General features: G+C 41.1%; 93 protein-coding genes. 55 read left to right on the top strand and 38 right to left on the bottom strand.

The features are described 5' to 3' along the window. Positions 1 to 144 precede the first annotated feature (144 nt). Positions 145 to 738: a DJ-1/PfpI family protein gene (locus Q0L00_RS08050; RefSeq protein WP_297336364.1), complete on the top strand. Its 594-nt coding sequence runs from the start codon at positions 145 to 147 to the stop codon at positions 736 to 738. Continuing rightward, positions 735 to 1,061 (top strand): antibiotic biosynthesis monooxygenase, encoded by a 327-nt coding sequence (locus Q0L00_RS08045; protein WP_297336363.1) that lies wholly within the window; start codon positions 735 to 737, stop codon positions 1,059 to 1,061. The genes Q0L00_RS08050 and Q0L00_RS08045 overlap by 4 nt, the downstream gene beginning before the upstream one ends. On the opposite strand, the gene Q0L00_RS08040 is transcribed toward Q0L00_RS08045, so the two are convergent. Next, the gene (locus Q0L00_RS08040; RefSeq protein WP_297336362.1) at positions 1,058 to 1,555 is read right to left on the bottom strand and encodes a hypothetical protein; all 498 of its coding nucleotides are present in this window, start codon (positions 1,553 to 1,555) and stop codon (positions 1,058 to 1,060) included. The two genes, Q0L00_RS08045 and Q0L00_RS08040, sit on opposite strands and share 4 nt — an antisense overlap. Positions 1,556 to 1,747: 192 nt before the next feature. Then, the gene (locus Q0L00_RS08035; RefSeq protein WP_297336361.1) at positions 1,748 to 2,314 is read right to left on the bottom strand and encodes a hypothetical protein; all 567 of its coding nucleotides are present in this window, start codon (positions 2,312 to 2,314) and stop codon (positions 1,748 to 1,750) included. A 143-nt stretch (positions 2,315 to 2,457) separates the two neighbouring features. Here Q0L00_RS08035 and Q0L00_RS08030 point away from each other — a divergent pair, with 143 nt between their 5' ends. Both Q0L00_RS08030 and Q0L00_RS08025 read left to right on the top strand, forming a co-directional pair. Beyond that, the gene (locus tag Q0L00_RS08030) at positions 2,458 to 3,045 is read left to right on the top strand and encodes a hypothetical protein (RefSeq protein WP_297336360.1); all 588 of its coding nucleotides are present in this window, start codon (positions 2,458 to 2,460) and stop codon (positions 3,043 to 3,045) included. A 5-nt stretch (positions 3,046 to 3,050) separates the two neighbouring features. Further along, positions 3,051 to 4,121 (top strand): alpha/beta fold hydrolase, encoded by a 1,071-nt coding sequence (locus Q0L00_RS08025; RefSeq protein WP_297336359.1) that lies wholly within the window; start codon positions 3,051 to 3,053, stop codon positions 4,119 to 4,121. 129 nt (positions 4,122 to 4,250) lie between these two features. Here Q0L00_RS08025 and Q0L00_RS08020 read toward each other — a convergent pair whose 3' ends face one another. The 11 genes from Q0L00_RS08020 to Q0L00_RS07970 all read right to left on the bottom strand — a co-directional run bounded on the left by Q0L00_RS08020 (position 4,251) and on the right by Q0L00_RS07970 (position 28,163). Beyond that, positions 4,251 to 6,155: a sialate O-acetylesterase gene (locus tag Q0L00_RS08020; RefSeq protein ID WP_297336358.1), complete on the bottom strand. Its 1,905-nt coding sequence runs from the start codon at positions 6,153 to 6,155 to the stop codon at positions 4,251 to 4,253. 340 nt (positions 6,156 to 6,495) lie between these two features. Then, the gene (locus Q0L00_RS08015; RefSeq protein ID WP_297336357.1) at positions 6,496 to 8,241 is read right to left on the bottom strand and encodes a glycoside hydrolase family 9 protein; all 1,746 of its coding nucleotides are present in this window, start codon (positions 8,239 to 8,241) and stop codon (positions 6,496 to 6,498) included. Positions 8,242 to 8,261: 20 nt separating this feature from the next. Then, the gene (locus Q0L00_RS08010) at positions 8,262 to 11,534 is read right to left on the bottom strand and encodes a VCBS repeat-containing protein (protein WP_297336356.1); all 3,273 of its coding nucleotides are present in this window, start codon (positions 11,532 to 11,534) and stop codon (positions 8,262 to 8,264) included. Between the two features lie 121 nt (positions 11,535 to 11,655). Then, positions 11,656 to 12,930, bottom strand: coding sequence for a glycan-binding surface protein (locus tag Q0L00_RS08005; protein ID WP_297336355.1), 1,275 nt, complete (start codon positions 12,928 to 12,930; stop codon positions 11,656 to 11,658). Positions 12,931 to 12,950: 20 nt separating this feature from the next. Further along, positions 12,951 to 14,618, bottom strand: coding sequence for a RagB/SusD family nutrient uptake outer membrane protein (locus Q0L00_RS08000; RefSeq protein WP_297336354.1), 1,668 nt, complete (start codon positions 14,616 to 14,618; stop codon positions 12,951 to 12,953). 18 nt (positions 14,619 to 14,636) lie between these two features. After that, complete coding sequence (locus Q0L00_RS07995) at positions 14,637 to 17,792, bottom strand: TonB-dependent receptor (RefSeq protein WP_297336353.1); 3,156 nt, start codon at positions 17,790 to 17,792, stop codon at positions 14,637 to 14,639. Between the two features lie 566 nt (positions 17,793 to 18,358). Then, positions 18,359 to 22,444 carry a two-component regulator propeller domain-containing protein gene (locus tag Q0L00_RS07990; protein ID WP_297336352.1) on the bottom strand — a complete coding sequence of 1,362 codons (4,086 nt, stop codon included), beginning with the start codon at positions 22,442 to 22,444 and terminating at the stop codon, positions 18,359 to 18,361. A gap of 321 nt (positions 22,445 to 22,765) precedes the next feature. Further along, entirely contained in the window at positions 22,766 to 24,079 is a 1,314-nt protein-coding gene (gene xylA, locus Q0L00_RS07985; RefSeq protein WP_297336351.1) for a xylose isomerase, read from the bottom strand. Positions 24,080 to 24,116: 37 nt separating this feature from the next. Continuing rightward, positions 24,117 to 25,619 carry an FGGY family carbohydrate kinase gene (locus Q0L00_RS07980; protein WP_297336350.1) on the bottom strand — a complete coding sequence of 501 codons (1,503 nt, stop codon included), beginning with the start codon at positions 25,617 to 25,619 and terminating at the stop codon, positions 24,117 to 24,119. Positions 25,620 to 25,621: 2 nt separating this feature from the next. Continuing rightward, a complete protein-coding gene (locus Q0L00_RS07975) occupies positions 25,622 to 27,265 on the bottom strand; it encodes a sodium/sugar symporter (RefSeq protein WP_297336349.1) in 1,644 nt (547 codons plus the stop codon). A gap of 127 nt (positions 27,266 to 27,392) precedes the next feature. Further along, positions 27,393 to 28,163: an aminotransferase class IV gene (locus tag Q0L00_RS07970; protein ID WP_297336348.1), complete on the bottom strand. Its 771-nt coding sequence runs from the start codon at positions 28,161 to 28,163 to the stop codon at positions 27,393 to 27,395. 194 nt (positions 28,164 to 28,357) lie between these two features. On the opposite strand from Q0L00_RS07970, the gene sdaAB reads away from it, so the two are divergent. The 12 genes from sdaAB to Q0L00_RS07910 all read left to right on the top strand — a co-directional run bounded on the left by sdaAB (position 28,358) and on the right by Q0L00_RS07910 (position 43,789). Further along, positions 28,358 to 29,035, top strand: coding sequence for an L-serine ammonia-lyase, iron-sulfur-dependent subunit beta (gene sdaAB, locus Q0L00_RS07965; protein WP_297336347.1), 678 nt, complete (start codon positions 28,358 to 28,360; stop codon positions 29,033 to 29,035). An 8-nt stretch (positions 29,036 to 29,043) separates the two neighbouring features. Continuing rightward, positions 29,044 to 30,387 carry a TolC family protein gene (locus Q0L00_RS07960; protein WP_297336346.1) on the top strand — a complete coding sequence of 448 codons (1,344 nt, stop codon included), beginning with the start codon at positions 29,044 to 29,046 and terminating at the stop codon, positions 30,385 to 30,387. Positions 30,388 to 30,390: 3 nt separating this feature from the next. Continuing rightward, positions 30,391 to 31,698: an efflux RND transporter periplasmic adaptor subunit gene (locus Q0L00_RS07955; RefSeq protein WP_297336345.1), complete on the top strand. Its 1,308-nt coding sequence runs from the start codon at positions 30,391 to 30,393 to the stop codon at positions 31,696 to 31,698. A 105-nt stretch (positions 31,699 to 31,803) separates the two neighbouring features. Continuing rightward, on the top strand, positions 31,804 to 32,373 hold the full coding sequence (locus Q0L00_RS07950) for a helix-turn-helix transcriptional regulator (protein WP_297336344.1): 570 nt from the start codon (positions 31,804 to 31,806) through the stop codon (positions 32,371 to 32,373). 82 nt (positions 32,374 to 32,455) lie between these two features. Continuing rightward, on the top strand, positions 32,456 to 34,681 hold the full coding sequence (locus Q0L00_RS07945; protein WP_297336343.1) for a heavy metal translocating P-type ATPase: 2,226 nt from the start codon (positions 32,456 to 32,458) through the stop codon (positions 34,679 to 34,681). Between the two features lie 103 nt (positions 34,682 to 34,784). Continuing rightward, positions 34,785 to 34,994 (top strand): hypothetical protein, encoded by a 210-nt coding sequence (locus Q0L00_RS07940; RefSeq protein ID WP_297336342.1) that lies wholly within the window; start codon positions 34,785 to 34,787, stop codon positions 34,992 to 34,994. Between the two features lie 92 nt (positions 34,995 to 35,086). After that, positions 35,087 to 35,503: a hypothetical protein gene (locus tag Q0L00_RS07935; RefSeq protein WP_297336341.1), complete on the top strand. Its 417-nt coding sequence runs from the start codon at positions 35,087 to 35,089 to the stop codon at positions 35,501 to 35,503. A gap of 95 nt (positions 35,504 to 35,598) precedes the next feature. Next, positions 35,599 to 39,429: an efflux RND transporter permease subunit gene (locus tag Q0L00_RS07930; protein WP_297336340.1), complete on the top strand. Its 3,831-nt coding sequence runs from the start codon at positions 35,599 to 35,601 to the stop codon at positions 39,427 to 39,429. Between the two features lie 4 nt (positions 39,430 to 39,433). Further along, the gene (locus Q0L00_RS07925) at positions 39,434 to 40,927 is read left to right on the top strand and encodes a TolC family protein (RefSeq protein ID WP_297336339.1); all 1,494 of its coding nucleotides are present in this window, start codon (positions 39,434 to 39,436) and stop codon (positions 40,925 to 40,927) included. Then, positions 40,924 to 42,687: an efflux RND transporter periplasmic adaptor subunit gene (locus tag Q0L00_RS07920; RefSeq protein ID WP_297336338.1), complete on the top strand. Its 1,764-nt coding sequence runs from the start codon at positions 40,924 to 40,926 to the stop codon at positions 42,685 to 42,687. Before Q0L00_RS07925 ends, Q0L00_RS07920 begins: the two co-directional genes overlap by 4 nt. A gap of 39 nt (positions 42,688 to 42,726) precedes the next feature. After that, positions 42,727 to 43,299 carry a DUF3347 domain-containing protein gene (locus Q0L00_RS07915; RefSeq protein ID WP_297336337.1) on the top strand — a complete coding sequence of 191 codons (573 nt, stop codon included), beginning with the start codon at positions 42,727 to 42,729 and terminating at the stop codon, positions 43,297 to 43,299. A gap of 49 nt (positions 43,300 to 43,348) precedes the next feature. Continuing rightward, on the top strand, positions 43,349 to 43,789 hold the full coding sequence (locus Q0L00_RS07910) for a CHY zinc finger protein (protein WP_297336336.1): 441 nt from the start codon (positions 43,349 to 43,351) through the stop codon (positions 43,787 to 43,789). A gap of 1 nt (position 43,790) precedes the next feature. On the opposite strand, the gene Q0L00_RS07905 is transcribed toward Q0L00_RS07910, so the two are convergent. Beyond that, on the bottom strand, positions 43,791 to 46,064 hold the full coding sequence (locus Q0L00_RS07905) for a TonB-dependent receptor (protein WP_297336335.1): 2,274 nt from the start codon (positions 46,062 to 46,064) through the stop codon (positions 43,791 to 43,793). A gap of 139 nt (positions 46,065 to 46,203) precedes the next feature. On the opposite strand from Q0L00_RS07905, the gene Q0L00_RS07900 reads away from it, so the two are divergent. Beyond that, positions 46,204 to 46,863: a metal-dependent transcriptional regulator gene (locus Q0L00_RS07900; protein ID WP_297336334.1), complete on the top strand. Its 660-nt coding sequence runs from the start codon at positions 46,204 to 46,206 to the stop codon at positions 46,861 to 46,863. Positions 46,864 to 46,923: 60 nt separating this feature from the next. Beyond that, positions 46,924 to 47,910 carry a bestrophin family ion channel gene (locus Q0L00_RS07895; RefSeq protein WP_297336333.1) on the top strand — a complete coding sequence of 329 codons (987 nt, stop codon included), beginning with the start codon at positions 46,924 to 46,926 and terminating at the stop codon, positions 47,908 to 47,910. Positions 47,911 to 47,965: 55 nt separating this feature from the next. Here the strand turns inward: Q0L00_RS07895 and Q0L00_RS07890 are convergent, their stop codons facing one another. Beyond that, positions 47,966 to 48,649, bottom strand: coding sequence for a head GIN domain-containing protein (locus Q0L00_RS07890; protein ID WP_297336332.1), 684 nt, complete (start codon positions 48,647 to 48,649; stop codon positions 47,966 to 47,968). A 261-nt stretch (positions 48,650 to 48,910) separates the two neighbouring features. On the opposite strand from Q0L00_RS07890, the gene Q0L00_RS07885 reads away from it, so the two are divergent. Further along, positions 48,911 to 49,429, top strand: a complete 519-nt coding sequence (locus Q0L00_RS07885; RefSeq protein ID WP_297336331.1) for a hypothetical protein — start codon at positions 48,911 to 48,913, stop codon at positions 49,427 to 49,429. 31 nt (positions 49,430 to 49,460) lie between these two features. On the opposite strand, the gene Q0L00_RS07880 is transcribed toward Q0L00_RS07885, so the two are convergent. Continuing rightward, on the bottom strand, positions 49,461 to 51,629 hold the full coding sequence (locus Q0L00_RS07880) for an acylase (RefSeq protein WP_297336330.1): 2,169 nt from the start codon (positions 51,627 to 51,629) through the stop codon (positions 49,461 to 49,463). A gap of 78 nt (positions 51,630 to 51,707) precedes the next feature. Then, complete coding sequence (locus Q0L00_RS07875) at positions 51,708 to 52,589, bottom strand: aldo/keto reductase (RefSeq protein WP_297336329.1); 882 nt, start codon at positions 52,587 to 52,589, stop codon at positions 51,708 to 51,710. A gap of 141 nt (positions 52,590 to 52,730) precedes the next feature. Between Q0L00_RS07875 and pfkA the strand changes: the two genes are divergently transcribed. Both pfkA and Q0L00_RS07865 read left to right on the top strand, forming a co-directional pair. Further along, positions 52,731 to 53,705 (top strand): 6-phosphofructokinase, encoded by a 975-nt coding sequence (gene pfkA, locus Q0L00_RS07870; RefSeq protein ID WP_297336328.1) that lies wholly within the window; start codon positions 52,731 to 52,733, stop codon positions 53,703 to 53,705. A gap of 4 nt (positions 53,706 to 53,709) precedes the next feature. Beyond that, on the top strand, positions 53,710 to 54,045 hold the full coding sequence (locus tag Q0L00_RS07865) for a hypothetical protein (protein WP_297336327.1): 336 nt from the start codon (positions 53,710 to 53,712) through the stop codon (positions 54,043 to 54,045). Here Q0L00_RS07865 and miaA read toward each other — a convergent pair. Then, entirely contained in the window at positions 54,033 to 54,941 is a 909-nt protein-coding gene (miaA, locus tag Q0L00_RS07860; protein WP_297336326.1) for a tRNA (adenosine(37)-N6)-dimethylallyltransferase MiaA, read from the bottom strand. The genes Q0L00_RS07865 and miaA overlap by 13 nt on opposite strands. 45 nt (positions 54,942 to 54,986) lie before the next feature. On the opposite strand from miaA, the gene Q0L00_RS07855 reads away from it, so the two are divergent. The 5 genes from Q0L00_RS07855 to Q0L00_RS07835 are packed head-to-tail and all read left to right on the top strand — an operon-like array spanning position 54,987 to position 58,755. Then, positions 54,987 to 55,742 carry a hybrid sensor histidine kinase/response regulator gene (locus tag Q0L00_RS07855; protein ID WP_297336325.1) on the top strand — a complete coding sequence of 252 codons (756 nt, stop codon included), beginning with the start codon at positions 54,987 to 54,989 and terminating at the stop codon, positions 55,740 to 55,742. Continuing rightward, a complete protein-coding gene (locus Q0L00_RS07850) occupies positions 55,739 to 56,119 on the top strand; it encodes a response regulator (RefSeq protein ID WP_297336324.1) in 381 nt (126 codons plus the stop codon). Before Q0L00_RS07855 ends, Q0L00_RS07850 begins: the two co-directional genes overlap by 4 nt. A 4-nt stretch (positions 56,120 to 56,123) precedes the next feature. Continuing rightward, complete coding sequence (locus Q0L00_RS07845; protein WP_297336323.1) at positions 56,124 to 56,402, top strand: hypothetical protein; 279 nt, start codon at positions 56,124 to 56,126, stop codon at positions 56,400 to 56,402. Further along, positions 56,399 to 57,163 carry an MBL fold metallo-hydrolase gene (locus Q0L00_RS07840; RefSeq protein WP_297336322.1) on the top strand — a complete coding sequence of 255 codons (765 nt, stop codon included), beginning with the start codon at positions 56,399 to 56,401 and terminating at the stop codon, positions 57,161 to 57,163. Before Q0L00_RS07845 ends, Q0L00_RS07840 begins: the two co-directional genes overlap by 4 nt. Then, positions 57,163 to 58,755 carry an NFACT RNA binding domain-containing protein gene (locus Q0L00_RS07835; RefSeq protein WP_297336321.1) on the top strand — a complete coding sequence of 531 codons (1,593 nt, stop codon included), beginning with the start codon at positions 57,163 to 57,165 and terminating at the stop codon, positions 58,753 to 58,755. The genes Q0L00_RS07840 and Q0L00_RS07835 overlap by 1 nt, the downstream gene beginning before the upstream one ends. Before the next feature lie 316 nt (positions 58,756 to 59,071). Here the strand turns inward: Q0L00_RS07835 and Q0L00_RS07830 are convergent, their stop codons facing one another. Then, positions 59,072 to 59,308: an IS3 family transposase gene (locus Q0L00_RS07830; RefSeq protein WP_297336388.1), complete on the bottom strand. Its 237-nt coding sequence runs from the start codon at positions 59,306 to 59,308 to the stop codon at positions 59,072 to 59,074. A gap of 31 nt (positions 59,309 to 59,339) precedes the next feature. Here Q0L00_RS07830 and Q0L00_RS19685 point away from each other — a divergent pair, with 31 nt between their 5' ends. Next, entirely contained in the window at positions 59,340 to 59,561 is a 222-nt protein-coding gene (locus Q0L00_RS19685) for a transposase (RefSeq protein WP_363318527.1), read from the top strand. Positions 59,562 to 59,669: 108 nt separating this feature from the next. Here the strand turns inward: Q0L00_RS19685 and Q0L00_RS07825 are convergent, their stop codons facing one another. From Q0L00_RS07825 to Q0L00_RS07815, 3 genes are all read right to left on the bottom strand, one after another. Then, complete coding sequence (locus tag Q0L00_RS07825; RefSeq protein ID WP_297336320.1) at positions 59,670 to 61,985, bottom strand: fasciclin domain-containing protein; 2,316 nt, start codon at positions 61,983 to 61,985, stop codon at positions 59,670 to 59,672. A 369-nt stretch (positions 61,986 to 62,354) separates the two neighbouring features. Next, positions 62,355 to 63,779, bottom strand: a complete 1,425-nt coding sequence (gene pyk, locus Q0L00_RS07820) for a pyruvate kinase (protein ID WP_297336319.1) — start codon at positions 63,777 to 63,779, stop codon at positions 62,355 to 62,357. A 3-nt stretch (positions 63,780 to 63,782) separates the two neighbouring features. After that, a complete protein-coding gene (locus Q0L00_RS07815) occupies positions 63,783 to 64,211 on the bottom strand; it encodes an IPExxxVDY family protein (protein WP_297336318.1) in 429 nt (142 codons plus the stop codon). Positions 64,212 to 64,362: 151 nt separating this feature from the next. Here Q0L00_RS07815 and Q0L00_RS07810 point away from each other — a divergent pair, with 151 nt between their 5' ends. The 5 genes from Q0L00_RS07810 to Q0L00_RS07790 are packed head-to-tail and all read left to right on the top strand — an operon-like array spanning position 64,363 to position 69,578. Further along, entirely contained in the window at positions 64,363 to 64,599 is a 237-nt protein-coding gene (locus Q0L00_RS07810) for an acyl carrier protein (protein WP_092791287.1), read from the top strand. Positions 64,600 to 64,619: 20 nt separating this feature from the next. Next, positions 64,620 to 65,870, top strand: a complete 1,251-nt coding sequence (fabF, locus tag Q0L00_RS07805) for a beta-ketoacyl-ACP synthase II (protein ID WP_297336317.1) — start codon at positions 64,620 to 64,622, stop codon at positions 65,868 to 65,870. Between the two features lie 7 nt (positions 65,871 to 65,877). Then, positions 65,878 to 66,618, top strand: coding sequence for a ribonuclease III (rnc, locus tag Q0L00_RS07800; RefSeq protein ID WP_297336316.1), 741 nt, complete (start codon positions 65,878 to 65,880; stop codon positions 66,616 to 66,618). Positions 66,619 to 66,631: 13 nt separating this feature from the next. After that, the gene (gene nadE, locus Q0L00_RS07795; protein WP_297336315.1) at positions 66,632 to 68,461 is read left to right on the top strand and encodes an NAD(+) synthase; all 1,830 of its coding nucleotides are present in this window, start codon (positions 66,632 to 66,634) and stop codon (positions 68,459 to 68,461) included. A gap of 10 nt (positions 68,462 to 68,471) precedes the next feature. After that, positions 68,472 to 69,578 carry a prolipoprotein diacylglyceryl transferase gene (locus Q0L00_RS07790; RefSeq protein WP_297336314.1) on the top strand — a complete coding sequence of 369 codons (1,107 nt, stop codon included), beginning with the start codon at positions 68,472 to 68,474 and terminating at the stop codon, positions 69,576 to 69,578. Here Q0L00_RS07790 and yidD read toward each other — a convergent pair. After that, positions 69,575 to 69,799 (bottom strand): membrane protein insertion efficiency factor YidD, encoded by a 225-nt coding sequence (yidD, locus tag Q0L00_RS07785; protein ID WP_297336313.1) that lies wholly within the window; start codon positions 69,797 to 69,799, stop codon positions 69,575 to 69,577. The two genes, Q0L00_RS07790 and yidD, sit on opposite strands and share 4 nt — an antisense overlap. Positions 69,800 to 69,858: 59 nt before the next feature. Here yidD and Q0L00_RS07780 point away from each other — a divergent pair, with 59 nt between their 5' ends. The 5 genes from Q0L00_RS07780 (at position 69,859) to Q0L00_RS07760 (ending at position 78,326) form a co-directional block, all read left to right on the top strand. Continuing rightward, positions 69,859 to 71,301, top strand: coding sequence for a POTRA domain-containing protein (locus Q0L00_RS07780; protein WP_297336312.1), 1,443 nt, complete (start codon positions 69,859 to 69,861; stop codon positions 71,299 to 71,301). Positions 71,302 to 71,630: 329 nt separating this feature from the next. Further along, a complete protein-coding gene (locus Q0L00_RS07775; RefSeq protein ID WP_297336311.1) occupies positions 71,631 to 74,051 on the top strand; it encodes a zinc-dependent metalloprotease in 2,421 nt (806 codons plus the stop codon). A 174-nt stretch (positions 74,052 to 74,225) separates the two neighbouring features. Next, complete coding sequence (locus Q0L00_RS07770; RefSeq protein WP_297336310.1) at positions 74,226 to 76,262, top strand: M3 family metallopeptidase; 2,037 nt, start codon at positions 74,226 to 74,228, stop codon at positions 76,260 to 76,262. A 41-nt stretch (positions 76,263 to 76,303) separates the two neighbouring features. Beyond that, positions 76,304 to 77,410, top strand: coding sequence for an AI-2E family transporter (locus Q0L00_RS07765; protein ID WP_297336309.1), 1,107 nt, complete (start codon positions 76,304 to 76,306; stop codon positions 77,408 to 77,410). Then, entirely contained in the window at positions 77,385 to 78,326 is a 942-nt protein-coding gene (locus Q0L00_RS07760) for a tetratricopeptide repeat protein (RefSeq protein ID WP_297336308.1), read from the top strand. Before Q0L00_RS07765 ends, Q0L00_RS07760 begins: the two co-directional genes overlap by 26 nt. Here Q0L00_RS07760 and Q0L00_RS07755 read toward each other — a convergent pair. From Q0L00_RS07755 to Q0L00_RS07735, 5 genes are all read right to left on the bottom strand, one after another. After that, complete coding sequence (locus tag Q0L00_RS07755; protein ID WP_297336307.1) at positions 78,314 to 81,163, bottom strand: ATP-binding protein; 2,850 nt, start codon at positions 81,161 to 81,163, stop codon at positions 78,314 to 78,316. The genes Q0L00_RS07760 and Q0L00_RS07755 overlap by 13 nt on opposite strands. A 303-nt stretch (positions 81,164 to 81,466) precedes the next feature. After that, on the bottom strand, positions 81,467 to 82,147 hold the full coding sequence (locus tag Q0L00_RS07750) for a DUF2490 domain-containing protein (protein WP_297336306.1): 681 nt from the start codon (positions 82,145 to 82,147) through the stop codon (positions 81,467 to 81,469). Positions 82,148 to 82,150: 3 nt separating this feature from the next. Further along, on the bottom strand, positions 82,151 to 82,744 hold the full coding sequence (locus tag Q0L00_RS07745) for a hypothetical protein (RefSeq protein WP_297336305.1): 594 nt from the start codon (positions 82,742 to 82,744) through the stop codon (positions 82,151 to 82,153). A 171-nt stretch (positions 82,745 to 82,915) separates the two neighbouring features. Next, the gene (locus Q0L00_RS07740) at positions 82,916 to 85,177 is read right to left on the bottom strand and encodes an aconitate hydratase (RefSeq protein ID WP_297336304.1); all 2,262 of its coding nucleotides are present in this window, start codon (positions 85,175 to 85,177) and stop codon (positions 82,916 to 82,918) included. A 138-nt stretch (positions 85,178 to 85,315) separates the two neighbouring features. Next, positions 85,316 to 86,635 (bottom strand): TIGR00366 family protein, encoded by a 1,320-nt coding sequence (locus Q0L00_RS07735; protein ID WP_297336303.1) that lies wholly within the window; start codon positions 86,633 to 86,635, stop codon positions 85,316 to 85,318. A 93-nt stretch (positions 86,636 to 86,728) separates the two neighbouring features. On the opposite strand from Q0L00_RS07735, the gene Q0L00_RS07730 reads away from it, so the two are divergent. Then, positions 86,729 to 88,486, top strand: a complete 1,758-nt coding sequence (locus Q0L00_RS07730) for a histidine kinase N-terminal 7TM domain-containing protein (RefSeq protein ID WP_297336302.1) — start codon at positions 86,729 to 86,731, stop codon at positions 88,484 to 88,486. On the opposite strand, the gene Q0L00_RS07725 is transcribed toward Q0L00_RS07730, so the two are convergent. Then, on the bottom strand, positions 88,483 to 89,499 hold the full coding sequence (locus Q0L00_RS07725; RefSeq protein WP_297336301.1) for an acyl-CoA reductase: 1,017 nt from the start codon (positions 89,497 to 89,499) through the stop codon (positions 88,483 to 88,485). The genes Q0L00_RS07730 and Q0L00_RS07725 overlap by 4 nt on opposite strands. A gap of 128 nt (positions 89,500 to 89,627) precedes the next feature. Here Q0L00_RS07725 and Q0L00_RS07720 point away from each other — a divergent pair, with 128 nt between their 5' ends. From Q0L00_RS07720 to cas6, 5 genes are all read left to right on the top strand, one after another. Beyond that, complete coding sequence (locus Q0L00_RS07720; RefSeq protein ID WP_297336300.1) at positions 89,628 to 89,975, top strand: 4Fe-4S binding protein; 348 nt, start codon at positions 89,628 to 89,630, stop codon at positions 89,973 to 89,975. Between the two features lie 171 nt (positions 89,976 to 90,146). Beyond that, a complete protein-coding gene (locus tag Q0L00_RS07715; protein WP_297336299.1) occupies positions 90,147 to 90,476 on the top strand; it encodes a DUF3276 family protein in 330 nt (109 codons plus the stop codon). Between the two features lie 82 nt (positions 90,477 to 90,558). Continuing rightward, positions 90,559 to 91,653 carry an AI-2E family transporter gene (locus Q0L00_RS07710; protein ID WP_297336298.1) on the top strand — a complete coding sequence of 365 codons (1,095 nt, stop codon included), beginning with the start codon at positions 90,559 to 90,561 and terminating at the stop codon, positions 91,651 to 91,653. Further along, a complete protein-coding gene (ychF, locus tag Q0L00_RS07705; RefSeq protein ID WP_297336297.1) occupies positions 91,654 to 92,751 on the top strand; it encodes a redox-regulated ATPase YchF in 1,098 nt (365 codons plus the stop codon). A 101-nt stretch (positions 92,752 to 92,852) separates the two neighbouring features. Next, positions 92,853 to 93,752: a CRISPR-associated endoribonuclease Cas6 gene (cas6, locus tag Q0L00_RS07700; protein ID WP_297336296.1), complete on the top strand. Its 900-nt coding sequence runs from the start codon at positions 92,853 to 92,855 to the stop codon at positions 93,750 to 93,752. Between the two features lie 44 nt (positions 93,753 to 93,796). Here the strand turns inward: cas6 and Q0L00_RS07695 are convergent, their stop codons facing one another. The 6 genes from Q0L00_RS07695 to Q0L00_RS07670 all read right to left on the bottom strand — a co-directional run bounded on the left by Q0L00_RS07695 (position 93,797) and on the right by Q0L00_RS07670 (position 101,160). Beyond that, entirely contained in the window at positions 93,797 to 95,134 is a 1,338-nt protein-coding gene (locus Q0L00_RS07695; RefSeq protein WP_297336295.1) for a hypothetical protein, read from the bottom strand. Beyond that, positions 95,121 to 95,678, bottom strand: a complete 558-nt coding sequence (locus tag Q0L00_RS07690) for an RNA polymerase sigma factor (protein ID WP_297336294.1) — start codon at positions 95,676 to 95,678, stop codon at positions 95,121 to 95,123. Before Q0L00_RS07690 ends, Q0L00_RS07695 begins: the two co-directional genes overlap by 14 nt. Positions 95,679 to 96,029: 351 nt before the next feature. After that, positions 96,030 to 97,307 carry a M56 family metallopeptidase gene (locus Q0L00_RS07685; protein WP_297336293.1) on the bottom strand — a complete coding sequence of 426 codons (1,278 nt, stop codon included), beginning with the start codon at positions 97,305 to 97,307 and terminating at the stop codon, positions 96,030 to 96,032. Beyond that, positions 97,304 to 97,678, bottom strand: coding sequence for a BlaI/MecI/CopY family transcriptional regulator (locus Q0L00_RS07680; protein WP_297336292.1), 375 nt, complete (start codon positions 97,676 to 97,678; stop codon positions 97,304 to 97,306). The genes Q0L00_RS07685 and Q0L00_RS07680 overlap by 4 nt, the downstream gene beginning before the upstream one ends. Before the next feature lie 258 nt (positions 97,679 to 97,936). Next, the gene (locus Q0L00_RS07675) at positions 97,937 to 98,773 is read right to left on the bottom strand and encodes a DUF4249 family protein (RefSeq protein ID WP_297336291.1); all 837 of its coding nucleotides are present in this window, start codon (positions 98,771 to 98,773) and stop codon (positions 97,937 to 97,939) included. After that, on the bottom strand, positions 98,773 to 101,160 hold the full coding sequence (locus Q0L00_RS07670; RefSeq protein ID WP_297336290.1) for a TonB-dependent receptor: 2,388 nt from the start codon (positions 101,158 to 101,160) through the stop codon (positions 98,773 to 98,775). Before Q0L00_RS07670 ends, Q0L00_RS07675 begins: the two co-directional genes overlap by 1 nt. Positions 101,161 to 101,306: 146 nt before the next feature. On the opposite strand from Q0L00_RS07670, the gene Q0L00_RS07665 reads away from it, so the two are divergent. The 12 genes from Q0L00_RS07665 (at position 101,307) to Q0L00_RS07610 (ending at position 112,251) form a co-directional block, all read left to right on the top strand. Then, entirely contained in the window at positions 101,307 to 102,272 is a 966-nt protein-coding gene (locus Q0L00_RS07665) for a VWA domain-containing protein (RefSeq protein ID WP_297336289.1), read from the top strand. Position 102,273: 1 nt separating this feature from the next. Further along, positions 102,274 to 102,918, top strand: a complete 645-nt coding sequence (locus Q0L00_RS07660; RefSeq protein ID WP_297336288.1) for a hypothetical protein — start codon at positions 102,274 to 102,276, stop codon at positions 102,916 to 102,918. After that, a complete protein-coding gene (locus Q0L00_RS07655; protein WP_297336287.1) occupies positions 102,908 to 103,519 on the top strand; it encodes a hypothetical protein in 612 nt (203 codons plus the stop codon). Before Q0L00_RS07660 ends, Q0L00_RS07655 begins: the two co-directional genes overlap by 11 nt. A gap of 51 nt (positions 103,520 to 103,570) precedes the next feature. Then, the gene (locus Q0L00_RS07650; protein ID WP_297336387.1) at positions 103,571 to 104,749 is read left to right on the top strand and encodes an acetyl-CoA C-acyltransferase; all 1,179 of its coding nucleotides are present in this window, start codon (positions 103,571 to 103,573) and stop codon (positions 104,747 to 104,749) included. Positions 104,750 to 104,791: 42 nt separating this feature from the next. Continuing rightward, a complete protein-coding gene (locus Q0L00_RS07645) occupies positions 104,792 to 105,880 on the top strand; it encodes a toxin-antitoxin system YwqK family antitoxin (RefSeq protein ID WP_297336286.1) in 1,089 nt (362 codons plus the stop codon). Positions 105,881 to 105,939: 59 nt separating this feature from the next. After that, a complete protein-coding gene (locus Q0L00_RS07640) occupies positions 105,940 to 106,881 on the top strand; it encodes a phosphoribosylaminoimidazolesuccinocarboxamide synthase (RefSeq protein ID WP_297336285.1) in 942 nt (313 codons plus the stop codon). Positions 106,882 to 106,890: 9 nt separating this feature from the next. Then, positions 106,891 to 107,265, top strand: coding sequence for an STAS domain-containing protein (locus Q0L00_RS07635; RefSeq protein WP_297336284.1), 375 nt, complete (start codon positions 106,891 to 106,893; stop codon positions 107,263 to 107,265). Beyond that, on the top strand, positions 107,262 to 108,179 hold the full coding sequence (locus Q0L00_RS07630) for a ribonuclease Z (RefSeq protein ID WP_297336283.1): 918 nt from the start codon (positions 107,262 to 107,264) through the stop codon (positions 108,177 to 108,179). The genes Q0L00_RS07635 and Q0L00_RS07630 overlap by 4 nt, the downstream gene beginning before the upstream one ends. Then, entirely contained in the window at positions 108,176 to 108,967 is a 792-nt protein-coding gene (locus tag Q0L00_RS07625) for a queuosine precursor transporter (protein ID WP_297336282.1), read from the top strand. The genes Q0L00_RS07630 and Q0L00_RS07625 overlap by 4 nt, the downstream gene beginning before the upstream one ends. A 250-nt stretch (positions 108,968 to 109,217) precedes the next feature. After that, positions 109,218 to 110,984: a DEAD/DEAH box helicase gene (locus Q0L00_RS07620; RefSeq protein ID WP_297336281.1), complete on the top strand. Its 1,767-nt coding sequence runs from the start codon at positions 109,218 to 109,220 to the stop codon at positions 110,982 to 110,984. An 83-nt stretch (positions 110,985 to 111,067) separates the two neighbouring features. Beyond that, positions 111,068 to 111,772: an RsmE family RNA methyltransferase gene (locus Q0L00_RS07615; RefSeq protein ID WP_297336280.1), complete on the top strand. Its 705-nt coding sequence runs from the start codon at positions 111,068 to 111,070 to the stop codon at positions 111,770 to 111,772. Positions 111,773 to 111,897: 125 nt separating this feature from the next. Then, complete coding sequence (locus Q0L00_RS07610) at positions 111,898 to 112,251, top strand: MerR family transcriptional regulator (protein WP_297336279.1); 354 nt, start codon at positions 111,898 to 111,900, stop codon at positions 112,249 to 112,251. A gap of 474 nt (positions 112,252 to 112,725) precedes the next feature. On the opposite strand, the gene Q0L00_RS07605 is transcribed toward Q0L00_RS07610, so the two are convergent. From Q0L00_RS07605 to Q0L00_RS07595, 3 genes are all read right to left on the bottom strand, one after another. Then, positions 112,726 to 113,277 carry a PepSY-associated TM helix domain-containing protein gene (locus Q0L00_RS07605; protein WP_297336278.1) on the bottom strand — a complete coding sequence of 184 codons (552 nt, stop codon included), beginning with the start codon at positions 113,275 to 113,277 and terminating at the stop codon, positions 112,726 to 112,728. 7 nt (positions 113,278 to 113,284) lie between these two features. Then, on the bottom strand, positions 113,285 to 114,133 hold the full coding sequence (locus Q0L00_RS07600) for a hydroxymethylglutaryl-CoA lyase (protein WP_297336277.1): 849 nt from the start codon (positions 114,131 to 114,133) through the stop codon (positions 113,285 to 113,287). 332 nt (positions 114,134 to 114,465) lie between these two features. Further along, positions 114,466 to 114,972 (bottom strand): hypothetical protein, encoded by a 507-nt coding sequence (locus Q0L00_RS07595; RefSeq protein WP_297336276.1) that lies wholly within the window; start codon positions 114,970 to 114,972, stop codon positions 114,466 to 114,468. Positions 114,973 to 115,343 lie beyond the last annotated feature (371 nt).

Below are 115,343 nucleotides of genomic sequence, written 5' to 3'. Positions count from 1 at the left end.
TAATCCAGCCCTTTCGCACGACTAGCCAAATCTTATTTCGAATAGAAGTATTTAACAACTAGTATTTAAAACAAAATTACGCAGATAATCTTTATTCTGATATTTTGTATTGAATTTATTGATTTAAGTCAAATCCTTCCACTTATGAAAAACCTCGGCATTTACATTTTCGATCAAGTCGAACCGCTGGATTTTGTCGGTCCTTTTGAAGTTTTCACCACTTTTACGGACTTATTCCCCGCAGAAAACCTCCGAGTCTTCACTTTTTCTGAATCCATCTTACCTATTCAGACCATCGGAAATTTAAAAGTGATTCCTTCACGGAGTTTTAATGAACTCCCTGTAATCGATTATTTGGTACTCCCTGGTGGAAACGGGACCAAACTAGTCATTGAAAATCAAGCGACCCTTGAACAGTTAGGCCAATTAATTGAAAAGGCAAAATGGACGATGTCCGTTTGCTCTGGAGCTAGAATTCCGGCCAAATTAGGGTTACTGGATAACAAACCATACTGTACACATCATGAGGTTTATCCAGATTTGGCCAATTTGATCAAAAATGGAATTCCTTTAACCGAAAAACGATTCACCGAATCAGGTATTTCACTTTTCAGCTCGGCAGGTGTGTCTGCCGGTATTGATTTAGCCTTACATTTAATTGGAAAAACATGGAGTCTAAAGCAGGCACAGGCTGTGGCTGAATACATGGAATACACTAAATTTGAGAAAAAAACATGATCGCTCAGACACCAGCCCCCCCTTATTATGCGGTGATCTTCACCAATGTCCTATCAGAACCCAGCAAGGCATACCAAGAGATGGCCAAACTGATGGAAAATCTCGTTAAGGACCAGGATGGATATTTAGGACATGAAAGCGCCCGGGATGGACTAGGAATTACCGTCAGCTATTGGCGCGATGTTGAAGCAATAAACCAATGGAAACATCAATCCGAGCATCTTCTGGCCCAAAAACTAGGAAGAGAGCAATGGTACCAATCCTTTAAAACCAGAATCTGCCGAGTGGAGCGGGAATACGGATTTGGGTCTGAGAATACCTAAAATGCGTAGCCTATGCTTATTCCTCCGTAAAAAGGGAAAAAGCCAAAACCTCCAAAAATCGGGGTCACATTGGCTCGAAATAAAAATCCCCCCTGGGTAGGTTCATTACGGTACCCAAAGGTCATCGTCCCTAAAAAATAGGTATCCAAAGGCTCCCCATCTCCCACGGCAAAGTCAGTATTACCTCCTCCAAAAATTAAGGTGCTTCCCATGCCCATTTCAAAAAATTTACCTTCCTGACCCAAGAGGTAATTAAGTCCCACAGGAACGGTCCCTACCGAAGATCCGCCTAGAGATAAAAAAGACGCCCCAGCCTTAAAACCCAAGCCATCCAAACGCTTTTCAAATCGCTGATCGTAATTTAACGAGTAGGTCAAACCGTTTCCAAAAAGCTCCAAATAAAACGCTTTTCCTTGGATTCTGGGCTCTGTATCTTGAGCTTGAAGTGTGGGGAAACTTAGAAATAGTATTGTGAAAAAAATAAAATTTTTCATCTGTTTATAATTTGTTTCTCAGAGGTCATATGGAATCTTCGCATTGAATATAACCATCCCTCTGTGTGCGGCTTTAGTCATGCTCGATTTCATCTGTTTATAATTTGCTTTTTAGCGGTCATATGGAATCTCGCAATTCTAATCATCCCCGTGTGTGACGAGTACGTCATGCTCGATTTCATGGAATTGAATTTAAAATGCATACCCAAATCCGACCCCAGCAAATAAAGGCCAAAATCCATTGTTATTAAAAAGCGGATTGATATTCACTTTCCAAGTAAAGCCACCATCCACAGGGACCTTACGATAGCCAAAATTCAACATCCCCATCACACTCGGTGAGCCATCTACATCCAGAATGAAATTAAACGGGTATGGTTCATAGGTGGTACATATATACTGTCCAGAGTTCTGATCATAATAGCCAGAAAGACAATATTGATTCTGATCCTCGTTGAAGGCAAAAAAGGTCATCCCCACCCCAAATTCAAAATAATGAGGGCCCTTGCCATAAAACTTATTTGCCATAATGGGCAAGGAGAAAAAGGACTCCCCTTCTGAGACAGTATATCCGCCAGCCCCTATTCGCATGCCCCAGGAATTCATATTATTGGAATCAAATCTAAAATCATAATTAAAGCTGTATGGCATCCCTGGACCACCGACTTCGAGAAAAACTGATCTTGAGGGGGATTCCACTTGAGCCAATATTTGAAGGCTAGTAAAGCAAAAAAACGCGGCTAGTAAAAATTTTTTCATAAACTATTTTTGTTAGTTAATACGTGAATAAAAGTTAAAACGATACGTTTTTTAGTAGATTTCTTAATTTATTTTAACGAAGAAAAGAGGGGGTGGAAAAACTATTCGAGAATCCGTACATTTAATCCAGAAAGGCAGAAAAAATGCTTCGGAAAATTCAGCTTACCTGTTTGATTAGCATTTCCTATTTGGGAATCATGGTAACGGCTGCTTGTGTACAAGAGCAGCTTCCTGATTTGTATGCCGAATGCCCTGACCCGATCAAGGCGAATTTAATTGATGCAAAAATTCACCATGGCCCTTATACCAATAACAAGTATGCTTTGCCAGAAGACACTGTGGCACTAAAAGACTATTTTATCGTATTGGAATGGGTTCCAGAACAATTGACCAAAGCAGATAGCCCGATATTTCAGCTCCCTTGGCATTCCTTTGCACTCTCCTGTCTTCCCCAATACAATTTTAAAAACATTTCGAACATCGCCGTAATTCTTGCCGCTCCTTTTAATGGGCTGCCGATCGGTTCGGACATATCCTATCTCTTAGAAACCCATCAAAAAGAACGCCTGGCGGAATTTAGGGATTTTGATGGTCTGGACCCGTTTTTAGGCTTATATCTAAAAACTATTCCAGAAAACTATTCCCAATTAAAAACGCGTACTTTTATATTTCTCAAAGACGGCACGTCTATTCAGCTAGAAAGTAGTAGCCCTATCCTTCAAACCAACTAATATTTATGCTTAGAAAAATATTCTTAGTCATTTTTGCTTTGGCAATAGTCTTAGCCCTCGCTTATCTAGTGGGCCCAAAGGTTAAAAAACAAGAATTGACCATAAATTATCCAGAGGTCCCTACCCGTATTTCGGAGCTTGAAGCCTATATCCAATCAAGGGAAGATAGTGTCATGGGATTGAAACCGGGAAATGAAGCATACATTGTCTGGGCTGATTCAACCAACAAGCGTAAAACCCCCTACTCGATTGTTTACATCCATGGCTTTGGGGCCAGCCCTATGGAGGGAGATCCGGTTCATCGCTTTTTAGCTGCCCACTTTGGAGCCAATTTATTTGTCACCCGGCTGCCTGAGCACGGAATCAAACGAGACAATGGACTGGAATATCTCAGTGCCCAAAAATTAGCCAATGCCGCAGGTGAGGCTTATCAAATCGGAAAAAGTCTCGGAGATGAGGTAATCGTGATAGGAACCTCCATGGGAGGGGCTTTAACTCTATTATTGGCTAGTCAGCAACCTGACATCAAAGCGACCGTACTTTATTCCCCCGCCATCCGCGAAAACGGAGAGCGACTCAGCGCATTGTTTCAACCTTGGATGAAATACCTGATGGAAAAAACAAGCATGGAAAATAAAGTCATTCATCAAAAGCGGGAAGGTGAAAAAGCGGCATATTGGTCTGAGGATTATCACATAAATGGCTATGAAAGTTTAGCGGTCTTGCTCTACAGTGAAATGAACGAAGAGACCTTCAAAAAAATAAAGCAACCGCTATTTTTGGGATATTATTATAAAAATGAGGAAGAACAGGACTTTGTGGTTTCGGTTCCCAGAATGCTTGAAATGTATCAACAAGTCAGTACTCCTGCCCATCTAAAGCAAGAGAAAGCTTTTCCCAATACTGGAGATCATGTCATCGCCAGTTCCATTACTTCAGAGGATTGGGAAGGGGTATTGTTTGAAACGATAAATTTCCTTGAAAAGATAGCCCAAGTCCCACCCAGACCAGAATATGAAGAAATGATTGAGGAGATGTTGGAAGGTAAAGAAGTCTTGGACCGCAATAAAAACTAATCTTTACCCTAAATTCAGGAAGACAACTGGGATACAGCTTATTCAAGGCGTCCTGAAATAGCCCTGGATCCGAAGTGTCATCCGGCATCCCGGTAACATTTGAGCCTTCTTGGCGTTTCCCAATAGGCTCTACCGGATTTTAAGTCGAAGTGGTACCGCTGGCAAACCTTCAGAATTATAGAGATTGACCTTAGGATTATCAGCCCATGCATACCGGAGTTCAACCGGATTAAAATCAGGATCTAAACTGATTTTGATTTCACCTTTACCCATGATTTTCCCGGTGTAAAGTCGCCATTGTTCTTGTTCGTTTTGAAGGGAAAAACCAAAAACATCTTCTCCATTGCTCAGCTCTAAGCCTTCTCCCACTGAAGTGTAATATAAATGCAATTCGGATCCGGATTTGCCAACGGAATCGATGATCGGGCCTTGGCTTACTAAGCTGTCCAAAAAAGAAACTTTCTTTGCCAATCGCCAAAGTCGATTTCCTACATCCCGTTTATTTCTTGGATGAATATCATTGGCTTCACCTAGGTCAATTGCCACAGCCATACCGGTATTAGGCAAAACCAATGCCTGCCGTTGAGCTTCTCTTAATGCGGCCCAATTACTTTCAGGCTGAAGTTCTTTCGGCTCCATAAAATTAGCTAACTGAACAAATAAGAATGGAAAGTCCTCTTGATCCCATGCCTGTCTCCAACTCTGTATCAAAGCTGTAAACAACTCCTTATATTCATCTGCTTTTCCGGTATTACTCTCCCCCTGATACCAAATGACTCCCCTGATGCCATACTGGATAAGGGGATGAATCATGGCATTGTACATCATACCAGGCTTCCAGTTGAGGCGATCAACCTTAGGGAGTTGAGGTTCGATCAGATCATTCGAATAGCTCCAGCTACCTTCCAAATTGATTTTTTTACCCTTTTGAGAAAAATACATGGCCCCAACTGAACCTACTCTAGGCTGATTATTCCAGGTATTAACCACTCGGATGCTTAGGGTATTTTGTCCTGAAAACAAAAGCCCCGGATCTACCTTCACTTCGGGCATACTTTCCCCCCAATCTTTGTGGTGAATTTGTACGCCATTGACATAGATAAAGGCCATTTGATCGATATCTGGAAGAAAAAGACTCAGCTCAGTTACTTGAGTGAGGTTAAAATCTTTCCGAATCCAAGCAATATGCTCCAGGGGGTTATTTTGAGGCAGTTGAATTTTTCGCCATTGGGAATCATTATAGCCCACTGATGAAACCTCGGCAGCTGTCAAGGAGTCGGGATGGTGTGCCAACAAATCCCGCATTTGCCGACGTTTTTCATTTGCCAGGTTTTCTCGCTCCCATTTTTCGGGCTGCTTCAAAATCTCTTGAGCTTCCTCAGAAAAGCTTTGATCTTCCATTCCTGCCAAAATCTGGGCAGGTGTCCACCCCTCTGCCGGCGTTCCTCCCCAATTGGATTCAATGATTCCAACAGGAACATCTTTTTCCAAGTGATTTTGCTTGGCAAAAAACCAGGCAATTGCAGAAAAATCGCCTATACTCATACTGTCAGCCTTTACCCATTCTCCTGCTGAAATGTCATTTTGCTTAACTGCAGAATAGGAATTAGGCACTTTAAAAAAACGGATCTGATCAAAATCGGCAGACTTAATTTCAGCCTCCGCCCCAATCACTCCAGATTTCATCTGCCATCCCATATTAGACTGTCCACCCGCCACCCATACATCCCCAAAATACACCTCTTCCACCACTTCCTTATTGATCGTTAATAGATGAGGTCCACCAGCAGGATTGGAAGGCAAAGTAACGGCCCAGGTGCTGTCATTTTCCACCTTGGAACTCGAGATTGAGCCTGCCACACTCACTCTCACGTTTTTTCCAGGCATGCCTTTACCCCAAATTTTAACCGGTTGATCACGCTGCAAAACCATCCCTTCGGAGATGAGACGGGGTAGGATTACTTCCGACTCAAATTTATTGGATTGGCAAGCTAGCAGCAAGTAGAATAAAGACCATTTCCAAGGAATTCTCATAGCTAGGATTTTTTGATACTGAAAATTGTCGAAAAAAAGTGAATTTACCCTATTGTTTTTCTTTGATTAATTATTCGAAGCATCAGAAACTTTGGCTAATCGAAATTTTGCATCCTAAGAATTCTTCTAACATTGTTTTTTTTTAAAATATCCCCCTTTCTCTGTTAAGATTAAAGATTAGGAAAGAGGGACCACTCCTACAAATCAAATTCAGATTTTAATTGCTATCCTTAAAATAAAGGAAGTCCCCTTACGGATTTAGTAAAATACCTTATTTTTTTGAAGTCTACCTCATCCTTGTCGGTTCAACCTACTTATTCTGCAATACAATGCCTTTCCTTCATTTTTCATTAAGGGCTTCTAAGGCATTAGTCAAATAGGCAAAAGGAGCATTCCAATTAATTGCTATTTCGTTTGACGCATAGCTACAATAGTCATCTACGTAGGATTCATCTGCTACATCTGAAGGGTAATCACAGTCATCCTGCTGACCAGGATTAGGGCCTCCCACCAGAAACCCAGGTATCGGAGGCAAATCAGGTCTTGCAGCTGCCAAACGATGATGGGGGTTCATTGGGGTTCTGCTGCCAAAACCGGTTACGAAAGAGTATCCAGTGGCATTTCTCCCCAAAAGATAATCTAGGTTATCTTGTGCATTGGTTTTAAATATCTCCTCTCCAGTCAACTGATACGCATAGAGTAGTAATATGCCTTGATTTGCAGCAACTGAATTACCTCCCCAGCCAAAATCACGCTCCTTGATCCCCATAGGCATTTTATATGCTACTTGATTTGCCATTTTCACTAACTCACGTGCCTCATCCAACAAGTTGATTTTCAAAACCGACAACCATTCTTCTGGTAAATGATTCAATTGGCCTGCATGTCTGATCAGCGAATAATACCCAAGCCAGGAGACAGTGGGCCAGGCAGGCAATTTGAAAGCTTGATCAGACTTTTTCAAAGCTTCCCAATACCTCAAATTGTGTGTGGTTATGTATAATTCTGAAGCTGCCCAAATCCACTCATCAGTTAAATTTTGATCTCCATAGGCGCCTGTAAACACTTCCGGTTTAAAGGTATTATTCAATTCATCTTGCTGATAATATTGATCTGGATTACGTTTTGCCCATGCCCATGCCTTTTCGGCAGCTTTGAGGTAAACTAAAGCATCCTCAGGAGTAAAGTCACGATAAACCCGTGAGGCCTGAGCCATCACTGCTGCAAAATCCAAGGCCGCAGCTGTACTTTTAAAAACCAAAAATCGCTGTGCCTTAGCTTCCTCAGGCATGACCATGCCTTCAAATTTCACTGTGGTCAATTTATGGTAAACTCCTCCATCCAATGGATCCTGCATAGCTAACATCCAATCCAAATTCCATTTGATTTCATCCAAAATATCAGGAAGAAGATTTGAGGATTCAGGTATTTTTAGATTTTGATTTTGGAAATAGGTAGGGAAATCTTCAAAGAGAGACAGCAATGTCCCCATGGTGATACCACTATTTACGATGTATTTATTATAATCTCCTGCATCATACCAGCCATAAGGAGCCGAAACAACAGTTCCTTCAGGTCTTTCTTGACTAGCGGCAGAGGCATGAACCTCCACCTGATCATCCGGATGACCGGCAGGCCTTGCCCAAATCCCCCCGTATGGTTCCGATATAGAAGTAGAGGCACGTTGAAAATAATAGGCCTTTAGGGAAGCAATTGCCAAATCCTGATTCACCTTTTTCTCAATTTTAAATTTATGGGATTTACCTTTTCCTGGAAGAATAACCTGAAATTCACCACTGGAAGTAAAATTTGAAAAATCAATTAGCCCAACAGATTTACCTGAAAGCGTCTTCTCCTTGACAAGAACCACCTCGCCTCTAAAAACCACCCTCTCGTTCAAATGATCCCATATCATAAAGTCACTTGAACCTTGCTCGTCAATCACTACAGCCCGTTTGGGTTGATCGGGATAAAATCCCCACTGATTGAGACGGATGGATTCTATAATCGGTAAATTTTGTTCAACTCTTGGGAATTGGCAGGTACTCAAACCTAGCAACCAAAGATAAAATAAAATGACTTTCATAATATTTAATAATATGATTCTCAATAAATTAATAAGTTTTGATTGATTTTAAACTTCTCTATTCTTGGCGGACTTAATCCTACCCATAAAGTACTGTCGAATACTAAACTCGACCTGACATCCTCTTGCAGTTTTAACCCCATTTCATGCAGGGATACAACTTCCCATTCCTGATGCTTATTTTTATGAAGCAGTAATCCGGGATTGGCATCTAATTTTCCAATTTTTAACCTGCTGGCAGATTGATTTCCAAAAAGTAAGAGAGATTTTTTACCATCGGCCTGTTTTGTTATAGAAGAAACCGAATAGATCGGAGAAGCCTGGACCATTCTTGGTAATTTAATTAATTCAAATACACCATTGCGAAGCGTATAAAAAACAGATTCCAGGATCTCTGCTTTCAGAGTGTTTGATATTTCCAATTCTTCTTCGGTTAAAATATCAGCCATGGAAGATTCTGAAAAAGACTCATACGTGGGAAAAAGAGCCTTTTTTCGGTACATTTGGCTGACTAATTCATCTCTGCTAAAAAAAGGATATTCCTTTCCCTTTATTGGAATACTCATCAGAGGGTCCACAGACCCATTTCCGTCAAAATCCTCAAAATAAACTTTTAACGGAATTTCAGCGGTGGTTTGGAGTTTAGAGTTCAACCCCCAATTTCCAGCAAAAAGCTCTGGCAAACCATCTTGGTCTAAATCCTCTAAATGCAAAGAAGACCAAATCCCCGATTTGCCTCCCGGGAAAAACTCCTCTGTTCTATCTATCACAGCTCCTCCTTGCCACCCCAAAACACGTAACTGGTCAAACTCGGAAGCAATAACAATTTCATCCATACCGTCTTGGTCCAGATCTGAGGTTTTTGCAGCTGTAATCCGCTGCAGATTCTCCAATGCTACCATTTGAAAGCCATTGGCACTTCTAATCAAGAGCTGACTGGAGAAAGACTCAGGCCATCTTCCTGGAACATACCCTGAGCCTAGGAATATATCCTCCACCCCGTCTCCATTGGCATCCCAGAATGTTACAGACCAGGTTGGGTACTTCCCGTAGTCCCAGGCAGATTCCTCAAAATTTCCATCAGGAAGCTGAATTAAGACTACGTCTTTCAATGCTTTATTTCCAGCATAATAATTCCCGTACCCGCTTTTTGCCACATAAACATCCCTCAATCCATCTCCATTAATATCGCCCACAGCGAGAGAATGAATCGATTTTTCCTCTGCTTCATAAATTAATTTGGTTGCTATTTTGCCCGATTCACTTTCCAGATAAATCCTTCTTCCGTCAGAAATTAACACTTGGCTTAATTTTGAACCTTCCATAGTATCAAACTTTACCATACTGGTTTTGGGCTGGGAAAAAGCATAAAGCAATTGACTTTGCCTTTTAAAATCGTAGTACACATCCAATCCCTCTGCTGAAAAGGACTCCCCTAGAGGGGTAAAAATTGAAGATTTAATATCACTTTTTTGCCCAACTGGCTTGGCATCCTTTATCGAAATTGTTTGACGGAGATTTATTTCGGGATGTACTATTGTTTGAGCGTGTCCATTAGGCCAAAATATGACCAAAGAGTCAAGCCTGGCTTTACCCAAACCGAAGTGCATAATTGGGCTCACATTTCCCTGAAAACCTTTGTAGTACTGTTGCTCTTGATAATTGATTTTCCCTTCGTGATAGAGCGTGACTTTCGTACCTATTCCAAATGGATTTTTAGAATTTCCTTCCAAAACAAGCTGCAAATATTGATTGGAATCATTTAGAGAAGCTTGATTTTCGAATAGCTGCGCTGGTTCATTTAAATTATTGACAACTAGATCCAAATCCCCGTCGTTATCCAAGTCAGCGTAAGTTGCTCCATTGGAATTTCCAGGCTTGTCTAAGCCCCAGCTATCCGATACATTTTCGAATTGAATACCATCAACATTTTTAAATGCATAATTTCCGATTTTGGTAGCTGGCATTTCTTGAATCAATTTTTCGATCCCTGGGCCAGATACTTTCCCATTCTGCAAATATTCATTGCGGTAATTGATAAAATCAAGGTTGGTAAAATCTTTCAAAAACCCATTAGTAACAATTAAATCCGTAAAGCCATCATTATCAAAATCTGCTAAAAGTGGAGCCCAACTCCAATCAGTAGCTGATATTCCGGATAATTGTCCTATCTCTGAAAATGTACCATCTCCTTGATTGAGTTGAAACATATTCCGCATCAATTGATGGTGTAAACCGGCTTTCAGGAAAAGATTGTAATGCTCATAATTTTCAGGATTAAAAAGTAATTTTTGCCTTTTATTGTCTCTTGGAAGCATATCCAATGTAATCAAATCTAAAGCTCCATCCCTATTGATATCGGCAGCATCCACTCCCATGGTATACAGGCTGGTATGACCTATCCGTCTTGGCAATTCATTTTTGAACTTGCCATTTCCTTGATTGATATACAAATAATCCGGTGCGGAATAATCATTACCAAGATAAATATCCGGTAATCCATCTCCGTTAAAATCCGAAATCGAAGCTCCTAAACCATAACTCAATCCAGTCTGGGTCAAACCAGAACCTTCGGTAATATCCACAAAGTAATCTCGATCATTTCTATAAATTTTACTGCTGCTCAATGAATCAGAATTTCCGAGCATGCTTTCAAATGCTTGAATATTGAGATTGTTGAAAAGCCTTGGATTATGGTTTAACAACAATAAATCCAAATCCCCATCTCCCTCCAGGTCTGAAAAATATGCGGCTGTGCTGTAAGCTGAATCGTCTAATCCATACTCCTTAGCCATTTCTTTGTAATAGGGTATGCCCTCGGGATCAAGCCCCTGGTTCACGAAAAGTTGATTTCTTCTTTGATCATCGGACACATCTCCAGAATAACATAGGTAAATATCCTGTAAACCATCTGTATTAATATCCACCATCACTGCTCCTGTAGCCCAGGAATTTATCCTTCCTCCGGTACCAGTGGCTAGGGTAATATCTTTAAACTTTAGATTGCCCAGATTCAAAAAAAGCTTGTTTTGATCTTGGTTGGCTGTAAAGTAAAGATCCTCAAAGCCGTCATTATTGATATCTCCGACTGCTATTCCACCTCCATTATAAAAATATTGGTAGGTAAGAATATTCGAGAGAGATGTTTCTTGGATTTGATTTGTGAACTTGAGACCTGTAGAATCCGAAGGAATTTCTTCAAATAGTTTAAAATTCTCGGTTTTGGATTTTTGAAAACAAGAACAAACCATCCCAAAACATAAAATCAGGAAGATTTTTGATAATGAGCTCACACGCAAATCTGAATTCAAAATAGAAACATTAGGTTTATGCTTTATCCAAAACAAGAAATTAGAAAAACTCCGAGACAAAGGAGCATGTCTCGGAGTTAACAAACACTAGCTTGAAAAGAAGTTAATTAACTGCTCTTACTACCCTGATATTGTCCACACCTACTACTGCAGAAATATCTGATGATGAGCTGTTAATAATTAATATCCTAAGCTGCTTGACCCCATCTGCACCTCCAGCTAAAAAATCAGCATATGTTTCAAACCGCGAAGAGCCATTGGTAAGACGAGTCAGGTTTGTAGAAAAGGTATGCCAGCTACCATCAGTAGCCTTAATCACCTCAGTCAATGGGATATCATAACTTAGTTCACCGTTTGCTGAAGGATACCAAATTTGTACAATCAACCCTTCGATGGACTCTTCGGTGTTAATTGCCAGCTCAAAGCGAATATCAAAGTTTGCTGCCGGACTTGTCGGATCATATTCAGCTTCGGGGCTAGTTGGAAAAGGTTGACCACCACTCCAGGCAGCAAGGTTGATTACCTTATCATTGTTCCAGCCATAATTGGCCGGAAAAGCCTGATTCATTCCTCCAAAGTTACCCTCCAAGGACTCAATGCCCGGTTGACTGGGCTTGATCATTTCCCCGGAGATCCCCCAACCCCAATTCCATGGCCATTCAAGTACTCCATTGGTGTCAAAATCAGCTATCATACCTTTCCCTGCGTAGATTTGTGTATTCCTATTGGTCGATGAAGCGCCACTCCGGGTAACTACAGAGACCATTTGAGTCTCTGAAAAATCCAGGTTTTCGGGTACAGTAACGGTGAGCCGAGTCCCCGTACTGTTTGTTTCAAAGCCAGAAGTTACAAAAGCGTCTTGCCCTGGGAAATATACCGTATCAACGAAGTAAAAATACCGCCCATAAAGAGTCAATTCCTCCCCTGATCTTACATATTGATTTTTCACTTGTTGCACCTGTGGGGCAGGAGGCAAGGTTTGGAATTCATAAATTGCTTCTCCGCTACCGGTCACTAGTCTTAAAGTATTAGGAACATCCGGGTTCGTGGCGACAGTGGGTACTGAATCACTAACTGTCACAATCACCGAAGTATTGGTCACATAGGTAGGATTGATTCCTAATGGATAATCATTAAGAAATACCTGCTCGGTCCCTTTTAAATTGGTTCCAATAATTGCCAACGTGCTGCCTAAGCTAGCTGAGGTAAAGGAACTGTCAGCCGTACTGGGATCCGTGTTCCGCACCCTCTCTATTACAGGCATTCCCATTCCCATCCCCTCTTCATCTTGGCAGGCTCCAAGAGCCATTACTCCCATTAGCAAGATCGCAGGGTAAAAAGAGGTTGGTAGCGTGAATTTTTTATTTAATATTTTCATTTTCTATGCAGTTTGATATTTTAATTGTCGGCAGAAAAATCATAAGGAACTGCCGGTTTTCTCAAATTTGGAGCTCTGGATAATTCAGCTGAAGGAATAGGTATCTTAAAGTTGGATTCGTTTACCTGAAAATACCGAGGCGACTCATCATCTTCAGGAATTTCGATTTCCCAAAGGGTGGGATCGGGCAATCGATCTGCATAAATTCTAAAAGTACCCCTATCCTGATTAGATAAAATTTCATAGGCCAACTCCGGATTATAATATTCCAATTTAGTAAACTCATACCATGCCTGTCCCTCCATGGCAAACTCCCGAATCCGTTCCTCAAATATATCCTGCCAATTCACAGAAGTCTTGGCATTAACCCCGGCTCGTTCTCTGACCAAATTGACATAGGTTAATGCCTCTTGAGGATTTGTCTCCACTATCGCCTCCGCGTAAGTCAGGTAAACGTCCGCTAGTCTAAGGATATAAGTATTGATCTCGGTCCCTTGCTGAACTACTTTTCCATCGTTATCTTCCGGTCTGCCGACAACATATTTTTTTACCCACGCTCGAGTATTATATTCTCTACTCCCATCTGTATTTCTGGCCGGAACCCGAAGTTCCTGTGCAGACCCACCTGGAGGAACTTGGGTGATATACGGATAGTGATCACCTGGAAACATAAATGAAGCTTTCCTTCGCTCATCGAAGATCAAGTCATCGTAGAGATCAAGCATCCACTTAGAAGCGCCAATATCTCCACCCCAACCATCACCAAAACCAGTAATTTCAGAACCAAAAGCAAGAAAAGACTGCACCGTGTTTTGAGCTCCCCATTGGCCAGCTTGACCTGCGTTGTAAGTCCACTGCAATGCCGCTAGGGTCTCTTCGTTGTTGTTATTTTGAGTTTTGAATAAATCCTCATAATTCTCCATTAAAGCCGCTCCGCTATTATCTATCACACGCTTGGCAAAATATGCCGCAGAATCAAGATCTGATTGATTTCTTGTACCTGAGACCCCCGCTTTGGTAAGGTACATTTTTGCCAGCACACCTTCGGCTCCCCATTTGGTCAACCGACCTGGCTGAACGGCAGTTTCCGGAAGATTCTCTGCTGCAAATCTGAAGTCTTTGATGATGAATTGCCAAACGGATTCCTCTGTATTTCTAGCCAAGGTCGTATCTTGAAGCAAGGTTGTATTATTAGTTATAATCGGAACCGGACCCCAATTTTGGACCAAATAGGAATAAGCCAATCCACGCATAAACCGACCTTCAGCCAATCCATGATTCTTAATCCGATCAGTAACCTCAGGACCAGCAAAAGTCTGGATGTTGTTGATCAAGGAATTGGACTGTGCCACTACGTTGAAGAATGCTCTCCACGCAGCCCCATTTTCGGGCGTTTCGCCGGTAGTATTGAATCGGACATTCTCTAACTGATAGGAACCAGAGGTAAGAATCCCGCCTCTTGCATCCCCTATTCCATGACTGGCTTTATCGTTATAGGCAAACCAAACGATATTGTACAAAGGCGCGGATGCAGACAAAATTTGGTCATCATTTTGATAGAAATTGGCATCCACAATGGCGTCTAAGGGTGGCCTATCTAAAAATTCGTCCGAACAACCAGCCAAACAGCCTCCTAATAAAAGAGCTCCGATTACAATGAAATTTCGGGTTTTTATATTTGTCTTCATGTTTTAAATTTTCTGTGGTTAGAAATCAAGGGCTAAACTGAATGTGTACATTCTTGTCAATGGGTATCTACCATAATCTACACCAATGAGCTGATCAGCTGCGGATACATTATTTCCTACATAAGCACCTACTTCAGGATCAAATCCAGAATACCTTGTAAAGGTGAGCGCATTTTGAATTCCGAATGAAATTCTCCCCCCTCTTACCACATTTTGGTTACCCAAAAGAGTAGAAGGAATTGAATAGGCCAGCTGTACATTCTTAAGCCTTACAAAAGAACCATCCTCTACAAACTTGTCTGAAATTCTTGTTCCATTCCCGTTAAGGTCAGTTACCGTGATCCTAGGAACATCTGTATTAGGATTAGTCAAATATGGGTTTCCAGATTCGTCTAGTTCAATTTTTGCATAATCGAAAGTTTCCAAAAGCATATTTCTTCCCAAATTCACATTGTTAGGATTGATATTATTGAATTTGTTGAAGTTGTAAATCTTGTTTCCAATAGATCCTGTAAACAATAAATCAAGCGTAAAATTCTTAAAACTAAATTGCTGAGTGGTTCCGAAAGTGAATTTTGGCCAAGGGTTTCCTAAGAAGGTTTGATCTCGTTCATCAATAACTCCATCGCCGTTCTGATCCACATATTTAATATCTCCTACATAGATACCATCAACTCCAACTGGTAGCGGATTTCCTGAATTATCTACCGGTCTAGCGCTGGATTCCACCTCCTCAAGGGTTTGGAACAATCCATCAGTCTCATATCCTAAAAACAACCAAGGTGCTTGTCCAGGGATTGCACGTTGGGTGAAATTATTCATATACCAAGCAGTCCGGTCAATGAAAGCTGTTTCGGAGAAAAACTGAGTAACCTTCGTTCTAAAACCTGAGAAATTGAAGTTCGAATTCCAAGAGAAACCACTAGCCCTATTATCAATATTGATCGTGTTGATCGTTATACCGTAGCCTCTGTTTTCCAAAGCCCCGATATTAACGGTGGGCGTACCAATACTTCCTTCGCCAGAAGTCCCCATGTACCAAGGAAGTGGATTGGGAAGCAATAAGTTATCTGTCTTCTTCACATAGAAGTCCGCTTCAACTTGAACTCTATTATTAAACATGTTCAAATTAAATCCAACGTTTACAGTTGAAGTCCCTTCCCACTGCAAACCAGGATTACCAAATCTAGAAACCAAAAACCCTCCTCCAAAAGGGGTAGGAATTGACGGAGAACTTAGTGGAGCAAAAATTGCGTTTGCACTCCCTTGATTACCGGTAAGTCCAGTCTCGAAACGCAATTTTAATTCATCCATCCAAGTCACATCCTGTAAAAACGATTCTTCTGAAATTCTATAGGCCGCTGATAACGAAGGAAAAAAGCCCCACCGGTTTTCAGGACCAAAGTTTGCTGAGCCATCAGCTCTCAATGCCCCGAGCAAAATGTACTTCTCATCATAGGTATAATTGATTCTACCAAAATAAGACTCCATTGCCCAATGACTTGCATTGCCGGAGTTGGTGGCTCCCTGTGAAGAACCTAATCCTAATTGGGGGAGGTCATTGGAAGGGAAATTAACCCTTGATGCATTTAAAGATTCGTAAGTACTCCCCTGGGCTTCGTGACTGGCCATCAAATCAAAAGCATGTTTTCCAATTACCTTATTGTAAGTTAGCATCTGGTTCCAGTTCCAGTAAAAGCTATTATCTGTGGAAAGGTTAAGTTGATTTTGGTCATTGGTCACTACCCCAAGAGTATAGGTAGGTGTCCAAAATCTCCCTGTGCTATAGTTTATACTACCATTGACCATGGAACGGAATTTCAACCCTTCGATAATATCTACATCAACGTTAAATCCTCCAAGTGCCCCTCTTCGTTTAAAATTTCTGTCCAACAAATTAGCCAGTGCAATGGGGTTAGGAGGTGTAAACTGAAGACTTGATCCATTGATGGGGTCGGCTCCACCCCATGACCCGTCAGGGTTATACACTGGGATATTTGGGGCCATTTGAATGGCATTATTAATCACATCTGTGCTTCCGGTAGCCAATTGCTCATCCGTGTTGGAAAGCTGCAGATTCACTCCCAATTTCAACCATTTTCTGGTTTGATTATCAATATTTACTCTCAAGGAATATCGCTCGAAATTCGAACCTATTGCAATCCCTTCTTGGTCAAAATATTCCCCGGAAATGTAAAATTGAGTAATGTCATTTCCACCGGACAGATTTAAAGTATGCTTGTTTAGTCCGGCAGTTTTGAAAAGTTCTTGTTGCCAGTTGGTTCCTTCTCCTAATAAACTTGGATCAAGGAATGCCGCTGGAGGAGTTCCTCCAGTAATCTCATTGATTTCATTAATCATTGTTGCATATTGCTGGAGAGACATGGTAGGCAATGGAGTTGGCTTATCCTGCAAACTGTACAAATAATTGTAACTAATTTTTATTTCTCCTGATTTTCCTCTTTTTGTGGTAATCAAGACTACACCGTTCGTTCCCCTAGACCCATAGATAGCTGTAGCAGAAGGTCCTTGAAGCACTTCTATTGACTCAATATCACTCGGGTTTAAACTTGCCAACGGGTTAGTTCCTGAGGTTGCACCATAGGAAACAGTTGAAGGCTGTATCTGCACCCCATCGATTACATATAATGGTTCTGTTGTTCCGCTGATCGAACTCACTCCTCGAACATTCACTGAGATACCTCCACCTGGAGCTCCGGTGTTTTGGGTAACATAAACGCCCGCAGCTCTTCCCTGTAGGGCTTGTTCCACTGTAGTATTGACAGTACGTTCAATTTCTTCAGAAGAAACCGAAACTTGGGCCGAAGACATGTCCCTTTTTTTCATGGTACCATAACCTACAACGACCACTTCATCCAATGAAGCCATGTCTTCCTCTAGTGTTAAGTCTATGGTCGTTTGATTTCCCACAAGAACTTCTTGTGGTTTATAGCCAATAAAACTGTAGACCAAGACCGATTCGCTCGATGGTACAGTGATCGAATAAGTGCCGTCTCCATTGGTAGCGACACCGGTTGTGGTCCCTTTGACCAGAACCGTTACTCCTGGCAAAGGCAAGTTGTCACCACTGGAGCTTACAGTTCCTTTTACTGTAACCTGCGCATGTGCCATACCCGCCAGTAGCAAGAGCCAAAGTGGTAATAGTTTTTTCATCATATAGGGTTTAATTGTTGGAAAATGGAGAATGGATTAAGGAGTCAAAAAGAATATCTCTTTGCCTGTTATTTTTTCAAAAGAAATGAGTTGAAGTGTACATTGATTCTTGAAAATGGACTTAAGTGAGCATCACCATCTACCCATTTCAAGGAGTTCAAAGCCTTTGAAATTATTTTTCATAAGGTTGAAAAAATCTAATATAGATTTTAAGGATCCTGAAATTGGGTTTAATGCTATGACTGTGATAAATGTAAAGGGAGTGAATCTTATGGAGGGTATTCAAATGTTAACAATTAGGGCATCAAATGTTAATACGAAATTTTATTCTTTATTTTCCTATTTTTTTTATTGTATTCGATCAAAATCCGATCTATTATTAGGCTAAATAGAATATAAATTTGAAGTTTGAGACAAGAAAAAGAAGATTTTGAAGTTTTACCGCTCAGCAACGGACTTTTTACTCTCTCCAACCCGTTTCAAGGGGGGATTTAAAAAATGGGATAACAGACTCATCCTTTTTCCAAGGCTGTTTTAGGAAATAGAATTAAGCAAAAGAACATGATTTACTTTGCTTGATTGATTTGGCGATTTTGGAGATATTCCGATGGATTGAGACCAAATTCAAGTTTGAAATGCTTGGTAAAGTATTTGGCATTATTATATCCAACCATGTAAGCTACTTCGCCCACAGAATACCCACCCTTATTCAGCAAATCACAGGCGCGTTGTAAGCGGATCAAACGGATAAACTCTATCGGACTTTTTCCAGTGATGGATTGAAGTTTTTTATACAAAAGGACCCGGCTCATTCCGAGCTCTTTACTCATATATTCCACTGTCAACCCAGGGTCTTCCAGATGATTTTCCACAAAAGCGACGGATTTCCGGATAAACTGATCGTCTAAAGATTCGATTTGTGGCTTGGAAGCGGCAATCTGTATTTTCTTTCTGTTTTGAGATTGAACCAATTTCCGCTCCTTAAGAAGGTTTCTTACACTCAATAAAAGCACTTCCAAATTAAAAGGTTTGGTCAAATAAAGATTACATCCACTATCAAGTCCAAGAATCTGTGTCTGCTCTGAGTTTTTTGCTGTTAGTAAAATCACGGGAATATGTGAGGTACGAATATCCGATTTGACTTTGTGACAAAGCTCATTTCCATCCATCTGCGGCATCATCAAATCTGAAATGATCAAGTCAGGAATGTGCTTTTGGGCAATTTCCCAGGCCTGTATTCCCTGGGAGGCAAGTAAAACCTCATATTCTTCATGAAGGCAATCTTTAAGATAGGACCGGAATTCAGGATGATCTTCTACGATCAAAATGGATTCTTTTTTGTCGATGTTGGACCACTCTGAATCCTCCTCAGTGTCATCATCTTTATCCTCTGAACTGATTAAAGTAATGGGGATTTCAAGGGTAAACGTGGACCCATAATCAAGCTGACTGCTGACATGAATCTGACCCTGCATAATTTTTGCAAAATCCTGAGCCAAAGCCAATCCAATTCCGCTTCCTTGGTTAAGTTGAGATCCGTGTCCTTCAGTGGTGAAGTAACGGTCAAAAATTTTAACTTGGTCTTCCTTGGCTATTCCGATTCCAGTATCTCTCACTTTGAGCTGAAGAAATCCCAGTTCTTCCGTTTCTTGACTGATATCAACCGAAACATCAATCTCTCCTCCCTCTGGAGTAAACTTGAACGCATTGGAAAGCAAATTAAAGAGTATTTTCTCTAACTTGTCCGAGTCAAAAATGGCTTGCTGTCCGGGAATGTTGCTCTCAAAATGAAGAATAATGTGTTGGTTCTCCGAAAGCTCTTGGAAATCAGCAACCCCGGATTTCAAAAACTGAACTATATCTCCTTCGGAGGGATAAAAATCCAAGGTTCCCTTTTCTATATTTTTCACATCAATCAATTGATTGATTAGTTTTAGCAATCTTCTTGCGTTTCGCTGAATGATTTTATATTGCCCGGTTAAAACCTTATCCTTTGAATTTGAAATCAAATGTTCAGCAGGAGTCATAATCAGCGAAAGTGGTGTTCTAAATTCATGACTCAAATTGGTAAAAAATTTAGTTTTCATTTTATCAAGTTCCTGGATTCGCTGGCTTTCCAAGAGGGCTTGTTCTCGTTCAAATTTGTCTCTTTGCCTTTGTAAAAACTGATTTCGAAAATAAAGTACAAGGACAAAAATCACGATCAAGTAAAGAAAATATGCAAGAGGGGTTTTCCAAAAAGGTGCTAAAACTTCCAAATCTAAGGAATATTCCTTTTCGCTCCATCCATCCAAAACAGTCCCTGGCTGCACGACCAACGTATAGTATCCCGGGTCCAGATTAGTAAAGGTTACTTTAGCAAGATTTTCATTTAAATAAATCCATTCATTGTTAAAACCCAGTAATTTATATCGGTATTTATTCTTCTCGGGATAAAGAAAATTGAGCGCACTAAAACTAATTGAGAAGATGTTCTCATTATGTTTAAGAACTAACTTTTCTGTATAATTAAGTGCTTTGTCAAGCAATATTCGATCATTGATTTGCTGCCCTACTTTTACCTCTTGATTAAATAACTGTAAATCGGTAAAAACCACCGATGGGTCATTGCGCTCAAATGCAAAATTCTCAGACTTGAAAATATTATACCCATTGGGCCCCCCAAAGATAAAGGCACCATCCCGAGTATTGATTGCTGAATTTTTATTGAATAAGGCCGCCTGAAGCCCATCTTTTGGATCAAAGTTTTGAAAAGAAATCTTAAAGGGTTCCACAGATCGATCTATTTGGGCATACGAGAGGCCCAAATGAGAACTTATCCAAAGATTATGATTATCATCTTCTAAAAGATCAATTAAAAAAGGAGATGGCAAACCTTCTTCCAACCCATAATGGACGAAACTGCTATCACTTTCCTTAAAATATTGAAGTCCATTAATTGTAGTCAGCCATATTTGATCCTCTGAATCACGAAAAACCTCTGTCACATAAGCTTCTTTTAGACCGGATCGATCAGATTCAGAAAAATAAATACTAGTTCCTTTTTCGTAATTGACTACGTTTAATCCACTCCCCCCCGCTATCCAAATATTACCAAGCCGGTCTTCTTCAAAACTAGTAATATATTGATTATGAATATAGAAAGGCGGTTTTCCTGCTGGATAGGGTGCAAAAGTAACCCTATTTTCATCCAAGACTGCAAGCCCGGATTTTAGTGTTCCTATCCAAATTCTCCGCTTACTATCTTCAAAAAGTTTCCAAATACTTGGACCTGGAATTCCATTTTGATTAGTGGATTCATAGGTATAATTCTTAAAATTTTTCCCATCAAAAGACCCCAACCCATTGAGATATGTCCCGATCCAAAGGATTCCTCGATGGTCTATCATCAAATCTACAATGACATTGCCCGGCAAACTCCTCGGATTTTCCGGGTCATTTAGGTATTGAGTATAGGTACCCTTTATCCTATCATGGTAAATAAGACCTCCGCCGTTAGTACCGATAAAGAGATTACCTAAACTATCCTCCACAAAAGCATTCACATCATTAAACGGCAAAGAAGTATCGTCACCAAGACTTTTTTGAACATGCGAAAAGCGCAACAAACCCTGATGGTAAAAGGCAACGCCCAATTTATGTGTTCCTATCCAAACGATGTCTTCATGATCTTTGTAAAGGGAATAAACCACATTATGAGAAAGATTGGAATTCACTAACCCCTGATCTTTGAGATATATTACGCGCTGATTTTCTTTTTCAAGAATATTAATTCCTCCATGGTCAGTACCTACCCAAATCTCACCCTTTTCGACCTCAGTGATGGCTTTGACCATATTGTTATTAAGTCGGAAAGGCCCTTTATCATTTCGATTAGCCTTCACCTCTAAGCTTTGCCCATCAATCCAGTAAATTCCAGAATCCCGATCAGGGTCAAATATCCAAGCATCACCGTCGGAATCTACCATGATTTCATAATTTGCCGACTTAGGTAAATCAGAATTGGAAAGTTGAATCGATTGGATTACGCTCAATTGATTAGGATCCAACAAATCCAGATGACCTGAAGGATAAACTATCCAGATTTTTCCATCTTTTCCTTCAGCTATGGAGCTGATTTGATTTGACCTTATGCTTCTTTTGGAAGGATTCTTTTGAATTATTTCGGTCTTCTTTTCTTCCGGAAAGTAAATACTCAAGCCTTGATCTGGGTGAGTAAACCAAAATCGCTCTTGTCGATCCTGAAGCAACATTCCTATCGCATCGGATTTTAAACCATATTTACGGTAAAACTCCAAATCAGCTTTAATAAAAAATTCAGACTCTGGATTATATATGTCAAATAAACCGTTTACATTTTTAACCCAAAGCATTCCGTCGGGTCCAATAAATAGCTTGGTAATATTATTATGAGACAATGAGGCCGAATCCTTGGTACTCAAAAAGGATTTAATCCGAGTGCCGTCATAGCGGTACAATCCGTAAGCAGTTCCAAACCAAACCATGCCTTGCTTATCCCTGATTATACTTTGCACATTGGCATTGGACAGCCCTAGATTTTCATCCAATCTTCTAAAAACAAGCTGATTTCTTTGATTTTGTGCTAAGACGATTTCTGAAAATTGGTTGAATAACACCAACAATAACACCATTACACAAATTCTTTGATTACTCACCATTGTTTATTTCTTAAGAATGGGATTTTTACAAAGTAAAGGATTGTAGCTTGATTCTAGGTCAATTAGAAATAGAAAAAGTCCAATTGGATATGATCCATGGACTTTTTTCTGAGAGTTCTATAAGTACCTACCTACTTACCGATAAATTCTTCACATGGACTATAGGAAAGTCTAAATTAAATTGAAAGAGCCAGATTCCTTGAGCTAAACAAAGTGGAAACCCATTCCTCTTCTCCCTTTGCATTGGAAAGGAAATTGAAAACCCGACATCTCCCTATCAATTCACCTGTGATTTTAAATAAATCGATTCAGGAGATTTTCATAGTATTCCTGTTTCCCACTGATTTGCTGAGGCTCACCCACTTGCAAGGCATAATTTCGTAAATCCTCCAAGCCAAGGTTTCCTTCTTCAAACTCCTTTCCTTTCCCTTGATCAAAACTGGAGTATCGCTGCTTTCTTCGTTCCAAATAATCGGATTTATCCAAAATATCCTGGGCGATCAGCATGCTCCTGGCAAACGCATCCATACTTCCGATGTGAGCCAAAAACAAATCATCCATATCCGTGGAGTTTCTCCGAATTTTAGCATCAAAATTTACTCCTCCACCCTGAAGGCCCCCCGATGAGATTAACACGAGCATCGCTTCGGTCAATTCTTGCAAATTCAAGGCAAATTGATCCGTATCCCAGCCATTTTGATAATCTCCACGATTGGCATCAATACTTCCAAGCATCCCCGCATCTGCTGCTACCTGAAGCTCATGCTGGAAGGTATGCCCTGCCAAGGTGGCATGATTCACCTCGATGTTTAATTTGAAATCTTTGTCCAATCCATAATGTCTAAGAAAGCCAATTACAGTGGCCGAATCATAGTCGTATTGATGTTTGGTCGGCTCCATCGGCTTAGGCTCGATAAAAAAGGTACCTTTGAATCCATGCTTGCGGGCATAGTCTCTTGCCATGGTGAGGAATCTTGCCAAATGCTCAGTTTCCCGCTTCATATCGGTATTTAGCAGAGACATGTATCCTTCTCTACCACCCCAAAACACATAATTTTCTCCACCCAATTTGATGGTAGCATCCAGGGCGTTTTTCACTTGAGTCCCTGCAAAGGCCAGCACATCAAAATTAGGATTAGTCGAGGCACCATTCATATAGCGTGGATTGCTAAACACATTGGCTGTACCCCAAAGGAGTTTGATCCCTGTATCTTTTTGCTTTTGAAGCGCATAATCAGAAATTAGCTGCATCCGTCGTTCATACTCCGCAAGCGTGGGCCCTTCATCGATCAAATCAACATCGTGAAAACAATAATAGGGGGCTCCGATTTTTGAAATAAACTCGAAAGCAGCATCCATTTTATCTTTTGCGCGCTGTACCGGATCAGGATCAGCATCCCAGGGATGGGTAATCGTTCCAGGACCGAAAGGATCCCCTCCAGTTCCACAGAAGGAATGCCAATAGGCAATTGCAAATTTGAAATGCTCTTTCATGGTTTTGCCACCAATGATTCGATTTTCATCATAGTAGCGAAAAGCAAGTGGATTATCACTTTCTTTTCCCTCGAATGGTATCTTATCGATGCCTTTGAAATAAGTCTTCGACATAATTTGGTTTTTTAGGTTTAAAAGGTTTTTGTGTTAATTATAGATTCATTTTTTGGATTTGCTCCAATTGATTTTTCCAGCGGGAGTAAACTTCTTCATATGGCTCAAAGAAATTTTCATTGGGTTCAAAGGTCTCCAACAGCTCCAGTCCTTGAAAAGCCTCTGACTCTCCATTGAAAACACCGGCTCCAATTCCAGCCCCTCTTGCGGCCCCCTGAGCTCCATCGGTATTGTAAAGCTCTAGGTTGACTCGATTCATGTGAATAAAGGTTTTCCTGAAAATCGGACTAAGAAACATATTGGCTTTTCCGGCCTTGACCGTGGTTAAAGTCATCCCCATGTCCTGCATGATTCGGAACCCAAAAGTCAAGGCAGAAACAATTCCTTCTTGCGCGGCTCTCAACACATGATTTTTGCTATGCTTCAGCAGGTCTAATCCAATAAGATGTGCTCCAACATGACGATTTTGCATAATTCGCTCGGCGCCATTTCCAAAGGGGATAAACGTCAGACCTTGCGATCCAATTCCTGCCGAAGACGCCAGATTATTCATCTCATCGTAACCGATTCGATTCCCCCCCATCAATCGCCGGGTCCAACTATTGAGAATACCTGTCCCGTTGACACAAAGAAGCACGCCATAGGATGGCTTTTGCTCCTGATGATTTACATGAACAAAGGTATTTACGCGTGATAAGGGATCAAAAAGTGGTTCTTCGCACACCCCATAAACAGTCCCCGATGTTCCTGCCGTAGTCGCCAATTCCCCCGGCTTTAGCACTTGAAGAGAGAACGCATTATTGGGCTGATCTCCAGCCCGATATGCTACTGGAACTCCGGCCTCTATCCCCGTTGATTTTGAGGCTTGCGAAGTAACCGTACCTTGGACCGAATACGAAGGAACAATTTCTGGAATCCAATCCGGATTGATTTGGTAGTGATCCAAGACTTTTTGGCTCAATCCATTGGTTTTAAAATCCCAAAAAATTCCTTCGGAAAGTCCCGTTTCGGAGGTTTTAATCTCTCCGGTCAACTTCATGGCGATAAAATCACCGGGAAGCATCATTTTGTGAATTTGCCCAGCAATTTCAGGTTGATTTTCGATGACCCACCTTAATTTTGATGCAGTGAAATTTCCTGGAGAATTCAGTAGATTTTCCAAGCAATAGGCTTCCCCAAGGCTTTTAAAAGCTTGGTCTCCAATAGGTACTGCGCGACTGTCACACCAAATGATCGAGGATCGAAGAACTCGGTGATTTTTGTCCACCAATACCAAGCCATGCATCTGGTAGGCAATACCAATCCCTTTGAGCTCTCCTTTTTTGACCGAAGCTTGGGAAAGCACATGGTGAGAAGCTTGCTGTACATACTTCCACCACATTTCCGGATCTTGCTCGGCAAAGCCATCCTTTGGGGCATCAATGGGCATTTCCTCTTCAGGAAACGCTTTCGCAGCGATAGCTCGTCCAGTATCTGCATTTAATAGGGAAGCTTTCACACTTGAGCTCCCGATATCCAATCCTAATAATAGCTTTCTCATCTTTACCAGAATACAATATAAAGTGCTGCAATAATTCCCGAGATGATAAATGCACCAACCTTAAAGGCTGAACTTGTTTTAAACAACTCCCTGCTGATTGCAATACTGTTTGGATGATCCTTTCCTTTTCCTTCAATCAATGAAATTACAATCATTAGGGTGGCCAAGATCAGGAATACCACTCCCATTCGATCGATAAACGGCAAAGCTGGAAAACCCAATTTTAACACGACTGAAAGCGGTATACTGAGCCCCGCTCCAACCAGAGCCGCATTTGAAGTGGTCTTTTTCCAGAATACTCCAAAGAAGAAAATCGCAAAAACACCCGGGCTAATAAAACCAGTGTATTCCTGAATAAATTGAAAAGCCTGATCCAGCTGCCCAAGCGCAGGGGCTACAATTGCAGCAACGATAAAAGCAACCCCAGCAGTAATTCGTCCCACTTTAACTTGGGTGGATTCGGAAGCATTTTGACCAAAGTATTTTTTGTAAATATCCATGGTAAAAATTGTTGAGGTACTGTTAGCCATAGAAGCCAATGAAGAAACAATTGCTGCAGTCAAAGCTGCAAAAGCCAAGCCTTTGAGCCCCACAGGAAGAAGTTGAAGAAGGGTCGGATAAGCACGGTCAGATTTGGTCAAGCCTGTTATCGGATCTTTCATTGATTCGATAAATTGTACATCGATGCCATTTTTGACAATTACCCAAGCGGCAATTCCTGGAATGACTACGATCAATGGCATTAATAATTTCAAGAATCCGGCAAAAATCATCCCTTTTTGTGCCTCATCAAGACTTTTGGCAGCCAGGGCCCGCTGAGTGATGTACTGATTGAAGCCCCAATAGCTTAAATTGGTAATCCACATCCCCCCTACTAAAACAGATATTCCCGGCAAATCCTGATAGGCATCATATGTACCTCCTTTTCCATCGGGAATCATCATTTCCCCTTTAGACAAAATCATGGAAAAATGACCCGGCACCTCTTGCCGAAGTAATCCCAATCCTTCCCAGGCATCTCCGCCACCGACCATCTGTAGAGCAATATAAGTAGTGGCCAATCCGCCAGCGATTAAAAATACGACCTGAATCACATCGGTCCAGGCAACTGCTTTCAATCCTCCATATATTGAATAAATCATGGCAAAAAGTGCCAATCCAATAATTCCATAAACCATGGGAACATTCAAGATGGTATTCAAACTCAAAGCCCCCAGATACAACACAGAGGTTAAATTGACAAATACATAAAGTAAGAGCCAAAAGATTGCCATGGTCGTACGAACTCGAGTATCATAGCGATCCAGGAGAAATCCAGGCATGGTATAAATGCCTTTCTTAATATAAATCGGTAAGAAAAATATCGCAACTACCAGCAAAGTAGCTGCGGCCATCCATTCATACGTCGAGATTGCCAAACCTAATGCAAAACCCGATCCTGACATTCCGATAAATTGTTCGGCTGAGATATTGGAAGCGATCAGGGAGGCACCGACTGCCCACCAAGGCAACGCTTTGGAGGCTAGAAAATAATCAGAAGAGTTTTTAACATGACCTTTTTTCTCCTGAGAGACAAAAAGCCCCATTCCGATAATTAGTAAGCAGTATCCAATAAATACTGCCAAATCCAAGGGTTCTAAGAGCATATAGAATAATAGGTTAGTTTTTGGGCAAATCGTTTTGGTATAGGACTAATTTGTAAAATACAAACCGTTAAATATAAGATTTTAGAATCAAGGTGAAGTAAAGTCGATTTAATTTTAGCCAAAAAAATTAAAACAGGTTTTCAATCAAGGGCACCGGATCATCTGAATACACTGTTTCTTCGATTGATTTTAAATACGTTATCCCGGTCGCATTTGAAATCCAGACACGATCAGCCTGACGGAGTTGGTCGACTTTAAAAAGTCCTTCTTTTACCTTAAAACCATTATCGTTTAGCTCTTGGAGGATAACTTTCCTACTGACGCCCTCAATACATCCGGCTTGTAGTGAGGGAGTAAAAATCTCCTCCCCTATTGACCAGAAAATATTCGAAGCTCCAGCCTCTGAGACATTGCCCTTATGGTCTAATAATATTATTTCATTTGCCCCACGCTTTTCGCGCTCCAATGCAGCTAACACATAAGGGAGCGAATTAAGAGTCTTGCACTGAGAAATCATAGAAGGCACTAAAAACACTTCCCTACTAATTACTGCCTGAAGACTGATTTCTGATTTTTTCTTAAATGGTGCGATTTGTAGGACTTGATTGATTTGGCCGGTATGGGGAGAATATTTGCCCGCCCCAGCTCTAAAGACAGTCCATTTGATTCGTTGCGGCTCTGTAGAATTGATGAAGGATAAGATTACATCAGGATTGAGTTGGCTGAGATCGAGGTGTAATAGCTTCATCCCTTTGCGGAGTCGATCGACATGAAATTCAAAAAACCGAATTTTCTCCCCGTCAAAAATCATCGTTTCAAACAGGCCGTCTCCAAAAGCCATCGCCCGATTGGGAATAGGAAAGGCAGAACCTGATTTCCATTGGTTTGATTTCCCCATTGAGAAGTAAACTGTTTCAAAATCGCTCATATAACCGTTCGAATGCGTACATTTTTTAGGATTGTCTAAGTGTTGATTTGTTAAATATTGTTGAAATAAGTCAAAAAGAAGTTGAATTTCATCCAAATAGAAACATTTTTAGGAGAAATAATCAGGTGAACTTACCTTAGCATCAAATTTGAAATACAGAGCAAATGCCAGGGAAAAGCAGTGTTTTTGATATGATAGGTCCAGTGATGATCGGTCCCTCCTCCTCTCATACCGCTGGTGTGGTCAGAATTGCACGTGCTGCAATCCGTCTTTTGGGAGGAATACCGGACAGCGTTTCCATCATATTTTATAATTCTTTTGCAAGAACCTATGAGGGCCATGGAAGTGATCGGGCTATAATTGGGGGCTTGATGGATTTTAAAACTGACGATGAGCGAATCAAAGACGCTTTGGATATCGCAAAAGAGAAAGGTCTAAATTACCGTTTCAAGTCCATTGGTAATTCTTCGGTCCACCACCCCAATACCATCAAACTCCAACTTGTTAAAGATGGAAAAATGATGGAAGTGATCGGAGAAAGCCTAGGCGGTGGTTTAATCAATATTGCCGAAATAGATGGGTTTGTTGCCAATTTCTCAGCCCAAGCCCACACGTTAATCATCAAGGCAAAAGATATTTCAGGAGCTATTGCATTTATATCCTCGGTCATCGCCCAGGAAAAAGCCAATATCGCCACCATGTCAGTATCCCGAAAGGGAAAAAACGACAATGCCTGCCATGTCATCGAAATGGATTCTGGAATTGCCCCTATCACGCTTGAATATTTAAAATCTTTACCCTGGATCAACGATTTAATTTACATTCCTGATATCGACTTATAGTTAATTTTATGAAAAAGCTTTTACTCAGCTTTGCCTTGAGTGCCAGTAGTTTTTTTTGTGCCTTTTCCCAGAACAGCAACGGCCCTATTGATTTAGAGACCGCCGTGAAAATAGCACTGGAAAACAACCTCAGCCTCAAGCGAAGCGAACTAAACCAACTCAGCAACGAGGCCACCTTACTTCAAGCTCAAGGATCCAGACTCCCCTCATTTTCTACCGGGGCGAGCTCAGGATACCGATGGGGGCGATCAATTAACCCGGTGACCAACTTATTTGAAACGCAGCGAATCGGAAACATCAATGTCTCGGCCAATTCCAATGCGACACTTTTTGCAGGACAACGGATCACCAATTCGGTAAATCAGGCAAAAATTGACTTGGAAACGGGCAAGTACACGATCGAGGCCACAAAAAACAACATCACATTAAATGTGATCAATCTGTACATCAATATTGTATTCAATCGGGAGCAGGCGAAAATAGCCGAGAGGCAACTCGAAACAACCAAAGAACAACTGGATAGGACAAAACGCCTGGTTCAGGCAGGATCTCTTCCCTTAGCCGATCAACTGGACTTGGAAGCCCAGGTCGCAACGAATGAATTGGAGGTGATCAACGCCTATCAATCCCTTAACTTGTCCAAACTTGAGCTCGCACAAGCACTTCAAATCCCTTATTCAGAGGGGTTTGAAATCGTCGAGCCCAAACTAGAAATCAATGAAAATTTGATTATTTCAGAAGATGCGTCTTCCATTTTTGCGACAGCTGTAGACAAAATGCCGGAAATAAAAGCCGCCAAAACTTCCTTGGAAAGTGCTCGTTTAGGAGTCAAAATCGCTCGGGGTCAATTCTATCCAACTTTGGGGATCGGGGCGAACCTCTTTTCAAACTACGTAGATAGAGCCGCTCCCGGATTTGAACCCGACCCACTTTCCAGCCAAATCAAAAACAACCTTTCCCAGTCAGTCAATATCCAGTTGAGTATTCCTGTTTTCTCCCAGTTTTCAAATAAAGCAAACCTTCAGCGTGCCCGAGTACAAGAGCGACTAGCTGAGGTGTCTCAACAGGAAACAGAAAATCAATTGCGGCAGGACATCGAAACTGCCTATAACAATGCCTTGGCTGCTGAGCAATCATATCAGGCATCCCTTTCACGGGTAAAAAGCCTCGAGGAAACGTTCCGTATTGCACAGCAACGATTTGACCTTGGAGCAATCAATTCGGTAGATTTTCAAGTTTCCCAAGCAAATTTCTTCAATGCCCAGGCAGATCTTATTAATGCGAAATACACATACATTTTCAGAGTAAAGGTCCTCGACTTCTATCTCGGCAACCCCATCAACCTCAACTAAACCATGGCCACAAAAAAATCAAACAAATTACTTTATTATCTCCTCGGAATTGTCGGTGTTCTTATCCTTTTTGCAATTATCGGAAGAGCCCTTGGGTGGATAGGAGGAGAAAAAATCACTCCAGTTGAAATCGTAAAAGTGGGTAAAAACTCGATTATAGAAAAAGTAAGTGCTTCAGGTGAAATCCAACCTGAAATAGAAGTCACCCTTAGTCCTGACGTAGCTGGAGAAATCATTGAGTTAAATATTCAGGAAGGTGATTCGGTCGAAATGGGAAAACTATTGGTCAAAATTAGACCTGACAATTTTATTTCCGCACTGGATCGGAGCCGCGCAAATCTCAATCAGCAACAGGCCAATTTGGCACAAAGCAAGGCGAGCTTACAGCGTGCCGAAGCCCAATTTACCCGTAGTGAATTGGAGTATAAACGCCAAAAGACCCTCTATGAACAAAAGGCAATTTCCGATGCTGATTTTGAACAGGCTGAGGCTAATTACATCACGGCTCAAAAAGATCTTGAAGCTGCAAAGCAAAATGTAATTGCAGCTGAGTTCGTGGTCAAAAGCTCCCAGGCCACCGTAAATGAAGCAGCCGAAAACCTTCGCCTAACTAATGTGTATTCACCCGTCAGTGGGATAGTTTCCAACCTTTTGGTAGAAAAAGGAGAACGAGTAGTGGGAACTCAGCAAATGGCCGGTACCGAAATGCTCACCATTGCAGATCTAACCAAAATGGAAGTCAGAGTTGATGTAAACGAAAATGATATCGTTCGTTTGGCTTTAGGAGACACCACCTTGATCGAAGTGGACGCCTATTCCACTTCAGGAAAAACCTTTAAGGGGGTTGTCACAAGTATTGCTAACACGGCAAATACCAAAGCTTCTGCTGATGCGGTCACCGAATTTAAAGTAAAAATCAGAATCCTCAACAGTTCTTATCAAGACCTGGTCGATGCTGGAAACAAATACCCCTTTAGACCGGGAATGACCGCATCTGTTGAAATCATCACCAACCAGAAAGACAATGTGCTCTCAGTTCCATTAGCAGCAGTAACTACCCGGGAAAACAAATTGGATACCTTGGCGGATGGAACTACCCGTCCACAGGAATTGGTATTTTTGGTAGAAAATGGGGAAGCAAAAATGACGCAAATCAAAACTGGGATTTCTGATTTTCAATTCATAGAAGTACTCGAAGGGTTAACCGAAGATCAAGAAGTAGTGTCCGGGCCCTATTTCACGGTAAGTAAAGAACTGGAGGAAGGCGATAAGGTGGAGAAAATGAGTACTCCGCCAATCAAACCAAACTAATAACTCCAGTTAACTACCCAATTAAAATCCTGATAAGTTACTTATCGGGATTTTTTTTGTGGATATGAAACTGAACTATTTACTCATTTCTTTACTTGCTAAAGCATGGAAAATAGGCAACCCATTCGAGTTAAAAACATGGTCTGTCCTCGTTGTATTCAGGCAGTAAAAGAGGTACTAAACCGGTGTAACATTCCATTTCAATCAGTGGATTTGGGTTCGATTCAGCTCCATGAACCCTTAAGTTCAGACAAAAAAAAACAACTGGCCAAAAGCCTACAGGAATTAGGATTCGACATATTAGAATCGAAAAACTCCTCGATCATTGAATCCATTAAAAATACGCTAATCCACCAAATCCATCACTCTGGACAAGTTTTGGAAACCAATTATTCTGACTTTTTGGAAGCAAAACTTCAGCAAGATTACCATCAGCTCAGCCGACTTTTTTCTCAGGTTGAAGGAGTCACCATAGAAAAATACATTACCCGACTCAAAATCGAAAAAGCCAAGGAGTTGATCCTGTACAATGAACGTAAACTTGCTGAAATTGCATTCCAGCTTGGTTATAACTCAGCGGCCTATCTTTCTGCCCTTTTCAAAAAAGAAACCGGGATGACTCCCTCCCTATTCAAGCAAAACGCAGGTAAACGAAAAAATTTGGACGAAGTCTAGCGTCTACTCATTTGTAAAATCTTATAGCTTTTTTACAAAATTTCATAACAAATCAAAAGAGGCTTACCCCCATCTTTGTTGCATGGAAATGAGTAATGGGAATATTCAAAAGAGAAATTTTCCGGTGACGGGAATGACCTGCGCTGCATGTGCCTCAAGCGTGGAAACTATTTTATCCTACACCCCGGGAGTGAAGTCTGCTACTGTGAATTTCGCCTCGAACAGCGTTTGGGTAGAATATGATGAAACGCTCAGTCCTATGGATCTTGACAAAGCGCTCCAGGACGTCGGATATGGTCTGATTTTAACTCAGGACAATCCCGAAGAAGCGCAAGAAAACTTTCAAAAGGAACACTATGTAAAGGTCAAAAAACGTACCCTAGGAGCGGCTTTGTTGACTTTACCGGTAGTTGTTTTGGGGATGTTTTTTATGGATTGGGACCCTGGCAAATGGATTAGTTTTTGGCTCAGTATTCCTGTGTTATTTTATTTTGGAAAGCATTTCTACCTCAACGCCTGGAAACAAGCCCGACAGCACAAAGCCAACATGGACACACTTGTGGCTTTAAGTACCGGTATTGCATTTTTATTTTCTGCTTTTAATACTTTTTTCCCTGATTTCTGGCATACCAGAGGGATTCATCCTCACGTATACTATGAAGCGGCCACCGTAATCATCGTATTTATCTCCTTTGGAAAATTACTTGAAGAACGTGCCAAGTCCCAAACCGGTACGGCATTAAAAAAGCTAATCGGGTTGCAACCTAAAACTTTGACAAAAATCCAAAATGGCCAACCCCTAGAAATTAACATCAATGAGGTACAGATTCAGGATCGGATCCTGATCAAACCCGGAGAAAAAGTTCCAGTTGATGGGCTTGTCGTTTCAGGCAGCAGTTTCATCGATGAAAGTATGATAAGTGGTGAACCTGTCGCCGTGGAGAAAAAACCAGAAGACAAGGTATTTGCCGGAACGATCAATCAGAAAGGAAGTTTGGAGATAATAGCCCAGAAAGTCGGTGCCTCCACTCTGCTTTCACAGATTATTACCCGCGTTCAAGAAGCTCAGGGAAGCAAGGCTCCCGTCCAAAAACTTGTGGATAAGGTTGCTGGAATATTTGTTCCCGTGGTCATTCTAATTGCACTGTTGACCTTTGGAATTTGGCTGATCTTTGGAGGAGAAAACGCCTTTTCTCAGGCACTTTTAGCTTCGGTTTCCGTCTTGGTAATTGCTTGTCCTTGTGCGCTGGGGCTTGCCACCCCGACAGCAATCATGGTTGGGGTTGGCAAAGGGGCCGAAAACCAAATTCTCATCCGCGATGCAGAAAGCTTAGAACTCGGACATCAGGTCAATGCCCTAATTTTGGATAAAACAGGGACGATCACGATGGGAAAACCCAGTGTGGTCCAAATACAATGGGCTGAAAAAAAAGAGGAGCAAAACTACTTACCCATATTAGCAGCACTTGAATCCAAATCCGAACATCCATTGGCTGATGCAGTGGTTAAATTTTTAAAGGAAAAAGGAATTCTAAATTTAGAATTGAAAAATTTTGAAAGTATAACCGCCCGTGGGGTAAAAGGGGACTTTGACGGAAAAAGCTATTTTGTCGGAAACCTAAAATTAATGGAAGAAAACGGTATTGCCATTTCAGAAGAACTTCAATCACTAGCAAAGACTTGGAGCCAAAAAGCCCAAACCGTAATTTGGTTCGCCGAAGAAAAAGTAGGATTAGCGATTCTGGGAATTGAAGACCAAATCAAATTAAGCGCTAAACCAGCAATCCAACAACTTCAAAAATCCGGTATGGAAGTCTACATGCTCACCGGGGACAATCCACAAACAGCCCAAGTCGTGGCCAATCACGTCGGAATTAAGCAATTTAAAGCTGAAGTAATGCCAGCTGACAAATCTTCCTTTGTCAAATCGCTCCAAGAAAAAGGCAAAATAGTTGCAATGGTCGGTGATGGAATCAATGACTCAGAAGCGTTGGCACAGGCCGATGTCAGTATCGCTATGGGGCAAGGTTCGGATATCGCCATGGATGTTGCAAAAATCACCCTGATCACCTCTGATCTGGAAAAAATCCCCCAGGCATTTCGGCTCTCACATCTAACAGTCAACGGTGTTAAACAAAACCTATTCTGGGCTTTCATATACAACCTGATCGGGATTCCGATTGCAGCAGGAATACTTTATCCCATCAATGGGTTCCTCCTTGATCCGATGATTGCTGGTGCGGCAATGGCTTTTAGCTCCGTTTCGGTAGTGATGAATAGTTTAAGACTAAAAGCAAGAAAACTTTAAAAAACGTAACCAAAATCTTGTGCCCAATTCCTTCACCAACCCATGACCAGCTTATCAAACCTTGAATAGTAAATCACTTCGTTAAACATAAAATCACATACTCATGAAAACCTTAAAATTTAAAACCAACATTAACTGTCATAACTGCCTTGCAAAGGTGGAACCCAAGCTTAATAAGGAGTCAAAAATCGAAAGCTGGTCTGTAGATTTGCAAAGTGATGATCGGATTTTGACCGTTCAATCTGAATCCATGAGTGAAGAGGAAGTTTTCAAGACAGTGCTGAAAGCAGGATTTATTGCCAAACCCTTATAACACAAAAATAAATTCGACGTATACCCTTTAAATTTCCACTATAATTGGGATACTTACCAGATAATTTAAAAAATTAATCTATTTTTACAGCAGTGAACAAACTGATTTCCATAGCGCTAGCTTCGGTGATTCTCCTTTCCAATGTAGGAGTGGCAAAGGCTGTGCACCTTTGCATGGGGGAAAAAACTGCTGTAAAAATAGGTTGGGAAAAAGCTCATTTGGATTGTCAAATGCTTCAGAAAAAATCTGACTGCCATCAAACTGAATCCGAAAATCCCCCTTTGCATGACTGCTGTGATGACCAGTACGAGCACTTCCAAACCGAAGCAGAAACTGGATTGGAAAAATCAGAAACCAAGCTAATCTCTCCGACCTTTCTTTCCGCTTACTTAGTTACTTTTTATTTGTTTCCTAGTGAGGTATTCAGTGAATTAAGCCGTTTCACCGAATCTCCCCCACCCGCTTTAAAAACCGAACGCTTCATTCTTTTCCAATCATTCTTACTCTAGGATTTGATAGATTTTCTTGTGCTACAGGTGCAAGAACTGGTTTTAATAGCTGATTTTCAGACTATTACTTGTTTATCTATTAACCTAAGAATAAAATGATCAATAAAATCATCCGGTATTTTCTGGAGAATAAACTCGTTACCCTTATTTTCCTTTTCCTTTTAATTGGTTGGGGATTGGTAACCGCTCCATTTAATTGGAATTTGGACTTTTTACCCCGAGATCCAGTTCCTGTCGATGCCATACCTGACATTGGAGAAAACCAACAAATCGTGTTTACCGAATGGATGGGACGATCTCCTCAAGATGTGGAGGATCAAATCACCTATCCCTTGACTACTTCGCTTTTGGGTCTGCCCGGAGTCAAAAGCGTTCGCTCCAGTTCTGCTTTTGGTTTCTCGAGTATCTACATCATTTTTGATGAGGATACCGAATTTTACTGGAGTCGATCTCGAGTACTTGAAAAACTTAACTCGCTTCCCTCAGATTTGCTTCCGGAGGGTGTTCAACCCAAGCTGGGACCCGATGCTACGGCACTGGGTCAGGTTTTTTGGTACACCCTGGAAGGAAGGGATGAACAGGGTAATCCAGTCGGAGGTTGGGATTTACATGAACTACGAACCATTCAAGATTATTACATTCGTTATTCTCTGACTGCCGTTGAAGGTGTCTCTGAGGTAGCTTCAGTAGGTGGCTACATAAAAGAATATCAAATTGATGTTGATCCAGGGGCTTTGAAAACCTATCAAGTTTCCTTGATGGATGTGATGGAAGCGGTTCGAAAATCCAATTTGGATGTATCTGCCAACACGATTGAAATCAATCGAGTGGATTACTTCATCCGAGGCCTAGGCTACGTAGAAGAGCTTAGTGATCTGGATCAAGCCGTAGTAAAAGTCACCGATAATGTCCCTATCCGAATCCAGGATGTGGCACGAGTGAATATCGGCCCTCAACCCAGAAACATGGGCGGAATCCTAGATAAAAGCGGAGCGGAGGCAGTAGGCGGTGTGGTCATTGCCCGATATGGGGACAATCCACTTCAGGTTATTGAAGGAGTAAAAGCTGAAATCGAAAAACTCTCCCAAGGTCTACCTTCTAAAACCTTAGCAGATGGCACGGTTTCAAAAGTTACCCTGGTCCCTTTTTATGATCGAACAGGCCTGATTTTCGAAACACTAGGCACACTATACGATGCGATCAGTTTGCAGATATTGGTGACCATTATTGTGATTTTGGTCATGGTATTTAATCTACGTGCCTCGCTTTTAATATCGGCACTGCTACCCATGGCGGTATTGATCTGCTTTATTTTCATGAAATACCTTGGGGTGGATGCCAATATCGTTGCCTTATCGGGAATAGCCATTGCCATAGGCACCATGGTCGATTTAGGTATTATTCTCAATGAAAATGTCCTTCGTCATCTGGAAATAGCACCAAAAGGACAATCCAAAATCCAAACTGTTTATCTGGCCACCGCTGAGGTTTCAGGCGCAATTATCACTGCTGTCAGCACAACTATCATCAGCTTTTTGCCCGTATTCACTTTGGAGGCAGCAGAAGGTAAATTATTTGGCCCCTTAGCCTATACCAAAACATTTGCCTTGATTTCGGCGGTGTTATTCACCCTTTTAATCATGCCGGCATTTTCTCATTGGATTTTTTCGATCAAAAAGCTAAAAGTAAAAATCGGGTCTTACATCAATTACGGGTTGATTATTCTAGGCCCCATCATAGCCTTCACCGTTTGGAGCTGGGGTGGGTGGCTTATTTTTGGATATGGGTTGATCAATACCTTGGCTTTTCATTACCCTGAAAAAATTGGAATCTATAAAGATAAACTGATCATTGGCCTTACTTTATTGTTTGTTTCCATGCTGTTAACCTTGGAATGGATGCCACTCGGAGTTTCTGCCAGTACAGTTCTCAACTTTATTTTTATTCTCATTCTTTTGGCGTTCTTCTTAGGAGGCTTTTCCATTTTCATTAACGTCTACCCCAAAATCCTACGATGGTGCCTGGAAAATAAAGGGACATTTTTTCTATTTCCCACACTTGTTATTTTAGTAGGAATCAGTGTTTGGTTGGGGTTTGGAACCGTATTCGGCCTAGTTCCCAAAGCATTTGATCAAGTCGGTATTAATATCCGAACTACTGGAATTTGGTCAGGATTGACTCACACCTTTCCAGGTTTGGGTGAGGAATTTATGCCTTCCTTAAATGAAGGCTCATTTTTGCTCATGCCCACCACCATGCCGCATTCAGGAGTCCAGGAAAACAAAGAGGTTTTACAAAAACTCGATATGCTAGTGACGGCTATTCCAGAAGTAGAAATGGTCGTTGGCAAGGCTGGACGGGCTGAAACTGCCATTGATCCTGCCCCTATGACGATGTTTGAAAATACCATCAACTACAAATCAGAATACGTAACCGACCTCAACGGAACCCGATTACGGTTCAAAGTAAAGAATGGAAAATTCGAACTAAAAGACGGTTCTTTTTATGACCCGGAGACCATGGATCCAGATCAAATCGAAACCAAAAACTTGATCCCCGATGAAAATGGCCAATATTTTCGTCAATGGAGAACTCATATCCAATCTCCGGATGATATTTGGGACGAGATAATCAGCGTAGTCAACCTCCCGGGTGTGACTTCTTCTCCCAAACTTCAGCCGATAGAAACTCGATTGGTGATGCTTCAAACCGGCATGAGAGCACCTATGGGAATCAAAGTATATGGCCCTGATTTAAAAACGATTGAGTCCTTCGGCCTCGAACTTGAAAAATACCTCAAAGAGGTTCCCTCGGTAAAAAAAGAGGCTGTCTTTGCTGATCGAATTGTTGGAAAACCCTATTTGGAATTAGACATCAATCGAGAGCAGATCGCCCGGTACGGCATGAATGTAGTGGATGTTCAGGATTTTATCGAAACTGCCATAGGGGGAATGCAAGTGAGCACCACCGTGGAGGGTCGGGAGCGATTCCCGATACGTGTTCGATATGCACGGGAATTCAGAGACGATCCACAGGCCATTGAAAACCTCCAAATCCCCACTCCGCAAGGCACTTATATTCCTTTAGGGCAATTGGCATCGATCAACTACCGACCTGGCCCAGACATGATCCGAGGGGAAAATAGTTTTCTTGTCGGTTATGTCCTGCTGGACAAAATGCCGGGATTTGCTGAAGTCACAGTAGTGGAGGATGCTCAACGGTACCTCAATCAAAAAATTGAATCCGGTGAATTAACAGTCCCTACTGGGGTTCGATTCCAGTTTTCCGGCTCCTATGAAAACCAAATCCGGGCAGAAAAACGGCTTTCGATTGTCGTCCCTATTTCGTTGATTCTGATCTTTTTGATCCTTTATTTTCAATTTAGAGCGGTATCGACTTCCCTTTTTGTTTTCTCAGGAATTGCAATGGCGTTTTCAGGAGGATTTCTTATGCTTTGGTTCTTTGGCCAAGATTGGTTTTTCGACTTCAATCTGTTTGGAACCAATTTTCGGGATTTATTTCAGATGAAAGTTTATAATCTCAGCGTAGCAGTATGGGTAGGCTTTATCGCCTTGTTTGGAATTGCTACCGATGATGGGGTGGTCATGAGTTCCTACTTAGACCAAAGCTTTAAAGAAAATCGCCCCACCAGTAAACGTACCATCCGGGAAGCGGTTTTGGAAGCTGGACAACGCAGAGTTTTACCCTGCATGATGACCACTGCAACCACCCTTTTGGCTTTACTGCCGATTTTCACATCCACAGGTCGAGGATCAGACATCATGATTCCTATGGCAATTCCAGCTTTGGGGGGAATGATTTTAGAAATTACCACAGTATTTATAGTCCCAACTCTGTATTGCTGGTGGGCTGAGCGAAAATTGAATCATAATTCCAAGGTTTTTACCAAGGAAGCAAACGCATAATATTATGGAAACCAACTTACTGAAAACCATAAAAATAGCTAGGCCTACCTATCGGAAAATTGCTATCAAAACCACGCCTCCCCCTCTTAGTTTTTGGGTGATCATCGGTTTTCTTGGGCTAGTATGTTCTATTCCCAAAGAAGTATTTGCCCAAGACCTCAGGGATTATTTGATTCAAGCTGCAGAGAATAATCCCGGACTTCAAGCTTCCTATTCCCAATATGAAGCTCGGTTGGAGCGTGTCAATCAAGCAAGTCTGCCGGACCCAGAGCTTCAAGCCGGCATTTTCTTAAAGCCTATGGAACGATTGATGGGAAATCAATCTGCTGACCTGCGGGTGATGCAGATGTTTCCTTGGTTTGGGATGATTTCCACCCAAAAAGCGGAAATGAACCAAATGGCTCAAGTAGACTATCAAGTATTTCTGGAACAAAAAAATCAATTGTTTTTCCAAGTGAAAACTACTTGGTATGAGTTGATTCGTTTACGGGAAGAAATTTCGATTTGGGAAGAAAATCTATCTTATTTGGAGAAATACAAACGATTGGCCTTGGTAAAATTCCAAGTAGGTCAAAGCAACTCGTCCTCTTCCGCTCAGATGGCAAAGAAAACCACAGCCAGGCCAAGTACCTCCCCATCTGCTATGGAAACTATGGCAGAAGAAAAAGCTCCTGAAGGTATGTCACAGGCTCAATCTGAAACCATGGCATCCTCTCCAATGAGCACAACCGAGGGCATGAATCAAATTCTCCAAATTGAGATAGAAATAAAAGAATTGGAAAATCAAATCGCACAATTAAACGCAGACCTTGAGCCCCTTCAAATCAAATTCAATCAACTGTTGAACCGAGACAAAGAAGCGGAAATCACCCTTCCCGAGGAATTGGAAAAAGCTGAACTGAGATTGGATAAAAAACAAGTTCTGGATAGTATTTATAAAAACAATCCCATGATTTCCATGTATGATGCGGAGCTTTCCGCCTTAGACCAGCAAACCAAAATGGCTAAACTGGAAGGAAAACCGATGTTGGGGGCGGGAGTCAATTACATGCTATTTAGTCCCAGACCCGAAAACGGTATGCAGATGGGTGGACAAAATATGATCATGCCTATGGTAAGCATGTCACTGCCAATCTATCGGAAAAAAATCAACTCAAAGATCAAAGAGGCTCAACTTCTTAAGGAATCGACTGTTTACCGACAGCAAGAAACGAAGAATCTTCTAGCCATGGAGTGGTCCAATGCTTTCCGCGATTGGGAAAACGCCAATCGCCAACTGGAACTTTATGATTCTCAAATCAAACTAGTTGAGCAACAAATCCAACTCCTCCTCACAGCCTTCTCGGCAAATTCAACAGAATTGGACCTGGTATTACGAACCCAACAGCGATTGCTGGACTACCAGCTCAAGCGAGTCAATTCGATCAATACCCAATATCAGAGTCTCTCCAAATTGGAGATGCTAGCTGCTAATTCTCTTCAAATTCAATCGAAATGAAAAAGATAACAGACAACAAACTAACCTTAATCATCTTGGCGATGATCCTCGGATTGGCGGCAGGATGGCTCCTAAAGCCCGCACAGGAGGCCAATCATGAAGAACATGAGCACCAAGCCGACTCCACAACAACATGGACTTGTTCCATGCATCCTCAGGTCAAATTAACAGAGCCGGGAGATTGTCCCATTTGCGGAATGGACCTTATTCCTGCTTCTCAGGCATCCACCTCCTCGAGCAATCCCATGACATTTGAAATGACCAAAGAGGCTGTAGCTTTGGCGCAAATCCAAACTACCAAAGTCAATGATGTCAGTCCTGGCGGGGAACTCTTATTGACTGGGAAAATTCAAGGAGACGAGCGGGAAATTGCCACTCTCACGAGCAAATTCCCAGGAAGGATTGAGCGTCTATTTATCACCTTTACCGGTGAGCAAGTTAATCAAGGTCAACGCATTGCAACTCTTTATTCTCCAGAATTGATGAGCGCACAGACAGAGTTGCTAGAGGCAGCCGAAATTAAAGAGGATTACCCCCAGCTGTACCAGGCAGCCAAAGCAAAATTACGACTATGGAAGCTATCTGAACAGCAAATTAAGGATCTTGAAACCTCTGGGCAGGTTAGTGAACTAGTTGATATTCTTGCCGATCAATCCGGTGTGGTGACTCAGCGAAATGTTTCAGTCGGTGATTATATTGCTACCGGATCAGTCTTATTTAATGTAATCAATCTGGATAAACTCTGGGTACTCTTAGATGCTTACGAAACAGATTTGCCATTTTTACAAATTGGAAATCAACTCAATTTCTCTGTAGCAGGAATTCCCGGGGAAAATTTTCAAGCAAAAATCAGCTTTATCGATCCGGTAATTGACCCCAATACCCGATCGGCAAAAGTTAGGGCAGAAGTAACTAATCCCAAGCAAAAACTCAAACCTGAGATGTTTGTAAATGCCAAGGTAACCATCAAAAGCAATTCGGGGAGCTCGTCCCTTATCGTACCAAGGACAGCTGTTCTCTGGTCAGGCAAACGATCGGTCGTTTATGTGAATGTACCCGATGCCAATCCACCCGCCTACCAAATGCGAGAAGTTGTACTCGGAGAGCGGATGGGAGAAAACCAAGAAATCAAATCAGGGGTATTGCTTGGGGAAGAAGTGGTCACCCATGGTGTCTTTGCCATTGATGCGGCAGCTCAGCTCTCAGGAAATTTCAGCATGATGAATCGACCAAAAACAAGCTCTATGGAAGTTTCCGAGGAATTTATAAAGCAGATCACCGCAGTTGCTGATGCTTATTTTCAAGTGAAAAACGGATTAGTTAAAGACAATCTGGATGAAGTCAAAAAATCACTTGATTCGATGGAAGATCGGCTTGCCGGGGTAACCATGAATCTGACCACTGAAGAAGCTCATGACCGATGGATGGAAATACTTGAAGGATTGAAAAATGCCAAAAACAGCATGATTTCATCAACAGAAATCAAGGGAGCGCGGAAACATTTCTCCACGCTTTCTTTCTATATTTTAGAAATGACAGAGACCTTTGGGTTAAACAAGGAAGTGGTGTACAAAGATTACTGTCCGATGGCTTTTGGGAATGAGGGGGCATACTGGTTGAGTGAGCAAAAAGACATCACAAATCCATATTTTGGAGCATCTATGTTAACTTGCGGAGAAATTAGGGAAACTTACCTAAAAGGCCAACCCGTCATGCAACTGGGTGGAAATCCGTCCACCCCGTCGGTTCATAATCATTAATTTCAAAGAAAAAAATCCTTTTACCAACAGATGAATCCTATGAAAAAATCTCTTTTATTACTCGCCTTGATTTCAACTGCGATTAGTTCTTGTGGAGAAAAATCAACTTCCACAGAAAGCCAAGAGGAGGCCAATACTACTCATGAAATTTCTCCTTCCAGTTCACTAGAGGTGGTTCAAAACACATCGACCTCCCCTATCATAGACTCTTATTTGGAAATCAAAGATGCCTTAGTCGCAGATGATGCCGCAACTGCATCAGCAACTAGTGAAAAAATGGTTAGTGCCTTGGAAGATTTTGATACAGCATCCATGACTGGAAATGGTCAAAATTTAGAAGAAGTAAAAGCTGAGGCGATTGAATTAACAAAAAAACTACAAAGTGAAGATATCGTCATTCAGCGGGAAAATTTCCAAGCCCTTAGCGTGGTTTTGATGGATTTCATTAAAATCGCTGGTGCTGATCGAACACTCTACCATCAATATTGTCCCATGTATAAAAATAATACAGGTGGAATGTGGCTTAGTTCAAACCAGGAAATTATGAACCCGCTATTTGGCAGTTCTATGCTCAATTGTGGAAGCATTGAAGAAACGATTACAGTCAATTAAACTTAATGTAAGGCGAGTACGGCCTTGTACTCGCCTGACTTCCTACACCATGATAAAGACCTTACTTTTCACGCTTTCTTTCATTTTGCTTCACGGCTTCTTGATTCAGGCCCAAGTACCAGTTTTAGAACCCCTTAAAGTATCTCAAATCCGCGGAATCAATGTCTATGGTAAGCCAGTAGATAATCAGACCCGCTGTATCCATTGGCATTCGGAACTTGATATCATTGCCATTAAATTTAAATGTTGTGACAAGTACTACCCCTGTTTCTCCTGCCATGAAGAAGAAGCGGATCATAATCATCAGGTTTGGCCAAAGTCTGAGTTTGATCAAAAGGCCATTCTTTGTGGAGTCTGCGGCAATGAGTTGGGAATAAATGAATACATGAACTCAAACAACAGTTGCCCACACTGCCAAGCCAAATTTAATCCCGGCTGTAGCAAACACTATCATTTGTATTTCGAAACCGAGCCTAAAAAAGAGGATTGAATCAGAAGATCGTATACCTAATTCCCAAAAACCCGCGGATACCTTGATTCGGCGCAAACATGTAAGTCGGATCAAAAGTAAGAGCTTCTGGATTAGTTGGGGTGGGAATTACAGATCCGTTTGGTCCGAATTGAACCTCTCGGTCAAATGGATCAAAAGCCCGGGCAATACTATTACCCGGAGGCGTGAAATTGAGTAAATTCTTCACTCCACCATAAACTTCAAGCCGATCTCCATACGATTTGGTTACCTGCAGATTTTGAATGCTCCACCAAGGAGAATATTCCACCCTTGAATCCAACTCTCCCAATAAGGGAAGTCGCATGGGACTGTAAAGATTTCCGGTGTAGTTGACAGTTAAATTCCAAGACTGAACGTTATAACCTAAATTCCAAACAGCCGAAAAATGCTCAGTGAGCAGTTGCCTGACTCGTTCTCCCTTTTGATCCAATTTAACGTCCTGAAGTGTCATCCCCAGGGTCCCTTCCAAACCGTTTCGAAATGCCAAAGTGGCATTTAGCGAGGCCCCCTTTGAAATTGCTTTTCCCGCTAAATTGGCATAGATAATTTGATTGGGGTTGGTTTCATAGTCAGGCACGATCCGATTGGAAAAGTGCGTATAAAAGGCTGATGCGTCAAAACTGATGAAGTTGCCGTCCTCGGTGTATATTTTTTTGATCAGATTGACATTGCTATTCCAGGATCGCTCAGGGTTCAATTTTTCAGAAAACACCACCTCTCTAGCCCCAGTCAAGGCCGCATGATCCTCGGTAAAAACATTAGCAACCCGGAAACCATTTCCCAAAGAAAATCGAAACACCGAACTTTGGTCCTCGGATTGAATTTTTAAATTCAATCTTGGAGAAAGGATGACACCATGGATGGAATTAAAATCCGACCTGACTCCCATCAGAATCGTACTTGTCGGAGAGACTTTCCATTCATTTTGCACAAAAATCCCGGGTAAGTGAATCTGCGAAGGATCATTTTGTTCGGAATCAAACTGTTTTGTAGCCGGGGTATTGTCATCATAAAAAGTATACCGGTAGGCCAAACCAGTAAGGAATTGATGATTTCTCAGCCTATAATTCCAAGTCAGCTGTCCAAAAGCTGTAGTCTGTCGGGCCAAGTATAACTGGTCTCCATAGGCGGAATTTTGATCGTGATTATTGGCCGAAAACTGAAAGTTAACTCGATCATTAACAGGCAATTCGTAATTTCCAAAAAGCTCCCAGCGGTCGGTGTAAATACTTTCCCCATATACCTCATCACCGCCGCGATCAGCTTTTTCCCAATTCAACTGCCCCCCCCATCGATCTTCATAAACATATCTAGCAGCCAGATTGAACTCCTTTTTAGATCTTCTTAACCAATTGATTTTTTGAAAAATAGACGCCCTTTTAGCCAAAGTCAAATCCGTCATTCCGTCGTCATTGTTATCTATTGGATTGCTGTAATCAAATAAATTCAACCCCGTCAATCCCTGAATCGTATTTCCCAACCTAGACCTCACACCCAAATCCAGATTATGCTCCCCCCAAGAAGTGCCAAAATAATCCAAACTGACCCGAGGTGCTTTTGCTGCATTTTTGGTAATGACATTGATTAAGCCACCCACCGCCTCCGAGCCATAAAGCGTAGAAGCAGGGCCCTTGACGATTTCGATCCGGTCAACAAGAGATTGGGGTATACCAGTCAATCCGTAAACCGTCGCCAAACCACTGACTATGGGCATTCCATCAATCAAAATCATGGTGTATGGCCCTTCCAATCCATTGATGTGGATATCTCCGGTGTTACAGATGTTACAGTTGATTTGGGGTCGGACACCATTTATTGTCTGCAAGGATTCGAATATGGATGGAGTCGGATTTGCTTTAAAAAATCCATCACGGTAGACCTCCACAGAAACTGGACTGGACAGTCTAGAAACTTGCTCCAGGGTACCGCTAATGACTACTTCATCCAAGCTCGCATCCAGCCTTTCCAGATCTATGGTCAAAAAATCATTATTGGTATTGACTTCTCGCTGAATAGTCCGAAATCCGATTCTGGAAATTTGAATGGTATAAGTCCCAGCTTTAGGAAGCTCTAGCGTATACATCCCCAAGCTATCACTCACCGTTCCCAAATTCAAGTCGATCAACGAAACGGCAGCAAACTCCACGGGAACACCCTGGGATTCAATTTTTCCTTTTAGTACATGCTGACCCCATAGATTTCCAGAGAATAAGAGGCTGAGAAAACCGAAAATGATTCTAATTTTTCTTTGCATGGATCTGATTTGGAAAATTTATTACTCTTATTGGTTTATAAATAAATTAATTACATAAACAAAAGTATAAAGTTAGATCACTCTAACAAATAATATTTACAAAAATAATTTCGATATTAGACCTTTCAATCACAAATCCATGGCATCTAGTACAGAAGAAAACTACCTCAAAATCCTTTTTAACCTCACCCACGAAAAAGGTGAAGTCAATATCTCCGAACTTTCAACCCAACTGGGTGTGAGCATGCCCACGGTGAATAGCATGATCAAAAACCTTCAAAAAAATGAACTAGTCCATTATGAAAAGTATAAACCGGTGACCTTAACCGAAAAGGGAAAAAAAACTGCAGCCCTAATCGTCCGAAAGCACCGGTTAACCGAAATGTTTTTGGTCAATAAAATGGGTTTCGGCTGGGAAGAAGTGCATCAAATCGCAGAGCAGGTAGAACATATCCACGCACCCAAGTTTTTTGAACGTATGGATGAGATGCTGGGCTTTCCTACCGTAGATCCTCACGGTTCTCCAATTCCTGATAAACAGGGCCGAATGCAAGAATTACATTATAAAAATTTATCTCAGGTAAAAGCAGGCAATCAGGTGATATTGGTTGCTTTAGCAGATTCTTCCAGCGACTTTTTGGAATTTTTGAACAGTCGCAAATTAAAACTAGGAATGGAGCTAAACATCATTTCCAAAGAAAGCTATGACCAAAGTATGCTCGTAAGCTATCCAAATCGGGAGTCAGAAACACTCAGCGAGAAGGTCTGCGAAAAACTTCTGGTTCGATTGGTGGAATAAGGTTTAAACCGGATTTTTTCTGATATTGAAGGCAATTGCCTAATTCAAATTGATGTTATCATGTATGTTAAACGACACTATTCCTTATGGATGACCGTACGTTGGTCTCGAAAATCACTGATCTACGGTTTTCTTTATTCGGCCATTGTCGTTCTTACCTATGAATTTTCGGGAATTCCTTTTTCCCTGCCTTGGCAACCCCTATCCGTTATTGGTATTGCTGTTGCCTTTTTTTTGGGATTCAAAAACAATTCTTCTTACGATCGGGCCTGGGAGGCACGAAAAATATGGGGAGCAGTCATCAATGAAAGCCGGACTTTTGCTTCCGCTATTTTATCCATTCCAGACCAAAGAATAAGTAAAGAGAGGAAACAGTCCCTCATTCACCGGCATTTAGCATGGGTTTTAGCTTTAAAACATGCGATGCGGAAAGGCAAGTCCTGGGAACATAATGGCCCGGTCGAAAAATTGATTTTTACGCCATATTTTCAAAAAGAATGTGAGGGGGGCCTAGCCCCGGAAGTTCAGCGCTACCTCAATCCAACCGAACTTGACCAACTTTGGAAATACACAAATTTGCCCACTCAACTCTTAAAAAATCAATCAAAGGAGCTGGAAAAAATCCATTTGGAAGGAATGCTTTCAGATTTTAAACATGTGTATTTGCACCAATTGGTCGGGAAACTTTATGAGCTACAGGGAAAAACAGAACGGATAAAAAACTTTCCTTTTCCAAGGCAATACGCCTCCACTGGACTCTGGATCACTTATATTTTCTGCATGCTAATCCCATTTGGTTTGCTGGATATTTTTGGAAAGACTTCCGATCTGCACTATTGGCTTACGGTACCTTTTTCGGCAATTATAATTTGGGTGTTCTTATTGGTGGATCGAATTGGGGATTATTCTGAAAACCCCTTTGAGGCAGCCTATAACGACGTACCGATTTCTTCCATTTCCAGAGCAATTGAAATTGACCTTTTGGAAATGCTCGAAGAGAAAGACATCCCTCCTCCCTATCCGGTTGAAAATGGATTTTTGCTTTAAAAAAACCCGAGTCCATCAGATGGCTCGGGTTTGTATTTTAGTGAAGAAATGATTGTTAATCTTTGATCAGCTTAGATGAACCACTCATTGAAACAGCCTGGGTAGCAGGATTTCCTCGGAAGATTACATCCCCCGAACCTGAAGAAGAAACCTTTAAACTTTCTTGGGCAGTGATGTAAGAATCACCAGAGCCGCTTTTTGAAATTGAAACCATTTTAGCTTCTAGCTCAATTCCTTCAAAATCTCCGGATCCAGACTGGGAAATTTTCAATTCATCCACTTTTCCACCGTCCAAGACAATATCACCAGAGCCACTGATGGCAGCACTGAGTTTATAGGCAAATACGTTTTTGAGGCGAATTAAACCCGAACCAGATACTCCCAAGCTCAATTGGTCGGATTTGATGTCATCATCAAGAAAAATCGCACCTGAACCTGAACTGCCCAGACCTTCCAGGTTTCGGACAGTTACGAAAAACTTCAAGTCCACATTTCGATAATTTCCCCGCTCTAACTTTAATTTCAAGGTTTCTCCATCGACCTCAGTCAAGACTTTATCCAATTCGATATTTCCCGATTCAATGCGAACTTCTTCCTTATTTCCCAATTCGACATATACTTCCCAGCTTCCACCGGATTCAATTTTAGTGAAGCCAGGCAGAGTTCTAGTTTCTGTCCCCTGCGCTTGAGCGGTAAAACCCATAAAGAAGAGCATGAGAATTAGGGCAGTAGTTTTCATATTAATCATAACATTATTTTTTTTCTAGCCTTAATTCACAGAGTGTGCCAATCCTAAAAACCCATCCCAAAACCAGATTTAAAGCGATTTTTCAAAATAAATTACCAAATAACGAACAGGTTTTGTTCGCTAGTGAACAAAACTATCTTGAAATCTAACGGCCAATTCTTGAAAAGAAGTCAACAACCCAAAGAAAATTCTAACTTTTTCAGTAATTTACACTTACTATTTACCTGAATTTCAATTATTTAATCTGATAAAATGAATGCTCAAATCCAAAATGTTGCCTACGAACTAGCGGGACTTATTTATGGGATTTCACTAGATGGTCACGTCAATAAAAATGAATTTGACCGATTAAAAATCTGGTGCGAAACTCATGAGCCCCTGTGTGAATTGGAAGAGTTCAAAGAACTGCACCAACAGGTCCAGCCCATCATTCAATCGGGTATTGTAACTAATGAAGAAATCGAAGACCTTACAGATATCTTGAATGATTTCTTAAAAAAAACCGGAGATCATGACCAGAACAAACTTAATCTTTATTTCCTTCATGGACTTTTTGAAGGAATCCTAGCCAGTGGAGAAGTTAATACCTACGAGGTTTTTAAACTCAACCAATGGATGCAAAAAAATGAACATCTTGCCGATCAAAAACCCTTTGATGAACTCCACCAAATGATCAGTCAGGTACTCAAAAATCACCGAATCAGTAGTGAGGATGGTGTAAAGTTAAAATTCTTCATCTCCGACCTTATGAAAAAAATCAAAGCGGGCTAACCTGTCGTTTTTCCGCTTTGACTTCTGCCTGTTATCTTTTCCCTGGATGATACCTTTCCTTGGCTCGCTGCTCAACCTCTTCGGGGTAAAATGCGACTTCTTTGAAATTCCCGTCGGCATAGCGCTGAGCCTGATCTAAGAAATGCGGAGAATTGGGATCGGAATTTTGGCCACCTGCCAAAATACTTTTAGCTCTGACCCGTTTTCCAAACTCAACCACAGCCACAAAGCTATTGCCCGAGCTCCCATAAAGCCTTTTTGTTCCTTCCTTAGCTGAAGCACCAAATGAGGCCAACGCTCCCCAGCGTCCGGAGGCCATTCCAACAGGGATGTAAGGTTGATCATCATCATAATGCAAATCCATATCACCGGATAGTCTCTGGAATCGGTTAATTTCACCCCAAGGCGTTTTCCAGGTACCCAAATCCTCCTCCATCTGAAGGAGCGTTTCTTCCAATAGGGTTACCATCTTTTTTTGAACTTGGGGATCGGAGTGAGTCTCCAACTTTTCGTTTTCGGTCAATTGATTTAAATCCCGGAATTCCCGTTGATAATTAGTAGCATAAAAATGCGCCACACTCATCGCAATGGACTCTTTTCCAGTACGAAAATCCCAATTACTGAGGAGTTCGATAGCTTGTTGAGCCTCCGCGTTCCCTTCTTGCTTTTGATGGGCCCTGATCAAGGCGGGAATCAAGCGTGCAAAAGCCGGAATAAAGGGATCATAGGCTAACTCCCGAAAGGATTCCAAGGTCAAATTCGATGCATTTTCCAATAAACTGACCGCATGAATCCCTCTGAAATTTTCTTGATCTGGAGCCATGTAAACTGGATAGTCTTCCCTTTTTGGGCTATACTGACCCGCTGCGGTGAAAGGGGTGGAATTACAGTTTTGGATCCATCCGCTTTCTGGATTGAGTAGGGTAATGCTCTCCTCCACTGGATGTAAGCCCTGCCAATCTGTACTGGGGTTGGATCCATCTACAGGGCGCGAAAAATCAAAAGCTGGATCTCGTTTTGGGATAAAGTTGCCATGAAAATAGGCAATATTCCCATCCGAATCGGCAAAAACCGTATTGTTGGAAGAATTAGTCCGCATATTCATCATTTCTCTAAACGCTGAATAATTCGAAAGCTTGGTTCGTGTATAGCTTTGAATCAAAGCATTCACGGGTTCCCAATTGATTTTGGTTGCCACCCACTTATCTTCGATTTTGTGTGTAATCGGTCCGTGATGAGTTCGGTAAAAAGTAAACTCTCTGGACCGTAAACTATCTCCTTGCAGGTAATCCAAACTGACTACTACACTGTCGACTGGGCGGATCTGGTCTCCATAGCGATACTGAAGTTTGCCATCTTCATTTACAATTTCCTCTTCAAATTCATCGATAAAATCAACAAAGGTCGAAGTATGAATCCATCCAGTTTTCTCATTAAATCCTTGATAAACAAAAAACTGACCCCAAGTCACTGCCCCATAAGCATTCAAACCCTCCTGGCTAACCACATGCACTTCCGGTCTGAAATAAAAGGAAGTGTGTGGGTTAATCAACAACATGGCATTTCCAGATTTAGTTAATTTTCCAGACACCGCAATGCCATTGGAACCTTTAGGCTCTTGGTAAGGGTCAGGATGATTAAGGCCATCTCCATACTCGCTCAAAGCAAGTGCTTCTTGATTTTCATAAAAAGCCTGAATTCTCTTGGTGGAAATTCGCTCAATATCACCTCCAATTGACCCCTCAAAAAAATATAAGGGAAACCAAGGCTCATAGCGGGTAATTACCTGCGGTTTGACTTCAGGGTGGGTATATAAATAATAATTTATTCCATCTGCAAAAGCCTGGCAAAGTTCTTTTAGCCAATCCGGTGCTGACTCATAGGCTTGCTTAGCTTCCTCTTCTGTCATAAACAATTGAGCTCTCAAATCGGAGTAAATGGCCTCCTCTCCTTCCAATTCAGCCAATCTTCCGATCGCCCATATATAGTTTCGCTCTACTCGTCTAAAATCATCTTCACATTGGGCATAAAGCAAGCCAAATACTGCATCAGCATCTGTTTTACCGTAAATATGGGGCACCCCGAAGTCATCTCTTATGATTTCTACTTGACTTGCCTGCTCTTCCCAAGCTTGGAACTCTGTTTGTTGACAGGCGGAAGTCAATAGACCCCATGCCATTAGCAAAAGTGCGAATCTCATTTTTCTCATTGGGTTAATTTCTTTTGGGTGATTGAATAGAAAAATACTTGTTTATCTCTGAGGAGATCAAAAGATTATTCAACGATGGGAATGATAGTGATTAGTGGGGAATTTTCTCCTTAAACCTTGGATCAAATCCTCCCCTACCTCTTTACTTTCGTTCCATCCTTTACCGATTCTTTTCACCTGTTCTTGGGAACTTGCACCAATCACCAAAGATGCGACAGCAGGTTGGGATAATCCAAAAGCAATTAATACGGCCTCGGGTCTTAATCCAATATCCTGAATCGCCTTTTGAAAATCAGCGACTTGATGTGTACTATACCCCAAATATTCTGAAACTGATTTATCAATCAAAAAGCCTTTGGCAAAAGCTCCACGAACAAGAACGCGTGTTTCAGACTGCTCCAATGCCGGAAATACCACTTCTTCAGGTCTTCTGTCCATCGGACTATATTGCATCATTATTGTATCAGGAACAGACATTGCCGTAACCTTTCGGATGACATTGGGACGAATGGAAGAAATTCCAAAAGCCCGAATTTTCCCCTGACTTTTCAAAAGCTCAAATGCCTCTAAGGTCTCCTCCCAGGGATCATCAATCGTGCCGCCGTGAAGTTGGTATAAATCAATGTAGTCGGTTTTCAGCCTGGTCAAACTTTCTTCCACGGCTTTGAGAATATATTCTTTTTTCGGATTCCAATCCCAGCCACTACCATCTTGTCTCCATACGTTTCCCACTTTTGTAGCCAAAATCAAATCATTTCGGGTCGATTTCAACACCTCTCCCAATACGGATTCATTTTGTCCTTTTTGATATAAATCAGCGGTGTCAAAAAAGGTAATCCCCTCATCCAAAGCGGACTTTATAATTCGTTCCGCTTTGGATTTTTCCGTTGGAAGTGACATACAGCCTAAGCCAATTCGGGAAACCTTAAACCCAGCATTTGTTAACTCCATGATATTCATTTGATCCTCAATAGCTTAAAATTCAAATTTAAAATTAATTATAGGGCACATAAATTTTACAGTTAATTCAACCAAGAAACTACGGCATTCCTTGTTTAATCCCTATTTTTGGGTGCTTAAAAACCTAGAGATATGAAAAAAATTGCTGTTTTTACCTCCGGTGGTGATAGTCCAGGAATGAATGCTTGCGTTCGGGCAGTTGTCCGAACAGCAATTTTTAAAGGACTGGAAGTGTATGGCATCTACCGAGGCTATGAAGGAATGATTGATGGAGAAATCAAGCGAATGCATTCTTATTCTGTCAGTAATATTGTTCAGCGCGGAGGAACCATATTAAAATCGGCTCGTTCAGAAAAATTCAAAACCCCAGAAGGAAGAAAAAAAGCCTATGAAAATTTAACTTCAATGGGAATTGAAGGTCTGATTGCCATAGGTGGAGACGGAACTTTCACTGGAGCTAAAATTTTCAATGAAGAATTTGGAATACCTGTTGTCGGCTGTCCGGGAACTATTGATAACGATATTTACGGGACCGATTACACGATTGGTTTCGACACCGCAGTCAATACCGCCCTAGAAGCGATCGATAAAATTCGAGATACTGCAGCAGCTCATGACCGAATCTTTTTTATCGAAGTCATGGGAAGGGATGCAGGATTTTTGGCAGTAGAATCAGGAATTGGCGGAGGGGCTGAATTTGTGATGGTTCCTGAGACCGCAACCGATCTAGACGCCGTAGTCAAATCCCTCAAAAACCTCCGAAAATCCAAATCATCCAGTATCATCGTGGTGGCAGAAGGAGACGACGAAGGAAATGCCGAAGTCATCATGTCTAAGGTAAAATCAAAAATAAAAGACGAGTCCAAAGAATTTAAAGTCACCACCCTAGGTCATATTCAACGAGGAGGAAACCCTACTGCCCGGGATCGTGTTTTAGCAAGTAGATGTGGTATGGCAGCAGTAGAAGGCTTGCTTATTGGTCAAACAGCCTGCATGGCAGGGATAATGAATCAAGCCGTCGTTTACACGCCCTTTACAGATTGCATCGGCAAAACCAAACCGTTGATCGAAGATCATCTCAAACTTATTGACATTTTAAGTATCTAATCACATGGGCTTTATCCCTTTATTTCTCACAGTAGGAGGCGCTTGTCTCCTATTTTTTCTTACGGTAAAAAACTCACTGCAAAAAAGGCAGAATTTACAGCGGGAACTCATCGCAAATTTGAGTTTGGCCATTCCCAAACTTGGATTAGTTGCTGGGGAAATCACAGATCCGGAGCTTATTTTGGAAAAAATCCAAGCTGTAGAACTGAAAAAAAACCAAAAAGAGGCGTCTTTGAAAGTAATCCGTGAGCTTCAAATCAATCGGCTGCAATACAATCAATTGATTGCCAAAGCGCCTTACAATTGGGTAGCTAAATTAGCAGGATTTCAAAAAATTTGACTGGAGATAAACTCCTCAATTTTGGCCTGTTCACTGGGAACAAACCAATGAACCTCAGGGTCTTTTCTAAACCAAGTTAATTGGCGTTTTGCATAACGCCTTGAGTTTCGCTTCAATAAACGAACGGCCTCATCCCAAGGATATTTTCCTTCTAGAAATCCAAAGATTTCTTGATATCCCACCGTCTGCAGCGCATTAAGATGTCTCAAGGAAAACAGCCTTTGAGCTTCTTCTAGGAGCCCTTGTTGAAGCATTTCATCCATTCGCTGATCAATGCGTTCATAAAGTTCTTCTCTGTCTCGAAAAAGTCCAATCTTGATGATTTGAAAAGGCCGGGTCGCCTTGACTTTCTTTCGGAAACTCGAAAATGGTTTTCCAGTTGCTCTAACGACCTCTATTCCTCGCATCAGTCGCTGGGGATTTTTCTGATCCACCTGAGCGAAATAATCAGGGTCGATTCGGGCCAATTCCTCTTGCAAAAACTTCAATCCTCTTTGATCAAAATCTCGGATTACCTCCTCCCTGAATTTTTTGGGGATCTCCGGCATTTCATCCAGACCATGAGAAATCGCATCGGCAAATAACCCCGATCCACCCGTCATAATCACGATTTTCTTTTGAACAAAAAGCTGATTTAAAACATTTAATGCCTCTTTTTCATACTTTCTAACATCATAATCCTCTTTAATGGAAAGCGAGTTAATAAAATGGTGAGGGACCTGTTTTAAAATTTCAGCGCTGGGTTTGGCCGTACCAATTTCCATCTCACGATAAAATTGCCGACTATCACAGGATAAAATTTCGGTATCAAATTTTTTGGCTAGATTTAGGCATAAATCAGTCTTTCCCACCCCTGTGGGACCTATTACTAAAATCAGAAATGAAGTCTGTTTCAAGAGATGAAGATTTTGATCCTAAATTCAAAAGTCCAAAGTTAAGCTATGAAAACCAAAAGAGTCTTGATCGTAGAAGACAATGATCTGAATCGAAAACTCTTTGAGAATTTGGTTGGTCAACTATGGAGCTTTGAAAGTGTCATCAATGGCCGGATGGCAGTGAACAAAGCAAAAGAAATCCATTATGATTTGATTTTGATGGATATTCAGATGCCTGAACTTGATGGGATTTCCGCCATGAAAGAAATACGGATACTCAATGGCCAAGCCCCACAAATAGTAGCCATTAGCGCTTATGCAGATGAAGGTGACCGGGAATCCTTTTTGCAGCAGGGTTTTGATGAGTTTATCACCAAACCTATCCGACCACGTGAATTTCTACAGGTATTGGAACGATTGATCTCTGGTGATTCGCTCGAACAAAACAGCAAAACCTATCCAGAAGATAATTTAGACAAAATACTGGATATCAATATTGTCAATCAACTGATGAAGTACAATAGCCCCAAAATAATCAAATCTGTTTTTGGCGATTTTGTATCAGAATGCGAAACTTTGATCCTCCAGGCCAAAGGTCAAGTAAAAAGTGGAGATCTCGACGAATTTTCCAATTCCATTCATATTATCAAAGGGAATTCCGGTACTTTGGGTGCAAATCGAATCTTTTCCCAAGCACAGGAAATAGAAAAGCTCAGCAAAGAAAAAATCGTTGATTTATTGCCAAAAAAAATAGAGAATCTTGAAAATGAAATTCAGATTTTTAAAGATTATATAAAGGAAGAAATTAATTTTATACCATGAGTGAACCTAAAAAAATTTTGGTGGGTGAAGATTCTTCAGTCATCATCAATTTAACTAAAAATGTCCTTGCATTTGAAAATTACAAAATGACCGCGGCAAGGAACGGAAAGCAAGTCCTGGAACTCATGGAAAAGGAAGACTTTGATTTGATTCTAATGGATATCAACATGCCAGTTTTGGATGGAATCGAGTGTACCAAAACCATCAGGGCTATGAAAGATGAACGAAAATCCAAGATTCCAATTATTGCCATTTCGGGTAATATCCATAACTACACTGTCGATGAGTTCAGAAAAGCTGGATTTGACGAATTCATTCAAAAACCCCTCGACTTTGACAAAGTCCTGTCCACAGTCAAAAAGCACTTGAGTTTGTAATCCTATGGCCATCCGATTTACCAAACATTTTTTGGATAAACTCGAAAACCTGTTCGCTGCTTCAGACTATATTTTGCGCTATGAAAAAGGGAATTTTAAATCTGGCTATTGTGTTTTAAAGGAAACCAAAATTGTTATAGTAAATAAGTATTTTCCTTTAGAAGGAAAAATAAACGCATTGATCGATATTTTGAGCGAGCTTCAATTTAATCCTCAGGATTTTGATAAAAAATCCGATCAAGAGTTTTTAAAAGAACTGAAACAAACACAACTTAAATTTTGAAAATCACGTTCCTCGGTACAGGCACTTCTCAAGGCGTTCCGGTAATCGGCTGTGATTGTGAAGTTTGTAAATCACTGGATTTCAGGAATAAAAGACTTCGAACTTCAATTTATATTCAGGTCGGAGAACTTCATGTGGTCATAGATACCGGTCCAGATTTCAGGGCTCAGATGTTACAGAATTCCATCAAAAAGCTCGATGCAGTCCTCTTCACCCATGAGCATAAAGACCACACTGCAGGACTGGATGATATCCGCCCTTTTAATTTCATGCAGAAAAAGGATATGCCAGTTTTTGGAAGAAACCAAGTGCTCGAGCAAATCAAACGAGAATTTTCTTACATTTTCGCCAGCCAAAAATATCCCGGTGTTCCTCAAGTTGAACCTGTAGAAATCGAGGAGAAACCCTTCACGATCCAAGGTGTGCAATTCACCCCCCTTCCCGTTTTACATTACAAGCTTCCGGTTTTGGGCTTCCGAATTGGAGATTTCAGTTATATCACTGATGCCAATTACATTCCAGAGGAGACGATTGAGTTGATAAGGGGATCGGAAATCGTAGTGCTAAATGCCCTTCAAAAAACCGCTCACATTTCTCACTTTACTTTGGATGAGGCGGTGGACATGGCCCAAACATTGGGTGCAAAAAAAACCTATTTCACTCATATTTCTCATAAATTGGGAAGACATGAAGAAGTAGAAGAGAGTCTTCCTGAAGGTATTTTTTTAGCCTATGATGGGCTTAAATTAGATTTACCTTAATGCATCTCAATTATCATTTTCTGACTTACCTGTGCCCCAGATTAACTGATTTACTTTCCGGGTTTTCAGTTACCTCTTGTTTTTCACAAAACAAGGATGAGCTTATCATTGGCTTGGAAAATCCAAACGAAAGCCGATTTTTTCGAGCCCATCTTTTGGCGCCTCAAGTTTATTACAGTTTTCCGAAAAAATTTCAACGTGCCAAAAAAAACAGCGTTGATTTATTTCCAGAGCTCATCGGTCAAGAAATTAACAGGGTTCAAGAGCTAAGTTTTGAACGAGCATTTCTCATCTACTTTAATTCTGGAGATCAATTACTTGTCAAACTTCACGGAAATCGTAGTAATGTAGTCTTTTTTCAAAAAGGAAATTCCACTCCGCTTTATGTATTTAGAAATGAGCTTCAGGAAGATAAAAAGCTGGATTGGAAAGAGCTTGAAAAGAGGCTAGACTTGAGTAAGAACCGATTTTTTGAACTGAAAGGAAATGCCTCCCAATTTCTTCCAACTTTAGGTAAAATTCCACGCGAATGGCTTAAGGAAAGAGGATACATCCCAGCAGATCTTGATAAAAAATGGCAACTTATGCAAGAAGTCCTGGATATGTTGGACACACCGCTCTATGCTATAGCACAGCGAGATTCGGAGGTTTACCTTACCCTGTTACCTGATTCGCAAGTGATCATGACTTTTGCTGACCCCGTGGAAGCACTCAATGAATTATTTCACAAGGCTTTGGTCATTGGTAATTTTGAGAAAGAGAAAAAGGAGTTAATCAAAAGCTACGAAGACCAGATCAAAAGAACCAAAAACTACCTGGAAAAGTCATCCTTAAAACGGGTAGAATTGATTCAAAGCCCTCCTCCCGCTCAGGTTGCTGACGTGATCATGGCCAATTTACACGAATTCCAAAAAGGGCAAAACGAAACCAAACTATTCAATTTTTACAGTAACCAAACCATTTCAATAAGCTTAAAACCCAACCAAAAACCCCAGGAATTTGCCGCTCACCTGTATCGAAAAAGTAAAAATCGAAAATTAGAAATCCAGCAGTTGGAACATACCATCTCTGCAAAAAAGCACCAGTTGGGGGAATTGGAAGCTATCCTTTTTGAACTGCAAGAATTAAGGGGGTTTAGGGATTTAAAAAATTTCAAAAAAGAACACAAATCTGAAAAAGAATTTCAAAAAAAGCCTGAGGGATTACCGTTTAGACAATTTGAGGTCGATGGATTTTTAGTTTGGGTTGGCAAGTCAGCTAAAGATAATGATGAGATGCTCCGTAATTTTACTCATAAAGATGACCTTTGGCTTCATGCCAGGCAGGTAGCAGGTTCACATGTAATCATCCGTAAAAAAGGAAATCAAATAATCCCCGATCCGGTGTTGGAACGGGCAGGTTCTTTGGCCGCCTATTATTCTAAATTTAAAACTGAAAGGCTGGCTCCGGTGATTTATACCGAAGTCAAATACGTTCGAAAAGTCAAAGGCAATGCCCCAGGCGCAGTTATCGTAGATCGGGAATCGGTGCTAATGGTACCTCCTCTAGGTCCTGATCAAAGCATTAGCATTTCTGGATCAAGTTCTTCATAGCTAAAAAAGGATTTAAAAATCACAGCTGGATTTAGTTGAGCCAAAATCAGATAACTGTTTTTTATTCATAACTTTTTCTTATTCCATTTCGCAATGCAGATGTTACCTCGAATTTTAAGGTAACTGTTATTGCTTTTAGTTAAAACTCCTCCTAGGGATTTGCAGGCAAAAGCTGGATTTGCTACAAAAAGATGGCCCCTATTTTAAGGTCAGTTGTGAATTGATTTGATTTATTTCCGCCTGCCGCGGGGCTACTCAAATTACCTGGTGGATTTTGAAAGAAAAATCCCCCAGATCATTTCGAGTTTGACTGCTGTTATGCCGCAATTTTTGATTTTGTTTTTCCGAATTGTTCAGGGGTAAGGGATTTCAAGAAGGAGTGCTTTCTTATTTTATTGTACCAGATTTCTATGAATTCGAAGATTTCTACTCGTATATGATCGATCGTTAGTTCAGGTAAATGATAAATCAATTCTGATTTGATGATTTTGAAAAAACTTTCCGCCACAGCATTGTCCCAACAATTTTCTCTTCTACTCATACTTTGGCGGATTTGATAAGCTTAAAGTAGTGATTTAGCCCCTATTCACTTCCTTATTCATTCTATGCCACCTCGTTCAATTACTTCTTGTGTCGGTAAGTTAAAACAAGAATCTACCGATCACATTTGGCGTTCATCTCACAGGTCGTTCTTGGTTAAACATTTTTGGAAAGAACGTACTTTTTGGTCAGATGGGTGTTTCGTTTGCTCTATTGGCGAGGCTTCACCAGATACTATTGGCCAGCATATCCTCACTCAAGGTTAGTCGCTTACATCCCACAGCCTCCAGACCTGTGGGTTTTATGCGCTATTATAAAATAGGGAGAGATACAATCCCTCCCTAATTTTTTTGAGAAAATATTAACCCACTACTTTATAAGGTGGGTAGTAATACTCCATCAATCACGTGAACAACGCCGTTTGCAATGGCCACATCAGCAGTAACCACATTATATGTATTTCCTTCTGCGTCAGTCACAGTCACCGAATTACCTGTTTTGGTCACCGTTAAATTCTCACCTGCCAATGTAGGTACTTCTTGCTCACCTTCTTGAAGATCAGCAGCAAAAGCAACAGTGGTAACTACATGGAAACTTAACACTTCCTGTAATCCATCAATTCCAACTAGGTCAATAAGTTCATCCAATGATCCTATTTCAAACTCATTAAGCAAATCAGTAAAAGCCTGATTACTTGGGGCAAATACGGTAATATTTTCAGCATCCAACAAAGCCTGTCCAAGATTTGCTTCAGTGACCGCTTCCAACAGGACCGTAAGTCCAGCAGAGGTCGCCGCCTCAACAAGATTTGGAAGTTCACTTTCAGCTTCTGAAGGAAGAAGAACCCCATCAATTACATGAACGACGCCGTTTTGGATGGCCACATCAGCGGCAACCACCTCAAAAGTATTTCCTCTAGCATCAGTTACAGTAACTGATCCGCCTGACCGGGTAACAGTCAATTCCTCACCCGCTAAGGTAGGTACTGTCTGCTCGCCATCCGCAAGGTCAAATGAGAAAGCAGTTGCAGGTACGACGTGGAATCCAAGAATTCGGACCACTTCATCAGCACCTACTGCATCAATTAATTGCTCAAGTGAATTTAAATTCAAAGCTGAAAGCAAATTTAAAAATGCCTGATTTGTCGGCGCGAAAACGGTGATTTCCTCAGCATCTAAGAGTGTTTGGCCAAGACCGGCGGCGGTAACTGCATCAAGCAAAACAGACAAATTGGCTGCAGTCGCAGCTTCAACCACATTAGGAAGCGTAAAATCAGGAAGTAAAACCCCATCAATTACATGTACAACGCCATTTTCAATCGCTACATCCGCAGAAACCACATTCGAGGTATTCCCCAAAGCATCGGTTACCGTCACCCCACTTTCTCCCGCTTCTACAATTATTTCCTGCCCTGCAAGTGTGGTAAACGTATTGGTTGCTTGCAGGTCAGAAGAGAAGGCTACAGCTGGTACCACATGAAAACCAAGTACGGTCTGAAGATTCTCTACTCCTCCGATACGAGCTACCAATTGATTCAGATTTTCAGCATTAAACGCTTCCAATGCGGCACCAAATGCATCATTGGTCGGTGCAAAAACAGTAATAGCATCAGCATTCAACAATGCATCACCCAAATCCGCAGCAGTTACTGCATCAATCAACGTAGTCAGTCCAGCTCCAGTGGCCGCTTCAACTACATTAGGAAGCATCAAGTCTGGTAACATCACCCCATCAATGACATGAACTACACCATTGGCAATCTCCACATCAGCTGCAACTACTCGGGCAGTTCTCCCTAACTGATCAGTGACAGTTACTTCACCACCTGCGACTTCAACGAGAATATCCTGGCCAGCCAGGGTGGTAAAGGTGTTGCTTGCTTCCAAATCTGAGGAAAACGCCACAGCTGGAACTACATGGAATCCTAACACTCGTTCCAGATTTTCAACACCACCTATTTTCAACACCAATTCATCCAAATCGGCTGCTCCAAAAACTTCCAATGCAGCAGCAAATGCTTCGTTTGTAGGAGCAAAAACTGTTATGGCTCCAGCTGCCAAAAGATTATCGGCCAAACCGTCGACTGCTGTCACCGCAGTAAGTAGGGTCGTCAACCCCGTTTCCGTGGCTGCTTCCACCAAATTGGGACTTGGAAGCTCGATTGAAGGAATTAAAACCCGATCAATCACGTGTACCACACCGTTTTCAATTTCTACATCTGCCTGGACAACAGTTGCCGAAGCACCTGTTGCATCAATAACAGTTACCACGCCAGGAGCCCGATTGACCGTTAATTGCTGACCTGAAATAGTGGTCACAACATTGGTATCGTCAAGCTGTTCAGAAAAAATCACCGCAGGGACGACATGAAAACCCAATACGGTTTCCAAATTCATCGGTCCTCCGATATTTTCCACCAACTCATCCAAATCACTTGCATCAAAAGCTGTCAATGCATTTGCAAAAGCTTCATTGGTGGGGGCAAAGACAGTAATTGCATTCTGATCCTGAAGTGTAGCTTCCAAGCCTGGAATTGAACGTACAGCTGTAACTAAGGTAGTCAAGCCAGCATCTTCGGCCGCCTCCATCAAAGTGGGATAAGGAATCGGTCCTTGGTAATCCTCGTTTTCGCAAGAAAACAAAGAGACAAAAAAGGTACCGATCAACAGGTACTTGAAAATTTTAGTCATAGATTTTTTGGTTAGTTTGATTTCTTAACTACCAAACGATTAAAATTGATTTGAAAAATTTGATGAAATGTTGAAAATCAGTGCTGAACAGTCGTAAAAGACAGCTGAAATGTAATAGACTGCCATTCGACTACCTGGATTTTAAAAATTTTAGCCACTTCCTCCTTACCCTTGCCCTAGGCCAGAAGGGATCTTCCAGCCCACTAGTAAATGTTGCGCTTTGATGCGTCTTACTTAAATCTAACTTTCCTCCTCCATATAATTTAATCCCTTTTCAAAATAATTTCAAATGGGAATCCCCAAAAACGGATTAAGCGTGTAATGTAAAAAAAGGCCCTCGAAAGGACCTTTTTATACTTCAGGAGAACCTTAGCTCACCATATGAATTTTTAACATGTTGGTTCTCCCCTTCGCCTTCAGTGGCATACTTGCAGTATTAATAATAATATCACCTGAGTTGACATGACCGTCGTTTTTCAGGGTGTTTTCAATATCCTCGAAAGTGGCGTCAGTAGAAACTTGGCTTTGGTAATGATAAGCCCTGATTCCCCAAACCAAAGACATTTGAGTGATCAATTTCTCATTTCGTGTGAATAAAAATATACTTGCTTTGGGCCGGTGAGAAGCAATTCTAAACCCGGTAAATCCTGAAGAAGTAATTCCCACAATTGCACTTGCCTTCACATTTCTGGAAAGTCGCGCCGCCATTAAGATAAGATTGTTACTTAAAAAGGTGGGGTCAGATTCGCTGATTTTATAAAGGTTATGGTAGACATCGGCATTTTCTTCCAGATATCGGATAATGCTGCTCATGGCTTTTACCGCATGCACGGGATAATTTCCTGAAGCAGTTTCGGCAGAAAGCATCACCGCATCCGCACCGTCCAGCACAGCATTCCCAACATCATTGGTTTCGGCTCGTGTAGGTCTTGGATTGATAATCATGCTTTCCATCATCTGAGTGGCGATGATAACTGGTTTACAAGCCAATTTACATTTAGAAACCATTCTTTTTTGCCAAAGAGGCACAATCTCCATGGGTACTTCCACTCCCAAATCTCCCCTAGCTACCATGATGGCATCAGTTGCTTCAATGATGGCATCAATATTTTCCAAAGCTTCCGGCTTCTCGATTTTAGCTACAATTTTACAGGATTTACCAGATGCTTTGATCCGATTTCTAAGGTCCTCTATATCATCTGCAGACCGAACGAAAGAAAGTGCAATCCAATCCACATCCTGGTCCAATCCAAATTCTAAATCTTTTAAATCTTTCTCAGTGAGTGAAGGAGCGGACACTTTGGTATTTGGTAAATTGATCCCCTTTCGAGACTTTAAAATCCCTCCATGAATTACCGTACAATTAACATTTTTACCATCAGTTGAATTAACCACCAACTCAAGGTTTCCATCATCAATCAAAATCCTATCCCCTTCAATTACATCATTGGGTAGATTTTGGTAAACTGTGCTGACCAATGATTTGGTACCGATCACCGGATCATTGGTGATGGTGATTTGATCTCCTGGGTTAATTTCTACCCCATTGTTTTCAACCTCTCCTACTCGTATTTTTGGACCTTGAAGGTCTTGTAAAATTCCAAGATTAACATTCAACTCTTTATTTATTCTTCGGATGATTTGAACCACCTCCTGATGAATGTCGTGGGTCCCGTGTGAAAAATTCAATCTAAACACATTTGCCCCCGCAGCTGCAAGACTCTTAATGGTTTCGTAATTATTGGAAGCAGGTCCAATAGTTGCAAGTATTTTGGTTTTATTAAAATGACTCATTGATTAATAAGTTAACAGGTTTTCTTTTGATTTAAGTTTGGTGACATCCAGCTTCATGACATTTTGGATAAAAGGTATTTTAGCCAGTTTGGAAACAAATGTATTGATATTGATTTGAAAGGTTTCGTCCTGAACGAGCAGAAAATAATCCATGTATTTGAGTTCGGGGATCAAATAAGCGACCTGATGGGTTGAATTGATCGCCTTATTTTTTAGCAATTGGACATATCCATGCGGTAAAGAAAGGAAATATTGAGAAATTTTCATCAATGGTTCAGAAACAAACTCGATTTCAAGATCATTGGCCTTCATTAAATCTAATTCCAGTTCTCGATTAACCAACCAAGCCATTTTGTAATCCTTTACCGGAGACACTAGGCCTAAAATTTCAAAATCATATGTGTGATCAATTTGCAGTTTTACCTTCTTCATGGAGCCGGATATGGAGCAAAACAAAGGTAGAAATAAAAATTCAACCCTACGAAAAGAACAGGCGCCCAAAAATTTACTTCTGCCATTTCTTTGTCAATTAGCTTTTAAATATATTTCTTTGCGGAGTGTTATTAACTAAACTGATCACAAAATGTCTGAAATTGCACAAAAAGTAAAAGCCATCATCGTTGACAAACTGGGCGTTGAAGAATCTGAAGTAACCTTGGAAGCAAGCTTTACCAATGATTTGGGAGCAGATTCTCTGGATACCGTAGAACTAATCATGGAATTCGAAAAAGAATTCAACATCTCCATCCCAGATGATCAGGCTGAGCAAATTGGTACGGTTGGACAGGCCGTTTCCTATCTTGAGGCTAACGTAAAATAATAACCCCCTAAATTCATTCCATGAATTTAAAAAGAGTTGTTGTAACAGGTATAGGTGCCCTTACGCCCATAGGCAATACTGCAGAGGAATTCTGGAGAGGATTGGCTACGGGGGTAAGTGGTGCTGCACCAATCACTAAATTCGACGCTTCTTTATTCAAGACTCAATTTGCCTGCGAAATCAAAAACCTTGATGTCGAGCAGTTTATTGATCGAAAGGAAGCTAGAAAGATGGATCCATTCACCCAATATGCCATGATCTCTGTGGATGAGGCCATGTCGGATTCTGGTCTGGATCTTGAAAAAATCAACAAAGCCCGTGCTGGTGTGATTTGGGGATCCGGTATAGGTGGATTACGAACCTTTCAGGATGAAGTCACTGACTTCGCAAAAGGTGACGGTGTTCCTCGCTTCAATCCATTCTTTATCCCCAAAATGATCGCGGATATCAGTGCTGGATTTATTTCTATCAAATATGGATTTAGAGGCCCAAATTTCTGCACCGTTTCTGCTTGTGCTTCTGCCACCAATGCACTAATCGATGCCTTTAATTACATCCGACTAGGTAAGGCTGATATCTTTATCAGCGGAGGTTCAGAAGCTACCGTTACGGAAGCTGGAGTGGGTGGGTTCAACGCCATGAAGGCGCTTTCTCAACGAAATGATTCACCGTCAACTGCCTCCCGACCTTTTGACAAAGATCGAGATGGATTTGTACTCGGAGAAGGTGCGGGTGCTTTAATCCTGGAGGAATATGAGCATGCGCTAGCTCGTGGAGCTAAAATATATGCCGAAATCGTAGGTGGTGGCATGTCTGCTGATGCCAATCACATTACTGCTCCCCATCCCGAGGGTCTTGGTGCGAGCAGTGTGATGAAAGAAGCACTTCATGATGCGCAACTTTCGCCAACGGTAATTGATTACATCAATGTACATGGGACTTCTACTCCGCTGGGAGATTTGTCTGAGATCAAAGCGATCCAAAATGTGTTTGGAGATCATGCTTACCAACTCAACATCAGCAGTACCAAGTCTATGACTGGACACCTTCTGGGAGCAACCGGAGCAATTGAGGCAATTGCCTGCATTCTTGCAATCCAAAACAGTCTAGTTCCCCCTACTATCAATCACATCACCGATGATGATGCGATTGATTCTAAATTGAATTTGACATTCAATGAAGCGCAATCGAGAGAAATCAACTATGCGCTAAGTAATACTTTTGGATTTGGTGGACATAACTGCTCCCTCATTTTCAAGAAATATAACTGATCAGAGGTTGAAACTCTTTCAGAAACTAGGATTTCAAAATTTATTCCTGAGCAGTTATGATAAAAGGCTTGCCGCCTCCATCAAAATGATGACGGGTAGCAGGCCTTTTAATCTTTCCCTGTATCGGCTAGCCCTCACTCCTGCCGGACTAGGAGAAGCAAACTCCAAAGGATTCAAATTATCTAACGAGCGACTAGAATTTCTTGGGGATGCTGTCTTGGGAACTGTAATTGCAGAACATTTATTCCAAAAGTACCCTTTTCGGGATGAAGGATTTTTAACTGAATCTCGCTCCAAACTGGTCAACCGAGAAAGTCTCAATGAAGCTGGGATTAAAATCGGGCTACGAAATGTACTCGATCAAGTTCTGGGTGATCGCAATTTTAGTGGTCATAAATCTCTTTATGGTGACATGCTAGAGGCTTTTATCGGAGCTGTTTACTTGGATAAAGGATATGGCTTTACCAAAAAATTCATTCTCAAGCGAATTCTTCTTCACTTTGATTTGGAGGAAATGATAGCGGCAACAACCAATTATAAGTCTAAAATTATAGAATGGTCACAGCGGGAAAACAAACAGGTTGAGTTCAAGGTATTACAGATTCATGGCAACCAACGCTTTAAAGAGTTTGTTGTTGCACTGCAAGTAGATGGGGAACAACTGGCACAAGGCAAAGGCCCAACGAAGAAAAAAGCGGAGCAGGAAGCTTCCAGTAATGCTTGCACCCAGTTAAACATTCCGACCTAATCGATTAAAATTGATGGCTGCTATAAAAATTGCCGGCGCACCCGTAAACCAAACCCCGTTGGATTGGGAAGGAAACCTTTCACGGATTATTTCTGCCATAAAAGTGGCTCGTTCTCAACAGGTTGAAATTCTATGCTTTCCTGAATTGGCAATCACGGGATATGGTTCTGAGGACTTATTTCTAAGTATTTGGTTTCCCAAAAGAGCTCTTGAGCAAATAAAAGTCCTCATACCGCACTGCAAAGACATTACCGTGGCCGTTGGTCTTCCAGTCCGCTTCGAAAATCAAGTCTACAACACCATGGCCATCATTGAAGATGGCAAGCTATCGGCATTTATCCCCAAGCAATTTATGGCCATCGATGGGGTTCATTATGAGTTTCGCTGGTTTACTCCTTGGAAGGCTAATCGGTTAATCGATTTTGATTTTTTTGGCGAAAAAATTCCATTTGGAGATCAAATTCTTACGTATAAAAGCATTCGATATGGTTTTGAGATCTGTGAGGATGCCTGGAGAGGAACAAGCAGACCTGGCTATAGTCTTCAGAAAAGAGGAATAGACTTGATCTTTTGTCCAAGTGCAAGCCATTTTGCCATGGGTAAAACCCAAGAACGCCAAGAACTGATTGAATTCAGTAGCAAAACATTTGATTGCTTTTATTGCTACATCAACCTTTTGGGAAATGAAGCCGGCCGGATGATCTTTGACGGAGAATGTGTCTTAGCATACCGAGGAGAAATCCTCAGCAGAAACCAGCTGCTCGCCTTTCAAGATTTCCAAGTAGTTGATTTTGAACTTTCCCCTACTAAACAAACTATTTCTCCCATCCTACCCAAAGAATGGGAATTTGTTCAGGCCTCTTCCCTTGGACTTCACGATTACCTTCGTAAAAGTAAAAGTCGAGGATTTGTCCTATCCCTTTCCGGTGGTGCTGATTCCTCCACCATAGCGGTATTGGTTGCTGAAATGGTCCGGAGAGGAATCGCTGAGTTGGGTTTGGAAGAGTTCTGTCAAAGACTAAGCATTTCACCCAAGGATCAAAATGAAAAAACACTTGTTAGTCAGCTGTTAATCACTGCCTACCAAGGCACAGAAAATTCTTCGAGAGAGACTTTTGAAAGTGCAAAGCTACTGGCAGAAAGCTTAGGGGCAACGTTTCATCATTGGACTATAGATCAGGAAGTACAATCCTATGTCCAAAAAATGGAAACCGTGTTGGGTCGGCAGTTAACCTGGGAAAAGGACGACATAACCCTTCAAAATATTCAAGCCAGGACACGCTCTCCCATCATTTGGATGCTGGCAAATATTCACCATGCCTTACTCCTTTCCACTTCAAATCGCAGCGAAGGGGATGTAGGGTATGCTACGATGGACGGAGACACGAGTGGCAGTATTTCACCGATTGCCGGGGTTGACAAATTTTTCATTTTACACTGGCTCCAATGGGCAGAAAAAAACTTGGATCGTCCCGGCCTTGCTCTGGTCAATTCGCTTCAGCCATCCGCAGAGTTAAGGCCTCAAGATAGATCCCAAACCGATGAAAAAGATTTGATGCCCTATGATTTGATTTTAGAGATTGAAAAACTTGCGATTCGGGACAGGAGGTCTCCTTTGGATATTTTTTTAATATTGAACGAGGAGAAAGAAATAGAAAAACAAGTATTGAAAGGGTATATCAAAAAATTCTTTCAACTTTGGGCTCGAAACCAATGGAAGCGGGAACGTTACGCACCGGCCTTCCACCTGGATCAATTCAATGTCGATCCGAAAACATGGTGTAGGTTCCCCATTCTCTCTGGGGGATTTTCAGAAGAATTGGCTGAATTAGAAAAAATTTGATAGAAAAACAATGATTGACTCTTTTTTGAATTACGTCGTATGGGATCCAAATCCTGCAGTGTTTTCCGGATTTGACCGATTGAGATGGTATAGTTTACTTTTTGCATTGGGATTTATTATTTCCCAGCAAATCATGGTTTACTTTTTTCGAAAGGAAGGACAAAAGGAAGAATTGGTGGATAAGCTTACTATTTATATGGTATTATCCACAATTATCGGAGCCCGATTGGGGCATGTATTATTCTACGAACCGGAACGATACCTCAGTAACCCCATTGATATTCTTAAAGTATGGGAAGGTGGATTAGCCTCTCACGGAGCCGCAATTGCGATTTTAATAGCTTTGTGGCTTTATGTCAAACGAACTCCTGGACAGAGTTACCTGTGGGTGGTAGACAGAATTGTGATAGTCACGGCTTTGACAGGGGCATTGATTCGCTTTGGGAATCTGATGAATTCAGAAATTGGGGGAAAAGACACCTATTCGGATTCCGGATTTGTTTATGCTTATTCTGCAGAAGAAGTGCTCGAATCACTCCGGGTACCGGTCGAATCAATCGAAGCTTACAAACCTGAGGACCGAATGGATGAATTACAGGGAAACGGTATAGTTCCTGTCAACATCGAATTGCAAATTTCAAAGGGAAATTTCGCCAAGGAAACCTTAGAGTCCACCCTAAGAAGTGACATCAAATACGCCTTGACCCAGTTTAACTCAACCAAAACTTATTTTGCTGAAGAACCCGAATCTGAACTCAGGCTCATTTTGGAAGAGCAATCAGATAAATTCATTGCTACTGTCGAGACTTTTGGTCGAGCAAAATATCCCACCCAGATTTATGAATCGCTTTCCTATTTCGTAATATTCTTGATTCTGTTAGGGATTTGGTTTAAATATAAAGAACGTGTACCTGAAGGCTTACTTTTGGGTTTTTTTCTGATTAGCGTCTTTGGAATGCGATTCATTTGGGAATTTCTCAAAGAAAATCAAGTAGAATTCGAGGAGACGATGACCTACAATATGGGTCAAATATTGAGTATTCCTTTGGTTATCGGAGGGGTATTTTTAGTTATCAGATCCTTGAAATCTGGGCTAAAACCTCCTCGAAAAGCCTAAGGCACGGGGTCATGCCCCTGTCCCCCCCACGGATGGCAACTGGCGATCCGTTTGATTCCTAACCATCCTCCTCTAAAAGGTCCATACTTTTGGATAGCTTCTTTCGTATATTGGCTACAGGTTGGTGTATAACGACAAGTGGCGGGAAAAAGGGGAGAAATGGTGTATTGATAAACCAAAATCGGAAAAAGAGCTAATTTGGTAAAAAAGGATTTTAACATACCATTTTTGACTAGTGAGACACAAAATTTAAACCAACGGATTTGAGACAAAATTCCAATTGAAAGTCAGGATTAAACATATTTTCATTTTTGGACTCTTTTGGGCGGGATTAATTTCCCATGCACAAGGACAGGATACCAGCTATGCCCCAATGAAAATCGATACTCCTGATAGCGTAAAGGTCAATAATATTTTTATTATCGGAAATGAAAAAACCCAAAAGGATATCATCCTCCGAGAGCTTGATTTCACAACAGATTTCTATTACGATTGGGATACATTCTTACAAATCATCCAATCTGATCAGCAAAAAGTTTACAACCTGCGCTTGTTTACTTCTGTAGAAATCACCCCGCTCCTCACAGGTACAGATGAAGTGGAAGTGTTAATCGCAGTGAAAGAACGATGGTACGTGGTACCGTCAATAATTTTCGCCTTGGCTGATCGGAATTTTTCTGAGTGGTGGACCAATCAACAACGGGATTTCTCCAGGGTAAATTACGGCTTAAGGCTTTCTCATGCCAATGTGGGTGGAAGAAATGAAAAACTTAAATTTGCTGGGCAATTAGGGTTTACTAAAGCCTTGGATTTGCTTTATAGCAAACCCTATATCGATAAAAAACAAAAACATGGGTTGGCCGCACAGGTGACGTTCTTTGATCAGAAAACCATTCCGATCCGTTCAGCCAACAACCGTCAAGTATTTTATACCAATGAAACTGAAGACGTTCTTCGAAAGAATCTTGCCGTGGCATTACGCTATACGTTTAGAAGGACTTTTTATAATTTTCATTTAGTCAATGTCGGCTACAATAGAACCTGGATCGATCCGGATGTTTTGGTTGAAAACCCAACTTACTTTCAGCATACTGACACAAAACTGAGTTACTTTTGGCTGACCTATTCCTTTAGACATGACAAAAGAGATAATGTCGCCTACGCTACTGAAGGCGAACTTTTACAAATCTCGGCAACTAAATACGGTTTGTTTAATCTTGAAGACCTGGATGAGGTAGAACTCACCCTGACAGCAAATAAATATCTAAGGTTTAGTGAAAAATTTCATTTTGCTACCGGGCTTACCACCAACTGGTTTTTGAGCTCCCGGCAGCCATACACTCTAGTTAGGGGAATTGGATATTCGCCCAATTTTATTCGCGGATACGAGCTTAATGTTATAGAGGGACAGCAGCTTTACGTGCACAAAAACAGCTTCCGTTGGAAATTTCTTGATTTTCAATTTGATATTTCTCAAACTATTCCTTTGGAAGAATTTAGCATCATCCCCTTTCAATTTTACCTAAGTGCCAACTTTGATCATGGCTACGTCAAGGACCGAAATTCCATTCCCGAAAATCTTGCGCTCACCAACAGGTACTTGTATGGCTATGGTTTAGGCATAGACATGGTAGGGCTTTACGATTCTGTTTTTCGGTTTGAATACTCGTTTAATAACGCTGGAGGAGCTAACTTTTTCTTCAATCTCCGTGCGCCTTTTTGATGTATTCGCTTCGGTAGTAAAAGCCTCAATCCCTTTAGAATTTGAAATTTCTTCTCAACCCATAAGTTGGAGGGAACAGCATTCAACAGGAAAAAATCCTATTCGAGCTTCCCAATTCATTCCAGTGCTAGGGTGCCGAAAGGAGCTGAAAAAGTTTAGGTTTGCCCCCTATCCAATTAGAAATAGACCAAGCCCCGGTGTAAGGGGTTACCCATAAGCCCATGTCCGAAGCTCCCAGTAAGATCAGGAAACTTTTTAAGTAATAAATTTCCATGATTGGTATTCGATATAGGACATTATTTAATAATTTGACCTTAAAGTATTTTCCTATGAAAAAAACAACCACCACCATTTTATTCGTCTTCTTTTCCATTCTGTATATTCAGGCACAAACTATTGATTTGAGCAAACTGGAAAAACAAGAAGGCTTCATTGATTTCTATCTTGATCCGGAGAAAGGAAAAATCTACCTTGAAATCAATCAATTGGAAAACGAATTTCTCTACGTCAATTCCCTGACCGCAGGAGTCGGTTCAAACGATTTAGGCTTAGATCGGGGACAACTCGGAAACACCCGAATTGTAGAATTTCGAAAAACCGGAAATAAGCTTTTCCTAGTTCACAAAAATTATGATTTCCGTGCCTATTCAGAAAATCTCTACGAAGTAAAGTCTGTCCATGATGCCTTCGCAGAATCCGTACTTTGGGGTTTTGAAATTGTCCAAAAAGACGGAGAAAATCTTCTGGTTGACGCGACTAATTTTTACATGCAGGATGCTCATGGTGTGGCAGACCGTTTGAGTCAAGCCAGACAAGGAAGCTACCGGACAGACGCCTCTCGATCAGGTCTTTACGGACCCACTACCAAAAATTTCCCCCAAAACACGGAAGTAGAAGCCACGATCACGCTAACTGGAAATGCCAGCGGAGGACTGATTCGCTCAGTCACCCCCAGTCCAGATGCAGTAACTGTCAGGATGAGACATTCTTTCATCCAACTACCCGATGAAACATACGAACCTCGGAAATTTGATCCGCGAGCAGGTTACGGATCCATCAGTTATATGGATTTTACTACACCGATTTCTGAACCCATGGTCAAAAAATTCATCGCACGACATCGGCTAATCAAAAAAAATCCCGGTGCAGCACTATCAGAAGTAGAGGAACCAATCGTATATTATCTAGACAGAGGAACTCCTGAGCCAGTGGCTTCTGCCTTAATTGAAGGGGGAAACTGGTGGAATCAGGCTTTTGAAGCAGCAGGATTTAAAGATGCATTCCGAGTGGAATTGGCACCAGAAGGCATGGATTTGATGGATGTGCGATTTAATGTGATCCAGTGGGTTCATCGATCTACGCGTGGATGGTCCTATGGAAGCAGCGTGCGCGATCCAAGAACAGGTGAAATTCTCAAAGGGCACGTTTCGTTAGGTTCGCTTCGGGTGAGACAGGATTATTTGATTGCGCAAGGTTTACTTCAGCCTTATGAAAATGGTACAGAGGGCGATCCCAAGCTTTTGGAGTTGGCTTTGGCCCGATTAAGGCAATTATCCGCCCATGAGATTGGTCATACCCTCGGTCTGGCACACAGCTATGCAACTTCAGCCAATGGAAGATCCTCGGTAATGGATTATCCTTACCCTGTGATCACTCAAAGTACTGATGGAAAATTAGATTTGAGTAATGCTTATGACGATAAAATTGGAGATTGGGACAAATGGGCGATTAAGTACGGCTATGGTTATCCAGATGCCGGAGAATCCGAGGAGGCTTTCCTAGAAAAAACCCTGGAGCAAACCTATCAAGCAGGTCATGAATTCATCACTGATTCTGACTCGCGCGACCGGAGTGGAGTCCACCCCCGCTCACACCTGTGGGATAACGGAGCATCTGCACCAAAAGAACTAACAAGAATGCTGGCTTTAAGAGCTAATAAGTTAAAAAGCTTTGGACTAAATTCCATTCCTGAGGGAACTCCTGAAGCATTGATGGAAGAGGTTTTAGTCCCCTTATACATGATGCATCGCTATCAGGTCGAAGCAACCAGTAAGCTGCTAGGTGGGTTGGATTTTACTTACAAAATTAAGGGAGACAATCAACCCAGACATGAATGGGTGTCTAACTCAGATCAGCAGGAGGCACTTAATGCCTTATTAACTGCCATTTCTCCAGATCAGCTCGAGGTCCCATCGACCGTTTTGGAATTAATTCCTCCCAGGCCTTTTGGCTATGGGAAAAACAGAGAAACCTTTGTTTCTCGAATGGGTCCTATTTTTGATCCGGTGGCACCAGCAGAAAGTGTGGTGGATTTGACATTAGGACTGATGATGGAAACGGGCCGGATTAATCGAATTTATTTACAAAATCTGCAAAATAGCAATTTGATGGGATTGGATGATTACCTTCAGAAACTGAGGAATCAGCTCTTTGATACAAATTTGGAAAATGGACTGAAAGGGGAAATCAAGCTGATGACCGAATCGAAATTTGTGGATGGTTTGATCCATCTATCCAAAGATTCTGGAGCATCCCAGACGGTAAGAGCTTTGGCAAGATTCCATCTTAACGAATTGAAAAACCAATCCATCCCAACGGCACAACCCCTTGCAGCACATCGCACCTATTTGAGCGAGAAAATACAGGCTTACCTTACGCTACCTGAAGAACTGACCCCACAATCATCCCTGAAGATACCCGATGGCGCTCCGATTGGAAGTGACATCATGAGTTGTAATTACGATTATTGATTTACCTAAAAGCCGGGCTACCCGGCTTTTTTTTTAAAGCGTCAAATTCAATTATTTCTGTGGATCATTGCCGAGCAGATTTTCTAAAATCAATTAAGTAATTTTGGAACCCAATCCTGTTATCGCTGTTTTCAAAGCTACAGCAAGACAAAAAATCAAAACTTTAAATTACCTATGACTAACCCGCTTTTAACCCATTTTGATACTCCTTTTCAAACCCCTCCTTTTACTCAGATTGAAACGCAACATTTTTTGCCTGCCATCAACGAATTAATCCATCGGGCAAAATTGGAAATTGAAGAAATAAAAAACCAAACTCCTCCCACCTTCCAAAATACCATTGAGGCTTTGGACCGGGCAGGGAAGGAACTTGCTATAGCTTCAGGTATTTTTTTCAATTTAAACTCAGCTGAGACCAATGATGAAATCCAAAAATTAGCTCGGGAAATTTCACCGCTTTTAACCGAATACTCCAATGACATTCTCTTAGATCAGGTTTTATTTACCCGGGTAGCTCAGGTTTATGAACAAAAAAATGAACTATCTCTAAATGAGGAACAGGCGATGCTTTTGGACAAAACCTATAAGTCATTTGTTCGAAATGGAGCCATGCTAACGGAAAAGGATGCGATGAAGCTTCGCAAAATCGATCAGGAATTAGCTCAATTATCCTTGAAATTTGGGGAACATGTTCTTGCTGAAACCAATCGATTTGTTCATTTCGTTTCAGATGAAACTCAAGTCGATGGACTGCCTGAGGGAATAAAAGAGGCCGCCGCCCAAATCGCCGAAGAAAAAGGCAAGCCTGGGCAATGGGCCTTTACACTTGATTATCCTTCCTATATCCCAGCAATGACGTATTTGAAAAATCGATCCTTGCGAAAACTGCTTTTCCTAGCCTATAACAGCAAAGCTTCCAAGGGGGATGAGTTGGATAACCAAGAAGTAATCAAAGCCATTTTACGTTTGAGAAATGAGCGAGCTACCCTCCTAGGTTACCCCAGTCATGCTGATTTTGTACTCGAAGAGCGGATGGCAAAGAACCCAACTTCAGTGATGAATTTCTTGGAAAATCTACTTGAAAAGGCAAAACCAAAGGCAGAAAAAGAAGTGGAGGAATTGGAGGCTTTTGCCAAAAAACTAGATCAGCTTAACCGCCTTGAAAAATGGGATTTTGCCTATTACTCTGAGCTCTTGAAGAAAAAGAAATTTGAATTGAATGATGAAATCCTTCGGCCTTATTTCCAATTGGAAAACGTAATCGAAGGGGTCTTCCAAACTGCGCATAACTTATACGGGTTGAACTTTGTCCCTAATTCCGAAATCCCGGTTTATCACCAAGATGTAACAGCCTACGAGGTCAAGGATGAAAAGGGAAAACACATCGCGGTTTTCTACGCCGATTTTTTTCCCAGATCCGGGAAACGAAATGGGGCATGGATGACCAGCTATCGAAGTCAATATAAACTGGAGGACCAGGATTTTCGCCCACATGTTTCCATAGTCTGCAATTTTACCAAACCAACCAAAAGTAAGCCTAGCCTGTTGACTTTTAATGAGGTAACGACCTTATTTCATGAATTTGGACATGCGCTTCACGGTATGCTTGCCGACAGTACTTATCCATCCTTATCCGGGACAAGTGTCTATTGGGATTTTGTGGAGCTACCTTCCCAAATCTTTGAAAACTGGTGCTATGAAAAAGAATGTTTGGATCTTTTTGCAAAGCATTACCAAACTGGTGAAAAAATTCCCGCAGAATTGATTGAAAAAATTAAGAATTCATCAAATTTTCAACAGGGATACCAGACAGTGAGACAAATCAGTTTTGGGCTATTGGATATGGCTTATCATAGTCAAAACCCAGCATCCATTACTGATCTTTTTGAATTTGAACAATCGCTAATGAAGAAAACCGAATTGCTTCCTCCGGTGGCGGGGCCCCTAATGAGTACTTCATTTTCACATATCTTCCAAGGAGGTTACGCATCAGGCTATTACAGCTATAAATGGGCGGAAGTTTTGGATGCTGATGCTTTTGAGCTATTCCAAGAAAAGGGAGTTTTTGATCCTGAAACTGCCCGTTCATTTGCTAAAAATATCCTTTCGGCGGGGGGATCCGTTCATCCCAGTATTTTGTACAAACGATTTAGAGGACGGGATCCAAAACCCGAGGCCTTATTAAGGAGAGCAGGATTACTTGTGAACTAAACTAAAAAAATGCTATTTCCTGTCAGATAACTCAAGCCGCTATGAAATCCGAAAAGTTAATTTTACCTGCCTACCTGAAAGCATTAGCAGTGATGCTCTTGATCATTGTCCTGATTTTCACTTTGATCGTGGCAAAGGGTATTTTAATTCCACTATTTCTGGGTGGCTTTTTCTCCATTCTTTTTACACCAATTAGTAATTGGCTTGAGAAGGGGAAAATCCCAAGGGTGCTTTCAACTATACTTTCCCTGCTGGCCATGATACTCATTGTCGGGGGAATTCTTTCCTTTATCGTTACGAATTTCGTTGGATTCACCAATGATTTCGACGATGTCTCCGGCAAAATTTCAACCTATGCTGAACAGTTTGACCAGTGGAGTCAGTCCAGTTTTCAATACGATCCCGAGGTGAGAAAAAAAACCAACACCGAATACATCAAAGGAATCTTAACCGAAAATAGCGGCAGTATTTCAAGCTTTGCGATGAAAACGGTCGGCTCACTTTCAGGATTGATTTTGATCCCCGTGTTCATGTTTTTTTTCTTGCTTTATCGAGATCACTTGACCCACATGGTGGTCATGATCTACCATGATTACGATTCCGAAATGGTAAAAAAGCGAATCGGAAATCTTCGAAGAGTGATTCAAAGCTATATTATCGGAGTTGGAAAAGTAATGGTAATCTTAGCGATTTTAAATATTACCGTTTATTTCGTTTTGGGTATTAAACATGCCATCTTTTTTGGAGTGGTAGGTGCTTTATTAAGCATAATCCCTTATGTGGGACCCTTCTTTGGGGTGTTATTACCGTTAATTTATTCTTTACTGACCAAGGACAGTTTATTTTACCCCATCGCAATTTTAGGAGCATACCAGCTCATTCAGATGCTGGAAGGAAATGTATTGACCCCAAAAATCGTTGGTGGAAATGTTAATCTCAATGCCTTCTTGACTTTATTTGGTTTGTTGATTGGGGGCACCATTTGGGGAGTAGCGGGAATGATCCTAGCCATTCCTTTTTTGGCCATTTTGAAGGAACTATTTGAACTCAGCGAATCAACCAAGCCCTACGCTCATTTGTTGGGAGAAGAAAATGATGAATCTAGTGATGAGGAAAAAAACCATGAATCGAAAAACTCAACCCCTTAAATGGCTTGGCATCGTCTTGCTTATAGCTACACTTTCCTGCGACAGCCTTGAAGATAAAAAAGGAAGATTTCTACTTAAGGGGAATGAAAAAATGGATGAAAATGATCCTCGCACTGCCCTTGAATTCTATCTAGAGGCTTTGGATTTGGACTCCGGATACGTCGATGCGTGGTACAATAAGGCCATCGCCCACCTTCAACTCAATCAGTTGGAGGAGGCTATTGCTGATTTTAGTCAGGCCATCCGATTCCAACCCACTTATGGAGAGGCCTATTTTCAAAGGGGATTGGCCTACCTGGACAATGGCGAATTTTACAAAGCGAGAGAGGATGCCAATTGGTTGACTGAAAATGATCCGGAAAACTGGAAAGGTTTCTTTTTGGCGGGGCTGGTTTATGAGAAATTAGAAGATTTCCAAAACTCTTTGTCCGCATTCTCTAAAGCCATCGAATTAGACCCTGAGAACTCAGATTTGCTAGTTAATCAGGCTACAATTTACTATTACCAAAAAGAGCTGGAAAAGGCCGCTGAAATTTTAGAAACTGCCGAGCAAATCAATCCTTTTGAAGCCAATATTTACAACCTGCGGTCCATGCTTCAATTTGAACAAAAAATGTATCAAGAGGCTCTCACCAGCGTTGAAAAAGCGATAATGCTAAATAACCGGCAGCCTTATTATTACAATAATAAAGGATTGTATTTACTCTTCTTAGGGGATCTGGAACAAGGTCTCGAGCTCATCAATCAAAGTATCAGAATGGACGATTCCAATCTTTATGCACAACGAAATAAGGGGATTTATTATGTAATGATTGGAGATAAACTCTCAGCTTTACAGTTTTTACAAGAGCTTTATCGAGATTATCCGGACATGGAATTGGTCAGTGAATATTATCAAAAAGCTCAGGCTCTTTGATTTTTTTGATGGATCACTTCACGAATTTTCTTTAAAAGCTCAGCTGCATCAATCGGTTTTGCCACAAATCCTTCAAACCCACATGCCTCGATTTGCTCCATGATTTCTAATTTGGCAGCTGCTGTTAATGCTAAAACGGGAGTTTTTGAAAATTTCTTAATGGCTTTGGTCGCTTCAAACCCATCCATCACAGGCATCTGAATATCCATCAACACACAATCAAATGTTTTGGTCTTCATCGCTTCCACTGCCTCTTGGCCATTGATTACACGCTCAAAGGTATAGCCCCATTTTTTAATAATTTTGCCCAAAACCAAGGCATTTACATCATTATCTTCAGCCATTAAAAGATGAAGCGAAGACAAATCCATCGCATGGGAAAACTCTTTGATCGTTCCATTAGTAGTGGCCGTTTTCACCAAATCAAAGGTCAGTTCAAAATAGAACGTACTTCCTACTCCCTCAGCAGATTCGAGTCCAATCGCTCCCCCCATCAAGTTGAGCAGCTTCCTGGTAATAGATAGGCCCAATCCCGTCCCACCATATTTGGCACTGAAGGTGGGTTTTACTTGGTCAAAATCATTAAAAATCCGCTCTTGATGCTCAGGAGCTATCCCTATTCCAGTGTCCTTGACTTCAAAGTAAATGGATATTTTATCGCTAGATTGTGCTTTAAGTTTAGCCGTAACGTCCACATTACCCTCTTTGGTAAACTTCAGTGCATTAGTGATCAAATTATTTAACACTTGAGAAAGACGGGTCTTATCCCCTTTCACCTGAACATCCAATCCACCAAAGAGGTGAAGGTTCAGGTTGTTTTTACTGTCTTTGGCATGAAAAGACAAACCTTTGATAACTTGCTCTACGAGATCTTTGAGATTAAACGGAGCTTTTTCGATAGTTAGCTTTCCTGCCTCTATTTTTTGAAAATCCAATAGATCATTGATCATAATGATCAGATTATCTACGGCAAAATTAATCGTATTTAGAGCTCCCATCTGCTGATCAGTGGGGGTTTCTTGGAGAAGAGAATAAACCGAACCTGAAATCGCATTGAGAGGAGTACGTAATTCATGACTGATCATGGATAGGAAATCCGACTTAATCTGACTTGCTTTTTCAGCAGTTTTTCTGGCTTCATCAAGTTTTGTCTCAAATTCCTTTTGTTGACTGATATCGGTTAAATACCCATACCAAACCATATCTCCATTGTCTAGACTTTGAGGTCGGGCAGCTCCCAAAATCCATCTATAACCGGAAGGTTCCGAAGAACTTTTCACTCGAAACTGACATTGCCAAGGTTCCAGTTTTTTAGCTGAAGCCACCGAACTCATAATTAACTGAGGCAAGTCGAGTGGATGCACTCGGGAAATCGCCATCGATATATCCGAAAAACCTGAAAGCTCTTCCTGTTTTAGTCCCAAAACAGCAGCAATTCCTTTGGATAAAAATGAGAAATTCATTTTCCCACTCCCGTCCAATACCAATTGATACAAGCCACCTGGAACTTGCTCAGTCAGATTCATGAGAAAATTACTGTTCTCTTCCAGCGTTTTCTCTAAAGAAACCTTTTCAGATACATTTCTAAAAGAAAGGAATACATAGTTTTCACCTTCCTCTACCAAACGACTGGCTGCAATTTCAATCGCATGGGTTTGACCAGACTGACTGAGCAATTCACTCGAAAAATGAGTAATATTTTCTCCATTGATGGCTGTTTGAATCCAAGACCTCCATTCCTGATTTGAGGTTAACAAGGGCTCAATATCCTTTAAATGAGAAAAATTTTGATTTTTACCAAGCCCAAATAGTTTTTTGGATTCAGAATTACAAAGGTAAATCTGCCCGTCACCTTTAGAAATGATGATCGGTTCGGGAGCATTCAAAATTAGTCTTTCATGAAGCAGACTTTTGGATTCCAGCGCTTTCCTGGGCCCCTCATCCCAGACCACACCTACCCAAACTGCTGAGTTCCCTGCAGAGCTGATTAATTGGGCAGTGCCTTTTAGGCTTTCAGAACCAAATTCCAAATCAACATCCTGTTCCTGCCGATTTTTGTTTTTCAGTTTTTCTAAAATTTGGCGCTCCAACTCTTTTTGACTTTCCTTTTCAAAAAAATCAAACGTTGAATCATCCCACAAAAACTCCTGCGATGCTTCAAAATACTCCCAAGAAACCATCTTTCCCAGAGAGCCCACATTTTTCATCAACTCCTTACGCCTTTCCAGATTCAATTCATGCTTAGCTTTCTGAGAAACATCCCGAGCCAAAATAAAAAATCGGTCTTCGGTAAATTGAACCGAACAATCCAGAAATTTGTATACACCCTGCTTATCGATGAATCGAATTCTAAAAAAGCCAAGTTGATCCGCCCCGCCTTTTGATTTCCAGATTGGCCTTATCCGCTCCAAATCATCCTCGTGGATAAAACTACAAAGCGAAGTGTTTTGAAGAAAGGCCGGATCATAGCCTAAAATCGGGAGAGAAGCATGATTAACATAGGTAAGGTAATCATGTTGACCAACAGCTATTAAGTCCAAGGAAGATTTAAAAAATTGCTGAACCTCCTTTTTGGGGGGGAGTCCGTGCATACGGAGTTCCTTTCCTTTGTAAAAGAGATAATAATTTGAAGAATGATCTGTGGGAAGCTCCAATCTAAACCCATAATCTTTGCCTGCATGGGTTAAGATTAATTCTTCTTTAAAAATATAAGCATTGATATCCAAGCCTAAACCGAGGAGTGTTCTCTCGTTTAATCCCTGACCGATTTGCTCTTCAAAGGCTTCATTTCCATAAAAAATGTTGTATGGAAAAGTATCATCCGCAAGAAAAACCATCTCCGAAGATTCGTAGATAATTTTTTTAAAAGTACTATTTATACCCCGCTCTTGCATGAAATGATAACTGCGCTTTGTTTTTTGGGTTTTGTTTTAGAAGATTCCTGTCCTATTCACTATTTGATTTTGTAAACATACAGCAATTTGTATTTCATAGCAAGTTTTTTACTTTTCAAATAAATAAAAATGCATAAAATAATATTAAATCCAGGCCTAATGATTATTCAAAGGCCTTGAAAAGGAACCTGGGTACTTTAATTCAAGGATCTTGAAAAAATTCAAAGTTGAAATTTTTGATATGGATCAAAAGTTATAATAATAACTAATCTTTGGCCAGAGCCGAGTTCGAAAGCGATTATTGAAAAAACCATCCGTACGGTAATCAATGGAATACTCCAGTTTTTGACTTTTGGCATATAATTTCCCAAGCGTCAAAATAAGCCTGTTCTCCAGATTAAATCCTCCACCTTTTAAACTGAAAATCGGTTCATTTGAAATCATAAAATAAGATTCACCCGGATCTAACGTAGCCCCATTGAGGGGAAATTCACTCGCTACCCGATACCGAAGCCTCCACTCCACCTTTTGTCCTCTGGTAAATGTTTGATCAGTCCGAATCCGGTGTCCAATTCGAAAATCACGAAGACGATTCAAAAAAGCATATTGTTGGATAATCCGGTTTCCATCTGCACCATCTTGAAACCGGTGAAAAAGCCCTATGGCTGCACTTGTGGATGCAGTGAGCTTCCAGTCGTAAAATCCCATCACGTCAGTTCGATAATGATCAAATTGAGGTTTATCTCCAATTCGATTATCATAGATCACGTGTTGATTCTCAACTTTAAAGTTAAGTTTATTGGAATTTTCCAGCTTTTTGGTCAAGGATACCTCAGGGAAAAATCCAGTAAAGAAGGTTTGCCGATCCTGTCCATAACCGCAAAAAACACGCATAAAAAACAATCCCAAAATCAGTAATCGCCTCATGTTCTAAAAAATCAAATTATCCGTAATTCGTATGTCTATTTTTCGTCTGGTAAGTAATACCCCATCGGCAGTGAAAGTCCCTTCCCAGATTTCATCCACTTTATTCGATTCTTTTCCTCGGTATTCGATTTCATAACGGACAGTGATTCCTTCCTTTTCATTTTCGTCAAAAAAATCCTCTAAATCGCCCTTCTTGCCGGTGTACTGAATTTGAATTTTATTGATTTTATATACCTGATAGTTTTCAGAGAAATACGACTTGAGCTTATCCTGAACCATTCGGTCTAACTCTTCCAACTCAAGTTCCACCTCCACGTCCTCAATTATCCCCAGAGAATCAAATTCTACACTATAATAGTTGCCTCCCATTTTAAATTTGGCTTCATAGGAAAAACCATCCTGATAAAATTCCTGAAACCAATTTGGTTTTTTGACTTTTTCAAAGGCATCGTAGAGCCAATCAACGGCAGCTCCAGGCACTTGTCTTTCCTTGATTCCTACCTCCCGCTCGATTTTGATATTTTCCTGAGAAAAACAGATTAATGGTAAAAGAATAGAACCAAGAACTCCTATCAATACCCCCTTAAATTGCCTCATTATTCATCCATTTATTTATTTTAAATCGGTCAGATGGGATCTCGAAGTAATTTCTATCCTGCTGTTTGAAACTTTTTTAGTCAAGCTGGATTCCATCTTTTTATGGAAAATAAACGAAAAAAACCGCAGCCAGTTTTATGACAACGGTTTTCTATCATTTTTATCTTAAGCTTAGATTCCAGATTTGATTAAGTTCAGGGCTGAACCTGCCTTAAACCATTCAATTTGACCCTCATTGTACGTGTGATTCACTGTAATCGTATCTGAGGAACCATCCGCATGATGCAGAATTACTTGAAGAGATTTACCCGGCGCAAATGAATCTAACCCAACAATATCAATCGAGTCATCTTCCAAAACCTTTTCATAATCAGCAGGATTATCAAAGGTTAGCGCAAGCATTCCTTGTTTTTTCAAATTGGTTTCATGAATTCGAGCGAAAGATTTAACTAAAATCGCTCTTACACCTAAGAACCGAGGTTCCATAGCGGCATGTTCACGAGAGGAACCCTCCCCATAATTTTCATCTCCAACTACAACCGTACCGATTCCCATTTGCTTATAATGACGCTGCGTAGCAGGTACCTCACCATACACTCCAGTCAATTGGTTTTTGACGTGATTGGTTTGGTCATTAAAGGAATTGACCGCTCCAATCAACATGTTGTTGGAGATGTTATCCAAGTGGCCCCGGTATCTCAACCATGGACCAGCCATCGAAATATGATCGGTGGTACATTTTCCTTTGGCTTTAATCAATAATCTGAGTCCTTTCAGGTCAACACCTTCCCAGGCTGGGAAAGACTCAAGTAACTGTAGTCGTTCAGACTTAGGGTCCACAATGACATCCACCAATGAACCATCTTCCGCAGGTGCTTGATAACCAGCATCTTCAACAGCAAACCCCTTGGTTGGTAGTTCAAGACCTTTGGGTTCGTCCAGTTTCACGGATTGCCCTTCCTCATTGAGAAGCGTATCAGTCAAGGGATTGAAAGTCAAATCCCCAGCAATGGCTAAAGCAGTTACAATCTCTGGTGAAGCCACAAATGCATGCGTATTGGGATTTCCATCAGCACGCTTGGCAAAGTTTCGGTTGAAAGAAGTAATAATGGAGTTTTTCTCTTGCTTATCAGCTCCATGACGGGCCCACTGTCCAATACAGGGCCCGCAAGCATTGGCCAATACCACCCCTCCCATTTTACCAAACGTATCCAAAAATCCATCTCGGTCCACGGTAAAGCGCACCTGTTCCGAACCCGGGGTGATGGTATATTCTGATTTCGCAGTCAGTTTTTTATCTACAGCTTGCTGAGCCAGAGAAGCGGCCCTGGAAATATCTTCATAGGATGAATTGGTGCATGAACCGATCAATCCAACATCCAGTTTTGCTGGCCAGCCGTTTTCTTTTACTGCTGCGGCAAATTTTGAAATGGGCCAAGCCAAGTCTGGTGTGAATGGACCATTAACATGGGGCTCAAGCTCGGAAAGGTTGATTTCAATTACTTGATCGAAATACTTTTCAGGGGCTTGGTAAACCTCAGAATCCCCAGTCAAATGTGCTGCAATTTCATTGGCTAAAGCAGCAATATCCGCACGGCCAGTACCTTCTAAATAAGCGGCGGATTTTTGGTCATATCCAAATATTGAAGTAGTTGCTCCGATTTCGGCGCCCATATTACAAATGGTGCCTTTTCCGGTAGCAGAAAGAGACTGCGCCCCTTCTCCAAAGTACTCAACTACCGCTCCAGTTCCGCCTTTTACGGTCAGGATTCCGGCTACTTTCAAAATTACATCTTTAGCAGAAGTCCAGCCGGACATTTTACCGGTCAACTTAACTCCTATTAATTTAGGAAATTTTAATTCCCAAGGTAATCCTGCCATTACATCACAGGCATCCGCTCCTCCAACTCCTATGGCTATCATTCCCAATCCGCCGGCATTGGGCGTATGCGAATCCGTACCAATCATCATTCCTCCTGGAAAAGCATAGTTTTCCAATACGACTTGGTGAATAATTCCAGCGCCTGGCTTCCAAAAACCTATTCCATATTTGTTAGAAACGGATGCCAAAAAATCATACACTTCACGGTTTTTATCTTTTGCTTTGTCCAGGTCTTTTGTTGCACCCACCTCAGCTTGGATCAAGTGATCGCAGTGAACGGTAGAAGGAACCGCGACTCGATCCCTTCCCGCCTGCATAAACTGCAACAATGCCATTTGTGCGGTGGCATCCTGCATTGCAACCCGGTCAGGCTGAAAATCCACATACGATTTTCCTCGTTCGAATGCCTGAGAAACTTCTCCCTCCGATAAATGTGAATAAAGGATTTTTTCAGTCAAGGTCAATGGTCTTCCTACCGCTTTTCGTGCTGCGGCAATGCGCTCGGGAAAGCGAGCATAGACCTCCTTGATCATTTCTATATCAAAAGCCATTTTATTGGTTTTAGGTGAATAAAAGATTCAAAATTTTGGTGCAAATATAGAAACTTAGTCCCAATTTTAGTAACCAAACAACCTCTCAAAAGAATACTTTATCCTTATTTAAACCCATTTTAGCTATTTTCAAAAAACTCAAAATGAAACATACAGTATTCCTGCCAAATAGGTAAATCCTGCCAGAAAAAGCCAAAAACCAGTTTTAAGCAAAGCTTTGGCTTTCACTCCTGTAATCGAAAGCAAGGGCAAAGCCCAGAAAGGCTGCAGTAAATTTGAAATCTGATCCCCGTAAGAGAAAACCATAATCATGCGGGCAGCAGATAAGCCTAAAGACTGGCTGATTTCCATTAGAAGGGGACCCTGAACCGCCCATTGACCTCCGCCCGAAGGAACCAATAGATTGATCAAGGCCGATGAAAACAAGGCAACTAGGGGAAATGTGTTGCTGTCAGAATTCTCCAGAAAATAGCCTACTGTCAACTCCAACAAACCAGACTGGGTCACCAAGCCCAGAATCCCTGCGTAAAATGGGAATTGGATGAAAATATCCGCAGAGCTTTTTAGACCTTCGATAATCGCCTCGGTGAATTGAGGAAGTCCTCGGTAGGCCATCAAACAGGCGCCAAAGAGCAAAAAATTGACCATGTTGAGATTGAGAAAACCAAGATCAAATTCGGCTTGAAAAGCGATTTTTCCGATCACCAAAACAATCATTAATCCCCCTAAAAACAGTCCTAAAAAGTTTTTTCTACTGGGATTAACAGGCCTTAAAGGCTGAGAATAAACCGGAGGTTCAGATGTGTTTTTTCTGCAAGACAAAACCCAAAGGGACAAAAAAAACACGGTTATCAAACCTCCTGTAACCCCCATATTAAAAGAAGCAAAAATTGTTTCTGAAACAGGTATTATCCCAATTTTATTTTGGAGAAAATGACCTTCTTCGGCTACTTTTAAAGGGGCAGATCCAGATAAGCCTCCATGCCATACTGCCATCCCCAAATATCCGGCCGATGCTAGCAATACAGGATCACTCTCGATTCCTTTTTCTTTCATGGCCAAAAAAACAAATCTGGCCAATAAGGCTCCAATCACCAAACCAAAGCCCCAGTTGATCAGGCCGGCAAAAATTGTAATTAAAGCACATAAAAAGAGGGCTTGCAAATGGGTTTTTGGTAAAAAGGAAAGTTTTCGGAGAAAGGAATGAATGGGTTTGTAAATCGCTAAAGCATAGCCAAAAACCAAAATCATCATCATCTGGAGGGTAAAATCCAAAAGCCCAAAAAACCCTTCTTGCCAAAATACCAAAGACTTAAAAAAAACCTGACCGTAAGACTCTTCGTTTTCACTTTGAATCCAAGTGGAAAAGATCAAACACATCAACGTCAGAAATAAAACCAGAGTGAATGGCGAAATTAACGCAGGTCCCTTCTTTCTGTTTGTAATTTTAGCTTCCAATTTGATTCGACTTGCAGTTAGAATTAGTACCTTCGAATAAGCCGAATTTGATTAAACATTACAAGTAAATCTTCTTAAGAGTTATCCGCTTTTATGGAATTAGAGTTAAACTTTTTATCCGCAGTGTTGATTTTTACCAGCCTTCTTGTGGTGGTAATTTCGACTTTTCTCTCGATCAAATTGAATGAGGCAACACGATGGATTGCACTTACCATGCTTTTTGCTTCGGTTTGGTCGCTCTTCTATGGACTTGAACTGTCCAGTAAAACGCTGGAGGACATGCTTTTTTGGATCAAGCTGGAGTATTTAGGCATATCATTTACTCCTGCAGTTTGGGTTATTTTCACCCTTCGATACACTGGGTTTCGGGATTGGAATTCCAAATGGGCCTTGGTATTCACTTTTCTGATCCCCGTAATTACCTATTCAATGGTTTTGACCAATGAATTTCATCATCTCCATTATGCCCAGACTTGGCTGGAAGAATCGGGTCCATTTCCATTTCTGGGGATTGAAATTGGACCTTGGTATTTGATTCACACCATTTATTCTTACCTCGCATTTTTGGCAGGCACTCTAATCCTTTGGAAGCGATTTCAATATGCAGATCCACTCTTCAAAACCCAGACACAACTCATCATCGGAGCCGGACTTTTCCCTTTGCTTGTCAACCTTTTTTATCAGCTTGAATTGATCAAACCCTATCAGGGACTAGACCTTACTCCCTTTGCTTTCTTATTTACCTATCTCTTATTGGGTTTTGCTATACTTAGGTATAACCTTTTTAGCGTCAAGCCAATTGCCCATACTAAGATAATGGAGAATATTACCCGGGGTGTGATTGTTTTCAACTCAAAGAATAAAATTTTGGAATACAACCCCGCCTCAAAAAAGTTTTGCTCCTATCCTTCAAAAATAAAAATTGGAGCTCATGTTACTGACATTTTTGCCCAAGACCATGAAATCCTCAATTCACTGGAGACATTTACAAAAGAAACATTCATAATCGAGTCTCGGCAAAATGAAGAAATTTTCAACTTTAAAATTGAATCCATTCCCATTTTGGATAAAAAATCTATCCTGGGTGGTACGATTTTGATTTTTGATGACATCACCCAAGAAGTTAAAATCAATCAACAACTCAGAGACCAAGCCGAGGACCTCAAACAACTCAATCAATTAAAGGATAAATTTTTCAGCATCATTTCTCATGATCTCAAAGGACCCATTTTTGGGGTGAAAGAATTGATCGGAATGACAGAAAACGGATTGATCAGCACGGAAGAATTTATGGAAATGCTACCTGAGGTATCCCGAAACATGGAAGAGGTTTCCATTCTGTTGGAAAATCTTCTGGCTTGGGCAAGCTCGCAGATACGCGGAGAATACATAGAACCTCAGGAGTTTCAAATTTTACCCCTTCTGGAAAATCAAAAAAGACTTTTAAGTAGAATCGCCCAAGAAAACAAAATCAAAATAGAGATTTCCACATCAGAGTCTATTCAGGTCACTGCCGATAGAAATATGATCGAATTGGTATTACGGAATTTAGTGAGCAATGCGATCAAATATTCAAAAGCTGGAGACACCATCCTGATCCATGCCAAACGTAGGGAAGATCAGACCGCAGAAATTGAAATTAGGGATTTTGGCGCCGGTATTTCCAGCGAAAATCTGAATAAACTTAGAGAAGGAGTTTCCTTTACCACTCGGGGACTGCACAATGAGTCCGGCACAGGATTAGGTTTGGTTTTAGTGAGGGATTATCTTAAAAAAAACAAAGGGCATCTTGAAATCGAGTCCGAAGAAGGATCAGGCACTTGCTTCACGGTGGTGTTGCCTACAGCCTAATTTAAGCCGATCAAGAAATCCATCGTATCCACCCCGTCAGCATAATCCCACACCTCAGGACGCTGAGCAGAACCAAACTGAACCGCTTTTTCCCAAACTTTCGGATTCGCCACGATGCATTGAATCTTGTTTTTTTGAATTTCCAATTCCTTTTCAAGGGATTCCTTATCCTCATAAAAACTGTGGTAAAGTACAGATATTGGCGAAACCAATTCCTCACTTTCCCTTAAAATCAAAAACCCATTATCCAGATGAGGTTCCCCGTTGACCAAGTAAATGGACTTGTTGTAATCGTAGTTATTCCGGTATTTATGGTGGTGGACGATAGATTGATACCCTTCCAAGTTATCGAGCAATTTGATTAACTGAGATTGATTTTTTACAAATATTTTAGAAACATTTCGGCAGCCTAAACCAAAATATTGGAACACATCTGTACCGAAATTTCTAAGCTCTTCCTCGCTCTCAGTCCCATCAAAAATCGCAATAGAGGTCCTATTTTTACGGATTATGGAAGGATATTTTCCAAAATAGTAAGAAAAGTACCTTGCCGAATTATCCGATCCAGTGGCAATGTAGGCATCTCTTCCCTTGAGCATATCAGAAATGACAATTCGATCTTTTAATTCCGGTTCTATTTCAACCAAACGATCAATTATCCATTTCATTAACACCTCATCGGCTGTACTCAATTTGACATGTGCATGATGACCAGAAATCAAGACGGTCATCAAATCATGAAATCCAACAAAGGGAATGTTTCCGGCCATGAGCACGCCGATTTTTTTGGAAGTTGGATCATCTACTAAGGAATAGGCAGCAAGCCAAGTCCTTAATTTTTCTTCTTCCAACAGTGTGGAAACTCCCTCCAGGGCATCTTGACAATTGCTGTGGGTAAACCAATTATTTCTGTTTTCAGCTCGCGCAAAGAGCTCTTCTTTTTGATCTGTGGCAAGGGTTCGGATCAAATTGCCTAACTGAATGAACGCCTGAATTCTGGTCTCGATTGTCATAATAGTGGCAAATTTAACCTAAAATGAGGTGAATAATGGTAAGAATTAATTTAAATTAGTTAGTATGACAACTTTTTATTGGCAGAGTCTTAGAAGCTTCTTACTTTTGAAATCAAATAGTTTGAGATATGGCAATAATGATCACTGACGAATGCATCAACTGTGGTGCATGCGAACCGGAATGCCCAAATACGGCAATTTATGAAGGCGGAGTAGAGTGGACTTGGGGAGGAGGAACTTCGCTCAAAGAAGTAACCCTAGAAGACGGAACGGTTGTAAGTGCAACTGAAAAGCAAGCACCTGTTTCCGATGAATTTTATTATATCGTCACTGAAAAATGTACCGAATGTAACGGCTTTCATGAAGAACCGCAGTGTGCCGCGGTATGTCCCGTAGACTGCTGTGTGGATGATCCCGACCATCCAGAAACCGAGGATCAACTACTTGTAAAAAAAGCCTTTCTTCATGGGGAGTAAGATCTTCTCCCCAATTTTCTGAAAATTGTTCGTTTCTGATTTTAAACCACTTATACCTGGATTATTACATTTTCTTGAAAAAAATCAAAACTTGGTTTGAAAACAAGAAATGATTTATGTTATCTTAGTTTGAATTTAATACCCCAGCACAACCCTAAACTAATACGCATTGTGGAAGATAGAAGAGGCTATGACAGAGATGAAATATTCTCCAAAAAAGTAAAGGCAGGAAAACGAACTTATTTTTTTGATATTAAAACTACCCGTTCAAATGATTATTACTTAACCATCACGGAGAGTAAGCGTAAAATCAACGGTGATAATTTCAGTTACGAAAAACATAAGATCTTTTTATACAAAGAAGATTTCCTGAAGTTTGTAGATGCACTTAATGAAACGGTGGACCATGTGAGGACAGAATTATTGCCAGATTATGATTTTGAGCAATTTGACAATGAGGATTCCGAGGATGAATACAAGGATGAATTAAAATGGGAATGATCAAGTCCAAGATTAGATTTGAAAGTTAGAAGATTTATATAGTATTTTGAAGGAGGTCAATTGACCTCCTTTTCTATTGGATATGCAGCGTTTCTTCATTTATATTTTCCTGTTCATTTTCTTTTTCCTGCTATTCGGCTGGTACTTTTCAAACATTACCTCCTATCTGATATTGTCCTTGATTTTAGCCGCACTGCTGCGACCTCTGACCAATCGGCTCAATGATTTTCACTTGTTGGGACAGCATATTCCACGGTGGCTGGCAATATTGATTTCTTATTCTTCGATTATCTTGCTTTTGATCACCTTGAGTTTGTTGTTTTTTCCTTTGATTAATAATCAGATTCAGATTTTGAGCAATTTGGATTTGAACACCATTTACCAACAAATTCAAATTCCCATTTCTAATTTTGAACAAACCTTGATCAGGTATAAACTTCTGGATTCCCAACCCGGCTTTTTATTCGAAGAGTTTAGAAAAAACATCATTAACACCATCTCAAGCTTTGATGTGGGAAATTTTATTGGGACAGTCATTGATACAACCAGCTCCTTAGCCATAGGGCTGATGGCCATAGCTTTTATTACTTTTTTTCTACTGTTTGAAAACGGAATACTTCGAAGAAATCTACTCAATCTGATTCCAAACCCTTATTTTGAACTTTCTGTAGCTACCTTTACCAAGGTCGAAAAACTCCTATCCAATTACCTTTCCGGGCTTTTGCTTCAAATGTTGGCCATATTCACTTTGGCCAGTATCGGACTCAGCCTCATGGGAATTGAATATGCCTTGACAATCGCTTTGTTTGCTGCAGTAGCCAATTTAATTCCTTATGCAGGGCCTATTCTTGGCGCTGGATTTGGGATTATTGTAGGAGTTTCCACGGGGACTTTTTTAGAATCCGCTGATATCACCTATCTTCTCTTGAAAATTCTTGCAGTATTCGGCGTGGTTCAGTTAACCGATAATATTCTGCTGCAACCCTTGATTTTTTCGAAAACAGTAAAAGCGCATCCCCTTGAAATTTTTGTTATTATCTTTGCCGGGGCAAAACTCGCCGGTATCATCGGGATGATCTTTGCCATACCGGTTTATACCATTTTCAGGGTCTCCATTTTGGAGTTCTTCAAAGGGTATAAATCCTATCGAATCTTTAAAATTAAATCAACGAATTAAATGGCTTTACAATGTGGCATTGTTGGACTACCCAACGTGGGCAAGTCCACCTTGTTTAATGCGCTTTCATCTGCCAAGGCTGAAGCAGCAAATTTCCCTTTCTGCACCATCGAACCCAATGTAGGAGTAGTAACCGTCCCCGATAAGCGCCTAAAAATCCTTGCTGATCTGGTGAATCCCCAGCGAATCATGCCAACGGTAATCGAGTTTGTGGATATCGCAGGCTTAGTCAAAGGTGCCAGCAAAGGAGAAGGTTTAGGGAATAAATTCTTAGCCAATATCCGTGAAGTTGACGCCATAATTCACGTTATCCGATGTTTTGAAGACGATAATATTGTCCACGTAGCTGGCGGAGTGGACCCTATCTTTGACAAGGAGGTGATCGACACCGAGCTTCAGCTAAAAGATCTGGAATCCATTGAAAAGAAAATTCAACGAATCGAGAAAGTCGCCAAGTCAGGAGATGCCAAAGCTAAAAAAGAGCTAGAAATCCTACATCAGTTCAAAACAGGGTTGACTTCCGGGCTAAATGCGCGGGCTATTGAAGTGGAAAAAGAAGATTTGGAAGCAGTTCGCGATCTACATCTTTTGACCATCAAACCAGTGCTATATGTGGCCAATGTAGATGAATCAAGTATTTTGACAGGCAACCAACATGTAGAAACCCTACGAACTAAAGTAGCGGAAGAAAATGCAGAAGTCATCGTACTTTGCGCCGCAATCGAGAGTCAAATCGCCGAGTTTGACGATCCAGAAGAAAAAGCCATGTTCCTTTCCGAATATGGATTAGACGAAAGTGGGTTAAATAAACTTATTGCGGGAGCTTATTCCTTACTTGATCTGATCACCTATTTTACCGCTGGAGTTCAGGAAGTACGTGCTTGGACCATTCAAAAAGGCTGGAAAGCTCCTCAGGCTGCAGGAGTCATTCATACCGATTTTGAACGTGGATTCATTAAAGCTGAGGTCATAAAATTACAGGATTACCAACAATTCAAGACCGAAGCGGGTTGTAGAGAAAATGGTAAAATAGCAATTGAAGGAAAAGAATACATCGTAAAAGACGGCGATATCATGCATTTTAGGTTTAATGTTTGATAATTATTAAAAAATAATTGTACTTTTGCTATTGCTTATTCACCCAAAATTACGTATCGTATTTTGATTTAATTGATGTCTCATTTTATTTTTAAAAAACCGTGAGAGTTAGACTAATATTTTCACTAAAAAACAAAGGCTCATACTTGCCTTTTCACCACCAGTATATCCTGGCACAATTTCTAAAAGGATTGATCGTCAAGGGAGGTCGTGAAGAATTCTTCAACTACAATTACTTTAACTTCTCTGGACTGAAGGGTCAAACCAAAGTCAGCAGAAGTGGATTGCATTACTACTCTAGCCTAGTAACGCTGGTCCTTTCTTCGCAAAGCGAGGATTTCATGGATTACTTACTAGAGCAGGTTTTTGCAACCCCAAAGATTGAGTTGGGAAATCTCATCCTTTCTCCGGAATATACTGAGATTGAAATTGAGCCAGAATTAGAAACTTCAAACAAATTTGTTTGTATTTCTCCACTCGTTCTAATCACCCCTGCATTCAACGAGGAAATTGGCAAACGATTTATCAGCCCAGACAGCGATGAATTCTCAGATCTATTGTACGAATCTACATTGACTCGCATGGAGCGCTCCGGTTGGTATACACCAGAACAAATGGAATCTTTCTACAAATTCCAGGTCGTTCCAGACATGGTTTATGTCAACAAATTGAAGGAGCAGCAAAAGAAATTTGCTAGAATCTATGCAGTTTATGACATGGACGTGAAATACGAAGTTAGAGGCTATACTTTGCCATTCACCTTGTATGCTGCTCCGGAAGTGCAGGATTTTGTATTCAAATGTGGTTTAGGTGCCTTTACTCATAAAGGTTTTGGTATGTTGGATTTGGCCAATCACCCCTCTGGGAACAGAACTACTGCATACAAATTCAAGCGTGAAGGTTTTGTGCCTTACCGACCTACCGAGCGGGTAAGACAAAATGTCGCTCCCACCGATAATGAAGGTGGAGAGCCCACTGAGGAAAGCAATTCTGAAGATTAAAAAAAAATCCCCTTAATGGGGATTTTTTTATGTCCTATGTCCGGTTAATCCTTTTTTCCACCAAAACGGACTTTGAACGAAGCCCCATAAAAACTTGGATTATCACCGAACCCAGTAAACTGATTTACCGGAAGATGATAAAAAGGCATTAAAATATAGCTGGTTTTATTTGATTGCATGACTCGTAAATTTACCCCGAAATTCATGGTAGCCAATGGATAAAACTTGCCATCTGGCGGGGAAGCCAATTGCTGGGTCTGAACGACAGACTCACTACGCAGCTGGAAACTATTGCTCAGCAAAGCATCTTGACCCGATACAGGAACCTGCCTGGTAAAGGAAGATTCCAATTCAGAAACCTGACTCAAAGCGATAAAATTTGAAAATCCCGCTTGGAGGGAAATGGACTCACTAGTGGTGATGGGATATTGGAAATATACCGGAATATCCAACTGAGTTTGTCTTACCAGAAGTTGCTCCTGAACAGGGGACATACTCGAAGCAAAGGCTACGTTTGGTGGGCTTTGAAGTTGATTTTCTTGATTAAACACATTGATACCCAGTCCTGAACCAACGGTTAACTTTCCAGGTAAGTCCATGGCTACCAAAAAACCCATACCCAGCGAAGAGTTAACCGAAGCATTGCCATTTTGCTCGGATGCACCAAACCCTGGACTCAAACCTAATCCAAGAGTCAGCTTACTTTTCTCCGCAAGAATGGGGGGAAATTCAAAATCGCTCTCCTCATTACTCGGAACAACTGTTTTATTCTGATCGGCTAAAATCCGACTGGGTACTCCTGTGGAGAAATTATAATTGGATAACAAATCCTTGGATGAAAATAACAGCACTTCCTCGAGTGAGCGACTTCCACTTTTGTCTAACTTTTCCACTGGACTTACTGATTCAACCTTGGCAATTAAATTGGATTTTTTACTTTCGCTCTTCCTTTTATTAGCTTTGGCTTCCGAATGTTGCGCTAAGGAATGTTCCTCAATAAGCTCTTGCCGAGGCACAAAATCGGTTTCTTCCGATGGGGATAAAAACTGCTTTTCTGCTTGATTACCCGCTGAGGGAGTTTCTTTAGCGCTATCGATTAGGGACTTTTCAGAACGATCTGGACTAAAGGAATTGGTGGAAAGTACCTGATCTGAGACTTGCTCCACAGGACTGCTAGCCGAGAAATAAACCGAAAACCCAATCGCTCCAATCAAAATTGAAGCCGCAATACCTGACAGCCACCAGGTGTTCAACGGGCTACTCTTGGCCTTTCTTTTCTCCTGAAAATTTTCCCACGCACCAAGATCATAGGGCTGAGGCTCGTTCTCTTGAACCTGCTTCAGCTTCTGAGCGATTAACTTACTGATTTTATCTTCCTGCATATTCGTTCAGGTGAAATTGTACTAAATCTCGAAGTTTAGATTTGGCTCTGGCCAAATAAACCCGAGAAGAACTTTCGGTAATTTTCATTTTATCTGCGATTTCCCGATGACTAAAACCCTCCACTTCGTAAAGATTAAAGACCAATTTCTGATCGGGAGGAAGCAGATGAATTAACTTTATTAAATCCTCATAGGCCATTTGTGACAAGGCACCTCCCGGATGAAATACCTCTACCTGATCTTGAATATCACACTGCTGCTGAAGCCGTTTATTTTTTCGATAGAAATCTATGGCTGTATTGACAGTGATTCTGCGCAGCCAGGATTTTACGGACTGAAACTCCTCAAAACTCTTAATGGATGAAAAGAATTTGAGAAAGCTGTCATTGACGATTTCCTGAGCTAAGTCCCGATCTTTGGCATATGACAAGCTGATCCCCATGACATAGCCATAGTATCGCTTAAAAAAAACTTCTTCATGCTTTGCTGATTTTCGTTTGCAACCGACAATCAACTCTTCATCAGACCAGTCCAAGTGCTTCAATTCAGGGTTTTAAGGAAGGATTACTATTCAAACGGGAAGCGGATGGTTTTCGATTTGCTTCATTGGGTAGCAGATCTCCCCTATTACATGGCGATTTTTTTTCCAGGTTGACATCCACTGGATTTCCTTGGCTTTCATGACCAAGCTGCCATGCAAAGCTGCACAAGAAAATCAGAAGAATCGCACTGAAAAATTTACGCATTACTTATTTTTAGAAAGGACGAATTGTTTCTTAAAAATGCTACAGGGTGTGTAGAAAAAATGAGAAAAAATTTCTGGGATTGGAAAAAAGCGAAAATCTCTTCAAAGTATTGAAGAGATTTTCGTGTCTAAAATAAACCTATGATCAAATTAACTTAGTTTAAATCGAATTGGTAACCTCATACGTGTCCGGACTTCTCGACCACGTTGTTTTCCGGGCTCCCAGTTTGGAGCATTTTGAACTACCTTGATCGCTTCTTCATCCAAACCTGCTCCCAATCCTCTTAAAATATCCACATCCTGAATCGAGCCGTCGGTATTAACAACAAAAACTACAATTACCGTCCCTTCGATTCCTTCCTTTTTAGCTTGTTCGGAATAAGACAAATTTTCTTTTAAGTAGTTATTCCATCCTTCCATCCCCCCCGGAGGAATGGGCTGATCTTCCACTACATCAAAGATTTCGTCAGCAGAGACTTCCACTACCCGGCCATTAGCGATGGCGTTGAGTTCGGTACTCCCGTCCTCGTTGACAACCTCCACCAAATTTTCGGGTTTAATAGGCTCCTCCCCGATATTCTGATCGCAGGAAAAAGCAAATACCATTAGGCCTAAAATGGGCAAAACCATCAAAAACCGGCCTTTTTGTAAGTAATTGGATTTTTCTTTATTCATCATAACAATTCGTTTTTTGGTTTGAAATTGATTAAAACTATTTGTGAATTGCCAGCCTTGATCCTGAGTAATCAGGCGGAGCAATAATCTGGAATAGTCGATTTGAGAATAACGCTGAGTCACTCCTTGATCGGCTTGAAACTCATGAACTTCTCTTAAAGAGCGCTCAAAAAGGTAAACGATGGGATTAAACCAAAAAACTACTTTGACTAATTGGAGTAAAATCAAATCAAAGGTGTGTCTTTCCGATACGTGTACTGATTCATGCAAAAGGATCTTTTGCTGGTCGGCATCTTGAGGATCAAAATAGGGAAGCAAAATGTAGTTGAAAAAAGAAGCAGGTTCAAAACTTGGATGAACTGCAATTTTCATCCCTTTGTATTCGAATTTCTCCACCAGCTGCAGTTGATAAATTGGTTTGGCTATTCCAAGCGAAATTTTTCCCAAAAAAACCAAAAACCCAATTCCATAACTTAACAGGACTACTTCTTGCCAAGAAACCGTAATACCAGGAGTAGTCGATGCATTACCTACCTCAAAAACAGGTAGGGTGTACTCTGAAAGAGAAACTGGATTGATTGCCGCTGCCTCAAAAGAGAGCAGCGGAATAATCAAGGCAATGATCATCAAGAGTAACAATACTCTTCGGTTCCAATCAAAGAAAGTAAGTTTCTCCAGAAAAACCCGGAAAAAGCCCCAGCTCAAAATCAGGCAAAGACTTCCTTCCACTAGATAATTTAAAACCGCATTCATTTTTTTCCTTTCTTTTCAAAATCATCAATCATTCGCTCCAAATCCTCCACCTCTTTTTTGGATATATTTTTCTCCTTTACCATAAAGGATAGGAAATTCCCTACTGAACCTTCAAAGAAGTTTTTCACCATATAATTGATGCTTTTTTTGCTATATTCCTCCTGAGAAACCAGAGGAATGTACATGTGCGTGTTTCCGTACAATTTATGGGTCAGGTATCCTTTTCGCTCCAATAGGCGGATAGTGGATGCCAGCGTGGTGTATGGGGGCTTCGGCTCCTCCATTTCGTTGAGTACATCACGAACCAGGCCTTGACCAAGTTTCCATAAGATGCGCATAATTGTTTCTTCTTGACTGTTAAGTTCTTTCATCAGGTGGTGTGTTTAAGAATGAATTATTATTACTATGATTATTTCGTAAATCTACGAGAAAAATTTAAATCTCAAAATTTTTAACCACTAGTTTTAAAAAAAAAATCACTTTAAAAAATAACGTTTTCCAGCTACCAATCCACCCTTTAAAACCCTGAAAACTAGGTTAAACCCGCTTTAAATACCTCTTTATTTGAAAAATTCAGCGATTTTCTGCGCTCGTTGGAGCCCATTGAAAATGGATTGCACTAAACAAATTTAATCCTTTTCACCCGAAATAATGATGGTGGAAACCAGGACTGGTGAAACTTGAAAATATCCCAAAACTTTCCCTTCTCCCTGGATTATGTGAATATTTCCATCAGGATTTTGAGGAGGAGGACTGAATAATCCCCCATCTGAAAAAAGTAAGCTTACCAATTGGCTGAAATAATCATAGACATCTCGATTCATTCGGAACAGCTCCAAACGAACCCGATCATTTTCTTCAAAGGCATAGCCCAGTTCCAATCCCGTTTCAAAAAACTCCACCCCAAAGGTATCGTCGAATAATAAATAATCATCCCGATTATTCTTCAGTGTATCATTTTCAATGACTCGAATTCGGTAGAAATTGTCTTCCTCAAAGGGTATTTTCCCAAAAGCTTTAATGTAATATCCTTCCTCCCTAAAAAGCCTTGACTCTTCAAAGTTCACTGTTAAACTATCTAAGATTGGGGGTTCGAGCATTAACCCGGTCGCCGCATAGAATTGATTTTCCCAAACTACTCTCAATTCATAGGTTTCCCCTACCTCAGCTACCTGACTTCGGTCCACGGGTTTATAGGTATCGCTTTCTTCAAAAAAACGAAATGGAATAATCGTTTCCGTACCTGGAATGGTGATCGCTACTTCCGCATTATCGATAATTTGATAGGAATCAGGTTCATAATAATTTCTGGCAAGAGATAATTTCACCTCATTGAATTGATCGCGATCAGTCCACACTGCCTCAATAATGGGTACCTGGCCTGAAATGGAAGCGAGCGGAAGAGAAACCTCCTCTTGGCAAGAAAATAGAAGTATTGAAAACAGGAGCGTGCAAAGCCTTTTCATCAAAACTGGAAGTTATAGGTAATCGAAGGTAAAAACGTAAATAAATAAGTTTTGACAATTCCTGGTCTGGAACTTGTCACCGGCCCTTCACTAGGCTGAAATGTGATGTCATCATTATATATCTGCCTGAACTCATAGGCAAATGGGTTTTTTCTTCCATAAAGATTGTAGATACTGAAGTTCCAGCTTCCTCTCCATTTTCTTCCCTTGTTTGGATTTTTCCATACCAGGGACGCATCCATCCGGTGATAATTTGGATAGCGGTTATCATTTCTAAGATCTGAAAAGATAGGTAAGGACTGATTATCCACTTGATAAGTCCCGATGGGAAAAGTTACCGCCTGTCCAGTAGTGTAACTAAAAGTGAGCCCAGCAGACCAATAAGGAGAAAACTCATGATTCAAAACCAAAGTTAGGTCATGAGGTCGATCAAATCTGGGATTAAACGCTTGATTTTGACTAATTCCTTCCACTTTTCGCCAGGCTCTTGACCAGGTATAGGCCAACCATCCAGTAGTTTTTCCGATAGTTTTACGCGCTAAAAATTCCAAACCATACGCCCAGCCGTTCCCTGTAAGAACTTCTGTCTCCACCTGATCGGTAAAAAGGACCTGCGCACCATTTCGAAGATCAATCACATTCCGAAGATCTTTGTAATAACCCTCAACTGACAATTCCCATCGGTCCCCATCGAAATTTTGATATACGCCCAGTGAAATTTGATCAGATCGCAAAGGACGCACGTATTTTCCAGCCAAAATCCATCGATCAATCGGCAATCCAGCTGAACTGTTAGAAGCAACTTGCACATATTGAAAATTGCGGTTAAATGCCGATTTAATGGAAAGCCGGTTGGAAAGCAACCAGCGAAAAGCTAACCTAGGTTCCAAGCCCTGATAAAATTTAATCGACTCCAAGCCTCGATATTGGATCGAATCCAGGACTGCCGAATCCGAATTGGGTTCATCATTTTCGTATATATAATCCACCCCCGGACCCATTTGCTGATACAAGCCCCAGCGAAGTCCCGCCTCCATTCCCAATCGGGGATGAAGGTCCATTTTTGCTCCTGCAAATAAATTATTCAATAGCCCGTTTTTGGGATTGGTGCTGATAGGCTGAATCGCACTATCGGTTGCAGGAATTAATTCTATGGGAAGAAAACGGTACAATTGACCATGTATCCCCCAATAAACCTCTGCCCCATTTTTCATTAGAGTTGTCCACTTCGCCTTAGTTCCGGTTTCGGTTAAGTAATTATTCCACTCAAAGCCATTCTCTGGATCTTGAAATTCAACCTGGTAAGAATAATTAGAATGATAAGCTTGGAGATCAAAGAAAAAAGATTCGGATTTATTTCGGGACCAATTGACCGAACTTACCCAATTGGACCAACCCAAACCGAACTGCCTATCCAAACCCAAAAAATCCCTTCCTTGGTAACTTGATACACTAAGCTTGTCTTTTTCTGATAAATAAAAAGTCGATTTCCCACTGAGATCATGAAAATTTAGCTGATTATTCCGGATGTCTTCATTGCTGGAAAGCCTCAAAAACAAATCCGCATAGGTTCGTCTGCCTGAAAGTACAAAAGAAGATTTATCAGAAAAAAGAGGTCCATCAATCGTTAATCGGGAGGAGATTGTCCCTATTCCTCCCTCCCCTTTGATTCGATCCCGATTCCCTTCCCGAAGACTCACATCAATTAAGGATGATAATCGCCCACCAAAGGAAACGGGCATATTGCCTTTGTATAATTCAACTTGATCAAGCGCATCGGGATTGAAAACGGAGAAAAATCCAAAAAAATGAGAAGGGTTGTACACGGGTGCACCATCCAGTTGCACTAAATTTTGGTCTGCCGACCCTCCTCGCACAAAAAGTCCGGTCGTTCCTTCACCTGCCGTCTGCACCCCTGGCAAAAGCTGAAGACTTCTCAATAAATCTACTTCCCCAAAAAGTGCTGGAATAGTTTTGATGGTTTCCAGAGAAACACGGTTGGTTCCCATCTCCAAACTTTTAATCTGCTCATCTGACCTTCGCTCAGAGATAGTCACTTCCTCCAGGTTAAAATCTTCTGGTAATAGGAAAAAGCGGGTCGGTTTAATCAAATCCTTCTCCTGAATCAATCGAACAGATTTTTCATAACCTAAAAACGAGACTACCAAAAAATCGGGCAATTGAATGACAGGAATTTGAAATTCACCATTTTGATCCGAAACCACCCCCTTATTGGGTTCGGATTGCCAATATACATTTGCTCCCGGTAAGGTTTCTGAGCTATTCAAATCTACCACCGTCCCCTGAACCAGTTGCTGGGCGGAAAGCTCCAAAAAAACAGTGAAAAATACCAGAAGCACAAAAATCCGACGGAATGTTTTTATCATTTTTAGTTGTGAAATCAATCAGTATTAGGCTAACAGACGCAACCTAACAATTAATGTTTGTTAATTATGGCTGCAGATTGAAATCTAAACCTACCACTCCTATCAAAGTTTCTTTATAAGTACGCTTTATTTTATAATTTCAGGCCATGGTTTGGGCATATCCTGACATTGATCTAATAATCGTATTGGCCAGCTTATTTGGCTTGGTGTACCTGGTTTACTTGACTCGCTTTTGGATGATCAATAGGCGACTTCAAGTACAAAAGCGAAGACTAGTAACTAAATTAGTCCTTCGTACAATTTACTTCCTGCTGTTTTTAATTGCTTTGGCAGGTCCATCAATCGGTACCTCCACCAAGGAAGTGAAAGAAGAAGGAAAAGATATTTTTATTGCCGTGGATCTCTCCCAGTCCATGAATGCCACAGATATAGGGCCGAGTCGCCTTCAGCGGATCAAATTTGAGTTGAAAAACCTAATTAAAAACTTCCCCTCAGATCGGATTGGATTAATTATTTTCTCCTCGGAAGCCTTTATGCAATGCCCCTTGACTTTTGACCAAAATGTTCTTCAGCTTCACCTCGACGGACTCAATACGGGCTTGGTACCTAATGCCGGGACGGATTTGAGCGGACCACTTCGGATGGCCCTAGATAGATTTATCAACGACCCGAGTCAAGAAATCAAATCCAAATCCATTGTCTTGATCTCGGACGGGGAAAATTTTGGAGAAGAGCTGGATAATGTATCAGAAAGCCTTAGTGACGCCGGCATCAAGGTCTTTACCTTAGGCATAGGCTCCCAGGAAGGGGCTACGGTTCCCCGGGGGAATGGCGTTGTCATTGATCCCAATTCCGGTCAACCTGCTATTTCGAAATTAGATAGAACTTCCTTACAACAAATAGCTGCACAAACCGATGGGCAATATTTTGAGATTTCCAACCAAGCTCAAGAGCTTGGAAATCTTATTGCATCTTTGGAGCGTCTCGAGGGAGGAGTTGTAGGCTCAAGGATTATTGAAACCTCCTCCAACAAATACTTCTATTTTCTTTTAGCCGGACTCGTTTTATCTTTACTGGACATGGTTTTACCGATTAAAACCATCAAATTGTAATATGAGCTGGAGCAAACTTATTCTTAGCCTTTTCTTACTAATTCCCTCCTCCTGGACAAGGGATTCCCGGCTAAACGCTGCCATCGATGTAGCTAGCCAAAGTTATGCTAATGGGGAATATGAACAATCGATTAAGGACCATTTGGCCATTCAAGAACAATTTCAAATCCAATCAGCGGCCTTGGACTTCAATTTGGGCCTAAGTTATCACTATGCTGAAAAGGACGAGGAAGCAGCCGCATTTTTTGATAAGGCAACGATCAGCAGTGATAAAATTTTATCCTCTTTTGCCTTCAATCAAGGCGGAGTAATTTTAGGTAATAAAAAGGAATATGAGACGGCTTTGAGTAAATTCAAAACAGCCCTTATTCAGGATCCGCTGAATGAAGTGGCCAGGCATAATTATGAACTTTTGGCTCGATGGATGGAGCGAGAGGAGGAACGCAAAAATGAGGATGAAGATCAACCAGAGCCATCGGATTTTGCAAAACGCAAAAAAGCAGAAGCAGATCGCTTAGTTGAACAATTTCGCTTCAAAGATGCGTTACAGTTAATGACTGAAGCCTTGAACCAAGACCAAACCGTTTCAGCCTACAATCAATTTATCACCAGTCTTCAAGAAATAGTCGAAATCGATGAAAATTAATAATTTCTTATTCCTTCTCTTTCTTTTGTTTGCCTCAAATCTTCACGCGCAAACCGCCGGAGAATTTTTCAATCAAGCAGCCCGCTCCTACGTGAAAACTGATCGGGAAAACGCCTTAAAATCGGTCAATTCGGGTTTGAGTAAATTTCCAAACGATGCCAAACTTCAGGCTTTAAAAGAAAAACTGGAACAAGAGCAAAAAGAAGAGGAAAATCAAAATCAGGAAAATCAAAATCAGGAAAATCAAGAACAGGAGCAGCAACAAAGTCAACAAAGTCAAGGTGAAGAGGGAGAACAGCAAGAATCCCAAGACCAAGGCGAAAAAACTCAAGAAGATAAGGCAAAAGAATCTCAAGAAGGAAACCCGCAAGATCAAAGTGAAGATCAAGCAAGTGAAAATGCAAATGATCAAATGGATGCAAATCTGGCTGACCGGCAAAATGCCATGGAGGAGTTTAAAGAAAAGTTAAAAGCCATGAATCTTACTCCTGAACAAGCTGCCCAAATCTTGGAAAGCATGAATGCAGCTGAACTCAGGTACATCCAACAAAACAGGAAAAAACCCACCCAAAAACCCAAAACCGGTCGTCCGGATTGGTGATTTTTAGACCTGGCAAATTTTATAAAATCAGAATAAACCCAACTAAACATGATTAAAGAAGTATACATCGTATCTGCTGTCCGCACCCCACTGGGTAGCTTCGGAGGGAAACTTTCCGGACTGACCGCAGTGGAGCTGGGAAGTATAGCCATCAAAGGAGCTTTGCAAAAATCCGGAGTTAAACCGGAGCAAGTTCAGGAGGTTTTTATGGGAAATGTAATTTCGTCAAACTTAGGCCAAGCCCCAGCTAGACAAGCTTCTATTGGTGCGGGTATTGGATATGAAGTTCCCTGTACTACGGTAAACAAAGTTTGCGCCTCTGGAATGAAGGCTGTGATGTTTGGGGCCCAGTCCATTATGCTGGGCATCAATGAGGTCGTCGTAGCAGGCGGAATGGAAAGCATGTCCAACGTGCCATTTTATGTACCCAAAGCCCGATTTGGATATAAATATGGCCATGCGGAATTTGTGGATGGACTAGTTAAAGATGGACTTTTTGAAGTCTATCATAAATTCCCCATGGGCAATTGTGCCGACAATACCGCCCGAGAAATGAATATCAGTAGAGAAGAGCAGGACAACTACGCCATTCAATCCTACCAGCGCTCGGCGGATGCATGGGCAAAAGGAAATTTCAACGATGAAGTGATTCCGGTAGAACTGAAGGGGCGAAAAGGGGAAACTATTTTAATTGATGAGGATGAAGAATACAAAAACGTGATATTTGAAAAGATCCCTTCCCTTCGTCCTGTTTTTGATCAAGAAGGAACAGTTACTGCGGCCAATGCTTCCACCATGAATGATGGAGCCTCTGCCTTGGTGTTGGTCAGCAAGGAAAAAGCCGAAGAACTGGGTTTAAAACCTTTAGCAAAAATCCGAGGGTTTGCCGATGCGGCAAAAGACCCGCTTTGGTTTACTACCGCCCCTGCTTTAGCCATACCAAAAGCGATCAAACATGCAGGCTTGACATCCGAGGAAATTGATTTTTATGAAATTAATGAGGCTTTTTCTGCAGTGGCGCTTGCCAATCAAAAGGAATTGAATCTTGATCCAGCCAAACTAAATGTTTATGGCGGTGCAGTTTCTTTAGGTCATCCGCTTGGAGCCTCAGGAGCACGTATTATTGCTACGCTCAACTCGGTTTTGCATCAGCAAAACGGAAAAATAGGGGTAGCCGGAATCTGTAATGGCGGTGGCGGGGCTTCAGCCATTGTGATCGAAAAGTTATAAATCTAAATTTATCCGCGGCATATTTTGTCGCGGATCTCTTCTATGAAAAAGTTTAGTATCGGCATCCTTGCTCTTTTTGTTTGCCTGCCACTCGCGGCCCAGGATACGATCCGGACTTATTATGATGAGCAACAGGAGTTACTCAAAGAAATCTACGTTCGAATTAACGGGAAAGCAGAAGGTGAAGTCAGACGCTTTAGTGAAGACGGAAAACTCGTGCAAATCGGCCAACTTAAAAACGATCAGCGCCATGGCCTTTTTATAGATTTGGATCCTTCCAACGGCGATACGATACGGATAATTCCATTTTTAGAAAATCAGCGGAACGGGATTAGTAAAAGTTATTATTCTGGTGGGCAAATCCAACAGGAACTCACCTTTGTCGATAATCAAATTCAAGGCAAAGTCACCACCTATCATCCCAATGGGAAGGTAAAAGACCAAACATTTTTCACGAACGATCGACCCGACGGACTGAGCCAATCTTTTCATGAAAATGGCCAAATCAGCCGAAAAGTGAATTATCGCGAGGGGGAGTTTGATGGATCGATGGAAACATTTGATAAAAATGGAAACAAACTGAGTTCGGGTACCTATAAAAGGGGCGTTTTGGATGGGCAAGAACTACAATATTTCTCCGATGGAGAATTAAAATCCTCCATTGAATATTCAAATGGAGAATTGAACGGAAATCTTTTAATCTACCATCCCAATCGAAATAAAGCCCGAGTGGGTACCTATAAAAAAGGAGAAGCGGATGGTGAGATTATGGAGTATTTTGAGGACGGTAGTCTGAGATCAGCCATAACTTATAAAAAAGGGATTCCCCAAGGGCCCCTCCTTATCTACCATCCAAATGGAAAAATTTCCCTCAAACGGGAATTTATGGAAGGTACCGACATTGTCAGTAAGGAATCCTATTTCTACCCCAACGAACAAGTCTTCCAGATCTTAACTTACTCAGCTGGAATTTTGGAGGGAGAGGTCAAAATGTATCGGGAAAATGGCATACTACAGGAGATTCGTCACTATAAAAATGGCCGATTGGATGGTGTTCGTCAGTTTTTTGATGAAGAAGGTAAGTTGAATCGAGAAGAAATGTACCAGATGGGCAAGAAAATTGACAAATAATCCACTCCTCAAAAGCATTAAGGCAAAGCTTTTCCTATTTTTGCCAAAAATCACAACAAATGAGTCAAGCGATAAAGGAAACACAATTCAATTTTCCCGGTCAGATAAGCTTTTACAAGGGGAAAGTGAGGGATGTGTACATCTTTGATAAGGAATTAGCCGTGGTGGCTTCCGATCGGATTTCTGCTTTTGATGTGGTTTTGCCACGCGCGATTCCGTTTAAAGGTCAGGTGCTCAATCAAATTGCAGCAAAGTTTCTCCAAGCAACTTCTGATATTGTACCCAATTGGGTGACATCAGTACCGGATCCAAATGTAACAATCGGAAAAAGATGTGAGCCTTTCAAAGTAGAAATGGTCATTCGTGGCTATCTTTCAGGCCATGCTGCCCGAGAATATAAGGCTGGAAAAAGATCAATATGTGGAGTTGCCATGCCCGAGGGTATGATCGAAAATGACCGCTTTCCCGAACCGATCATTACCCCGACGACCAAAGCCTCAGAAGGGCATGATGAGGACATTTCCAAGGAACAAATTTTGGCTCAAAGAATTGTAAGCCCCTCAGATTACCAAATTCTAGAAAACTATACCCGAGCACTTTTTGCAAGAGGTCAGCAAATGGCCGCCGAAAAAGGGCTGATTTTAGTGGATACCAAATATGAATTTGGAAAATTGGGTACTGAAATTTACCTGATAGACGAAATCCATACCCCAGATTCCTCTCGCTATTTCTATGCGGAGGGCTATGAGGAAAATCAAAAAAATAACCTTCCCCAAAAGCAACTTTCCAAAGAATTTGTTCGACAATGGTTAATTTCAAATGGTTTTCAAGGAAAAGAAGGACAGGAAATACCTGAAATGACCGATGAAATTGTAGAAAGCATTTCGGATCGCTATATTGAACTTTTCGAAAAAATCACTGGAGAGAAGTTTCAAAAAGCACCAACAGAACAAATCGAAAAAAGGATAGAAAATGCTGTTTTATCCCATCTCGCTAAGTAAAATAAGACTATGAAATACAGTATAGATAAAAAAGAACAATACGTTGTTTTTACTCCCATGGAGGAGAAATTGGATTCCATTTTGGCTCCGGCCCTAAAATCTGAGCTATTGACCGTTCATGCCGAAGGCTATTCCAACTTAGTTTTGGATATGAGCCAGGTGAAATATGTGGATTCATCCGGATTGAGTGCCCTTTTGGTCGGAGACCGGGAGTTCGGCAAAAACGGAGGGATTTTTCTAATCTCTGGAATTCAGAATCATGTCATGAAGCTCTTGAAGATTTCCATGCTGGACAAAAAATTGAATTTGGTAAACAATCTGGAGGAAGCGGGTGAAGCGATCTTCATCCATGAAATCGAAAACGGAGAAGAAGAGGAAGATTGAAAACAGATTTTGAGGTAACCGTCTTGGGAAACACATCCTCTATTCCTGTACACGGAAGAAATCATACCGCACAGGTGCTTCGCCACGGTCAATCTCATTTGCTGATTGATTGTGGCGAAGGTACCCAAATGCAGTTGAGGAAATACCACATCAAAACCTCCAAAATCAACCACATCTTTATTTCCCACCTTCATGGAGACCATTATTTGGGCTTAGTGGGATTGCTTTCAAGCTATGGCTTAACCAAGCGAAAAAATCCTCTTTTTTTATACGGTCCCAAAGGACTGGATGAAATCATCACGACGCATTTTAAGTGGAGCAACAATCGTCTGAGTTTTCGATTGCATTTCATTCAAACCAAAGATGAGGGTTTGAATCTGGTAGCTGACCTCCCTCATTTGAAGGTTTACAGTTTCCCGCTTACCCATCGAGTTCCCACGACGGGGTTTCTTTTTCGAGAAAAACCGGGGTTTAGAAACCTGATCAAAGAAAAACTTCTAAAAGAAAAACTTCCGCTTGAGGCCATCCAAACCTTACGAAACGGAATGGACTACATTGGTCCTGATGGCTCTTTTTACCCAGTAAAGGAATATTGCCATCCCAAAGCCCCCGTGCGTGCCTATGCGTATTGCTCAGATACGATTTTCAAGCCCGAAATTTCCGAATATATCCAACAGGTGGATTTGCTTTATCATGAATCTACGTTTATGCAGGCAGATCTAGACCGAGCCAAAACTACTTTCCATTCTACTGCAATGCAAGCAGCGGAAATAGCCAAAATCTCACAGGTCAAAAATCTGTTACTCGGCCATTTCTCCTCACGCTATGGGGTATTAGATGACCTTTTGGCAGAGGCCAAAACAGTTTTCGAAAACGTAATGTTGTCAGAAGAAGGAAAAACCTATCCCTTATGAGCCTGGTCAATCAAAGCAGAAAAACCAATTTATTCATCATCTTGGGTGGGATTTTTCTAACCAATGCAATTTTAGCAGAGATCATCGGGGTAAAAATATTTTCGGCAGAAAAATCACTCGGCTTTGAACCTGTCAACTGGCTTTTCTTTGGAGAATACCTTTTGGATTTCAACCTGACTGCAGGGGCGGTAATTTGGCCCGTAGTTTTTATTACCACCGATATTATCAATGAATACTTTGGAAAAAAAGGAGTTCGTCAAATTAGCTTCTTAACCGCAGGACTAATCGCCTATTCATTTATAGTCATCAGCTTGGTGACTTTATTGACACCGGCAGATTTTTGGCTAGAAGTCAACTCAGAGGGACCGGATGGAACTCCCTTTAATATCAGTTTTGCCTTCAACACGATTTTCCGTCAAGGACTTGGAATTATCCTAGGCTCACTGACCGCTTTTTTACTTGGACAACTGATCGATGTTTACGTTTTTCAAAAACTAAGAGCCGTAACTGGAGCCAAAATGATCTGGCTCAGAGCCACAGGATCCACCCTGGTTTCTCAATTTATTGATTCTTTTGTGGTCTTGGGGATAGCCTTTTACGTTTTTGGCAATTGGAGTATAGAACAGATTATTGCCGTAGGAATCATTAATTACATTTATAAATTTTTAGTAGCTATCATCCTTACTCCCCTACTCTATCTGGGGCACGGTCTCATTGATCGGTATTTGGGACAAGAGCTCGCTGAAAACATGATGAAAGAAGCTTCTTCTGACCGTTCGTTTATTTGAAAAAAATGAGATAAGGAAATGTATTAACACTTCTCTTTAACAAAGTAAGCCAAATATATTTTGCTAAAATCCCAATATTTATACAGAATGTTTTAAAATTATTGAACCAATATTAGGATTTCAAAATATCTATCTTTACTTTTGCACCGTCAATAAGACATAGAACATTTTTCTGAGCCGTGAAATCCTTACTGTCGCTTGTCGTGGGATATTGCAAAGGAGTACAGGGCAAGAAAAGTAAGGAAACATCATGGATACAAACACAAAATTCTCAGACCTGGGGATTTCAAACGAAATCTTACAGGCAGTGGAAGCGATGGGTTATACTCAACCTTCCCCCATTCAATCACAAGCTATTCCTTTCGTATTAGAAGGTAGAGATGTCATCGGACAGGCTCAAACTGGTACTGGAAAAACCGCAGCTTTTGGAATTCCGATCATTCAACTCGTAGATCCGGATTTTAACAAGCCACAAGCAATTATCCTTTGCCCTACTCGTGAACTAGCAGTTCAAGTAGAAGGTGAAATTCAAAAATTAGCCAAATTCTACAGAAAGATTAATTCTGTTGCCATTTACGGAGGTGAATCTATCGACAAGCAGATTCGTGTTCTTAAAAAAGGCGTTCAAATCGTAGTAGGAACTCCGGGACGTGTTCAAGACCACATCAACCGTGGAACCTTAAAATTGAATGACGCAGGCATTATTGTACTGGACGAAGCAGATGAAATGTTAGACATGGGTTTCCGGGATGATATCGAAGCCATTCTTCAGGAAATGCCGGAAGAAAGACAAACCGTCTTCTTCTCTGCGACCATGGCCAAGCCGATATTGGACTTGACTAGAAAATATCAAAAAGATCCTCACATCATCAAAGTAGCCAAAAATGAATTGACTGTCGAGCGAATCGATCAAGTCTATTATGAGGTGAAACCCTCGCTCAAAATGGAGTTGATGGCTCGTTTGATGACCGTTAATAATTACGCTCTATCCGTAGTTTTCTGTAATACCAAACGTATGACTGATGAGGTAACCGAAAACTTAGGCTCTAGAGGAATTGCTGCCGAAGCGCTTCATGGAGATCTTTCCCAAGCTCAGCGTGACAAGGTCATGGGTAAATTCAGAAAAGGAATCTGTACCGTACTGGTTGCCACTGATGTGGCTGCACGAGGAATAGATGTAGACAATGTGGAAGCGGTATTCAACTTTGATCTGCCTTTGGACGAAGAATATTACGTACACCGAATTGGCAGAACCGGAAGAGCTGGAAAATCAGGAACCGCGATCAATTTTGTCACTGGCAGAAGAGATGGATTTAAGATTAAGGATTTAGAGAGGTTTACTAAAGCCACGATCAATAAAATGGATCCACCCTCAGTATCTGAATTGCTTGATCTTAAAAAAGCCCAGCTGGTCAAAGATGTTTATCGTCAATTAGGTAAAGAAGAGGACAATCAGATTTTTGAAGAAACCATCGGTCAAATGCTCACCGAAGGCTTGACCATAGAGCAAATTGCTTTGGGGCTTCTTAAAATGAACATGGGTGATGCCGTAAAAGAAATGCGAGACCAAGACTTTGGACTCCCAAGCTTCCAAGATCGAAGAAGAGAAGGTGGACGTGAAGGAGGAAGAGAACGAGGAGGCAGATTTGAACGTGGAAGCAGTAGAGGTGAACGAAGCGATCGAGGCGGAAGCGATCGATTTGGCAGAGGAGAAGGAAGACGCGGAGGAGAATCCGGTAGAGACCGGGGCGGAAGAAGGCCTGAACGAGTTCGTGAAGCAAACATGGCCCGACTATTCCTCAATTTAGGTAAAAAAGACAGGATCCGTCCAAATGACATCGTAGGAGCTATCGCCGGAGAGGCAGGCATTCCAGGTGGGAGCATTGGAGGAATTGATATTTATGACAACTTTTCTTTTGTAGATGTGCCTCAGAAAGATGCCGATCACGTCATCCGCACCATGAAGCACAACACCATCAAAGGGAAATCGGTCAACATGGAAATTTCAAAAGGTTGATTTTAGGTTAAGGTTAATTTGATTAAAAGCACAATTCTTCATCGAATTGTGCTTTTTTTGTGTGGAAGTAAATTCAAATTAGCATGCCCCTTTTTTTCCAAGAAAACTGTTCCCCACCCATCATTGAGCTCAATCCCGAGGAGTCTAAACATTTGGTGAGGGTTCTAAGAAAAAGTACCGGAGATGAGGTTCAAGTGACCGATGGATTGGGAAAACTTTATTTTTGCCTCATAGATCAGGCAGATCAAAAAAGAACCAGGCTCCTGGTAAAGTCCGAGGAAGAAGTCCCCCGTCCACCTTACCAAATCAATCTGGTCATCTCCCCTACCAAAAGTCCGGATCGAATGGAATGGATGGTAGAAAAAATCACTGAAATCGGTTTTGATAAGCTTTATCTCATGAGAAGTGAAAACTCTGAACGAAGCTTTTTGAAAACAGACCGTTTGGAAAAAAAAGTGATCGCAGCATGCAAGCAAAGTTTACAATTTCATAAACCGGAGATTGAAACGGATTGGACTTTTGAGCAAGTTATCCACTCAAAAGAATTTTCTGGATTTCAGAAATTTATCGCCTTTGTGGATGAAAATCACCCAAACCATCTCTTGGATTTGGCAAAACCCAAGCAAAATTACCTCATGCTAATCGGGCCGGAAGGAGACTTTACACCCAAAGAAATTCAAGCGGCAACTGCTATGGGTTTTGCTCCCGTTTCTCTTGGAAAAAACAGACTCCGAACTGAAACAGCAGGACTTTCAGCCGTGCAAATGCTTCAGATTTTGAATCGTTAATTTTGACCAAATCACTCAAATCTTCTTTTCAATTGATAAAAGTAAAAGCGCAATTTCCTATTTTTAACAAGGATTGGCTTCAATTCTGCTTTTAATCATTTTTATTCATCAAATCAGTTTTAGCTGTGCCGTACAAAGAACGAGAAATTGAAAAAAAATACCATTCCATTGGAGAGGTTGCCCAACAATTTAAAGTAGCACCATCGCTAATTCGCTATTGGGAAGGGGAATTTGATATCATCAGGCCCAAAAAAGACAGAAAAGGAAATCGTCGATACACCAAAGATGACATTCAAAAAATTCGGTATATCTACCATTTAGTCAAGGAGAAAGGTTATACCTTAGACGGGGCAAGGGAGGTAATTGCCCAAGGTAAAGACCAGGGATTTGATAAGGTCCAAGCCGTACAAAAACTACAGGAAATCAAGGATTTTTTAATCAAGATTCGAGAGGGAATCAATACACAATCTGGAGCTTGAACCAATCAGAGGAAACTTCTCTTGATATCGAACACCCAAAGGGTTTGGAAAACAGTAAATCCATTACCAATCTTCTCTAAAGAAGAAAAACAATTCCAAATTTAATCCAAATGCTGTGCTCTAGTATTCAAGGAAAATCCAATTTCAGCTAAATTGTCAGAATAGTTGGGATTTGGAACAAAATCAGCAGATTAAGAAAACAGAAGCTTTTATGCCATCAACATGATATTTCTGAAGGATTGAACAAACCCGGTGAAGCGAAAGGAAAACCAAGGCGTATTGTCAGCCCAAAAGAGGGAGAATCAGAAGTGATTTTAAGCTTTCCCCAGAACGTGCGGCATGCGGAATGGGTTAAACTTCTACGATTCCAGAATTCCTTGAAAAGGAATCTCCCAAAAAGAATATTTCAGATTGAAGAGGACCTCAAATTCTTATCTGGGAAAAAGTCAGAATGGATCGTTTAGCCAAAACCCTCTATTTCTCCTTTAGTTTTCGAATAAGTTTCGGGTAATACCAAAGATAAAAACCACTAAAACTCATCAAAATCAAGCCCAGTGCCGTTAGTGTAGAATAGGTTAGCTTAGCGCTTTCATTACCCGAAGTATAAAAATCCAAAATGCTTCCATCATGAACTTTTTCAATCCAGTCCGAATGCCGTGTTTCCACAGAAAGCACCTTACCTGAATACCCATCCAACTGCACCTCCGTAAAATGATGTTTAAAGGTCACCTTCACGACCCCTTTATCAGGACGGATATCCAGTCGATCCACCTCAGGGTCCATGCCACGATTTTTCATTTCTTGCTCTCCGAAGGCAACCATTTGCGAAGGTGAAATCCAAGTCCCCTCGATTATCTCAGTGTTCATCGTAGGCGGTAATAATTCCGCTTTCTTTTTCCAAGCCAATAAAATTGAAGTAATCCCAATAAGGAAAAAGAAAACAATCAGTGGCAATCCCAGCCATTTATGAAGATTGCGGTACCAACGAATCGCTTTTACTTTGGTTTGAATTCTGGATGTACTCATTATCTTTTTACAAAAAAATGGAGTTGGAAAGCTTTATTGCCTCGTTTAGTTCCAAGGCATTTAACCCCAACCGATATCCTTCTTTTTCCAAAGTCTCGATCATGACCTCGGTTGCCATATTCCCTACTAGTTCATCTTTAGCCATCGGGCATCCTCCAAAACCCTTGAGTGCACCATCAAACCTTCTACACCCCCCTTTAAGCCCTGCAAGCAATTTTTCCTGGACATCCTCCATTCTACTGTGAAGATGAGCGCCAAAGGTTATCTGTGGGAAAGCAGCAATTTGAACTTCAAAGAGTTCGGTAATTAAGTTTGGAGTAGCTACCCCGATGGTATCACTCAGGGAAATGGTTTTGATTTCTAATTCGTCCAATTTCTGAACAAATTCAGCCACCAATTCAGGAGAAAATGGATCACCATATGGATTACCAAACCCCATACTGAGGTAAACTACCTGCTCTTTCCCTCGGGTTTGACAGAGATTTTGGATAGTTTCTACCGTTTCTAAAGCCTGTGCAATGCTTGCTTTGGTATTTCGCTGCTGAAAAGTCTCAGAAACAGAAAGCGGAAAACCCAAGTAGTCGATTTCGGGAAATTGTACCGCATCCTCTGCTCCACGAATATTGGCAACAATTGCCAGAAGCTTGGATTTTGCCCGATGTAGGTCCAGCATTTCTAGGACCTCGGCCGTATCCCGCATTTGGGGTATAGCCTTTGGGCTGACAAAACTTCCAAAATCAATGGTATGAAAACCTACCTCGAGCAACTGGTTGATGTAAGCTGCTTTGATGGCCGTATCAATAAAATCGGGAAGCCCTTGCATTGCATCCCGTGGGCATTCGATTAACTGGATCATCCTCAAAATTACTCAGAAAAGCTAAGAATCTACTTTTTTTAGGATGTGCGGTTAGTTTTTGACCCGGATCCGATCAGCGAAACTCTGCCTTCAATAAAAAGCGAAAAGGAAGCGTGATTTCAGAAGGTACAGGCTAACCATTTTCTGTTGCTGGATTCCAAGAGTGTAGAAAATCCTCGGTCGCCCGAATCGCTTCTATGACTAAAGAAGAATGATTTTGTCCAGGATTCCAATACTCTTCAAGATCCGATTCTTTGGATGGCTACGTGCATTTGGTTTCCTCAAAAAAATAAACCCCAAAATCTTTCTATTTTCTGGGGTTCATTTATGGTTCAATCCTTTAATCGCTTCAAAAGAATCTCATTGGGAATAGGCGAAGGCTCCTTAGGAATGTTTCGCTGCTTTTTTGTGATCACCCTCAACCCATTCCTTGAATTGTCTAGAAGTGTCAATAAAATTTCTTTTTCGTTTAAAGCCGCAAGCTTATATCTAAATGCATTATTTTCATAAGAGACTAATACATCTGGCTTTTGGTCATAGGAAGGAAACGCTGTAAATGCTTTTGGATTTTCTAAGGAAGCCTCAATTTTTATTTCCTTCTTTGTGGTTTTCTCGAAATAATAAAACTCAAAGAATAAAACTTCTGTCTCACCAGTTGATAAACCTCCTAATTGATTTAGAGAAAAGGAAGGTTCATGAGTAATAACAGCTTTAATTTCATATTCTTTTGTAGAACTTTCCCATTTACCAATAAATGGAACAAATTGACTATCTACCCCTTTATTTTGTGCAATTGAAACAATTGGAAGCAATAAAAATATTAAAATTAGATTTTTCATAGAATGTTAATTTATTTGTTAACAACCCGAGGTTTGTTAATCCAACTTTAAGGACAGGATTGAGTTACTTTTAAGGCTTACTGATTCATAAACATGATTTTATTCTCTATTTTTTTCAATTTCCTCATCTCTCTTTCCACATTGACAATAAACACGAACTAAATTAGGGCATCCTCCCCCATTCTCCTTGGAGGTTGCGGATACACTCGATTTTTACCTAAAAGTTATGCCATTGGGGTATCACATCTTTTTCCTGGGCCTCAACCATTTCAGGCTTTGAAATGGAATCGCTCACTTCAAAGAAATAGTTTTCAAAGTATCCACCCCACCAAGTACATCTTTCATAGTTCCCCTACCAGCTGTAGGTTTGC

Origin of the sequence: Algoriphagus sp. (genome assembly GCF_024305035.1) — a bacterium.
GTDB lineage: Bacteria > Bacteroidota > Bacteroidia > Cytophagales > Cyclobacteriaceae > Algoriphagus.
Note: the sequence above shows the minus strand (reverse complement) of the source record. Positions and strands in the feature narration are given on the sequence as shown.

What these genes read in the sequence shown, in the direction of transcription:
- Q0L00_RS08040 (WP_297336362.1), bottom strand. Translation starts at nt 1,555, where the DNA reads ATGAAAAATTTTATTTTTTTCACAATACTATTTCTAAGTTTCCCCACA.
- Q0L00_RS07995 (WP_297336353.1), bottom strand. Translation starts at nt 17,792, where the DNA reads ATGAAAAAACTATTACCACTTTGGCTCTTGCTACTGGCGGGTATGGCA.
- Q0L00_RS07695 (WP_297336295.1), bottom strand. Translation starts at nt 95,134, where the DNA reads ATGCAGGAAGATAAAATCAGTAAGTTAATCGCTCAGAAGCTGAAGCAG.
- Q0L00_RS07790 (WP_297336314.1), top strand. Translation starts at nt 68,472, where the DNA reads ATGATTGACTCTTTTTTGAATTACGTCGTATGGGATCCAAATCCTGCA.
- Q0L00_RS07755 (WP_297336307.1), bottom strand. Translation starts at nt 81,163, where the DNA reads ATGGTTTTTCTTGCGGATGATACTTTTCCATACAACATTTTTTATGGA.
- pfkA (WP_297336328.1), top strand. Translation starts at nt 52,731, where the DNA reads ATGAAAAAAATTGCTGTTTTTACCTCCGGTGGTGATAGTCCAGGAATG.
- Q0L00_RS07990 (WP_297336352.1), bottom strand. Translation starts at nt 22,444, where the DNA reads ATGGTGTTATTGTTGGTGTTATTCAACCAATTTTCAGAAATCGTCTTA.
- Q0L00_RS08020 (WP_297336358.1), bottom strand. Translation starts at nt 6,155, where the DNA reads ATGAGAATTCCTTGGAAATGGTCTTTATTCTACTTGCTGCTAGCTTGC.
- Q0L00_RS07980 (WP_297336350.1), bottom strand. Translation starts at nt 25,619, where the DNA reads ATGAGAAAGCTATTATTAGGATTGGATATCGGGAGCTCAAGTGTGAAA.
- Q0L00_RS07835 (WP_297336321.1), top strand. Translation starts at nt 57,163, where the DNA reads ATGCATCTCAATTATCATTTTCTGACTTACCTGTGCCCCAGATTAACT.
- Q0L00_RS08000 (WP_297336354.1), bottom strand. Translation starts at nt 14,618, where the DNA reads ATGAAGACAAATATAAAAACCCGAAATTTCATTGTAATCGGAGCTCTT.
- Q0L00_RS07660 (WP_297336288.1), top strand. Translation starts at nt 102,274, where the DNA reads ATGAGCTGGAGCAAACTTATTCTTAGCCTTTTCTTACTAATTCCCTCC.
- Q0L00_RS07940 (WP_297336342.1), top strand. Translation starts at nt 34,785, where the DNA reads ATGAAAACCTTAAAATTTAAAACCAACATTAACTGTCATAACTGCCTT.
- Q0L00_RS08015 (WP_297336357.1), bottom strand. Translation starts at nt 8,241, where the DNA reads ATGAAAGTCATTTTATTTTATCTTTGGTTGCTAGGTTTGAGTACCTGC.
- fabF (WP_297336317.1), top strand. Translation starts at nt 64,620, where the DNA reads ATGAATTTAAAAAGAGTTGTTGTAACAGGTATAGGTGCCCTTACGCCC.
- Q0L00_RS07730 (WP_297336302.1), top strand. Translation starts at nt 86,729, where the DNA reads ATGGAATTAGAGTTAAACTTTTTATCCGCAGTGTTGATTTTTACCAGC.
- Q0L00_RS07670 (WP_297336290.1), bottom strand. Translation starts at nt 101,160, where the DNA reads ATGATAAAAACATTCCGTCGGATTTTTGTGCTTCTGGTATTTTTCACT.
- Q0L00_RS07645 (WP_297336286.1), top strand. Translation starts at nt 104,792, where the DNA reads ATGAAAAAGTTTAGTATCGGCATCCTTGCTCTTTTTGTTTGCCTGCCA.
- Q0L00_RS07675 (WP_297336291.1), bottom strand. Translation starts at nt 98,773, where the DNA reads ATGAAAAGGCTTTGCACGCTCCTGTTTTCAATACTTCTATTTTCTTGC.
- Q0L00_RS07925 (WP_297336339.1), top strand. Translation starts at nt 39,434, where the DNA reads ATGGAAACCAACTTACTGAAAACCATAAAAATAGCTAGGCCTACCTAT.
- Q0L00_RS07640 (WP_297336285.1), top strand. Translation starts at nt 105,940, where the DNA reads ATGAGTCAAGCGATAAAGGAAACACAATTCAATTTTCCCGGTCAGATA.
- Q0L00_RS07810 (WP_092791287.1), top strand. Translation starts at nt 64,363, where the DNA reads ATGTCTGAAATTGCACAAAAAGTAAAAGCCATCATCGTTGACAAACTG.
- Q0L00_RS07890 (WP_297336332.1), bottom strand. Translation starts at nt 48,649, where the DNA reads ATGAAAACTACTGCCCTAATTCTCATGCTCTTCTTTATGGGTTTTACC.
- Q0L00_RS07825 (WP_297336320.1), bottom strand. Translation starts at nt 61,985, where the DNA reads ATGACTAAAATTTTCAAGTACCTGTTGATCGGTACCTTTTTTGTCTCT.
- Q0L00_RS07955 (WP_297336345.1), top strand. Translation starts at nt 30,391, where the DNA reads ATGGCCACAAAAAAATCAAACAAATTACTTTATTATCTCCTCGGAATT.
- Q0L00_RS07605 (WP_297336278.1), bottom strand. Translation starts at nt 113,277, where the DNA reads ATGAGTACATCCAGAATTCAAACCAAAGTAAAAGCGATTCGTTGGTAC.
- Q0L00_RS08005 (WP_297336355.1), bottom strand. Translation starts at nt 12,930, where the DNA reads ATGAAAATATTAAATAAAAAATTCACGCTACCAACCTCTTTTTACCCT.
- Q0L00_RS07845 (WP_297336323.1), top strand. Translation starts at nt 56,124, where the DNA reads ATGGCCATCCGATTTACCAAACATTTTTTGGATAAACTCGAAAACCTG.
- xylA (WP_297336351.1), bottom strand. Translation starts at nt 24,079, where the DNA reads ATGTCGAAGACTTATTTCAAAGGCATCGATAAGATACCATTCGAGGGA.
- Q0L00_RS07815 (WP_297336318.1), bottom strand. Translation starts at nt 64,211, where the DNA reads ATGAAGAAGGTAAAACTGCAAATTGATCACACATATGATTTTGAAATT.
- Q0L00_RS07950 (WP_297336344.1), top strand. Translation starts at nt 31,804, where the DNA reads ATGGAAAATAGGCAACCCATTCGAGTTAAAAACATGGTCTGTCCTCGT.
- Q0L00_RS07960 (WP_297336346.1), top strand. Translation starts at nt 29,044, where the DNA reads ATGAAAAAGCTTTTACTCAGCTTTGCCTTGAGTGCCAGTAGTTTTTTT.
- sdaAB (WP_297336347.1), top strand. Translation starts at nt 28,358, where the DNA reads ATGCCAGGGAAAAGCAGTGTTTTTGATATGATAGGTCCAGTGATGATC.
- Q0L00_RS07910 (WP_297336336.1), top strand. Translation starts at nt 43,349, where the DNA reads ATGATAAAGACCTTACTTTTCACGCTTTCTTTCATTTTGCTTCACGGC.
- Q0L00_RS07750 (WP_297336306.1), bottom strand. Translation starts at nt 82,147, where the DNA reads ATGAGGCGATTACTGATTTTGGGATTGTTTTTTATGCGTGTTTTTTGC.
- Q0L00_RS07850 (WP_297336324.1), top strand. Translation starts at nt 55,739, where the DNA reads ATGAGTGAACCTAAAAAAATTTTGGTGGGTGAAGATTCTTCAGTCATC.
- Q0L00_RS07760 (WP_297336308.1), top strand. Translation starts at nt 77,385, where the DNA reads ATGAATCGAAAAACTCAACCCCTTAAATGGCTTGGCATCGTCTTGCTT.
- Q0L00_RS07915 (WP_297336337.1), top strand. Translation starts at nt 42,727, where the DNA reads ATGAAAAAATCTCTTTTATTACTCGCCTTGATTTCAACTGCGATTAGT.
- Q0L00_RS08025 (WP_297336359.1), top strand. Translation starts at nt 3,051, where the DNA reads ATGCTTAGAAAAATATTCTTAGTCATTTTTGCTTTGGCAATAGTCTTA.
- Q0L00_RS07945 (WP_297336343.1), top strand. Translation starts at nt 32,456, where the DNA reads ATGGAAATGAGTAATGGGAATATTCAAAAGAGAAATTTTCCGGTGACG.
- Q0L00_RS08050 (WP_297336364.1), top strand. Translation starts at nt 145, where the DNA reads ATGAAAAACCTCGGCATTTACATTTTCGATCAAGTCGAACCGCTGGAT.
- Q0L00_RS07595 (WP_297336276.1), bottom strand. Translation starts at nt 114,972, where the DNA reads ATGAAAAATCTAATTTTAATATTTTTATTGCTTCCAATTGTTTCAATT.
- nadE (WP_297336315.1), top strand. Translation starts at nt 66,632, where the DNA reads ATGGCTGCTATAAAAATTGCCGGCGCACCCGTAAACCAAACCCCGTTG.
- yidD (WP_297336313.1), bottom strand. Translation starts at nt 69,799, where the DNA reads ATGTTAAAATCCTTTTTTACCAAATTAGCTCTTTTTCCGATTTTGGTT.
- Q0L00_RS08030 (WP_297336360.1), top strand. Translation starts at nt 2,458, where the DNA reads ATGCTTCGGAAAATTCAGCTTACCTGTTTGATTAGCATTTCCTATTTG.
- pyk (WP_297336319.1), bottom strand. Translation starts at nt 63,779, where the DNA reads ATGAGTCATTTTAATAAAACCAAAATACTTGCAACTATTGGACCTGCT.
- Q0L00_RS07665 (WP_297336289.1), top strand. Translation starts at nt 101,307, where the DNA reads ATGGTTTGGGCATATCCTGACATTGATCTAATAATCGTATTGGCCAGC.
- Q0L00_RS07600 (WP_297336277.1), bottom strand. Translation starts at nt 114,133, where the DNA reads ATGATCCAGTTAATCGAATGCCCACGGGATGCAATGCAAGGGCTTCCC.
- Q0L00_RS07745 (WP_297336305.1), bottom strand. Translation starts at nt 82,744, where the DNA reads ATGAGGCAATTTAAGGGGGTATTGATAGGAGTTCTTGGTTCTATTCTT.
- Q0L00_RS07710 (WP_297336298.1), top strand. Translation starts at nt 90,559, where the DNA reads ATGCAGCGTTTCTTCATTTATATTTTCCTGTTCATTTTCTTTTTCCTG.
- Q0L00_RS07775 (WP_297336311.1), top strand. Translation starts at nt 71,631, where the DNA reads ATGAAAAAAACAACCACCACCATTTTATTCGTCTTCTTTTCCATTCTG.
- Q0L00_RS07720 (WP_297336300.1), top strand. Translation starts at nt 89,628, where the DNA reads ATGGCAATAATGATCACTGACGAATGCATCAACTGTGGTGCATGCGAA.
- Q0L00_RS07770 (WP_297336310.1), top strand. Translation starts at nt 74,226, where the DNA reads ATGACTAACCCGCTTTTAACCCATTTTGATACTCCTTTTCAAACCCCT.
- Q0L00_RS07725 (WP_297336301.1), bottom strand. Translation starts at nt 89,499, where the DNA reads ATGACAATCGAGACCAGAATTCAGGCGTTCATTCAGTTAGGCAATTTG.
- Q0L00_RS07970 (WP_297336348.1), bottom strand. Translation starts at nt 28,163, where the DNA reads ATGGGGAAATCAAACCAATGGAAATCAGGTTCTGCCTTTCCTATTCCC.
- ychF (WP_297336297.1), top strand. Translation starts at nt 91,654, where the DNA reads ATGGCTTTACAATGTGGCATTGTTGGACTACCCAACGTGGGCAAGTCC.
- Q0L00_RS07625 (WP_297336282.1), top strand. Translation starts at nt 108,176, where the DNA reads ATGAGCCTGGTCAATCAAAGCAGAAAAACCAATTTATTCATCATCTTG.
- Q0L00_RS07740 (WP_297336304.1), bottom strand. Translation starts at nt 85,177, where the DNA reads ATGGCTTTTGATATAGAAATGATCAAGGAGGTCTATGCTCGCTTTCCC.
- Q0L00_RS07855 (WP_297336325.1), top strand. Translation starts at nt 54,987, where the DNA reads ATGAAAACCAAAAGAGTCTTGATCGTAGAAGACAATGATCTGAATCGA.
- Q0L00_RS07680 (WP_297336292.1), bottom strand. Translation starts at nt 97,678, where the DNA reads ATGAAAGAACTTAACAGTCAAGAAGAAACAATTATGCGCATCTTATGG.
- Q0L00_RS07920 (WP_297336338.1), top strand. Translation starts at nt 40,924, where the DNA reads ATGAAAAAGATAACAGACAACAAACTAACCTTAATCATCTTGGCGATG.
- Q0L00_RS07975 (WP_297336349.1), bottom strand. Translation starts at nt 27,265, where the DNA reads ATGCTCTTAGAACCCTTGGATTTGGCAGTATTTATTGGATACTGCTTA.
- Q0L00_RS07895 (WP_297336333.1), top strand. Translation starts at nt 46,924, where the DNA reads ATGTATGTTAAACGACACTATTCCTTATGGATGACCGTACGTTGGTCT.
- Q0L00_RS07615 (WP_297336280.1), top strand. Translation starts at nt 111,068, where the DNA reads ATGCCCCTTTTTTTCCAAGAAAACTGTTCCCCACCCATCATTGAGCTC.
- Q0L00_RS08045 (WP_297336363.1), top strand. Translation starts at nt 735, where the DNA reads ATGATCGCTCAGACACCAGCCCCCCCTTATTATGCGGTGATCTTCACC.
- Q0L00_RS07620 (WP_297336281.1), top strand. Translation starts at nt 109,218, where the DNA reads ATGGATACAAACACAAAATTCTCAGACCTGGGGATTTCAAACGAAATC.
- Q0L00_RS07880 (WP_297336330.1), bottom strand. Translation starts at nt 51,629, where the DNA reads ATGAGATTCGCACTTTTGCTAATGGCATGGGGTCTATTGACTTCCGCC.
- Q0L00_RS07905 (WP_297336335.1), bottom strand. Translation starts at nt 46,064, where the DNA reads ATGCAAAGAAAAATTAGAATCATTTTCGGTTTTCTCAGCCTCTTATTC.
- Q0L00_RS08035 (WP_297336361.1), bottom strand. Translation starts at nt 2,314, where the DNA reads ATGAAAAAATTTTTACTAGCCGCGTTTTTTTGCTTTACTAGCCTTCAA.
- Q0L00_RS07685 (WP_297336293.1), bottom strand. Translation starts at nt 97,307, where the DNA reads ATGAATGCGGTTTTAAATTATCTAGTGGAAGGAAGTCTTTGCCTGATT.
- Q0L00_RS07635 (WP_297336284.1), top strand. Translation starts at nt 106,891, where the DNA reads ATGAAATACAGTATAGATAAAAAAGAACAATACGTTGTTTTTACTCCC.
- Q0L00_RS07930 (WP_297336340.1), top strand. Translation starts at nt 35,599, where the DNA reads ATGATCAATAAAATCATCCGGTATTTTCTGGAGAATAAACTCGTTACC.
- Q0L00_RS07875 (WP_297336329.1), bottom strand. Translation starts at nt 52,589, where the DNA reads ATGGAGTTAACAAATGCTGGGTTTAAGGTTTCCCGAATTGGCTTAGGC.
- Q0L00_RS07765 (WP_297336309.1), top strand. Translation starts at nt 76,304, where the DNA reads ATGAAATCCGAAAAGTTAATTTTACCTGCCTACCTGAAAGCATTAGCA.
- Q0L00_RS07655 (WP_297336287.1), top strand. Translation starts at nt 102,908, where the DNA reads ATGAAAATTAATAATTTCTTATTCCTTCTCTTTCTTTTGTTTGCCTCA.
- Q0L00_RS07865 (WP_297336327.1), top strand. Translation starts at nt 53,710, where the DNA reads ATGGGCTTTATCCCTTTATTTCTCACAGTAGGAGGCGCTTGTCTCCTA.
- Q0L00_RS07900 (WP_297336334.1), top strand. Translation starts at nt 46,204, where the DNA reads ATGGCATCTAGTACAGAAGAAAACTACCTCAAAATCCTTTTTAACCTC.
- Q0L00_RS07885 (WP_297336331.1), top strand. Translation starts at nt 48,911, where the DNA reads ATGAATGCTCAAATCCAAAATGTTGCCTACGAACTAGCGGGACTTATT.